This window comes from Ruegeria sp. BG8 (assembly GCF_056538325.1).
Window position 1 is genome coordinate 230,687 of record NZ_JBQFSZ010000005.1, and the last position, 115,343, is coordinate 346,029.

Genomic DNA, 115,343 nt, shown 5'->3' on the forward strand with positions numbered 1-115,343 from the left:
CTTCATGACGACGATGCGGGTCGAAACCTCAAAGATTTCACCCATCATGTGCGAGATAAACAAAACGGCTCCACCCGCCGCGCAGTACCGTTTTATGTGGTCCAAAAGCTGCTGGGCGATCGCCGCATCCAGCGAAGACGTGGGTTCATCCAAAATGACGAGGCTAGGTTCGCGGTCACGATCTGCGAAGGCTATCGCGATCTCAACCATTTGGCGCTCGGCGATACTTAGGTCACCGACGGTTGCACGCGGGCGAATGCCGTGTCCGGGGAAGACCAGATCAAGCGCCGCGGCCATCTTTTGTTGCGCAACTTTGCGCCAGCCCTTGCGCGGCATGCTGCGATAGGGGATCCGCAGGTTTTCAAGAACTGTCAGATTAGGACACAAGGACAGTTCCTGAAAAACACTGCGAACGCCGGACGCCTGAGCGTTCTGACTGTTTTTAAGCGCCGGGTCACTTATGCGATACCGTACGGCACCTTGGGTCGGCGAAAGGCGTCCGTTGATCACATTGGCGAGGGTCGATTTCCCCGCACCGTTGTGCCCAACCAAACCGACGCATTCGCCAGCTGCAATCTCGAGCGACGCTGCCTTTAACGCTTGAACGGGTCCAAACGACATATGGGCTGCGTCCAGCGTGACAACCGGCGCATCTGATGCGCCGGGTATCTTTTGAGCGTCGTTCATTGGATTACTTGGCCGAGGCGATAACGCCTTTGGCCTCTTCCAACGTATATTCCACGTTGGCCACGGACCCTTTGGGCGTGGTTTTCAGAGACTCTTCCAATTCGCCTTGCGTGATGGTCAGGAAGGGAACGGTCAAATCCTTCGGAACTTCATTGCCATCCAGAACCTGCTGAGCAACCCAGAAGGCAAGGGTGCTTACACCGGGGGCAATAGAAAGCGAGGTTGTTTCGTAGCCGTTTGCCGCCTTTTCATCAGCCCACCACTGCAGTTCGTCCTGCCGGTTGCCCATCACGATTGTCGGCATTGAGCGGTCGGTCGCTCCGATAGCCTGTGCAGCACCATAACCGTCGCCGCCTTGCGTCACGACACCGACAATTTCCGGCAGGCTCGGCAAGATACCGGCAACAGCTTTTTGCGCCACGTCCTGCGCCCAGTCGCCGTGAACCGAGCCGACGATTTCAAAGTTCGTGTTCTTGACTTCGTCATGAATGCCGGCGCTGATTTCGTCATCTACAAAAACGCCTGCCAATCCTCTGATTTCCAGCAGGTTGCCACCATCTGGGTAGCGTTCAGCAAGGTATTTGACTTGTTCGCGGCCCATTTGCTGAAAGTCGACGGCGATGCGCCATGCGCAGGGCTCCTGCACGATGCCGTCAAACGAAACGACTGTAATTCCCGCATCACAGGCAGCCTTGACCGCGCCATTGATCGCTGTTGGCGAAGCTGCATTGATCACGATCGCGTCGTAACCCTGCAGGATCATGTTCTGGATTTGGGCGGCCTGTTCAGTGGCCTGGTTTTCGGATGTTGTGAATGCGTCCGCAGCGGCAACCATACCGTCTGCGACAGCCGCTTCCCCAACTTTCTGCCAGCTTTCAAGCATGGCCTGCCGCCAAGAGTTCCCAGCATAGTTGTTGGACAGAGCGATGCGTTTGTCGGACGTGTCCGCCACGGCGTTGGTCGCTGCAAATACCGTGATCCCGGCTGCCGCGCCGAGCATTATGGCCTTGAGTGTCATTCTTTCCTCCCTCGGCGGCCAAAACGCCGCCCAAATACCGCGCCCACTGTTGCGGGCCGACGCCGAAAGGATTCCGTGAAGGGGCTGAAAGCGTAAGAGTAGGATGCGCGCAAAGCTTGCGGGTTCCCGCAAAACTGCTGCGGCAATCCGCATGACATGGTGCCGGTGGGGTTCTATACTCTGGATCGCCAGTTGCTGCGGTCTGGTTTTTTGAAAGTGAACTCATGGCTGATCTTGCCTACTACTTGCGGATTTCCAACCATCTGGCTGGCAAGCTTGATATCAAATCCGCGCTGCGCTCGGTCAAATCCGAGATCGACCGCATTTTGCAGGTCGACCATCTGGATGTTTGCCTGATCGACGATAAAGGCGGCTGGAACACCAGCTATGAGGTTGGGCTACGCACCAGTTGGAGCCGCACCCGGGCACCTATAGAAGTGTCGCCGGTTCGGGATATCCTGAGTGGTCAGTGCGATAGTCTGTTGACTGGAAATGCCTTGGAAGACCCCCGGTATGTATTCGAAGGCGCCGACTGCGAGCCGATCATAAAGCACAAGATGCGCAGCCGTGTTAACGTCGCCATGAAAGTTCTGGGGCGCACCATTGGGGCCTTGAATTGTTCGTCGCAAAAGAAGGACTTCTACGATGAAGAGGCCGTCGAACAAGTTCGTAATATCGCCGATATTCTAGCCCCATACTTCTACGCTCTACGTGCCAACGAACAAACCAAGCGCGAGGCGATCATGCGTGCTGAGTTGCAGGCGCGCGAAGAAGGGTTGCGCCTTGGGGCGCTTAGCTTGACCGATGCGCTAGAGTTGGAACGGCAGCGCATTGGCATGGATCTTCATGACCAAACCCTGGCCGACATGACCCGGATCAGCCGCGAACTTGAACGCTGTAAAACGCGGCAGGATATCGAGACGCTTCGCGGGAATATGCAAAATTGCATACAGGGTCTGCGTGAAATTATTGATACGTCGATACCGTCTTTGCTGGAGTTGTTTGGATTTCAGCACGCTGTGCGAACCCATCTTGAACGTGCGGTTGGAACCAATCAGGACATCGAGATTGATGTCCGAGATCTGTCCGACGGTTTGATTGACGATTTGCCACAAACTAAGCGGATTGCTCTGTTTCGCATTACGCAAGAGGCCATCAACAATGCCGTGCGCCATGCCGAGGCATCCTCGATCGAGGTCGAGATTGCGTGTCAGGACGGTTTGCATCTCAGGATTCGTGACAACGGCGCATCCAACTCAGCGATGGAGCCGACAAAAGTGTCTGGCGGGTTAACACATATGCGAACACGTGCGCATCTGATCGCAGCAAAATTCGACATTCAATACGCAAACGGGACCGAAATCAGCGTGCGCTTGCCGTCGTCGGAATGCCCCAGCAAAGAGGTAGTCGCATGAAAGTTCTGTTGGTTGAAGATGACGCCATGCATGCCAATTACCTCAAGGAACTGGTGCAAGAAGCCTTGCCTGAGGCCACGGATGTCAGCCTTGCGACGAATGGCCGGGACGGCGAAGTGCAAGCGCGCCAAAACGCGGTCGAAGCGATTGTAATGGACCTTCGGATGAAAGAGCGGAACGGCATTGAAGCCGCGCGAACCATTTGGTCGGAACGACCGGATACGCGTATTCTGTTTTGGTCGAACTACTCGGATGAGGCGTATTTACGAGGGATCGCACGGATCGTTCCGAAAGAAGCAGCCTACGGGTATGTCCTGAAAACGGCCAGCCCGTCGCGGATGCATTTGGCCTTGCGTGCTGTCTTACTGGAAGCGCAAATCATGGTCGATCGTGAGATTCATCAGATTCAGCGGGACCAAAGCCGTTCTGGTGAGGCACTTACAGAAGTCGAACTGGCCATTTTGACGGACCTGGCGCTTGGCCTTCCAGATAAGGCCATTGCCACGCGCAGAAAACTGGCGCTGCGGACGATCCAAAACCGGTTGCTTTCAATCTATGAGAAGCTCGATGTAAACGATCTGCTCATCGATACGGACGACATCGCGATCAACAAACGCGTACGCGCTGTGTCTAAGGCGATGACTTCGCAAATCCTGAACAACGAAGCCATCGCTGCGGCCGAGAAAGACCTAAGTGCCTGGTTGGCTCGGGCCTCTTTTTCGATGTAAAGAGTAGGCTCAAGCTGGCAGAATATTGTGGTTTATCCGAAATAGGTTATCCGGATCATAAGTTCTTTTGACCTCCGCCAGTTTTGCAGCATTCGCACCGTATGCTCCAGCCATATGGTCTGTTTCGTCAGCGGGCATGAAGTTCACATAGGCGCTGCCGGTGGCGTGCGGTGTCATGCGATCGTACAAACCTCGTGCCCACGCGATGCAGGTGTCATCCTTGGCGGGATCTTCCCAGCGTGTGTGCACATTCATAATGAAATGTGCCGATCTTTCGGGATATGCCGTTGAATCGGCTGGTACACGCGCCATTGCGCCGCCAACATGCGCGATGAACACTTCGCAGGCCGGATCAGGAAGGTTGGATATCGCGTCCAGCAGGCCAGAAATTGCCTCTGTAGATAGAGAGCTGAAATCATGGCTCTTCCAATAATTCCGCGCGCCCGGTGTAAGCAGGGGATCAAATGCAGCCTGCCAGTCGACGAAACTATGGGGTGAGATAACATCGGCGATCGGATCACCTAAACCTCTCAGCTCTGCCATTGCCTTTTCGCCGTCTTCCATAGAACCTGTATAGCAGGCGGCAAAGATCAGAACTTCGCGGCCATGCCAGTCTTCGGGCAAAAACGGTAGGGGCGGGGCCTTTCGCATGACGCTCCAGACGGTCAGTTCGTCAGGTGCCGAATCTGCAATTCTGGCGTATTTGGCCAGCAGTTCAGGTGCAGTTTCGATCGGGTGCACGACCAGCCCTGAAAGGACCGCGGGCCCCAGCGGGTGCAACTGGAATTCGAAGGACGTTACGACCCCGAAATTGCCGCCACCGCCACGTATCGCCCAGAATAGATCGGGGTGGTTCGATGCGGATGCAGTGACAATCGATCCGTCGGCCGTGACAACCTCGGCCGAGATGAGATTGTCGATGGTCATTCCGAATTTGCGGGTAATCCAGCCAAAGCCACCGCCCAAGGTCAAACCAGCTGTTCCTGTCGTGGAATTAATGCCGAGTGGCACCGCAAGCCCATGTGCCTGGGTTTCCCTGTCCACGTCGCCCAGCACGGCGCCGGGGGCCACGCGGGCTGTTTTCGCGACCGGGTCGACGTGAACTGAACGCATGTGGGACAAGTCCAGCATAACTGCATCATCTGCCACAGCGTGACCGGCGATCTGATGCCCGCCGGACCTTATGGATAAAACCAGACCAGCGTTGCGGACGAAATTTATAGCCTTTTGCACGTCACTGGCGCCCAAGGCGCGGATGACAAAACTGGGATGCCGATCCACGATGCTGTTCCATGTCGTGCGGGCCGTGTCGTATTCTTCGCAACCCGGGCCGTGAACCGCACCTCGGAGAGACGCGCTGAGCGCATCCAGCGCAACCTGATCAACTTCCGTCGAATTGCCATCCAGAGTTCTTGAATCGAACATGTTTAATACCTTCCGTTCTTAAGGAAGGTTTCTTGCCGGTTGCCTCAGCCACAGTTCATTGATGGTCGTCGATAATTAAAGGCGCAATGCCCCGTCGAATACGAGGCCTTTAAGCAAACACGCCCGGATCAATTCGATCCACAGGTGTGATTACATCAGCCGGAATGTTTAAGCGCTCGGCGGCCTTTCTCAGGCTTTCCTCGTCAGGTGCCTCGTACAAGCAATAGGTTTTGCGTTTGTCCGCACTGAGGAACGAAAAGATCCATTCGATCCCTTCCTCGTCGTTTATTTCTTTAATTTTAGCTTTGTCGTCGTCGTTGATGCTTAGTTGTTCGGCGAAATGGCGTTCAATAATATACCTTGGCATATGCACCCCCCAGGGCATGTGTTCAGGGACTAACTCACTGTACCTTCAAGCTTAGACATAAGTGCAACCATACCCAAATTTTGCGCAGTTGCCAACGCTTCGGCCTCAAGGCGAAATGCCGTTTCCATGTTCTGCCTATGCCCGAATTTGCGCATACAGGCGGCAAACGCTGCTTTGCTATGCGCGATCCAGGGCGGGCTGGCCATGCGTGTGTCTATCTCAATCGCTTTGGTGAACATATGTTCAGTTGTCTCCCAATCTCCCAAAAGGGCGGCCAGCTTACCAAGGCGGCGCGCTGCGGCACCTGTGCAAACCGTTGTTGCGCCAGCAGTGATGGTGAGGTCTTCGTAGGGCAGAAGCATGTCGAACAGCGTTTCTGCATGATCCTTGCGTCCCACGGCATCGCAGATATCGGCCAGATAGGACAGGGTGGTCGAATACATTGCATCTGCCGGCAAGGTGAAGCCGTTTTCAGCCAGTTCGTTCAAGATACGCTCAGCGGGTTCAAGATAACCAAGTTCAGCAGCAATAAGACCAAAACCGGGTTTCCACTTTGTGTCTTCGGGATCATCCGACATCAGCTTCTTTATGACCGGGGCTACTTCTTGCAACCTGTTCTGTTCGCGCCGAATGGTGAACATCTGGACGCCATAGACGCCTTCGATGTGTTTCCCGTGGGTTTTGCGCCCTATTTTGACGGCTTCGTTCGCGAATTTCTCGGCCTGTGCCCAGTCGCCCTCCATGATGGCAATCATCGCTCGGGCGTGGATTTGAACCCAATAGAGCTGAAGGTGGTTATCTTTCTGCGAAACTTCGGTCAAAAGTTTCAAGGATCGATCCACTAACGCCCGATCGGCCATTTCCATCCCGACAAACAGGCTGAGCGTACGGTCACGACCCTGGTCAATAGTTCCCAGCTTTTCCGCCACTGTGTGCATGGCTTTCAGGTTTTGGCGCCAGTTTTGCGCCTCTTCGTCCTGGCGTGCCACAAACGGCGCGCCGAAACGCATCATCATCACGGAAAACTGTGATTTATGATCCCCCAACCTAGCGGCAAGTTCCATTGATTGATGCCCGTATCGTGCGCCTTCCGAGAGTTGACCAACAAACAGATACGCGCGTGCCAGCTGGCTCATCAACTGGCATTGCCGCCTTTCGTCGTCTTCGGGCAGTTCGCGAAGCGCATCAAGGCAAAGCTCGATAGCCTCATTGTGGCGCTGGCTCGACATCATGCACGAGTCGGCAAAGTGATGTGCGATTTCGGCGGAAAGCTCTGCATGGCCAAGCGATCGTGCGGCGTCCGAAGCTTTCTTGAGTGTTGCTATTCCCTGAGGCAATTCGCCCAAACTGTCGTAGCTGCGCCCTACAAGGACCATTGCCTTGATTGTCTCAACGCTTTGCTGCGATCCAAGGTTCTTGGCCGCGTTCAGCGTTTCGTTTGCATTGACCATTGCTTCCTGGCTGGCCGACCGGGCAAGAGCCATCTCTGTAGCCACCTGCCAGTTGGAAAACGCTGCGGTCCAGTCTTGTGCTTCAGTGAGGTGGTGCGCGACAAGCTCTGGGCGACGGGCAATCTCAGCCGCGCGCAGGCGGGTCAACGCGGCCGCAACACTTGCGTGCTGTTGTCGGCGGGTAGAGCTCAGCATGGATTGGTAGGCGGTGTCCCTTATCAAAGCGTGACGGAAAACATAGTTGCCTTTGCTGTTGCCGCTTTCAAAAATCAGGCCGGATTTGCAGAGTTCGTTCAATCCTGGATTCACAGACTCAATGCTTTGGCTCATTGCATCGGAAAGGACGTCGGACGAGAATTCCCGCCCGATGACTGCCCCCGCGAGTGCAACTTGTTTGGCCTGTGGTGATACGGCATCCAAACGGGCCATCAACGCGCCTTTTAACGACGAAGGCACCGCGATGTTTCCGTCTTCGCCAGCGTCCAGATAGGCGCTGGTCAGTTCTTCGACAAACAACGGTACGCCATCCGTTTTTTCGACGATTAGTTTGACAAGCTGATCATCCGGATCGCGACCAGATATGTTCTTTATCAGATTGGCAACCTGCGCGTAGTCGAACCGCCGTAGGTGCAGGGTTTGCACATGGGGATCGCCGTCATCTTGTTTCAGATCCCACCCGGGGCGATGCGTGATCAGGATCATAAGCGGTAAGTCCGAGCAGATCGCTCGAAACCGCTCCAAAAGCGCATTGGTGGATGGGTCGATCCAATGGGCGTCTTCGACGCATAAAATGACGGGTTTTACCTTTGAGCGCGCTTTTACAGTGTTGATCAAGGTCTGGATAGTAAGGTCCCGTTGTTCCCTAGGCGACAGTTCCAGAACTTCCCGAGCAGGATCGCTGCGCGGTGCCACCAAAGCTGCGAAAACGGGTAAGACCTGATCCAGTTCTAATCCCTGCCTAGAACTCAACATGTCGCGCACGTGACTTAGAACCAGATTGTCATCAAACCCGGGCTCTACGCCTGCATCGCTTGAGATGCGCTCGGTCACAGGGTGGAATGGGCTGCTTGTCAGGTAGGGCGAGCAATTCAGCCGGATGATATCGGCGTGGTCCAAGATGGTTTCATCGTTCAGAAACTCTTCTGTCAGCCGAGATTTGCCGATACCGGGTTCGCCTGCCAGCAGGATGACTTCGCCATGCCCTGTTCGCGCACGCTGCCATGTTTGTTGTAAGATGCCCTTTTCAAAACTGCGGCCCACAAGTTCGGTACTGGTATCCTCGCTATAGGATGCCTTGAACCGACTTTCCGCTTGGTGTTCGGATACCACCTGCATCAGCTCACGCGGTTCGTCGAAGCCCTTCAATTGTGTCGCGCCCAAAGAGGAAAACTCGAAAATCCGGTGCAGGCTTGCTTCGGTTTCTTCCCGTGTCACCACGACCGAGTTCGGAAGGGCTTTTTCTTGCAAACGTGCTGCAAGATTCAGGATTGGCCCGGTCATCGCGCCTTCTTCGTGGGTGTTTTCGCCGATGGTATCACCAACAACAACGTCACCGCTTGCTATCCCGATCCGTGCGGCCAGCGGTTGGCCGTCTGGTGTCTTCAAGTTCTGAACACGCGCAACAGAGTCCAACCCGGCTTTGATGGCGCGGATTGCGTGGTCTTCAAACGCTCTGGGCCAGCCGAAAAAAACCAAAAGCCCATCACCCAGATACTTGGCGACATATCCACCGTATCTGGATACGGCACCCGCCACAGCATCCTGATAGTTCTGTAACAACAGGCGCATGTCTTCAGGGTCGAGCCGGTTTGTCAGTTCGGTCGAACCAACAAGGTCAGCGAAGAATACAGTCAGATGCCTTCGCTCGGCTGTGGCGGGAGTGGGAGGCTGGGGTGAGACTTGAGGTGTACTAGCTGTGCTTTCAGGCAGCTGTTTCATGCTTTCGATAGCGGCCAGAAGAATTTTCCGATGCCCGAGAGAGACACCGATTTCCTTGAGGTCATCATTTGTCAGAAGCGGCAAAGCACGACCGTCGACGTCATTCTCCAAAAACGCGTCAGTATACTGGTCCAGTCCAAGTTCTTTCAGCCAAGGGCCGACCTCAAAACTCATTCTGAGATCATGCGGTCGAATCCGTTTTTGATCAAGCGGAGCGAATTGTGCCCACATGGGACATGAGCGCGTCATCGTTTTTGCTTGGCTGTGCGCAAAAGCAGAATGAAAACGAATACCGAACCCAAAGAAGTCGTTACGATACCCACAGGTAATTCCTGAGGCGCTAGTAGGAGGCGGCTGAGTATGTCTGATCCGGTCAACAGGACAGCCCCAACAACTGCCGCCGTTGGAATCAGATGGTGGTGTAGCGGACCCGCGATGCCGCGAGCAATGTGCGGCACCATCAGGCCCACGAATCCAATAACGCCCGCTACTGACACAAATGCAGCCGTCGCCAGTGCCGCAACGAAGAACATCTTGAACCTCAACCCCTGAACCGGAACGCCCAATGTCGTTGCCGTAAGATCACCGGTGAGCAAAGCGTCCAGCCAACGCCCTCGGTAAAGCGCGTATGCCAGAACCAGCAGCAAACCGGCGCAAACCAATGGAAACATCTCCCATCTGGCCAGACCGAGACCACCCAGCATCCAGAAAATCACAGAATGTGCCGCGCGATTGTCTCCAGCAAAAATCAAATAATTGGTTACTGCGGAAAAAAGAAATGACACCGCGAGCCCGGCCAATATCAGTTTTTCGGGTGCGCTGGTGCGTAAGCCATGCACCAAAGCCAGCACGATGCCAGAGGCCACCGACCCTCCGCAAAAGGCGGCCAGAGGCAAAGTCCAGACCCCAAGAATATCGCCGGTAACGGTGATGACAAACACAGCCCCTGCCGCCGCACCGGAAGACAGCCCGAACAAAAACGGATCGGCCAGGTCGTTTCTCGTGGTGGTTTGCAACACTACACCGACGACGCCGAGGCCCGCGCCAATAACCGCCGCGAAAAGAGCCCGCGGTAAGCGCAGATCGAACACGATGCGATGAAGGGGGGACATTTCGCCAACTGACAGACCGGTTCCCAACAGAATGGCATCGAAAGTCTCCGACACAGGTATGTGGGTCGTTCCGTAGACTGTTGAAACCAACAAGAGGGCCGCCAGAATAGCCGCCCCCCCAAGCAGTGTCAGACCCAAACGCCCCAACTTAATTCAGTTCAGGATGCATGGCCCGCGCCATTTTCGAGATTGCCTCGATATTTGCGGGTCCGGGTGTCAGTTCCTCGTAACGCAAGCCGATCCAGCGTTTGTTTTTCACGGCATCGGTTAGGGACATAACAGGGTGTTCTTGAAGAAACTTGAACGTGTCTTCGGCACCGTTTCCTGTTTGATAGTCCAACAGGACAAGGAATTCTGGGTTGGCGGCGGCCACAGTCTCCCATGACGTGCGACCCCAACTGGTGTCCATGTTATGGATTACGTTTTCTCCACCCGCCGCCGCAATCATGGCATCCGGTATTGCAAATTTACCTGCGGTAAATGGCGCGTCTGCCGGACCATCCAGAAGAAAGACGCGAGGTTTTGTAAGACCCGCCGTTTGTGCTTGGATTTTGGCAAGCTCATCTTTCCAATCTCGAACCAAGGTTTCAGCTTTTTCTTCGACATGCATCACTTGCCCCAGGCGCAATATGTCGTTGAACAAAAGGTCCATGCTGGCCACCGGACGGTCTTTGTTGATGTGAACACAGCTTTCCGTCAGGATCATTGTCTTGATCCCGAACGGCGCCAAAGTGTCTGGTGTCACCTCGCCACCAGGTCGCATGCCATAGTACCATCCGGCAAAAAACAGGTCTGGCTCTGCCGCTACCAGATTTTCGATGGTGGGATATTTCGGAGCAAGTTCGGGAATGTCACCTCGCAGTGTGTCGAACTCGGGGCTTGTCTTATACCAACCGGTAATACCAGTAAGACCCACGATTTTATCTTGCAGACCCAATACAAAAGCCATGTCGGTCATATTCATATCATGAACAACCAGACGTTCGGGTTGTGTTTCGAACACAAGCGGTTCGCCGCAATTGTCGACGGTGATTTCATGCGCTGCAACACCGCCTGTCATGGCTGCAATCAAAGCCATAGACACAACTAGTTTCATTCAGGGGAACTCCGGTTAGAATTTGAAACAGAGGATTTTCGGATATCGAGCGCCGGGATCTCGCGCCCTTCGTGGTGAAAGCGCAGGTACTCAACGCCAAAGGTGTCACGTACCCGCTCAGCTGTCAGAACGTCGGCCACTGCACCAAACCCGGACAGCCTCGCAGATTTCATCAATGCCACATGGGTGGCGAACTCAGGGATCATGACCAGATCATGAACGATCATCACCACGGTGATTCCAAGATCTGCAATCAAGGAAAGCATTCGACCCTTGGCGTCCGGATCCAGATGGTTTGTCGGCTCGTCCAGAAACAAAAGCGACGGTCTTTGTGCCAGCGCACGCGCAATATGCGCCCGTTGGCGTTCACCACCGGACAAAACGGCCATACGCTTGTTCGCCAACGCGGTCAGACCAGTACGATCGAGAATGCGGTCTAAATCCCGTGCGTGCTGATCGACAGAGCGGTCTGCCTGGATCGGTATCTGGCCCAAAGCAACATAGTCTTTAAGGAACAAGCGGCCGTCGGGCAGCTCTTGCTGGCTGACAACTGCGATCATCCTTGCCCGTTCGACCGCCGACAATGCGCGAAGACTGCGCCCTTTGATTTCTATAGCGCCGTGAACCAGCGTCTCTGCGCCACATAGCAGGTTCAAGAGTGTGGTTTTGCCCGCGCCATTGGGCCCCGCAATTGCAAGGATAGAGCCTTCCTCAAGGTCGAATGAAACATCCTGCAGCAACGCCTCATCGGATTGGGCAAAATAGCTTACGTCACTGGCCTGCAAAAAGGTTTTCAGGTTCATTTCTTGGGCCTCATGACCAACGCTGGCAAGCGCGCCAGCGTCTTTTTGTATAGGGCGGCAGGTCGATCTGAGGCGTTTGTCCAACCGTCGACGCTTTTATCATATTGGCGCGCAAATTCGGCCAGAGCATTAAGGTCCTGCGCTGTTTCAATTCCCCCAAAGAGGTAATGTGCTTTTCCGTTTCCTTGAAATCCAACCGTGGTTGGGGATGCACATCCGGCCATGCAATCGACGGTTCGGATGACAAAACTGTTGGGAAGTTCCGGGCGCAAAGCCGCTGCAATTGCGTCGGCGTTCACTGTCCCGCGACAGGTTGAGCATACCAAAAGAACGTGATCTGCCGCGTTAGACATGGCACAGCCTGCTGAACGCCCGTGAGCCGGGCGATTTGGAAACGATGCCAGCCGGCGTATGCAGCGCCATGATGCCTCCTTCCAGGACACCCCGCCCCGGGTTGGTTACACTTGAGATGGCAGGTCTCCTGACTTGCGGATCAAAGCTATGCCACCCTTCCCGGCCCAATTGGGCCAGTGGGAAATTGGCGTCGCTCACCGCTTACAGTTGCGGGGGCAGTTACGGATTTGGCCCGAGTTCTCGCGCCTCACCGTATTCCCTTTTCATCCCTTGGGCTCAGCCTTTGGGAACCATCTGTCGCGTCATTGCCCGAGATCGTATTTCTGGTCAATACGAAAACAGACGTAATCGAATTGTCGCAATTTCATGGGAATTAGTTATGGCGCTTGACCTGACTGACCCGAAGCCTACAACGGCGGCGACCTCTCAATTCCAGATCAGCGTTCCTTGCAACAGACCCGCTGCCAACAGCAAAGCTGACAGATCATGAAGATATTGGAAAATCGGACCTTTTCACAGCTGAACGTCGGAGATCAGGCGCAGTTGACGCGGTTGTGCACAGTAGACGACCTATATGCCTTTGCGTCAGCATCGGGCGATCACAACCCGCTGCACCTTGCTGCCTATGACGGGGATGGGGATGGGAGACCAGAAGCGATCGCCCCCGCGCTTTGGCCAGCAGCACTTATTGCCGCTGTTCTTGGCAATATCTTACCGGGCGCCGGTACACAGACCCGTCGCGTGGACTTAACGTTTCACGCGCCAGTGGTAGCCGGTGATGAGCTGACGGCCTTTGTCACAGTCGCTGAAAAGCGCGACGACGGCGATTTGGTATGCACAACAGAAGTACACCGAGTGGGCGATAACATTCAGGTGCTAAGCGGTTCTGTTCAGGTTACGCCGCCGACCCAACACATGGAATTCGACTCGGTCGAAGTGCCGGGGCTTGTGGTACAGCGGCATCGCCACTTTGATGCTCTGCTCGAACAAGCCCGACCGCTGGAGCCTATGCCAACTGCCGTGGTGGCGCCCGAGGATCCAAATTCGCTTGGGGGTGCGCTGCTTGCCTATTCCAACGGGATCATTTTACCCATTCTAGTGGGCGATCCAGACAGAATTGCCAAGGCTGCCGCAGAGTTGGATGCCGATTTGGACGGGATCGAAATCGTCGAGGCAACTACCCACAGGTTGGCAGCACACCGTGCGGTTGATCTTGTTTTCGAGGGGCGTGCGCAGACGTTGATGAAGGGATATCTTCATACGGATGAACTGCTGCACGCCGTCTTGCGCCGTGAAAAAGGGCTGCGCACCGGGCGGCGCTTGTCACATGTTTTCGTTATGGACGTTCCCGGCATGTCGCGCCCGATCATGGTTACAGACGCTGCGGTAAACATCGCGCCGGAATTGGAAACCAAAGCGGATATCGTCCAGAACGCAATTCATCTGGCCCATTCGATCGGAATCCAGACACCCAAGGTTGGCGTTTTGTCTGCTGTGGAAACCATAAACCCGCACATGCCGTCATCAGTTGATGCGGCGCTTTTGTCCAAGATGGCTGAGAGGGGTCAAATTACCGGCGGTCTGGTGGATGGCCCCTTGGCGATGGACAACGCGATTGACCTGAACGCTGCCCGAACCAAGGGGATCAAATCCGAGGTTGGCGGCGCAGCCGATATTCTTGTCGCCCCGAATATCGAGGCGGGGAACATGGTGGCCAAACAGCTGACCTTTATTTCTCACGCCGAAGCTGCAGGTATCGTTCTCGGGGCTGCTGCGCCGATCATTCTGACGTCTCGATCGGACGATGACGCATCGCGCTTGGCATCCTGCGCGGTGGCCGCACTACACGCAGTTGCAACGAAGGGTATAATTCATGGCTGATCACGTATTGGCGTTGAACGCCGGTTCTTCCTCATTGAAATTCGCATTGTACGAATTGGTCGAAGATAACCGCCCAAGCATGCGATGGCGGGGTCAGATTGAACGGCTTGGGGATGCACCGCGCTTGATGGCGCAGTCCGCGGGTGGCCGGTCGATCAACCGACCATTGGCGAATACCAAAACACATGACGAAGCGATCCATGCGTTCCTTGAGACAGCGCGGGAATATCTGCCAGATATCCATGTCCGGGCCATCGGACACCGGGTTGTCCACGGCGGTACGATCTATTCTGAGCCCGTTTTGATTGACGACGCTGTCATCGAAACCCTAAGCAGCTTCATCCCATTTGCACCTCTGCATCAGCCCTACAGCCTTGCCGGCATCCGTGCCGCAAGCGCGGCTTTTCCGGGCACCACTCAGATCGCTTGCTTTGACACAGCGTTTCACCGCACGCACCCGTGGGTTAACGATACGTTCGCGCTGCCGCAAAGTTACTATGAAAAAGGGGTAAGGCGGTACGGATTCCACGGTCTCAGCTATGACTATGTCTCGCAAAAGCTTAAGGAAATCGCGCCGGGCCTCTATGACGGTCGGGTCGTTATCGCGCATCTTGGCAATGGCGCTTCCATGTGTGCGGTATCGGGCGGGAGGGCCGTCGCGTCGACCATGGGCTTTTCGGCTTTGGACGGTTTGCCCATGGGTACACGCAGTGGGCAGCTTGATCCGGGTGTCGTGCTGTACATGATGCAACAAGACGGAATGACCGCTGACGAAATCGCTGAGGTGCTTTATCGTAAATCCGGTTTGTTGGGGTTGTCTGGCATATCTTCGGATATGCGCACTTTGCTTGCTGCAGATGCGCCCGAAGCGCGCAATGCCATTGATTATTACGTCTTCCGCATTCGCCGCGAGCTTGGAGCGTTGTCAGCCGCGCTGGAGGGGATCGACGCGCTGGTCTTCACTGGTGGTGTCGGGGAAAACTCGGCCAAGATCCGGCAACTGGTTTGCGATGGCATGCGCTGGATCGGGATCGAACTGGATCATGCCCGGAATGCTGATGGTGGCACGGTTCTTTCCACAGATTTCAGTCGCGTACGCATCTTGAACATCCCAACGAACGAAGAGATGGTCATCGCGCGCGCGGCGGCGAAAATGCTTCGATAGGTTCAGTCGTCAGATTTCTTGCGACTGCGCGCGTATCTGATCGCGGTGCTTAGAATTGCGCTGACGATATCTGGCGTAAGTGTCCCGATCGGGTCGCGCCTTATGCCGGTTACGGCGTCTCGAGCCTCAGACAGGCTTTCCTTGATCTCGGATTCGATGTCTTGCAGGGCCATATCACGTAGTTCGATCGCTGCAGATGTGTCCGTTGGCGGCGTCATTCCGTTCGCGAAAAGGGCCAGCCCCACTGCGACCAGCAGGTTTACACCAGCCAGAATAAGCGCCGCGGCAGGTTTGGTGAGCGCTGCGGACAACCAGAAAAAAGCGGCCACGTTCAGCATTATGACGGCAAGGCCTACGGCAAAACCCGCAGCGATGTAGAACCCTGTCTTTTTGGCCGCTACAGCGACCTGACGCTGAGCGATAAGGCGTTCTGCGCGCAGGATGATCGAGATATTGCGTGAGATACGGCTCATTTGCGCACTCCTACCGGGACCGACCGATAAGGTAGCCAACCGCAAAAACACCAAGCGCAAAGAGGATCGGTTTCTTATGCGGCAGATCCTCAAATTCGGTCAGCACTTCGTCGATTTGGGCAGACCACGCATCGAGATTGTCGGTAAAGGATGCACTTGCGCTTTCTTCGCCTTTTGGTGGCTCTGTCTTGGTGTGTTCAGCCAGTTGTCGGCGAAGTTCGGCGACCTCTGCTTCCAGCTCGGCTTTTGTTACCATCGTGACGGCCCTTTCAAACCTGACCGGGTATGCGCCCGTATCGCTTACTGATTTGACGATATGGTAATCGGTTTTTCCTTTTTAGGGAAAGAGCTTATCCAGACGCCAGTAATAGACGTGGCCGTTTCATCGCTGACCCGAATTGATCTTAGTAATCCGCGACAAGCAAAAAGTCCGGAGTTGTGTCCTCTTCGATGGTTGCGAAACGCGGGATCGGGTCTTCGAACACGTTGTCCGTCCGGTCGTCGTTCACGGTCGAAACCTCACCGATAAGGCAGTCCCCTTGTTCGGCCCAAAAGGCATGCCAAATGCCGGGCATCAGGGTAACGCTTTGGCCGGGTTTTAGGCGCAGCAATTCGCCCGGCTTGATCGTTATGGGGCAATTGTCGCTAGGCACCGTCACCGGGTTCTCGCGGTCAATACCGCCGTCGGGGTCAGAGGCGTAAATCTCCATCACAAGGTCCCCTCCACCGCGGTTGATTATGTCTTCTGCCTTGATGATATGGCGATGCATGGGTGAGAGTTGTTTGTCCCGAGAAACCAACAGCTTCTCGGCATAGAGCATACCCCGGCCTTTGTTCAGATCGGCCACATCTCCGTTGCGGAGGGTGAACAGGAACAACCCTAATTCGTCGAACTTTCCCTGACCATAATCGGTTATATCCCAGCCCAGACCCCGTTCACGGATGCCTTTCGCCTCGTCGCTACGCAAACGATCCGGAGACCAATCAGCGAATGGGGGTAACACCGTGCCGAAGGACCGGATGAATGCCTCGGCTTCTGTCTTGATTGCGTTGATCTCAGATCGTTTCATTGGTGTCCCTCTCGCGGGTCAAAGTTCATGTGCCCAAGGCGGATTGGCCCCGGCACGGGATACGGTGACGGCGGCCACTTCTGCACCTTTTGTCAGCGCGGCGTGCAATGCGTCTGACCCCATGCTGCGCAGCCCTTGCTTTGTCAGATGTTGCGCGCGGTCCAATTCGGCCAAAACGCCAGCGTTAAAGGTGTCGCCCGCGCCAACCGTATCGACGACATCGACTTTATTCACCGGCACCGAGGTTTCACCGCCGTTTGCAAGGTACCCAACTGCGCCGTCGCTGCCTTTGGTTACAATCACGACAGCGGGACCCGTTTGCAGCAATATCGACACCTTTTGCGAAATATCTTCTGGGCCGGGGATGATCCAATCAAGATCTTCATCGGAAACCTTTAGAATATCCGTCTGAGCAATCATACGGTTCAAACGCGCGCGATACCGGGTCTGGTCCTGAATGAAGCCGGGTCTGATATTTGGATCCATCATGACCGCACGGTCCGGCCCAAACCGTTCCAGAAGGGCGGCATAGGCATCAGCGCACGGTTCACACGCCAGGCTTATTCCCCCGAAATAGAGGGCGGAAACAGCCGGTAACTGCTGTGGCATGTCCTGCGGCATCAGCATACGACCAGCCGAGTTATCATCGATAAAGTTGTAGGTGGCGTGGCCGTCCACAAGTTGTACGAATGCCAAAGTCGATGGACGATCTGAAAAGATGACCTGGCTTACGTCGACATGGCTGGCTTTCAACGCTTCGGTCAATTGCACTCCGAACATGTCTGTTGAAAGCCCGGTGAGCATTCCGGCTGAAGCACCCAATCGGCCCAACGCGATGGCCGTGTTGAAGATCGCGCCGCCGGAATGCGGCACAAAACCTTGTTCGCCTGAAACTGTTGGGGCGGCGATCATATCAATCAGGGCTTCACCGCAGCATAAGATCATGCCGGGTCCTTTCTGTGTCCGAGTGTCAGGCGGTCAATCTACCGCGCAAGCGCACTTTTACAGAAGTTGTTAGCGCCAACAATGCCAAATTCGTCCTGTTTCGAGACATAAAGGTTCATCGACCTGCGTAAATCACTGAACCGACCCCCGGCGTTGAAGGCATCGCGGAACGCGTCTTTGAACAGCCAACGGTTTTTTTCGGCTACACCGCCAACAAGGAAAACACCGCCAGCAGGCATCATGACGACGGCCAAATCGCCCATCACAGCCCCCAGATGGGTTGTGAACATATGAGCCGCCTTTGCAGCCAACGGGTCCGAGTTGTCGCGCGCGGCTTCGAGTATGGTTTTGGCCGAGCTTTCCTTGGATACGGGTTGACCCGCGGCAAGACTAATAGCTTGGTACAAAATCGGCAATCCCGTACCGCTCAGGAACATCTCGGCCTCAAGCGTTAGGGTGTCGTCAAAAAAACAGTCCGGTGCGACCTGACGCGCGGCGCGGAAAATCTCGACCTCATCGTCCTGCCGGGGCGACAACCCCACATGACCGCCCTCACCAGACACGGTGTGAAACCTGCCGTTCGAGTGCAAAAGCGAACCGACGCCAAGCCCTGTGCCGGGGCCTACGACAAGACGGGTCCCGACCGGTGGGGTTTGAAGGCCTTGCAGCACGTCAACATCATCGTCTGTGACCTCCGCAACCGACCATGCAGCAGCGGTGAAATCGTTGATCACAAAGGTATGTTGTGCTCCGGTCGCCTGGGCGATATCGCTCTCGGAAAGGTCAAGCTGGGCATTCGTCAGGCGGATCGTTCCATTGTGAACGGGTCCGGCCCCGGCTGCGACCACAGCACGTGGATCAGTACCTATTTCGTCTCGCAGGCTTTGAAACGCCTCCAGCAATTGAGGAAGTTGACCTGTCGGCGACTTTCTGAGCTCGGTCAGTTTGCCATTTGAGATAACCCCAAGCCGCGTGTTTGTGCCGCCAATGTCAGCGACAAGGTTCCAATGCTCGTGCATCGCGCCTGCTGGCTGAGCCAGAGGTAATGATACGGAACCCTGAGACAGCGCCGTTTTCAGTGCCTGATACGAAGCTTTGGGCGTGCGCTCCATCGTTTCAAAGTCGACGTCAACCAGCCCGAAACGTTTCTCATATCCCAAAGCCCATTCGTAATTGTCCAGCAGCGACCATATGAAATACCCCTTGACCGGCACGCCTGCATCTAAAGCGTCTTGTACGGCACCAAAGTGTTTGTTCAGGTAATCAATCCGGTCGTCATCCTGCCGTCGTTCGGGGCTGGCCATGCCATTTTCTGTGACATAGATGGGCAGGTCTTTGGTATAGTCATCTGCCGCCCGTTTCAGAAACCGGGTGAGAGCGGAGGGTTCGATTTCCCAGCCCATTTGCGTTTTCGGCAGTGGCCCGGGGACTTCTTGTAAACTGGGCCAAGAGGTCTCCGCAGGTGCGATCAGCTTGCGTGTGTAGTAGTTCAGGCCGCACCAATCGACGGGGGTGCCAATGGTGGGAAAATCATCCTGCCAGCCTGTAGGCAAATGCGGTTCAAGCCCTTCCAGAACGTTCTCCGGGTAGGCTTTGTTGAAAACGCCGCTCAGGAAAAAGCGATTGTAAATTCCATCGTAAAGATCGGCTGCCTTTTTTGCTGCCGCGCTGTCATCTGAGGGTTCAGCCCATTCCAGATTGAATACTGCGCCAAGATTTGACATGCCCAAACCGCGCATCGCCTCGATCGCGCTTCCGTGGGCCAGCAGCACATGATGCATCGCACGCGCAGTGGCCCGGATGTCGCGCAGACCGGGTGCATGATGACCATCAAAATGGCTGAGCCAACTGACGCACCAAGGTTCGTTGATGGGCGCAACGCTGTACATCCGATCGCCGATCCGGCCCATGATGACTTCGGTGAAGTCCGCAAACCACCCGGCGATATCCCGGTTTCGCCAACCGCCCAAATCGGCCAGCGCGGAGGGTAGTTCCCAGTGATAGAGTGTTGCACAGGGGCGGATGCCGCGCTCCAACAGTGCGTCTGCGAGCCTGTCGTAGTAGTCCAGCCCAGCCTCGTTTACTGCTCTGCGGCCTTCAGGCATGACGCGGGCCCAACTGGTCGAAAAGCGGTAGCTGTCAAATCCCGCATCCCGGACCAGATCGAAGTCTTGCGCAAAGCGGTTCAGATGATCGCAAGCCAGATCTCCATTTTCCTGACGCACCACATTTCCCGGCGTTCTGGCAAACGTATCCCAATGGGTTTCTCCCGCGCCTCCCTGTGCATGACCTTCGATCTGGTAGGCAGAAGTTGCGACACCAAAGATGAAATCTTTGGGGAAGTCAGTACGGGTATATTTCATAATCAGAACCTGTTGGGAGCGGGGCCGGTTGAGCCGCCAACTACCAGTTCAGCCTCCAGCAATCTAGTTTTTACCGGATCATCCGGTGATTTGATCCGATCTATCAGCATTTCAGCGGCCATTTCCCCGGCTTGGCGGACGGACGACCGTGTCGCGGTGAAAATCGGAACGTCCTGCCCGTTTTTCAAATAAGACAAGTCATCGTCATGCGCGATGACGGATACATCGCGACCCATTTTCAGACCGGCTTCGTTCAAAGCGCGGCGAACCCCTATGGCTGAAATCATGGATGAAATAAGTATTGCCGTCGGCGGGTTTTCCAACTGGAGCATGTCTCGCGTTTCGCGATGCCCATAAACCTCGGTCATTTCGGCGCTGCGCATCAAGGCCGGGTCAACGGTCAATCCGGCCTCACCCAGGGCTTCCAGATACCCGGCGCGACGCCGCTGTGCAAAGTCCATATCCTCAAGCCCGTTTATCAGTGCAATCCGGCGGTGACCTAGGTCGATCAGGAACCGAGTCGCGCGCAGAAATGAGCTTTTGTTGTTCACATCAATCCAGTCATAAGGGACCTCAACACCGGTCGAACGCCCATGTACGATAAAAGGAACGGCCATGCGGTTCAGGACTTCGATGCGGTGTTCATTGACCTTTGGGCCCTGCAGAACCACGCCGTCGACGGCTCCGCGTTGAAAAAGGTCCCGATAGGCGCGTTCGATCGACGTGTCGGCCGCATTCGTGAACATCATGTCATAGCCATGTTCAGCATAAGTGCGGGCGGCACCCGCGACGAAATCGCCAAAGATTGGGTTCACCATTTCATGTTGGGATGAGCTGGGGATGACATGTCCAATAACCATTGACCGGCCTGTCGCCAACCCTTTCGCCCGGCTGTTCGGGCGATACCCATACTTGGCCGCCGCAGCCTGAACCCGTTCCCGCGTGGCTTCGTTCACTTCGGGATATCCGTTTAGTGCGCGACTTACCGTTGTCTGCGAAAGCCCGAGGGTTTCTGAGAGCTGCTTTAGGTTCATAGTATTCAAAGCGCCTTCAAATTCATACTTAAAACGTTTTGTGGGCAAATCGTGCATAGGTCAACATTTTTCACGGGATATCTAATTTTATTAAAATTACGCCGAAGAAAAACGAATTATTGACAGAATGTGATTGTTGACGGATAAAATCTGTCATTCAAAGCGCTTTGAAAAACGAGTCACATGCGCGTGAAAATGTTGGGAGGATACTTCATGAAACACTCGCTTTACACAGGTGCGGCAGCGTTCGCCCTGATGGCGGGCGCGGCGCAGGCCGACAAGGTCACCGTGTTCGGCCCGTGGTTGGGCCCGGATCAGGAAAACGTGGAAAAGGTCTTGGACGGCTTTGCCGCAGCAACCGGACACGAGTACGCCTATGTCGGCTCGGACAGTTTTGAACAGCAGATCCGGATCGACGCCGAAGCGGGTTCTGCGCCCAATGTGGCGGTCTTCCCACAGCCCGGGTTGGCAGCGGATATGGCGAAGTCGGGATTTCTGACCCCGCTAGGTGATGGAACTGCAGATTGGATTCGTGACAACTATGCAGCTGGCCAGTCCTGGGTTGACTTGGGGACGTATGAAGGGGCCGACGGGCAGGATCACCTGTACGGCTTTTTCTATAAGGTCGATGTGAAGTCTCTGGTCTGGTACGTGCCCGAAAACTTCGAGGATGCCGGTTACGAGGTGCCAACCACGATGGAGGAGCTTAAGGCTCTGACAGACCAGATCGTGGCGGATGGCGAGACACCGTGGTGCATCGGTCTGGGCTCTGGCGGAGCGACCGGATGGCCAGCGACAGATTGGGTCGAAGACTTGATGTTGCGGACCCAATCGCCCGAGGATTACGACGCCTGGGTCTCTAATGAGATGAAGTTCAATGACCCCAAGGTTGTTGCCGCCATCGAAGAATTCGGTGCTTTTGCACGCAATGATGACTACGTCGCGGGCGGCGCAGGCGCAGTTGCCACCACCGATTTCCGAGATAGCCCCAAGGGCATGTTCAGCTCACCGCCACAATGCTACCTGCACCGTCAGGCCTCGTTCATTCCGGCGTTCTTTCCCGAAGGTACGATTGTTGGCGAAGACGCGGACTTCTTCTATTTCCCTGCCTACGAAAGCAAGGATCTCGGTAGCCCTGTTCTGGGGGCCGGAACCCTTTGGGCGATCACCAATGACAGTCCCGGCGCGCATGCTCTGATCGAGTATCTGCAGACACCCGAGGCGCATGAGACCTGGATGCAGCTGACCGGTTTCCTGACTCCGCACAAGGGTGTGGATACGTCCCTGTTCTCAGATCCAACTTTGAAAAAGATGAACGACATTCTCCTGGGCGCGACCACCTTCCGGTTTGATGGATCTGACCTGATGCCTGGTGGCGTAGGTGCCGGTACGTTCTGGACCGGCATGGTTGACTACGCTGGCGGCGCACCTGCTCAAGAGGTTGCGGATGAAATCCAATCCTCTTGGGAAGCGCTCGACTAAGCGTTCGATCCCTGGCAACCCGTCTTTTCGGGTTGCCTAAACACATCGTCGCAAGGGAGACGCGGCATGCATCCGGCATTACAAGGCCTGCTGACCATCGCTATCGGCGTGTCAGGTTGTGTGGGCTATTTTTACCTGTCGAACCAGTTTCTGGACAAAATCCTGTTTCCCGCGCGGGGGCCCAATGCGGGGCGTAACATCAACCGGGCCAATATGATCCGGCCTTGGCTGTTCCTGTTCCCGGCTCTTGCCGCTTTGGGTCTTTACCTGGCCTATCCAGTGGTCGAAACACTGCGCCTGTCGTTGACAGACCGGGTGCCCGGGGGCGGGTACGAGTGGGTCGGCTTGGACAACTATGTGCAGATGGCGAACGAACCCAAATTCTGGGAGGCCATGCGCAACAATATGTTCTGGTTGATCATTGTTCCTGCGCTGTCTACCGCGTTTGGTTTGTTGGTGGCGCAGCTAACCGACCGCATCCGCTGGGGCAACGTCGCAAAGTCGCTGATCTTCATGCCGATGGCGATCTCTTTTGTAGGCGCGTCGGTGATCTGGAAACTGGTCTACGACACTCGCCCGGCTGAGCAAGATCAGATCGGGATGCTGAACGCGCTCTACATCTTTTTCGGTGGAACCGAGCCGCAGACCTGGCTGACCATCCCGTTTTGGAACAGCTTCTTTCTGATGGTGGTGCTGATCTGGATTCAGACTGGATTTGCCATGGTGATCCTGTCCGCTGCCCTGCGCGGTATCCCCGAAGAAACCATTGAGGCTGCCATTCTGGACGGCGCCAACCCTTTCCAGATTTTCTTCCGCATCAAGGTGCCGCAGATCAAAACCACCATTCTGGTTGTCTGGACCACGATCACAATCACTGTTCTCAAGGTCTTTGACATCGTGTTCGCGATGACCAACGGCCAGTGGGAGACGCAGGTATTGGCCAATTACATGTATGACAAACTGTTCCGTGCCAATGACTGGGGCGTTGGATCTGCCTCAGCCATGGTGATCATGTTGCTGGTGACACCAATCCTGATCTGGAACGTGCGCAACGCGCGCAAAGAGATGGAGTGAGGCCATGAGCGATATTGCAGGAACCAAACCGGCGCTCCGCTGGGTCGTCCATGCCTCGGTCATCTTTTTGGTGGTGCTGTGGGTTGTGCCGACGCTGGGGTTGTTGATTTCATCGTTTAGAACAGCGGACCAGATCGCGACCAGTGGCTGGTGGAAGTCTCTGTTTCCATCAGAACAGAACCTGACGCTGCGAACCGCCCCGCCAGATACTCAGGTGCAGGAAAACGGGTTATACGTCATTGAGGGTAACCTGTTTGACGCCGGAACAACGGCAACGATTTCGAAATGGGGTGTCAGCTCTCGCGCGGTCGATGCATTTGTGCCGGGTGAAACAGCAGAGTTGCGCCGGGGCGGCACTGTCACGGTGGACGCCCAGGGCAACTACAGAATGGAAAATACCGAGGCGTTCTCGGGCAGTCGGGGCGCGCGTGTCTTTGTCACCGCTGAGTTGCCGCCCGAATTTACGTTGGACAATTACCACAAAGTCCTGCTGGCCGAAGACAGTACAGACAGCATGGGGCGCGCCTTTTTCAACACCCTGACGGTGACCATTCCGGCCACGATCATCCCAATTCTCGTGGCTGCTTTTGCGGCCTACGCGCTGGCGTGGATGGATTTTCCGGGTCGTGCGTTACTGATTGCTGCCGTTGTCGGTCTTCTTGTCGTGCCACTTCAATTGGCCCTGATCCCGTTGCTTAAATTCCACCTGAATATCGGCATTGGAAAGGGTTACCTTGGTGTCTGGATGGCGCATACAGGGTTTGGGATGCCTTTGGCGATCTACCTTTTGCGCAACTATATGGCGGGTCTTCCGCGCGACCTGATTGAAAACGCTCGGGTCGATGGTGCGACCGAGTTTCAGATTTTCACCAAGCTGATACTGCCCCTAAGCTTCCCGGCTTTGGCCTCGTTTGCCATCTTCCAGTTCCTATGGACGTGGAACGATCTGCTGGTTGCCAAAGTGTTTTTGATCGACGCATCAGGGCAAACCACCGTCATGACCAATCAAATCGTCGAGTTGTTGGGGACGCGCGGCGGTAACTGGGAAATCCTTGCCACGGCGGCTTTCGTGTCGATTGCCGTGCCGCTGATGGTCTTCTTCGCAATGCAAAAATACCTGGTTCGCGGTCTGTTGGCCGGGTCCGTCAAATAGAGGCGTCCGATGAACGTGCAAAACAGTGTGAAAACGTCAAACTCAACCAAAGCAAACGCGGATTGGTGGCGCGGCGGGGTGATTTATCAGATCTACCCGCGCAGCTTTCAGGATAGTAACGGTGACGGGATCGGCGACCTGAAGGGCATCACGCAGCGTCTTGGCTATATTGCCTCTCTTGGGGTCGATGCGATTTGGATATCTCCGTTCTTCAAATCCCCGATGAAGGACTTCGGCTATGATGTCAGCGATTATCGGGATGTTGATCCGATGTTTGGCACAATGGCTGATTTCAAGGATCTGCTGGATCAGGCGCATTGTCATGGCCTGAAGGTGATGATTGATCTGGTTCTGTCGCACACGTCGGACCAGCACCCTTGGTTCAGTGAAAGCCGCGCAAATCGGGAAAACCCGAAATCGGATTGGTACGTTTGGGCCGATCCCAAACCGGATGGAACGCCCCCTAACAACTGGTTGTCGATATTCGGCGGCTCTGCATGGCAATGGGATGCACGTCGGCTGCAGTATTACCTTCACAATTTTCTGACGTCGCAGCCAGACCTGAATTTTCATTGCAAGGATGTACAGGACGCGCTGCTGGATGTTGCAAGGTTTTGGCTGGATTTGGGTGTCGATGGGTTCCGTCTGGACACGATCAACTTCTATTTTCACGACGACCAACTGCGTGACAATCCCGGTCTGCCGCTGGATCAGCGCAACGCGTCGATTGCCCCGATGGTCAATCCGTACAACCACCAGGATCACCTGTATTCAAAAAGCCAGCCGGAAAACATCGCGTTCCTTGAACGTCTACGGGCGCTGACCGACGAATACGAAGGTCGCGCCTGTTTGGGCGAGGTTGGTGACGCCCAACGCGGTCTTGAGATCATGGGAGAGTACACGTCCGGCGATAAGCGCATGCACATGTGTTATGCCTTTGAGTTTCTTGAAAAGCGTAAACTGACGGCGCCTTATGCCAAACAAGTCTTCGATCAGCTTGAGGATAAGGCCGGTGATGCGTGGCCCTGTTGGGCGTTCTCTAACCATGACGTGCAGCGCCATGCGTCTCGATGGGATCTGGACGATACGGCTATCCGTCAATACGCGGTTTTGATGATGTGCCTGCGCGGTTCAGCTTGCCTATATCAAGGCGAGGAACTGGGCCTGCCCGAAGCAGACGTCGCATTCGAAGATTTGCAGGACCCGTACGGCATCGAATTCTGGCCCGAGTTTAAGGGTCGCGATGGGTGCCGAACGCCAATGGTCTGGACGTCACAGGACGAGCAATCCGGGTTTAGCACCAGCCGCCCTTGGTTGCCGGTCAGTTCGGCGCAGGCAGAACGCGCGGTAGATCGGCTTGAAAGGGGCCAGAACTCCTTGCTGCATCATTATCGTGCTGCGATTGCCCTTCGGCATGCTCATCCGGCGTTGATGACGGGCTCTCAAGAGCAGATGACCGAAACAGGATCTGTTCTCACGTTCTTTCGCGAAGACGCAGGTGAGCGCGTATTTTGCGCCTTTAACCTCGGGACAGACACCGCTGAGGTCGGCTTGCCGCAAGGCAGTTGGCGGGTGATCGGGGAGGAATTGGGCAGCGTTGCGGGAACAGGGACGGTGTCCCTGGACGCTGCCCAATTCTGTTTGATGGTCGAAGAGAAGGGATAAGCCATGTCAGAACTCAATCTCACGGATGTGGCCAAAACCTATGGCAACGTTGATGTCCTTAAAAATATCAATCTGGACATCGAAACCGGTGAACTGATTGTTTTCGTGGGCCCGTCTGGGTGCGGGAAGTCCACATTGCTTCGGATGATTGCCGGGCTCGAAAAAATCTCGGGGGGAACGCTTGAGATTGAGGGTCAGGTGATGAACGACGTGCCCCCGGCACAGCGTGGCATCGCGATGGTGTTCCAAAGCTATGCGCTTTATCCCCACATGACGGTCCGTGAGAACATGGCTTTTGCGCTCAAGATCGCCAAAATGCCAGCGGCTGAAGTGGATGCCGCAGTTGAACGTGCGGCACGTATTTTGCAGCTTGAGCCGTTTCTGGATCGCTTGCCTAAGGCTTTGTCTGGCGGACAACGGCAACGTGTGGCCATCGGGCGAGCCATCGTGCGGGATCCCAAAGTGTATTTGTTCGACGAACCGTTGTCGAACCTCGACGCCGCTTTGCGGGTCGCTACGCGGATCGAAATTGCACGTCTGAAAGAGGCTATGCCGGACAGCACGATGATCTATGTCACGCATGATCAGGTTGAGGCGATGACGTTAGCCAGCCGGATCGTGGTCTTGGCGAATAAGGGAGTCGCCCAGGTTGGCACCCCGCTTGAGCTTTACGAGACACCCCAAAACGAATTTGTCGCTCAATTCATCGGCTCGCCTGCAATGAACCTTTTGCCGGGGGTAATTACGCAGACCGGCGAAAAAACCACAGTAAAACTGGATGGCGGAGGCGAGGCCGTGTCAAGCATCCCGACCAACGCGTCGGATGCGGGTAAAAAGGTCAATATCGGTGTGCGTCCAGAAGACTTTCGTCCAACAGATGAAAACCCCATTCTAGAAGGGCTGGTTGATTTCACCGAGGCGCTTGGAGAGGTGACGCTGCTATACTTTGCAGCTCATGAGGGTGCCGATCCGATGATTGCAAAGCTCCCTGGCGTTCAGCGAAACATGCGTGGTCAATCCGTCTCGGTTGCGGCAGACCCGGACAAAGTTCATCTATTTCACGATGGCATCTCAATGAGACAATAGGGTCACGGTCGCAATGCGCCACGTTCAAAACCGTGCGGCTTAAAGCGGTGCCATGACGATGGTGTTTTCCGCGAAACGACTGAATTTCATGAAAACTGGACCTATCGAAATAAGGAACTGAAACTTTTGGACTGACAGCCGTGTCGGGAAAGTCTAGCGTGTAACCACAAAAACAAAAAAGTTAACAACGGGAGAGACGACTATGACTGAACGGAAAAACCTGTCCAGACGTACAATACTCAAAGGCGCAGGGGCCGCTGCGCTTTATAGCAAAAGCGCGTTGGCTTCGTCGGGTGAAATAAACATCCTGATGTGGTCCGACTATCTGCCGCCCACTTTCCTGCAAGAGTTCGAAACCCTGACCGGCATCAAGGTGAACTATACCGGTATCGGGTCGAACGAGGAAATCATCAACAAAATGAAGGCCACCAAAGGACAGGGTTTCGACATCGTGTCGCCGACCAACAACCGCTCTTTGCAGTGGGAACCGCTAGAGTTGCTGCAGCCTTTCGACATGAACAAAGTGCCAGTTGACCTTGTGAACCCAGCTATGGCAGCGATCGGTACGGATGCGTGGAACTTTGGCGATGCAGGTGTCCACTGGTTGCCACACATCTGGGGTACTGAGGGCGTCGCTTACCGCACAGATCTGTGGTTGCCCGAGGGTGACGCGCCTTCTTATGGTGACATCTGGTCCGAAGAAAACGCTGGCAAAACCATGGGTCGCGCGCATTCGATGATGCTGGGTGCCGGTCTTTACATGGAACGCTCAGGTGAGATGGAGCCGGGTTCTGTTTGGTCTGCCTACAACGACGAAGAGACCATGCGGAAGGTTTGGGGTCAGATCACTGACTGGTGCATCGCGCGCAAAAACCGGATCAAGTTGATCTGGAACGATGCCGATACCCAAAAGAACGGCCTGTTGAATGAAGGTGTTGTTGTCGGTCAGACTTGGGATGGCCCACCTTTGGCGCTTAAATCCGCTGGTGAGCCGGTGCACTATCAGGCACCTGTCGAAGGCGCGATGGCTTGGGTCGATGGTATGTCCATTCCCACGGGCGCGGCGAATATCGACCAGATTTATGCGTTCATCGACTTCGCCTATCAGGCGAAACCGGCAGGTGTGGCAATCGACAGCCACGGCTATAACTCGCCAGTTCTGGGCGCCGACCAGTACTCTGGCGACACCTACAAAAAGAACTTTGCCGAAGCTTACCCGGGCGACTCGCTTGCCAACCTGAACCCTTGGCCTGCCGAAGCTCCTTGGTACGCCGAGACCAGAACAGAGTTCGTCAACAAGTTCAAAAGCGCCTGATCGCTTTGAAACGGTGCCCTCCGCGATGTCGCGGAGGGTTATCCGCCCGTCCGCCTATGCGTGACGGAAACAAGAAAGGTGCGCAGCGCGATCGCACCAATTGGAGATACCGAGATGAGTGCTGGGGTCGGCGTAGATCTTGAAAACCTGTGGATCCGGTTTGGCGATTTCGTCGCCGTCCGAGATGCCAACGTAAATATCAACGGTGGGGACTTTTTCTCGTTCCTAGGCCCTTCTGGGTGCGGCAAGACAACGATCCTTCGGGCAGTTTCAGGCTTTCTTGATCCAAGTGAAGGGAAGGTGCTGATCGGCGGAAAAAACATGCAGGGCATCGGGCCGAATAAACGGCCCACCGCTTTGATTTTCCAAAACCTGGCTTTATTCCCGCTGATGAAAGTGTGGGAGAACATCACCTTTTCGATGGAGATCAAAGGTGCCACGGCTGCTCGGCGTCGAAAGCGCGCTGATGAATTATTGGATATGATCGCACTTCCCGGGCAGGGGGACAAACTGCCCAGCGAATTGTCAGGTGGTCAGCGCCAACGTGTCGCGATTGCGCGCGCCTTATGTGCTGAACCAGATGTGTTGTTGTTGGACGAACCTTTGTCTGCCCTGGACCTGAAACTGCGGCAGCACATGCGCACAGAGCTACGCGAAATTCAGCAGAGGGTTGGCATTACATTTATCTACATTACGCATGATCAGGGCGAGGCGCTTACCATGTCCGACAGTATTGCGGTCATGCGAGCCGGTGTCATCGACCAGATCGCGGATGGTAAGACGATCTACAATGATCCATCCACTGCCTTTGCGGCGTCATTCGTCGGCGAAAACAACGTGTTTCGCGGAAAGATCAAGAAAATCATGGGAAATGACGCGCTAATTGCGACCAATCGTAGTGGCGATCTTGTCGCGCGCATTTCGACAGCCAATCAAGGCAAAATGAAAGAAGGCGATGCCGCGATGATGTTCGTGCGCCCCGAGGCCTTTGCGATCGCATCGACAGAGGCACCCGGAGAAAACTCTGTTACTGCGCGCGTGAAGCACGAAGAATTCGAAGGAAATGTCTTTAACATTTTCACCGAAGGTGAAGGTGGAAAAGAGATCAAGGTCTCGCTGCCGAATATCGGGCAATCATTCGAGGATCATACAGGCCAGACAATCACCCTGGAATACGAGACCCGTAATGCGGTTCTGGTTCCGGCGGGTGAATTGGCGGCGGAATAAGGGGGATAGAAAAGATGCCCCGGTTCCTGAAAGAATTCTTCAATCGCAATGGCACTGGAATGGGTCTGGCGATCCTGGGTCTGGTGATCTTTTGGACGATCGGACTGATCATTCTGCCGCAATTGTCGATGTTGGACTTTTCGTTCCGCCCGAACTTACCACCGCCCGAGATTGGTGGGCCGAAGGACGTCTATACCCTTGAGAATTACAAATACCTGATTTACGGCCCCGAGGGCGGCAGTCAGGACTATAATGCTGTCGATCTACGGGTGTTTTTCCGCACTTTGATTGCGGCGGTTTGCGTTACGATCTTCAATCTGATCATCTGCTATCCGATTGCGTATTATTTGGGTCAATCCAAGGGTAACCATATCCGCATCTTTGCGATCATGTTGATCATACCCTATTGGATCAACGAAATCCTGCGCGCATTCGCCTTGCGGATTATTTTTGGTGAAACCGGTGTGTTGAACACGCTCTTCGTCGGGTTGGGTATCTTTGACACACCGTTCGATTTCATCCGCAATGATATCGCGCTCTATGCCGGGCTGGGCTATGCCTACATCCTTTTGATGATCTTCCCGATTTACAACGTGATCGAAAGCCTCGATCACAATCAGATAGAGGCGGCGCGTGATCTGGGAGCACCTTGGTGGCGGATTCACTGGCGCGTTGTTATTCCTTACGCCAAGCCGGGCATTAGCTCTGGCTGTACAATGGTGTTTATGCTGTCCGCAGGGGCGCTGGCTGCGCCGCAGATTTTGGGTGGGCCGTCCTCGTTGTGGTTTACGCAACTGATCTACCAGCAATTCAACGATAACAATGACTGGCCGCAGGGCGCGGCATACGCAATCGTTCTACTGGTAACCTGTATCCTGTTTGTGCTTGCCGTCATGCGCCTGTTCAAGGTGAACATGGGGGATATCGGGAAATGAACCTGTCCTTCCTGCGTGTCAGCATTTGGGTCTATCTGGCCCTGTTTTTTCTGTATCTCTTGGGCCCTCTGGTGATTATGTCGGTCACGGCCTTCAATTCGTCCGCGTTTCCGCGAATGACGCCTTGGGAATGCCTGACCTTCCAGTGGTTCGGAGAGCTATTTCAGGATCAACGCATCCTCAACGGTATCAAAAACTCGCTGATCATCGGAGCTGGTACCGTTGTCCTGTCAGTGGCGATGGGTCTGGCGGGCGCGCTGATGCTGACGCAGATATGGCCCAAGCTGCGTGCGACCTATTACACGATCATCATCGCGCCGATCCTGATTCCGGGCGTGGTTCTGGGTATCTCGACGCTGGTGTTCTGGGACCGCATCAATCGCATGTTGGGGCTGGGTGCCGACAGCGTTCTGTCGAACGGAATCTTCCTGACCGTTATTGGCCAGTCCACCTTTATCGCGAGCTATTGCATGCTTGTTCTGGTCGCCCGTTTGCAGCGTTACGATGTGGCTTTGACCGAGGCGGCACTGGACCTGGGTGCAAGCCACGCGCAGGCGTTTCGCAAGATTTTGTTGCCATTCATGCGTCCTGCCATCGCCAGCGCGGCCGTATTGGCGTTTCTTGCATCCTTCGAGAACTACAACACGACGACTTTCACTTTTGGTGAATATCCGACGCTTACAATCGAATTGGCGCAGAAGGTCCGTTATGGCATCACGCCGTCGATCTCGGCGTTGGCGTTTATCATTGTAGCGCTCACCATTTTCTTTGCATTGTTGAACGAGGCAAAGCTCAAGCGTCAGGAACTGGTTGCAGCGGCTCGTAAAAATGCGACCGTGGAAGAACTGGCAGGCAAGATCAAATTGCCCGGTTTCTTTGCGGGCAACATGGCTGCTGTGTTTCTGGTCATCTTCGCAATCGCAACGATTACTGTCGTCGGAACGGCCACCGCGTATAATCCTGCGCAGTGCATCGCCAACGTGAAAGAGCAAAAGCAGTTGGAAGCGGAACAGCGTATTCAGGAATTGCGCAAACAGCGCGAAGAACAACGCAAACAGCGAGAGGCCGAAGAGGCCGAACAGGGCGGCGCTCAACAGTCCGCACCCAAACCTTCGAACAACAGTGGCTTTGGTAACGTCTTTGCGCCCAATGCTTTGGGCGGAGGAGATGCGGAAACGGAAAGCGCACCGGAACCCTCAGGGAACGGAGGGTTCGGTGGGGCGTTCGATCCAAACAGTCTCAAGTCTGAATAACAGGCGCTGATCTGTGCTGTTTCCCATTGGCAGAGGTTAGTCCTCTGCCAATTCACCCTTTTTCAGGATGGTGACATCGCAGGCGTCGATCACATGACCATTCCACGTCACCGGTTGAGCGTTGTAATTGATCAGGAACGTGTGCTCTGCCGTGTCACGGCGGCGCAGGCCGCCGGGCATATCGTGCAGCGTCAACCCTGCGTGGCGCCCAGCCATGTTGACTACACGGTCCCAGAGCGTTTCGTCTGGGAAACCAGCCAGATACCATAGTTTTTCAGTGCCTTTCAGCGCAGCCGTTCCATCCGCAAAGGTCAGCAGGTCGGGCGCGGCACCGGACAAGCGATCAACCCAATGCAACGCGGCCCCACCATCGACCACTGTGCGATGAGTCGTCGGCGGAAGCGTTTCGACCAAGTCGACGTTGACGTTCAATTCGGCCAGGCCGGGCCGGCCAGACCCGGGGATCTGAAAATCTCGCGTGATCGCGCCAGAACGTGGCCCAAGGATTGCCAGATCGCAACCTTTGATCAGCCGCTCTTCCAGTGCGTCGTTCATTGTGGCAAGGCCGGGGGCCACGATCACCTTATACCCCTTTTCGGGGATGGCATCGGGAGACAGGAAATCGACAGACAACCCAGCACGCCGCAAGGCGCGGTATGCTGAGAAAACAAGGCGGAAATAGTCAAAGCCTGCCCCATGCGGCAGCGTCGCCCATGCCCAATCCGAGGCATAGTCAAACACGATTGCCACTTGGGCCTGTTCCTGTGTCACATCCCCCAATTTCGCCAACGTGTCAGCGGTACGCCGCGCTTCGGCGGATGCCGGAGCGGGTTCGCTGTTGGATGTCAGCAATCCGGCATGCATTTGTTCTTGCGCGAAAGGGGCCTGCCGCCATCGGAAATAGCTGACGACCTCTGCCCCATGCGCCACCGCCTCAAGCGACCAAAGACGCACCATACCAGGAAGAGGGGCGGGGTTATAAGGTGCCCAGTTTACCGGACCCGGCTGCTGTTCCATGATCCACCAGCGGCCACGGCCAACGGCGCGGTACAAGTCATGGTGAAAGGCTTGCATGTCGGGATCACCTTGCTGGAGGAACGCCGCCTTGTGCGCGTCATCCGCTTCGAGCCGATCAGACAGAAAGCCGATCGGATAGCTGTCCCATGTTGCAATATCCAGGTCTGCGCCAACCTTAAAGTGGTCGAACTCCAACACCCGGCCCATGTAATTGTGCAGCAGCGGCGCATCTGTCATCGGACGCAAGACATCGACCTGGGCCTTGTTAAACACTGCCACCTGATCCGAGCTGAAACGACGGAAGGCCAAAACATGCGCTGGGTTGGGCACCGTCACGGTCAGGTTAGGCAGGTCAATATCATCGAAGTTGGCATATTCCATTGACCAGAAAACGTTGCCCCATGCCTCGTTCAACGCGGCAATAGTTCCGTATTCCCGTTCAAGCCAAGACCGAAACGCGGCCAATGCCGGGTTGCTGTAACTCAGCGTCGTGTCATGGCAGCCATATTCGTTGTCGGTCTGCCATGCAGCGACATGAGGGTTGCGACCATATCGTTCGCCCAGAATGTGGGTGATCCGTTCACATTCCTCAATGTACCCTTGATGGCTGAAACAGTAGTGCCGGCGTGATCCAAACTTGCGCGGATGCCCTTCCTCATCATAGGCCAGCATGTCGGGATGCTTTTCCAGCATCCACCGAGGTGGGGTCGCAGTTGGCGTTCCCAAAACGACTTTCAAACCAGCTGCGCCAAGCGTGTCGATTGCCTTATCCAGCCATTCCAATTGCAGGTCGCCAGGTGTGGGTTCCATACGGCTCCATGCGAATTCGCCGATCCTGACCCAAGTCAGACCTGTATCGACCATGCGCGCAGCGTCCTCGGCCCAGGTGTCTTCGGGCCAATGTTCGGGATAGTAGCAAACACCAAGTTCAGGTTTCATATGATCACTCTGTGTTCTGGCTGGCCTTGGCCAACATCGCTTGCGCTGAAGGTCATGCCATTTGACGGATGTGTTTCCAAAGTTGCTGCATCCAGGCCTTGGCGGGCCGTTGTGCAAAACAAGGTGGTCAAGTCAGGCCCACCAAAAGCCGGGCAAGATGTATGTGCGGCATCGAACTGCACGGCTTTGATGAGCTGGCCGTTTTGATCATAAGCCGCGACCCGATGAGCACCCCATTGGGCGATCCAGATATTGCTGTCCTGATCCACTACTGCGCCGTCCGGATTCAGATCCTGGTCGCGCAGATCCACGAAAACCGTACTTTCCCCTTCGGGCCAACCGTTTTCTTGGTTCAAAGACCAACGCATCACCTTTTGGGTCGCGGTGTCTGTGAAATAAACGCATGAGCGATCGGGCGCAAAACAGATTGCGTTCGAAATTGTTACGTCCGGAACGAGCCGTCGTAGTTCGCCGCGCCAATAACGGTAGATTGACCCGGCATGTCGTTCTGCCTTTTTGCCCATTGTGCCAATCCAGAAGCCGCCCCAAGGGTCCGCGCGGCCATCATTTGATCGCGTAATAGGGTTGTCGGCTTCGAGTGGCACGATCAACTCTTGTGCGCCGGTCGTCATGTTAAAACGCCACAAGCCGGTTTCGGACGCCATAAACAGCGTCTCTTGATCCACCCAGCCAGCTGCCGAGACAAATTCGGAAAACTGCCAATTGCGTTGCTCACCGTCTTGCTGCGTCATAAGACGTTTGCCCAGAATATCGAACCAGAACAATTGGTTCCGCTCTGGGTGCCACAATGGCCCTTCGCCCAATTCACAAGGACGGTCGTCAAAAACAATACTCATCCGGTTGCCTTGTCGTACGCGCTAACAATCTGTGCTGCGCGGTCCGCAATCTCGGGAACAGACATGCCCGGCTTGAACAAAGCCGATCCTATTCCAAAGCCATCGGCGCCCGCTTTGATCCATTCGCCGAAATTCCCAGGGCCTGCGCCACCGACAGCGTAGACCTGTGTGCCTGTCGGCAATATCGGCCGCAGAGCTGCCAAACCAGTCGGGCCCGCCATAACACCGGGAAACAGTTTGAGCCCTGTGGCCCCAGCCTGCAGCGCTGCGAAGGCTTCGGTTGGCGTGAAGATCCCGGGCCAGCTTTGCAGGTTCAAGGCGACCGAGCGTCGGATGACCTCAACGTCGCAGTTGGGCGAAACGATCAGCTTTCCACCGACATTTGCGACCTCTTCGACTTGTTCTGGGGTGAGAACGGTCCCGGCACCGATCAAGGCGCGATCTCCGAACTGGTCGGCCAGACGTTTGATGCTGTCCAAAGGATCGGGCGAATTAAGAGGGACTTCTATCTGATCAATTCCGGCGTCGATCAATACTTGCCCGACGTCTTCGGCCTCTGCAGGGGTGAGGCCTCGTAGGATTGCGATAATGGGGCGGCTCATGCTGTTTGTCTCGTCAGGTTTCGGGCCTGCTGCAGGCCAGATAGAGTTGAATTGGTGTCATCAGAAATCTCGACAGATGCGCCTTGCTGCTTAAGAGCTTGCGCATAGATCTTCGATAATCCTTCTGCACCAATGATCGCGATTTGCTGACCCAACCAGTACGGTCGCGTGGCTGCAAGTTCTGAACCAATCAACAGACCCGATAGACGGGCGCTTGCAATGCCTTTGTCTTGTGCTTGCAAAAGGTCTGCAGCGCGCAGGGTAAACAACCGGCCTGCCAATTGATCCGGTTTGGCAATTGCATCGGCCGTGGCTTCAGCGAAGGCTTCATCGTCCCAACCATCGCCAACTGAATGCCTAAGGACGGATTGTCCGCGCAGCAGGTTGAACAATTCGCCGGTCATGAACGTCCGAAAGCTGACAACTTCGCTCGCACTGACCTGAACCCATTTTGTATGTGTGCCGGGCAGGCAAATCACGCCATCCCAATTGCTTCGACCGGCCAGATAGCCGGCGATCTGAGTTTCCTCGCCACGCATCACATCCGGCGGGCTGGCCTGTTTAAGGCCGGGAACCACGAATGCACGAATACGGGGGTCTGTACCGGGCACGCGGATCGGCGGGGCAGGAACAGGAGCGGAAGGAACAGAGCCATAGGGGGCTTCCACCCATCCCTGACGTGCGCCGACCATACCACAGGCCACCACGTCAATGGGTGTAGTGTCGAGCCAGTCGCTGATAAGTTCCAACAGTGCACCCTGAAACTCATCTTTACTCAGGCGTGCCATGCCTTTTTCGGATTGCGCCTGATCCACAACCTTGTTTCCCTGCATGGCCCAAACCCGCAGGTGTGAGGTGCCCCAATCTACCGCGATCCATTCGATAGTCATGACGTTACCCCGTTACCACCACGCCGCCATCCACGACCATACACTGGCCCGTCATTGCGCGGCTGGCCTGTGACGCTAGGAAAAGCGTCGGTGAGATCATATCTTCAGGCTTGAGATGTTCCTTGAGACACTGGCGATCCAGATGAGCGGCCAAGTCTTCGGGCGTAGCCCAAAGATCAATCTGTTTTTGCGTCAGAACCCAACCGGGGGCCAATGCATTAACGCGGATGTTCTGTGGCCCAAGCTCTCGGGCCAATGACCGCGTCATACCCGTGATGCCCGCATTCGATGTGGCGTAGATCGGATATCCGGCATTGCCCATCATGTAACTGATCGAGCTGAAATTGATGATTGAGCCGCCTTTACCTTGCATCTGTCGTGCGGCTTCCTGACAGGCAAAATAATAGGCTTTTAAATTTACCTCGATCATCCAGTCCCAGAATTCGGTCGTCGTTTCCTCGAGGGAATGACGTTTGTCATTGGCGGCGTTGTTGATCAAAACGCTGATCGGGCCGTGCGCCTCTTGGGCCTGTTTCATCGTGCTTCGAAGCAGGTCGGTATCCGTCATGTCGCCTTGCAGAAACAGCGGAGCGCGGCCGTGCTTTTCGCGCATTTCTTCAACAAATTCGGTGGCATCCGAGCGGCCAATAAAAGCCACCTTGGCACCCTGCGCCAGGAATCCATCGGTCAAAGATGCGCCAACCCCCGATCCACCACCGGTGATGTAAACCGAGGCACCCTCAAGGTCTTGAAATTTGGCGGGTTGGTCCATCAGTGGCTCTCTCTTGTTACGAGGCGGGTGTCTTTGCCCACTAGGAAATCAAGGTCAGCACCCTGATCAGCTTGCAGCACATGGTCGATGTAAAGTCTGGCATAGCCGCGGGTGTAGTGTGGATCCTCCGGCTGCCATTCGGCCCGGCGTGCTTCCAATTCCTGTTCATCCACTAGCAGCTCAAGTTCGCCCTTGCTGGCCGATACGCGAATGCGGTCGCCTGTTTTGACAAGCGCCAGCGTACCGCCCGCTTGGGCTTCGGGGCTGACATGCAGAATAACAGTGCCGAATGCGGTGCCTGACATGCGCGCGTCCGAGATACGGATCATGTCACGCACGCCCTCTTTCACCAGTTTTGCCGGGATTGGCATGTTGCCGACCTCAGGCATACCCGGATAGCCCTTGGGGCCACATCCTTTGAGAACCAGAATGGTCTCGGGCGTTACGGGCAGATCATCGCGATCAATATTGGCTTTCAGGTCTTCGATGCTTTCGAAAACAAACGCTTCGGCTTCGGTCTCAAGCAGTTCATCTGTTGCCGCTGAGGGTTTAACGATAGAACCGTTGGGCGCGAGATTGCCCCGCAGGACACGAAGACCAGCCGCGGGTTTAACCGGGTCATCAAAGCTTTTGATAACGTCAGAGTTATAGCATTCTGCACCTTCATAGTGGGCCGATATGTCTTTGTTCAACACGGTTTTGGCAGGGCGCAGGAACGTCTTCAGCTCGTTCAAGACGACCGGCACGCCACCCGCGTAGCAAAAATCCTCCATCAGGTATTTGCCGGATGGCATACAGTTCACAAGCAGCGGGATTTCAGAACCGATCTCAAAATCTTTCAACGTCAGGTCAACGCCAACGCGACCTGCCAGCGCCAGCAAATGAACGACGGCGTTGGTCGACCCGCCCACAGCAGCATTTGTAAGTATTGCGTTTTCAAAGGCTTCTTTTGTCAGGATGTCCGATGGTTTGAGGTCTTCGTCCACCATTTCGACAATCCGCTTGCCGGTCAGGTGCGCCAGTGCCATGCGGCGGGCGTCAACGGCGGGCAGGGCGGCGTTGGTGGGCAGGGACATGCCCATCGCCTCAACCAGTGATGCCATGGTGGATGCGGTGCCCATTGTCATGCAGACACCTTTGCTGCGCGACATGCCGGATTCTGCGTTCATGAAATCCTGCAGAGTCATTTCGCCCGCGCGGACCTCTTCCGAGAATTTCCAGACGTCCGTGCCAGAGCCGATATCTTTGCCTTTGAACTTACCGTTCAGCATCGGACCCGAGCTGACCACAATAGAGGGCAGATCGACCGAGGCCGCCCCCATCAACTGCCCCGGCGTGGTCTTGTCACAGCCGCCCAACAGAACGACGCCGTCAATGCCATAGGCGCGGATCGACTCCTCAACATCCATGGCCAGCAGATTGCGGAACAGCATTGCGGTGGGCTTCATCTGCGTCTCGCCCAGCGACATGACTGGGAATTCGACGGGGAACCCTCCGGCCTCCCACACGCCGCGTTTGACGCCCTCGGCCAGATCGCGCAGGCCAGAGTTGCAGGGGGTTAGTTCAGACCACGTGTTGCATATGCCGATAATCGGACGCCCGTCAAAGGCATGATCGGGAAAGCCCTGGTTCTTCATCCACGAGCGGTGAATGAAACCATCCTTGTCCAGCTTTCCGTACCAGTGTTCCGAGCGGCGTTTCTTGGTCATTGGCTAGGCCCTTTCAAGCGGCTTTGGCAGGCTGACACCAGTCGGGCAGCCAGTCAGAATGTGCGGTCAGTAGATCGGACACCAAATTGCGGATCTGGCGCAGGTCCAGTTCGGCGGCAGTGTGCGGGTCCATCATCGCGGCGTGATAGATGAATTCGGGGTTCTGGTCGACCAACGCCCGAACTGTCAGTTCCTGCACGTTGATCTGCGTGCGCATCAAGGCAACCAGTTGGGGCGGGATATCCGTCACGACCGAAGGTTGGACGCCGTTGCTGTCCACCAGACAGGGTGTTTCCACGGCTGCCCCGAGTGGCAATTGCGGAATTTGACCTGTGTTCGGCAGATTTCCGTAAGCCACATAGGGCGTGTCCGTGACGATCGAGTTCATGAGATCTGCGGCGAACTCATGACTGCGGGTGACCTTGATGTCACGACCATCCGTTAGCGTCTTGGCCTGTTCTTTCCAATTGGCCACCTGTTCGACGCAACGTGTTGGGTACTCGTCCAATGGGATCGAGAACTTGTCGATCAGGTCCTGCCGCCCGTCTTTGATGAACCAAGGCACATATTCTGCAAGATGTTCCGAGCTTTCGGTGCAGAAGTAACCCAGATGGTCCATTACTTCGTAACGAACCTTGTTCGGGCAACGCGGCATCAGCAGCGGTGGCTTGGGAATCTGACCGCTGGCATAGCCTTGACGCAAGGCGGGGTAGAGGTCGCGACCTTTGTGTTCCAAGCGCAAAAAGAAGGCAACGTGGTTGACGCCCGCCACCTTGTAGCGGAATTCATCTTTCGGAAGGTCCAGATCATGGGCCAGCTCTTCGACGGTATTCTGTACCGAATGGCACAGGCCAACTTGTTTGAGCGCTGGAAATTGCTCGGCCAAGGCCCAGGTGTTGATCGCCATTGGGTTGACGTATTGGAGCAACGTCGCATTCGGGCAGAGCTGCATCATATCCCGCGCCACGTCCCACAACACGGGCACGGTGCGCAGCCCGCGCATGATGCCGCCGACGCCTAGTGTGTCTGCAATGGTTTGGCGCAGGCCGTATTGCTTTGGAATTTCGAAATCGGTCACGGTACAGGGTTCGTACCCACCGACCTGAAACGCGGTAATCACGAAATCGGCCCCGTCCAGTGCCGCGCGGCGGTCTGTATGGGTGGACACTGTGGCACCGGTTCCGACTGCGCGGATCATGGCACGGGCAACGGTTTCGCTTTCGGCCAGACGCTCGGCGTCAATATCCATCAGGGCAAAATGGCTATCGGCCAGAGATGGAGTCAGAAGGGCATCGCCCACGATATTTCGCATGAAGATCGTGGAACCTGCACCAATAAAGGTAATTTTGGTCATGGGTCGGACCCCTGGTTTGACTTTATTTTACGGCACCGAGGGTCAGACCCGCGATGAAGTGTTTCTGCATGAGAAAGAACATGGCCACCGGTGGAAGAGCGGCGACAATGGATCCCGCGCTCATCAATTGATAGGCGGCGCGAAACTGCGCGTTAAAGCTGGTGATCCCTGCAGTTACCGGTTGGCTTTCCGCGCCTTGTGTCAGAACAACAGCCCAGAAATAGTCGTTCCAGATGAACGTGAAGATCAGAACGCTGAGCGCGGCAATAGCCGGTTTCATCAGTGGCAGAACAACGTACCAGAAGATGCGGACTTCGCTGATGCCTTCGACGCGCGCGGCCTCGATCAATTCGTAGGGCAGGGCACGAATGAAGTTGCGCATAAACAGGGTGCAGAACCCGGTTTGGAAGGCGATGTGGAACAGCACAAGCCCGGTCTTGGTGTTGTACAAGCCCAATTCCAGCGTCAGATCGCGCACCGGAACCATCAGGATTTGGAACGGTACGAAGTTCCCGGCAACGAACATGAAAAAGATCCAGAGGTTCGATTTGAATTTGTAGATTCCCAGCGCAAACCCAGTCATACAGCTAAGCGCGACGGCTCCGATCACGGTTGGGATGGTGATCAGGAACGAGTTCAGCAAATACCGCGGCATGTCCGAGTTGAAAAAGACCTGACCGTAGTTGAATGCGCCCTCAAAACTGGAGGGCAGGCCCCAGTAATTTGCGTTGGTAAAGTCGGCCGCCGGTTTCACCGAGAACAGAGCAACCGCAAGCAATGGCCCAAGCCACAGCAGCAACGCGATTGGAAGCATGGCCTGATAGGTAATCTGAGCGGCGCGGGGTTGTTTTTCGATTGGTTTGGGAAACATCTCAGTGCCCCTTTTCTTCGCGGTACATCGACCACAGGAAGTAAGCGATGAAACACAGCATGATGAGGAACAGGATCACGGCGATCGCTGCGCCATACCCCATTCGGAACCCGTATTCGGACAGGGCGACCTCGAACATGTAATAAGCCAGCACGCGGGACGAACCGAACGGGCCACCTTGAGTCATGATCGAGATCAGGTCGAAGCTGCGCAGCGCGCCGATGATCGTCACAACAAAGGCAATGAAAGTCGCAGGGCGCAGTTGCGGCAGGATGATGTGCCACAGCATACGTACCCCTTTTGCCCCATCCAGACGTCCGGCCTCAATCTGCTCGGGGTCGACGGCGTTCAGGCCGGTGAGATAAAGGATCATGCAGTAAGCAGTTTGCGGCCAAAGGCCTGCAACGATGATGCCGTAGGTTACGTACCGCTCGTCGCCCAAGACGTTTATTGGGCCAAGCCCGAACACTCCGAGGAATTCGTTGAGCAGTCCGAAAGTTGGGTCATAAAACCAGGTGAAGACCAAGCCTACGACGACCTGAGAGATCACGAAAGGGAAGAAGAACAGGGACTTGTACAGTCGGATGCCCCAGACCGTCTGGTTCAGGAACAATGCGATGAACAAGCCTGCCGGGATCGCTGCCAGATAGAGAACCAGCCAGATCAGGTTGTTCTTGAGCGACGTATAGAATGCATCACGATCGACCCATTCCCAATACAGATCCTCATAGTTTCGGAACCCGACATATTCGGCGGTGCCGAGCCCGTCCCATTCGTAGAGCGATAGGTTGAAAGACTGGAAAACCGGGATGATCACGTAGACCATAAAGAAGAGCAGGCCCGGAGCCAGAAATAACCAAGGTGCAATACGCTGTTGGTTTCTGTGGAACCAGCTTTCCTGCTCGGGGACGTCGGCGGTGACAACGGTCATGGGGAAACTCGGCTAGGTCAAAGGAGTAAGGTGGGCTAACACCCACCTTACGCAGGTCTTGGTGCGGGCCGGGCATACGCCGGCCCGACCGGGTTAGTTTTCGTAGATACGTCCGCGGGCCCGTTCCAGCTTGGACAGAATTCTGTCCAGATTGTCTGGTTTGACCATGAATTCCTGGAACCCTTCCATCGAAACTTTGGCCATTTCCGCAGGTGCGTCGCGATCCCAGAACTGAGCTACGCCGCCGGGGCTGTTGGACGACAGCATTTCGAAGCCCTGGTTGATGAACTTGTCGTCATCAATCTTCGCTGACGCGTTTACAGGAAGCTGAGCCAGACCATCTTTACCGTTCATGATGGTCTGTTCATCCGCCGACACAACAAAGCGAAGGAACTCACGCGCAGCTTCTTTGTTTGAAGCGTTGGCGGGAATATGGAACGTATCCGTTGGTGCGTCTTCGGCCAGTTCGACATCTGGATTGATGGTGACGAACTGATAGAAGTCCAACTGATCGTCGGTCAGGCCTGCTTCGCGCAGCGGAGCGACGGCAAAGTTGCCCATCAAGTAAGCCGCGGCATCGCCGTTGACCATGAAGGGCAACGCTTCTTGCCAGCTATAGGTCTGGTGGTTGTCAATGAATGCACCCATGTCGATCAACTGCTTCCAGTTGGCAAACGTTTGCTTGACGCGGTCGTCTTCCCAGCTGATCTGGCCGTTGGCCAGTTGATTGTGGAAGTCGAAGCCATTGGTGCGCATGTTCAGGTAGTCGAACCAGCCACCTGCGGTCCAAAGGAACTTGGTGCCGATGGTGTAGCAAGCGCGACCGGAATCGACGATTTTCTGGCAGTTGGCCAGTTCTTCTTCCCATGTGGTCGGCTCGGTCAGGCCCAACTCGTCAAAGATGTCTTTACGATAATAGACACCCCACTGGTAGTACGTGTACGGAACGCCCCACTGCTTGCCGTCGATGGTCATCGCGCCTTTGGTCGATGCAAGATTTTCTGCGATTTCGGGTTCTGCCCACAGATCGGAGACGTCCTCGAACAATCCCGCCTCAACATAAGGCTTCATACGATTGGCAGCGTACCAGGTGGCAACGTCAGGCGTATCAGCAGTCAGAAAGTTACGAATCTGGGTCTTATAGGCTTCGCGGTCGATCACGGTTGTTTCGATCTCAAGCCCAGGATGTTTTGCAGCGAAACGTTCGATCGCAGCTTCCATCGTCGCGCGCGGTGCTGGGTTCGATGTATCAAGGAAAATCCGAAGTTCGCCGGTCAGTTCGGCGGCTGCCGGGGCAGCAAGTGCAACGCTCATGGCCAGCGCGGCCGCAGTGCGCTTGTAGATGGAATGCATGGTGTCCTCCCTTAGCTTCCATAGTGGTTTCATTTATTGAAACCTTGTTTTACATATTGAAAACTACACATCGAATCAGTTAGCGTTGTCAAGACCCCCGTGGAGGAGACGCGGGGCTGCAGGAGGAGGTCAGGGCTTTTGGCTGGTGACGGAACAATAGGCAAAGCATGCGATGTGCTGGAGCAGGTGGCAGCGTTCGAACGCCCTGTTCGGTTTGCCGAGCTGTTGGAAACAAGCAGCTTTCCCAAAGCCTCGCTTTATCGTTTTCTGCAAACCCTGAGCAATCAGGGCATGCTGTACTACGATCCGGACCGGCAGACCTATTCGCCGGGTTTACGCCTGGTGCGTTTGGCGCATTCCGCGTGGACACACAGTTCCATTGCTCCGATTGCGCGGCCAATCCTTGACCGGCTGAGCCTAGAAACAGGCGAGACGGTGCATCTGGCGCAACTGGATTCCAGTCAGGTTCTATATGTGGACAAACGCAATGCGCGACACCCGATCGAAATGTACTCAGAGGCTGGCAAGGTAGGCCCCGCCTATTGCACGGGCGTGGGCAAGGCGATGCTCGCTTATTTGGATGAGGAGCGGCTGGATCAGGCCATCTCGCAGCAAAGCTTTCATCGCTTTACGGATAAGACACTGGCCTCGGACGCTGCTTTGCGCGCTGACCTTACAGCCATTCGTGAGCGCGGGTACGCGCTGGATGACGAAGAGCATGAGCCCGGCATCATTTGTGTTGCATGCCCAATTCTGACCTCAGGTGGGCGACCGGTGGGGGCAATCTCGATCACGGGCGCTACCGCACGGATGGGGTTCGAACAACTGAAGAAATGGGTTCCGATGGTTCAGCATGCTGCCGAGCAAATCGGAACAGAAGTACAAGCGTGGCGGTTCCCCGAGAGCCAAAAGAACAGGATGCAAGCATAATGACCGGCGTTACACTCAACAGCGCGATCAAACGGTATGGCCAGACTCAGGTCATTCATGGGATCGATTTGCAGATCGAAGATGGCGAGTTTTGCGTTTTCGTCGGACCCTCGGGTTGTGGGAAATCAACCCTGTTGCGGATGATTGCGGGTCTTGAAGAAACGTCCGAGGGGCAAATTCATATCGGCGCACGGGATGTGACGCATATGGATCCAGCCAAACGCGGCGTGGCGATGGTTTTCCAGACCTACGCTTTGTATCCGCATATGAGCGTGGCCGAGAATATGGGATTTGGTCTGCGGATGAATGGTGTGCCCAAGGCTGAAATCGACAAAAAGGTGCACGAAGCGTCGAATATTCTGAAGCTGGATCAATACCTCAAGCGTAAGCCTAAGGCGTTATCGGGCGGTCAACGCCAGCGTGTTGCCATCGGCCGTGCCATCGTCCGCGGCCCAGAGGTTTTCCTGTTCGACGAGCCGCTATCAAACCTTGATGCTGAGCTGCGCGTTGAAATGCGCGTTGAAATCGCGCGTCTTCACAATGAAATCGGTGCGACGATGATCTATGTGACGCACGATCAGGTTGAGGCCATGACCATGGCCGACAAGATCGTTGTATTGCGCGATGGTCGGATCGAACAAGTCGGTGCGCCGATGGATTTGTACCGTGATCCCGACAACAAATTTGTTGCTGGCTTTATCGGTTCACCCGCTATGAATTTCCTGGAATGCGATATCGTGGATGGTCGGGTCGTTCATCCGGCTATCAGCCAAGAGCTACCGGTCACCGCTTCGGTTCCGGCAGGTGCAACAAAAGTGACGCTCGGTATCCGGCCCGAGCACATTCAAGTCGACCGTTCCGGCGATACATGTACCGTCGATCTGACCGAGGCGCTTGGTGGCGTGAGCTATTCCTACCTGCTGACATCAAATGGCGACAAGCTGATCGTGGAAGAGCGTGAAGACGAGCGCAGCAAGCAAGGTTCTAAAATTGGCATCACCATCCGAGCCGAACGCGCCATGTTGTTTGACAGCGAAACAGGTTTACGACTGCGTTAAGAATTTCCAGCAGTTAGATCTTAGGCGTTGGGTGAAAACTCGACGCCTTTTGTTTGTAGAAATTACTCTGGATTTTGTATCCAATATCCGCTAACGCAAGTGAAAAAGAGACGCTCATGTGTCTCGCACCTGCGGTTAAACTAAGGGAAACGCCAATGTCGACCAATGTCTTTTCGGGCACGATGCCTGCACTCATGACGCCCTGCAAAGCAGACCGACTGCCTGATTTCGAAGCTTTGGTACGCAAGGGTCAGCAATTGATCGAAGCGGGGATGTCTGCGGTCGTTTATTGCGGCTCGATGGGTGATTGGCCTTTGCTGACTGATGAGCAAAGAATGGAAGGGGTGGAACGTCTGGTAGGGGCCGGTTTGCCAGTGGTGGTTGGCACGGGCGCGATCAATACCAAATCGGCAGTGGCTCATGCGGCGCATGCTCAAAAGGTGGGTGCAGTTGGTTTGATGGTGATACCGCGTGTCCTGTCTCGGGGCAGCTCTCCAAATGCGCAAAAACATCACTTCAAAGCAATTCTGTCTGCCGCGCCGGATGTACCCGCGATTATCTACAACAGCCCATATTATGGGTTTGCCACGCGTGCAGATCTGTTCTTCGCTTTGCGTGCAGAACATCCCAACCTGATTGGGTTCAAGGAATTCGGTGGCAAAGATGACCTGCGGTACGCCGCTGAAAACATCACTAGTCAGGATGATCAGGTGACGCTGATGGTTGGTGTTGACACCGAGGTCTATCACGGCTTCGTCAATTGCGGTGCGACCGGGTCAATCACCGGTATCGGTACTGCGCTGCCACGCGAAGCCTTGTTATTGGCCGCACTTTCCCAAAAAGCTGCACAGGGGAATGCCGAGGCCCGGCAACGTGCGCAAGAGTTGACCGAAGCCATTCATGTTTTGTCGAGCTTTGATGAGGGCCCGGATTTGGTTCTCTACTACAAGCATCTGCTGGTGCTGAATGGTGAACAGGAATACCGCCTGCATTTCAACGAAACCGATGAATTGACAGACGCACAGCGCATCTATTGCGAGCAGCAATATGCTCTGTTTAAAACTTGGTTTGCAGATTGGAGCAAACAAGGTGGAGTAATCGCCGAGTGCATGTAATCGACAGCCATACCGGAGGAGAGCCTACGCGTGTCATCTTGGACGGCGCTCCCGATCTGGGTTCCGGTCCATTGGCGGGCAGGGCGCAAAGGTTGGCCACCGAGTTTCAGGCGTTCTATCGGTCCATCATGCTCGAGCCGCGGGGGCAACCTGCAATGGTCGGAGCCCTGCTGGTTGAGCCCGTTGACCCGTCCTGCGTCACCGGAGTGATCTACTTTGACGTCGATGCTGTTCTGGGTATGTGTGGGCATGGGACGATTGGTCTGGCAGTCACATTGGCTAAGCTGGGGCGCATTGGAATAGGAACACACCGCATCGAAACTCCGGCAGGTGTCGTTACGGTCGAATTGCATGATGCAAACACCGTAACCGTTCAGAATATCGAAAGCCGACGCGTGCACCGCAATGTGCGGCTAGATGTTCCCGGACATGGGTCTGTCATCGGTGATGTGGCTTACGGTGGGAACTGGTTCTTTATTGTCGATCCCAGCCCTGTGCCTGTGGCACCGGAAAACATCCGGGCGCTTACCGATTTGGCCGTTGCTACCCGCGAGGCTTCAATCGCCCAAGGTATCGGTGGTGAGCTCGGTGAGCCAATTGATCACGTGATCTTTCAGGATGCCGTTGCGGACCATAACATTCACGGTAAGAACTTTGTGCTGTGCCCCGACGACAATTATGACCGATCCCCATGTGGCACAGGGTGTTCGGCGCGTTTGGCGTGCCTTGCTGCAGACGGAGTGTTGGCCCCCGGTGAAGAGATCATCCAGCAAAGTGTGATCGGCAGTTCGTACACTTTGTCCTATCAACCGGGTTCAAACGGCGGAGTTATCCCGTCGATTAAAGGCCAGGCTTTCGTCACAGCAGAAACCAAACTTGTTTTTGCGGAACAGGACCCATTCCGCGCGGGGATCGAACTATGACTGACCAGATTGTGGTCATTGGTGCAGGCGTAATTGGCATTACGACAGCGCTGGAATTGCAACGCCGTGGACATTCCGTGCTGGTTCTGGACAAGGACGGTGTGGCAGCCCAGACATCAGCCGGGAACGCCGGAGCTTTTGCCTTTTCCGAGGTCGAGCCGCTGGCAACACCGGGTATCATGCGAAAAGCGCCCAAGTGGCTGTTGGATCCGCTGGGGCCTTTGTCCATACCTCCGTCTTATGCGCTGCAGATCGCTCCTTGGATGTATCGGTTCTGGCGTGCCAGCCAGCCACATCGTTATACCGCGCTGCTTGAAGCGCAAGCCAATCTCATGAAGCTGTCCAGCGCGGCTTTGGATCGGCTTATTGCTACGGTGGACGGCGAGCATATGATGCAGCGCGACGGCCAGATGCAGCTTTATGAATCTGAGGCCGAGTTTCGCGCCAGCTTACCAACGTGGGAGTTGAAGCGCGCCCACGGTATCGCGTTCGAACTACTGGAAAGCCCGGAAGCCATCGCAGAAAAACAACCGGGCCTCAGCAAGCGCTTTACGCATGCGGGTTACACCCCGAACTGGTTAAACACGGTCGACCCCAAAAAATGGGTCGAATACCTTGCCAAAGCGTTTCGTGAACGTCAGGGCCGTATTGAAACGCGGGAAATTCGGGGACTCGAAGCGCTGGAAAGCGGGGTTCGTATCGCCACTGCAGACGGTGATCTGGATGCAAGAAAGGTAGTCGTAGCATCGGGCGCATGGTCACATCATCTTGCACGGACACTGGGCGATCACATCCCGCTTGAAACCGAACGCGGATACAACACTACTCTGCCGCCCGGCGCGTTTGACCTGCGCATGCACCTGACTTTTTCGCGCCACGGCTTTGTGGCCAGCCGGATTAATGGCGGCGTTAGGGTAGGGGGGGCCGTTGAACTGGGCGGGTTAAACCTGCCTCCGAATTTCAAGCGTGCTGATACTTTGCTGGAAAAGGCCGCTCAGTTCCTGCCGGGTTTGAACACAGTTGGTGGCACGCAGTGGATGGGCTTCCGCCCATCTTTGCCTGACAGTCTTCCGGTTATTGGTTCGTCGCCAAAAGCGTCAGATGTGATTTACGCCTTTGGGCATGGGCATCTGGGTTTGACCCAATCTGCCGGGACAGCCGAGATGGTTGGTGCGATGGTAGACGGGGATGCTGATCCGATTTCAACGCATCCATATGCCCCCAGCAGGTTTTAAGGAGCGGGCATGCGCAGCATAAAGACCGTTCATGTGATTTCCGCCCATGCAGAAGGTGAAGTTGGGGATGTGATTGTGGGCGGTGTTCTGCCCCCGCCGGGACAAACACTGTGGGAGCAGCGATCGTTCATTGAACGCGATCAGACCTTGCGCAACTTCGTACTGAATGAGCCTCGTGGCGGTGTTTTTCGGCATGTAAACCTGTTGGTTCCTCCCAAACACCCCGAGGCGGACGCTGCGTTTATTATCATGGAGCCGGAAGACAATCCGCCAATGTCCGGGTCGAACGCAATTTGTGTGTCGACCGTTCTGTTGGACAGCGGAATTGTACCCATGCAAGAGCCCGTAACGACCTTGACGCTCGAGGCGCCCGGCGGGCTGGTGCGCGTTCGGGCCGAATGTCGGCAGGGCAAAGCCGAGCGTATCTATGTGCAGAACGTGCCCAGCTTTGCGGGTCAGATCGGGGTACCACTCGAAGTGCCGGGTCTGGGAACGCTAACCGTAGACACAGCGTATGGCGGCGACAGTTTCGTTGTGGTCGATGCGACAGCGCTGGGGTTCGACATCGTCGAGGACGAAGCCCGCGATATTGCGCGTGCGGGAGTTGCAATAACCAATGCTGCTACCGAACAGCTTGGATTTCATCATCCTGACAACCCGGACTGGTCGCATATCTCTTTCTGCGCGTTTTGCGGCCCGCTTGACGAAACCGAAACGGGGTTTGCCAGCAAGTCGGCGGTTGCGGTGCAGCCGGGCAAGGTAGATCGTTCGCCTACTGGAACAGCGCTTTCCGCTCGTATGGCGCTGATGGCGGCAAAGGGGCAACTGGCCGTTGGGCAAACCCTGGAAGCGATCTCTATTATCGGATCGCGCTTTACCGGACAGATCGTTGAAAAAACCGTCGTGGCGGACAGACCCGCGATAATTCCTGAAATCAGCGGTCGAGGTTGGATCACCGGGACCCATCAACACATGTTAGACCCGGATGACCCTTGGCCCGGCGGATACAAGCTGAGCGATACTTGGGGTGTCTGATTTCTGTGCAGAACCCGCTGGATGACACGGTTTTCCGCAAAACGTGTCAAAATGCGCGGGTTGATACGATTGATCCCAAGCCAAACGTCATTTAAGGGAAACCCTGTCAAATCAGAGTCACCGTTGGGGCGGTAGGTTAAACGCGCCCCGCCCACGCCACGAAAAAGTGGCACACTCTTGGATCGCACGCCCCGAAAGGCTTAAAAAAGGTAAAAGAATATGGCAGATAAATCGAACTTCGACATATTGTATACCATTGTAGACGAAGCGCCCGAGCTGGCCAGCGCCTCATTCCTGCCCATCATTCGCAAGTTCGCTTCGGCCGCGGGTGTCAGTGTTGGCACAAAAGATATTTCTCTGGCGGGGCGTATTCTGGCGACTTTCCCTGAGAACCTGACAGAAGATCAGCGTATCACCGATGATCTGGCTGCACTGGGTGAATTGGTAAAGACACCTGATGCCAACGTAATCAAATTGCCAAATATCTCGGCTTCGGTTCCGCAGTTGGTGGCAGCCATAGAAGAGCTGCAGTCGCAGGGCTATGACATCCCAACTTACCCCGAAGAGCCTGCAACTGACGCGGAAAAGGCGATCCGGGCGCGTTATGACGCTATCAAAGGTTCCGCCGTGAACCCCGTTCTGCGCGAAGGTAACTCTGACCGCCGCGCAGCGCGCGCTGTGAAGAACTACGCCCAAAAGAACCCGCATTCGATGGGTGATTGGGTTTCGGATAGCAAAACCAAAGTATCGTCCATGTCGGGCAATGACTTTTATGCGAACGAAAAATCGGCGACGATCACTGCCGCGCAGGCGGGTGATGCAAAGATTGAGTTCGTCGGTAAAGACGGCAGCGTTACCGTTCTGAAAGACGGTTGGCCGTTGGCCGAAGGTACTGTGGCCGATGCAACATTCATGTCCGTCAAATCGCTGTCTGCCTTCCTGGCAGATGCGATCGAAGACACCAAGAAAGACGGCACCATGTTCTCGCTGCACATGAAAGCCACGATGATGAAGGTCTCGGACCCGATCATCTTTGGCTATGCGGTCAAGGCGTGGCTGGCCCCGGTGTTCGAGAAATTTGGCACCGAGATGGATGCCCTGGGCGTGAACCCGAACTCGGGTCTGGGCGATCTTTTGGAACGTGTTGCCGGCAATGCGGATATCGTGGCTGCCATTGACGCAATCAAGGGTGACCGCCCATCCATGTACATGGTCGATAGCGATAAGGGCATCACCAACTTGCACGTGCCGTCCGATGTGATCATTGACGCGTCGATGCCCGCTGTAATCCGTGCGGGCGGCAAAGGTTGGGATGAGACCGGTGCAAAAGGTGATACAAATTGTGTGATCCCGGACCGTTGCTATGCACCCGTTTATGACGAAACGATCAATTTCTTCAAAGCAAACGGTGCATTGAATCCTGCGACTGCAGGTGCAGTCGCCAACGTGGGTCTGATGGCGCAGAAAGCTGAAGAATACGGTAGCCATCCCACGACCTTCGAAGCGCCCGCTGATGGTGTGATCCGGATCGTTCTTGCCAATGGCGAAACACTACACTCGCATGATGTGGAACAGGGTGACATCTGGCGGTCTTGCACTGTCAAGAAAGCGCCAATCGAGAACTGGATTCAGCTTGCAATGGACCGGCAGCGCCTGACCGGGTCCGAGGCGATCTTCTGGCTGGACGAAAACCGTGCCCACGACGCTGAGTTGATCAAATACGTGAAACCGGCGCTGGAAGCAGCGGGCGTTGCCGACAATTTCTTGATCCTGGCACCGCGTGAAGCAACCCGCCAGTCGTTGGAGACTATCACCGCGGGTAAGGATTCGATTGCCATTACCGGCAACGTTCTGCGGGACTACCTGACCGACCTTTTCCCAATCTTGGAGCTGGGAACTTCGGCCAAAATGCTGTCGATCGTCAAACTGATGAACGGTGGTGGGCTCTTTGAAACCGGCGCAGGTGGGTCGGCACCGAAGCACGTGCAGCAATTGGTCGAAGAAAGCCATTTGCGGTGGGACTCGATGGGTGAGTTCTGTGCGTTGGGTGAATCGCTGAACTTCCTTGCCGACAGCAAAGGCAACGCCAAGGCTGGCGTTCTGGGTGCAGCGGCTGAGGCGGCGACCCAAGGGATATTGGACAACAATAAATCTCCAAGCCGGAAAGTTGGACAGCCTGACAACCGCGACAGCCACTACTGGTTTGCACGCTATTGGGCTGAGGCATTGGCTGCCCAGTCGGATGATGCGGAACTGGCTGCCGAATTCGCACCTTTGGCCAAAGCACTTGCTGACGGTGAAGAGACTATCCTGTCAGAGTTGGCGACGGCACAGGGTGGAGCTGCAGATTTGGGGGGTTATTACCACACAGATCCTGCAAAAACCGCACTTGTCATGCGTCCAAGCGCAACGCTGAATGCGTTGATCGACTAAGCGGCCGACCTCGTTTCAAGACGAGGTAAGTGGTACCAGAATTAAAAAGGGACCGACCCCCAAAGTCGGTCCCTTTTTGAGTGAGTGGGGAGGCCGAAGCCTCTCCGGTAGGGTTGATCGCAATCTATTTGTCGGTGTGGCTGTTGCCTATTCGGGGTTTCCCGTAGGGCAGTAGGCCGTGGTCAGAGATTGCAAGAAGGGACCAGAACATCTTCTGGTCCCCTCGGCAGGTTTAGTTCGATGCAGCGTTCAGCTTTTCGTTCTGCTCACGCAGGGTGTCCGAGATGATCGCGTACCATTCGCCAGATTCACGCATCTCGACCAGCCCTTTGTTCATCATCGCAATGTATTCGCGTGCGAAGGGGTTGGTGCGGTGTGCGAGGAAGCTCATCGACGACAGGGTCGAAACATAGGGGTTTTCAACGATATCGGACGAAGTCAAACCCATGTCTTTCATTGTCGCAGCGAACAGTTCAACTTCGAATGCGGCTACATCTGCGGTGCCGGTCAGAACGGCGTCAAGACATTCGCGTGCCGAGTTCGGCTGGATAACGGTGCTGTTTTGACGGTTCAGGCCCACTTCTTCCAGAACGACCATGCTCCAGCCTTGCATCCGGCAAATGGTCGAACCTTCAAGGTCAGCAAAACTCGTGGCGTTCGTGTATTCGCTTTCTGGCAGGGTGTAGAAACCGCCAACGACGTCGTAGACCGGAACACTTGCAACGAATTGTGTGCAACGCGCCTCGGTTTCGGCAGACCACTCATACGAGCGGTTTGTACAATCCGGCACGGTCCAAGCGATCGAGATGTCGAAAGCACCAAGTGGCAAAAGCGTATCCAGGTGCGAGCTCCAGTCATCTACGAAGCTGACCGAGTAGTCACGGCTGTTACCTGCACGCTGCAGGCTGGTAGTCGCCAGGCGCGTCATGATGCCACCGCCGCCCAGTGATTCAGTTGTGAACGGCTCCCAACCGTTGCCGGCCACCATTTTGATTGGCGGAGCGTACACGTTGGTGCGTTTTACGCTTGCGGCGCGTTCTTCCTGCTCTGCGATGATTTCTTGCGCGGATTGGCCGTTGGGCAGGCTGCCATCCTCACAGGGCAGAGCCAGAACCAGACCAGGCTCAAGCGCGCCCAGATCTGTGATCTGGTTGCGGTTCGCGTTGAAGATCGGCTGATAGTTCGAGGTACCATAGGCCGCGATGGCGATGGTTGCCATAGTGTCACCATCTTGAACCGTGTAGTTGGTGCATGCCTCTTGCGCGGCGGCGGCACCGGCGCTCAAGGCTGTTAGGGCAGTTGCCGAAAGTACGGCTTTCTTCAGTTTCTTGTTAAACATGTCCACTTCCTCCAGACTTTTCTTGTCAGGCTAGTTTTTGGCCTTAGCCGTTTTCCATTTGATAGCGCAGAGCGGTCGACACGATGTCGCGCCATTCGCCGGATTGCTGCATAATTGAAAGACCCTGGTTGAGCGTCTCAAGGATCGCTTCCCCATCCGGATTATCTTTGTGGGTCATAACGTTAAGCGACTTGATCGCCGCGAGGTTGGGGTTTTCGATAATCTTGTGGCGATAGCCCAGACGTCCGATCGCTTCTTCTGCAAGATGAGCTTCGATCGCGACGATATCGGCTGTTCCGTCCATAACCGCGTGAAAACAGTCATCGGGCGAAACCGGGCGCATCAACTCGATGATTGGTTCATGCAAGCTGACGGCATCCATATGCGACAGGGACCATCCTTCGGGCCGGCAAATCGTTGCGCCAACAAAATCGGAATGAGTCAGAGTAGTCTCGTAACCAGAGCCTTCTAACGCAAAGTACGTGTCAACGACTTCGTAGAACGGGTTCGAGAAGTTGTAGGTCTCGCACCGTTCACGGTCACTTTCCGAAAGTGCTGCGGCTTCTTCGCAATTCGGACGCGACCAAGGGAAGGTTGCATCGAATGCCAGTGTTGGCATCAGCAGGTCCAGATGCGACGACCAATCATTGACGAATTGGATTTTGTAAGGCTGTTCCGGTGCCGCACGCAACATCGCGGTTTCCACCAAATCCGTATACAAGCCGCGATTAGGCAGGGCTTCGTCGGTAAATGGGGCGTAGTTTCCGCCCGTAATCAGCAGCAGCTGACGCTCGCGGATTTCGGGGCTTTCACCAGTGTCGGCTTCTCGGATCAATGCGGCGGCTTCGCTGCGGGCTGCCTCGATTTCCCGCTTGGCGGCTGCTTTGGCTGCAATTACAGCGTCTTGACTTGCCTGTTTGGCTTCTGCTTCCGCAGCTGCAACACGGGCTTCTGCTTCTGCGATAGCTTTTGCCGCGCGTTCTTCCGCGGCTTTGACCAATTCGGATGCCATCTCGGCTGCCATGGCTTCGGCTTCGGTCGTAGGGGCAGCAGGCGCGCGACCAACGTCTTCCAGGCATGGAAGGGTCAAGATATCGCCAACCCGGATTATGTTGGGGTTGTTGCCAATCACGTCCCGGTTTGCGTCGAAGATGATGCTGAAGTCCTCAGTCGAATAGACCTGGATTGTCAGCTCGCGCAGGCTGTCCCCGCGTTGAATTTCGTATGTTGAGCATGCCTCTTGCGCAGAGGCCGCGCCAGTTGCGGCCGCAAGTGCAAGGCTGGAGATAATAAGATGAGGTCTCATGTGTCCTGTCGCTTTGCCTTCATTCGTTTCTTGTTAATTTCACGACACCGATTGAGATATTGTCCTGATCGGGGTCATTCTTGACGCGCAGCGCCTGAAGCAAAGCGTCGGCAATATCCTGTGCCAAGGCGTTTGCATTTTCTGAAAGGATGGACAGGATCTCAGCGTTGCTGAGGTATTGCAGCCCATCACTTGCCGCCAAAAGCACATCTGAAACGCTGAGCGTCAGTGGCTCTTCGGGGCAGTCCACTTTGGGGATCGCCGCACCCATGATCACCGAGGTCAGTTGATTACGGTCAGGGTGGTTGGCGGCCTCGTCTTCGGTCAAATCACCATTGGCAAGCTGTGCATCAATGGCCGGAGCCATCGAATGATCTTCGTTGATCTGGTGCAGAATTCCGTCTCGGAAAAGGTACAGAGGGCTATCGCCGATCGAAATCCAAAAGACCCGACGATCCAGCATAAGCACACCCAAAAGGGTAGAACCCATGTTGAACCCTTCACCTTGTTCGTCCGAATACGCTGCCACTGCGGCGTTGGCTTGCATTGCAGCAAGTGGAAGGGCGTCGATCAGGTCGGCTTCAGACGGTGCTTCGCTTTCCAGATACGTGTCCAACGCTTCGTGCCACGCTTTGATCACGAGGTCAGAGGCGACTTCGCCCGCGGCGTGCCCTCCCATTCCGTCCGCAACAACGATATAGCCTGCGTTTGCCCCGTCGAATGTGCGAGAGGCCACCGCATCTTCCTGCGTTTCACGCTGACCCTGATCAAGGATCAGCGCAATGTCGTATGCAGGGGTCGCCAGCATCTATTAAGCGTCCCGCCAGTCAAATCCTTCGTCGCAGAAAGCGGCGAAGCGTATGGATGTTTCGCTGATGCGGATCAGGTCACCGCTCGCCAACGCGACTGTGCTGAGAACTGGTTTCCCGTTCAGGCGCACCAGATTGGCCTTGCCGCCGTGACCCAGGTAGCACTTGCGATCCTCGGGGTCGTAGGCGATTACGGCGTGGTTGCTGCGGGAAATACCGGTATCCCCAAAATCAAGCTGGATCGCCTGATCGTCATTGCGGCCGATCTGCATCAAACCTTCGGTCAATGTGATGCACGATCCACGGCCAGGCCCGGCGGTAACGACCAACCAACCAACGGGGAACGTCTCTTGCGCTGTTTCCGCTTTGGCTACGGGTTCCGAGGTTTCGATAAGATCCTGAACGTGCGTGTCTGCGCGCTCAAAACCAAGGAAGGTGGTTTTCACGCGCCCACGACGGTCGGCGGGTGATGGCTCCGGTGCCGGTGCAGGTGGCGTCGCAATTGTCTCAGCGACGACGACTTCCTCGACCTCTTCCGGCTGTGGTGCAGGGTCTTCGGCGATAACTTCGACGATGGGTTCTTCGGGGGCCTCATCGTCTTGTACGTCTTCTTCGACGACGGCCTCTTCCGGTGTCGCGTCGAACAGGACGATTTCTTCTTCCTCTTCGTCGGCAACCTCTTCGGTGGCTACGTGCAACGTTACGACCGGATCAGCATCCTCAACTGCCATGTCTGCCGTATCATCAATTTCGGCTGCAACGTCGGCCAGAATATTCTCTTCTTCGGTGTCGACTGTTTCATCTGTGTCACCTTCGGAGAAATCGGACATTTCCTCTTCAGGGATCAAATCCTCAGCATCCTCGTAGCTGTCTGAAGACGGCATGTTGTTGCCGGCCAGAGCCACACGAAGCGCGTTGAAATCCGCGATCGGTTCAGGTTTGTCAGCGTCTACCGAGACGGCGTCTTCGGCTTCGTTTTCTTTAGGTTTGCCGGCACCTTCGAGAAGCCGGCTGAGAGGGCTTTTGTATTTGAACATGGTGACGACACCTTTGTTTCTTGGCACGGGATTTTAACCCGTGGGCTGCTACTCACCTCTGCGCGGGATCGCGCATGGGCACTGATGATTGAAAACCAAAGTCACTCTTACTTTCCGCGACGGGCCGGTCCCCGTCGGGGACGTGTGGTTCGCCACACGGCCCTCAGCAAACACACACTGGCGGGTTACAAACGATCCGGGTTGATTACTCCTGCGCCAGTTTCATGACGGCATCGGTGGGTTCACCATTGCGCAAAACAGTCAGGCGGGCTTGTGGCATGCCATCGGCTACCATGGACGCCAACAACGTCTTCAAGCTTTCCGGGGTGTCGATTACGGTGCTGGTCTGTGCTTCAGACATCAGTACGTCACCGGCTTGCAGGTCCCCGGAAGCGTCTGCAGGAACTGTTTTTACAACCGTCGACCATCCTGCTCCGTCAGGGTTCGTGATCGTAAAGCCATACCCGTTTTCCAGGCCGACCATCCGCGTTGCGGGCAAAGCCAATAGCCCATTCTGAGCGCGTGTTTCGCCAAGCGAGCGATAACGGGCAGTGACGCGAATGTAGCCATCAGGATCCACGTTGGGATCGTTCAGAACCTGCGCAGCAAAGCTTGACCCTGCCTGAACGGGTTCACCGTTGAGCGTGTAGATTGCCGCGCCCTTCTGCACCCACTCGCCCACGATTGACAGGTCCAGAGACGGGTCAACATCTGTCACGGCAATTACGTTACCGGTCGAGGCACGCCGTCTGGAAAACTGGAAGGGGATATCCACGTCCCAGACCGAAAACTCAATTTGGTTTTCAGCAAGTACAACCGGCTCGATGGGTTCAACAACAGGGGTTTCAGCAACTGCGGTTTCCAGAGCAGGGGCACCAGCTGCCGGGGCTTCAGCCTCTTCTATGGCAGCCGGTTCAGCCAGGGTCTGCTCGACAGGTTCTGGCTCTGGTTCCACCTGCTTGGGTGTTTGCTCGGAACTTACCTCAATTTCTTCGACAACCGGTTCGACTTCTTCGGCAACCGGTTCGACGGCTGCGATGACAGGCTCAATTGTCGGCGCCACGGTCGAAGTGTCTGGAGCTTGTGTTTCTTTTTCTCCGGTCAGCAGAAGGAAGCCACCAGCTGCCACAGCGATAGCTACAAATGCCGCGCCAGCCATCAATCTGGCTCCACCACCTGATCCGCTTTTGACCACGGTATCGACCGCAACAGGAGGTTCTTCGGGCGCTTTATATGTAGCGAGCTCGTCTTCTTTTTTGTCCTCGTGACCCAGGGCGATATCGGGGTTCCCCGCCAACAGCGCAGTAACTACGGCCTCGGCGTTTTCGCTTTCGGCCTTGATCCGCGCCTTTTCGGCGGCCTCGTCCTTGCGGTCCATTGCGACAATTACCGAGACGGGACGATATTCGAATGTGTCGAACATTACGCCCGGGCCCCGGAACATGCGCAGCCAGTCCAATGCGGTCTGCAGACGATCAGTTGCGTGAACTTCCATCGCCTTGTCGATCGCTTCGAGGAAGTCTTTGGGGTAACCTTTGTAACGGCCCGCCAAAGGCACATAGGGGTCGTTTTGGCTGTTGTTGAACGCGTTCAGTCGTGTTTGCCCGTCGACTGGACGCTCGCCGCTAATCGCATGATAGAGCGTTGCCGCCAAAACATAAAGGTCGCTGCTTGGGTTTTGTTCCGCACCGCGCACATAGAACTCATGCGGTGAATATCCGTCTTTGATGACGCGCAGGGTCAGCAAAGCAGCCGATTGGTTTGCGGCTTGCTCACGGGCTGCACCAAAATCGATCAGCTCGGGCTCACCGTTTTCATCGATCAGGATATTGTCGGGTGAAATATCGCGATGCAGCATTCCGCTTTGGTGGATGAATGACACAGCGGACAGCATCTTTTCGGTGACCGACACGATAAAGTCCGGCCCGGTTTTGTTTTCCGGGTTTTCGACGTAGTCCAGCAGGTCACAGCCCCGGATGTAATCCATGGCGATGTAGGCTGTGTTGTTGTCTTCGAAGACCTGGTGCACATCTACGATGTTGGGATGTACCAATCGTGCATGGTTGCGTGCTTCCTGAATGAACAGGTCGATAATGGCCCGCAAGTCTTCTTTGTGTGCAGGGTCGATCGGTTCGACAAGGTCGCCATCGCGTTGGCACAAAGCTCCGGGGAAGCACTCTTTGATGACAACCTCGCGCTCAAGGCTGTTACGGGCCAGATACGTGATCCCAAAGCCACCGTTGCTGATAAAGCGCAGGATCTCATACTGGCCTCGCAAAAGCTTGGCACCCGGTTGCAATCCTTCAATTTTCGGTTCGTCGTGCGTCGCATCGACAGCCTGGTTATGGCTCATTTCTTCCCGCCCATTCTAATCATTTTGCGGTTGCTTTACCCGATAAACAGCCCGTCAACTCACGACCAAACACAACCGCAGGACAACTAAGTACGTTAGACGTTTCAAATTTGACTTTATTGGGGCCGCCTCATGGCTTCACTGAGAACGGGACCGGGAGAAAATCAACATATTGTATTCACCTCACCGCGTGATCAATATATTGAGGATCGCCAGCAAAAAACTGCGGACTGAAAGCCTGTTTTTCAAAGATTGTTGCGCGATTCCGAAACAATGCGCGCATGATTCTTGACACGACGAATCGCTGTTCTGTCACTCAATTTTAACGAGATCGTGTTACGTGCCGGTTCTGGGTTGCGCCGTGCCTGCCCGGCTACCAGCCCAGGCGAGGTTGTCGCTTAGCTGTGCCAGAATACTTACGGCGTCTTTCAACGGTGCGTCGCCACTTTCGAACTGCAACAATAGCAAAAGGTCGGTGGCTTTTTCGAACTCTGCCGGAATCCAGTCAGCATCCGGGTCGATTTCCCCGCCTTGTTCCAGACGTTCCGCAAAGTCTTCGACAATCTCCTGGCAACTGTTCAGGAAAGACGCGGGGTCGATATCCGACGATTCCTTTAGGTCTTCGTAAATGCTTGCGATAGCGGCCAGCCAATCTTCCAGAATTGGGTTTTCCAATGGTGGAAGCGCCGCTTCAAGCACCGATTGCATGGGCTGTGCGTCGGGTTGGGCATGGTCGATATCAGGAATGTCCAACTCTTCAAGGTACGGGCCGAAGTCTTTCTCGATATCTAAACGCGCGGCTTTGATGTCGGCCAGTCGCCGGTTCGAAGCGACTTGTAGAACCTGCTCGGCCAGATTTTGCCCACCGCAGGTTTCCCACATATCGAAATCTGGTTCAGGCTCTTGCGCCATTGCTCGTACAGCAACAGGGGTCCCAATGGGTACAACTGACTTAAACAGAGTACCCTTTTCCTTGTTGAGGCGCGCAACGACACGGTCCAATGAATCCCGCACCGGCGGAAGATCGGCATGAGTTACAGCCAACAGGCTGTTTTGCTGCAATTCCTGTGAGACCTGAGACCACAAATGGCGTTCGGTTTCGCGCCATGCATGCGTGCCATTCGTACACCAGATCGCGCAATCCACGAATTTCAACAGCTCAAGCGTGGTTTTGTACGAGTCGTCCAGTGCGCCAGAGCCCGGTAGATCGAACAGCGAGATTTCCTGCAGGGCAGGGGTGTTCAGACCTACTGAAATAAAGTCTGGATTGTCGGCGGCGGCTTTTTCCAGGGCGACCCCAGAATACACCTTGGGCTCTTTTCCCCACCAGCCAACCGTTGTTTCAGGCACGTCCGAATAGGCCACGATGACCAACGGCAGTTTTAAGTGCTGTGGACCCGTCGGCAGTATGTCCGCACCGGCAAGCATGTTGGCCAGGCTGGATTTACCTGCGCCGAATTCCCCCGCAAAACCAATATTCACCGCATTCGAAAGACGTTCTGCATGCGCCAGCGCACGCGCACGCATATCATCAAGTCTGGTGTCCGACGCCAGGTTTTCAGTCGCGGTCAGAAAGCGCTCGAGTTTGCGCACTTCCTGCTCGGTTCCGGGAAATTCAATCATTCCGCAGCCTCAGGTAAAGTCTCTTTCGTGGGGTCGGTGCCGAAAACGGCATCCAGTTCATCCGCAACACGCCGGGCTTCGTTATACGCCTTTTGTGCTTCGGCTTTGGCGTTGGTTTCCCCAACACCGGCGCGGGATTCAAGATGTCCTGCCAAAAGTGCCAGATAATGATCCAACACTGTGTTCAGCCTTTCCAACAGGTCGCTGCGGGCGGTGTCCACAAGATCGTCGCCGATCATCTCGAATTCCTGGATGATCATGTTTTCCGCCCGCGACACGACGCTTTTGCGCGAGATCAATCGTGACAGCCATGTCACGCGCAGCTCCACGGTTATGCCACGTGTCAGTGCCGTTGTGTCTGGGCGGAACCACCGAACAGCGCTTGTGTTCATTCTGTTGTCGTTATGATCCTGCCAACCGGGCAGGGCGCGTAATGCGGCGTTGCTTTGCATATCGATCGCGTAAAGCTCGCTCAGCATGCGTTGTCGAACAACCTGCGTGGCCCCCTGAACAAGCTCGCGCATACGATCCCGCAATGGTCCGAAATTCAATTCGGTTTCTCCGCCCTTGGCGAGCAGCGGTGAATCGCCGTTGGGACCGCGCACAACGTCCGAAACAGCTTCGGCGACGGTGTCATCCATGACGCCGCGCAGGTTCGCGAGAACATCGTCCATTCCATCGGTGATTTCGGCGGTTTTCTCAGCGACCTTCGCGCGCAGGTCTTTCAGCGTCTTGCCGTTGTCATCCTCATTTTCCGGATCGCCCGAGAGCTCTTCTTCGATCGCACGCAGATGGGCGCGCGAACGCTCCAACTCGCCCTGAGCAAAACTGTTGAGGTGTTGCCACGCCATCCGCAGCTGTTCGTCACGGGGACCTTCGGTCAAAGCTTGTGTCACATGGCGTCGCAGATCAGGCAAGCCTGAGGCAATCATCGCAGCGAAGCGCAAAACACCTTCACGGCTGATTGGACCCGGGCCTTGCTTGATCTCTTCGACACCATCCAGATATTGTTTCATCTGCTCGGGATGTGCGCGCAGCCATGCCAGAACGTCATCGTGGTTCACGCCCGTGTCGTCACCCGTCAAAGCGTAATGTGCCCATTGCGCACTGCCCATCAGGACGTCGATATCGGTGTTGCCAAGAGCCTTGTCCAAACCGTCTATAACATCCGCCCGCACTTTGACGGCGTCATCTGCGCCGCCGCCAAGCTCGTCCACGCGGTTAATGAAGACCACGATCTGACCAAGTTCGAGCGCTTGCATGAGCCGGAAAAGTTTCAAATCCGCCCGCGACAGAGCCTGGTGCGCGGACAAGACGACGACGAAAAAGTCGGATTCCTTGAGGTATTGGCGCGAGATTTCTTCACGGATCAACAGCGGGTCATTGACCCCGGGCGTATCGGTAACGGTTACGGGAAATGGGAAATGGCCGATATCAAAATAGACTTCGGCCTTTCGTGTAATGTCACTGTAAAGACCGCGATCCGAGCCGGGATCATGGTTGCCCGCCTCGGTTGGATCGTCCCCGGCGCAGACATAGCGCGCAAGATCGTCCGTCGTCAGGTGTTCCAGATCGTGATGCTGACCTAGCAGGTCTTTATAGCTGAGGCCCAGGCGCGCCCTGGCGCGGTTCTTCATGGCCTCGACCTGTTCCTCGATCATTTCGCGCTTATAGCTGTCCTCGTCATCGGGGAACATGTTGCGCAATTCCTCGCCCTCGGCGATCAAGGATTGCCATTGGCGATTGTCAAAGAAATGGAACTCTGCACCGCTCGTACGTCCCGACGGGTGTCCGAAATGCATATCGGTGATCACGGTCGTCCAGGGGTTCACATCCGAGGGCAAAAACTCGGCTTGCCCTGTGAATCCATTGATCAGGCGCGATTTGCCAGCCTTGATCTGGCCCACAAACGCGATTGAGGGCTTGAGATCGGTAAGATCGGTGACGATACGCGAAATGAACTGGCGGGTTTCTTCATTGCTGAGCCCGTTAAGGTCCTCGGCAATGCGAATTAACTCGCGACGGTGATTTTCACTCATAACACTTACCCTGATAACTCGTAATCTCGGTTCGAATTCTTAGAAAATTGGAAGGTTTCACGCTGGGTCATTTTCCTGATCCCGTCAGTGATTTCCAAAGGTTAACGACAGCGCCCAATTTGCGGGCCTCGTGAACAGCCAAAGCCATTTGGTCGCCGTCTTTCAAGACAGCCAACGCAGTTCCCTTGCCACCTTCTGGTCGCATGACAATAAGCTGCGGTTGGTCGTCTTGTGCTGCGATGTCCGCGTTCCAGCCGCTCAGATCTTTTGCAAACTGAGCCAGAAGGTCGTGATCGGCATGCGCGGGTTGGTCAGTTGCGCACACACCATCGTGCAGCGTCGTGCCTGATTTGTCAGTGTCTGACAGAACTCGCCCAACTGCGAAACGCTCAGACGCGTCATAGAACTGTTGGGCCAGTTGATCGCTTGTCACAACCTCAAGATCGCTCATAGGCGCATCTTGATGATCCGGCACTATCGAAACGACGGGCTCCGCGGGGATTTCTATCCCGGCGCATGCCTTTGAGATTTCACTGAACGTAATGCCGACATCATCCGCTTCGAGCGCGGTATCTGGTTGCAACGAAATCAATTCCAGCGGCCCGGGTGCGGCGGCAATATCAGTGACGATTTCGGCCAGTTTACCAGTGAGGCTTTCCCGTGCTTCAGTCTCAAAATCAGGGACAACGCCATTGCGAACGCGAAACACATCCGTCACGCGCGAGCTGTTGACTTCAATAGCCAGGCAATCTCCGTTCGCGGCCGTGAATTCCAGACGACGCGGTAGGACTGTCCCACGAATGGTACGCAATACCTGCTCGCGCCGCGCTTTTGCTGTGTCCCCTGTCAGCGTAACGGCCGGATGCAGGCGCGCCACTGAAGAGCGTCCGATGTCCTCGAGCAGATCAAGAATGTCCGTATCCATCATACCGTGACCCCCTCTGGTCCCGTTAAACTGCGGCTGTCACAGCCCCAAGGCTGAGATGCGATTTCGTTAATGCCAGTCCGACATTTGCACTGTTGCGGCAGACATAGCAGATGACGTGATCCGGGTAGGCGCGCGTGCGCAGCAGAATATTGATCCGGTCCCCAGAGAATACTGCGATTTCGCCAAAGCCGGTTTCCTGCGCTTCTGCGTTTCCTGTTGCTTTCAGAAGGTTTGCAAACCCGTTGACACCATTGCCCTGAAACAGATTGGCCACAGCAACAGCCAGGCTGTCCAGAACCGGCGCGTCCTCGGGATCTGGTGAATGGGCTGCCAGTAACATCCCTGTTTCCATATCGACATACCCGGCTGCAATGCAGTCGGGTATGGAGCCCATGGCGTCGGTCAAAGCTGCTTCGATAGACATCGTGCGTTCTGCTTTTCTAACTTTGTTTCATGCTACAATACATGCCACTCAGCTCCGCCGCTTTTGCTTGATTTCGGAACGGCTGAAACAGTGCCTTTGTTGCCACGTGCGATATGTTCAGCGGCGATCTGGTCGAACTCTTCCAGAAACGATGTGAACATCTTTTTCAGATCGTCAGTGTCTTCGGGCAGTTCTTCATCTTCAGTGATCTCACGCCACATGGATGCAGCACTCAGGGGCGAACCGGCGGGGACATTCAACAGGTCTTCCAGTTTTTCAGGGCGATCCATTGCTTCCAACCCACCGGCATTTGGCAATGAAACGACTTGCATGTCGATCAACCCATTTGTTTCCGGTTCGGGCTCGAACTCGTCCTCATCCACGTTCGGCTGTTCTGCCATCAGCGCGGTGATTGACGACACGGACACGTCTGCCGGCGTTTCGTCATCTTCGTCGCTGATGTCTTCAGCCTGTTCTGGTGTTGCAGCTAGTTTGTCTTCCAATGAAACCATAAAGGTTTCAGACTCTTCCGTTGTTTGTTCATCCGACACCTCGTCGGTTTCTGGCGACACTTCTGCGTCGTCATAAACACTGTTATCAAGTAAGTCGAACTCGTCCTCTTCGGCAAAGTTAATAGCCGAGTCAGACAAGCTGAGCGTCGGTTTGGGCGTTTCTTTGAAGAACTCGCGCAGATCGTCTTCTTGCTCTTTTGTTTCGACAATCGGAGCGATGTCGTCAACAGAAGCCGTCATTTCCGAGCGAAGGCGCTCGGCCTCATCCGAGTCAATACGCGGTGCGCGCTCAGTGTCGTCTGCGCGTTTTTCGACGCGCGCAGGTCGGACCGGGAAGTTGGTGACGACCTCGTCCTGTTCGTCTTCCACAGAGTCCACTAGCGTTAGTGGCGACGCCGTTTCGGGCGTGGCAATAAACGCACGTGGGGCATCGTTCTGTTCAGACATGCTGTCATCGACTTGGTAACGCGCCAGCATTTCAGCCCGATGATCCATGATTTGCTCAGTAATCTCGAGGAAGCTGTCGACCATTTTGCCGCCGCCGCTGCGCGCCCAAAGTTCGGCATCACCACTCTTGTCCCGTGCAACGATCGCGTCGCGCGCGGAAAACAGGATGGAGCGGCTGAACAGGTGGCCAGCTTCGCGGTTTACGCGCCGCAGCACTTTCTGACGGTCTTTTGCGCCCAGTACGTCGGCACGGGTGACAAGCAGCAAAGAGTTGTTCTGAAGGCGTTCGGGCAAAGACACCCACGTGGCACGTTCTGTTTCACGCCACGCTTGGGTCGCGTGCGTGCACCACAGCACCCCGTTGGCTTGACCGACCGCACGACGCCATACATCATCCGCAATCTTTGGATCCGAAATGCCGGGTGTGTCGATCAGATCGACCGCCTCAAGAATGTCCGCCTTAACAAAGATGCGCACGAACTGGGCGTCATTTACGCCGACAGCTTCCAATTGATCCAAGGCGATTTCTTCACGCGTTCCGTCTGGCCGCTGGATGTATGCGGGTCGGTCGCCCCAACTGAACCACACCGGCGGCAGTTGCGTTGCCGTAACCTGCGTTGGCAAAGTATGCGAGCGCAGCAGAAAGTTCATCAGCGTGGATTTGCCAGCACTGAATTCTCCCATAAGTGCAAAGATGGGCTTGCGGCGGGACCACAGTTCGATGCGTTCCCAAGCCTTAGGAGAGACGAAGCGGATGTGTGAATCTTTTGCCATGTCGCTACTTATGCTGCCTCGTTGCTAAGATCTTTTAGGATGTCGCCCAGGATTTCGTCCCGCGATTTTTTCGGCGCGGTGCCTGCCATCAACGCCGCATTCTGGCTGGCGTCCTTTTCGGCAGATGCCGAAATGGTCAACAATGTCTCTTTCTGCTCACGCAAGAAGTCAGACAGGATGGCCCGAACGTTTTCCAAAACTGCTGCGATCTGGTTTTCTTCGATATCTTTGGTGATCGAATTCGCCTCGGACGCGATCAGTCGTGTGTAATCGGCAGCATAGGCTTCAAAGCCTTTTCGACGTTGCCACCAACGGCGCCACCAAGTGCTTTGCAAGTCCAGCGCAATTGTACGCCCGATCCCCAGCGGTGGGGGCACACGCGGCACAATTGGCGCCTCGATGGCGAACTCACCCAAGTGATTGCCGAGCAGTTTGTGGTACAGCGCTTCGATGTCAGATGCCGCTGAGGAGTAGAGCGCACCAGCCTCTTTGCGCATACCGCGAGCAAAGCTGAAATAGGCGGCTTTTTGCAAGGTCCGCAAACCGGCCGGATCGTATTGCCACGTGCCTTCTTCGCCATTCTGCTCAAGGTGCGAGATCAACGAGTCCGTTGCGCGTTTCACAAAATTGCTCTCTGCGGATTTCAGGCGTTCCAGTACTTTGTCGCGCAGAGACGCGGTCAATTCGGCCGCTTTCTTTTCATACTGTTCCGAGATCTTGGCGATCGCTTCTTCGGTCGAAACGCCATCAAGATCACGCACCAGCCCGTCGCTGTTTGACAGGCTTTTTGCGACCGCAGTCGCGCGGATCTGGCTTGCGATATTTCGTGCCCGGTGACGGACACGTTCCAGCATGCGATTGCCTGCGCCCTCAGCGATGCGTTCATTCATGGCGAGCAGCAGATCTGGCAGGCCTGACAGCGCCCAGATTTTATCCAGCGAAGGTGCCTGATCGCCAAAACCGGCTGCAAGGTAGAACGTATTCAATGCCTGCCGCGACTCTTCATTCAAGATGTCAGGGTTGCCTGTAATCGCGGCCTCGGCCCAAAGTGCGCTGCCAAAAACGACACTGGTATTTGCATCGATGTTGTTCTGTTTGAGCGTGTCCTGAATGCGGTCCCGAATTTCGGGGACCTGATTGACCGGGTCAGCCAATTCGTCAATGCGGTTGACGAACAGGATAATCTGGCGATTTTCGAATTGCGCGATAATGCGCATCAGCGCCATGTCCATGGTGGTCAAAGCCTGGCTTGCGGCAAGAACCACGATGCATACCTCAGACCCACGCAGACTGCGCAGTGTAATCTGTTCACGCACCATAAAGGTGTCGTTCACACCGGGCGTGTCGCACAGCTTGAGCGAGATCGGGTATTGCGGAATGTCCATGAACAGATCAGCAGATTTTGTCACATCCGCGAAACGCCCGGTTTTGGGGTCGATGTCAGGATCGTCCTCATCCCCGAGGCAGACATAACGCTGGATCAGTTCTTCGTCGAAATAGTCGTATTGGTGGCTCTGCCCAAGGATCAGGTCGAAATGTTTGCCCAAACGTTCCTCGGATTTTGCCTTCATTTCACCGATCTGGCGACGGATATCATCCATCTCATCATCGGCGCCCGCGCGATTGGCAAGTTCACCCAAGCGACCGCCACCGATCGTGAGGTTGTCCCATTCTTCTTGTTCGAAGAACGTGAATTTTGACCGTGTATCACCCTCGGTTCGGGTGTTGATGTTCAAGGTCGTTACGACCGACGTCCACGGGTTCACATCTGACGGTAAAAGGGCCGGACGGCCCGCCAGAATATTCACGATAGAGGATTTGCCCGCCTTAACCTGACCAACCAGCGTAACACTGGCGGTAAAGTTCTCGATCTTGGTCTTTAGCGTCGCAAGGCGCGCCGTTGAGCGCGCGTCGGCCACCTCGGTCAACTGGTCGATCTGCGTTGTCAGCGCCGACATGGCTGACGTCATGGGGGTTAGTGCTTCGTTTCCGACGGACAAAAGATGATCATTGCGCGCCATTGTTAGCCTCCGGTTCCAGTCGCGGCGACGGGATGTTCGATTTGATCAGGCAGGCCACTGGTCAGCGTATCGATCCGCGCGATCAGGTTCAGGGCATTGCCGAGAATCGCCGCTTCGGCGCCGGGCGTAATCGTTTCATAGGCACGAGAGTCCGCGAGGACTTCGATCGAGCTGAAACATTCACTGTTCTCAAGGCAAGCTAGGCGGCGGCCCGTAGGGAAGCCCGCAGATTTGGTTTTCGGCAAAGGCATGCGAGAATTTGCCAGAAGATAGTGGCCGCCAGAATGCGTGCGCAGTGAAACGCCAAAACCTGTGTTGGGATGTTCCCGGGTCAGGGATTTTAGTTCCCCAAGAAAACTTTCGCGTGCAAGACCGACGGCGTCTTGCTCGGTGGCAGCGGAGTTCATCATGTTGGTCACAGCGAGGCCCTTGTGTTGGAGTTGAGCGGAAAACTCTTGCTTCACCCGAAGGCAAAAAGACTCAGTAAGTCCTGCTCCACATCAACTACTGGCAAGGCGTTCTTATTTTGACGCGAATAAGATTTTTTGGCGTTTGAATTGTGGCGCAATTGTGATGTGAGTTGTTTTTGGCGGCCTACCGTTTGTTTCGAGGCCGTGAAGTGAATCAGATTTTGAACAGGATTTGCTGTGCCGGTGGTACAAGGGAAAACCACGTGGAGTTTTATCCAAGAGTACCTAAGTATCAGAATATGTTTGGAAAATTCATAGTCAACCGCCCAAAACGTTCCGTCTATTCAAGCCTGCTTTTCACGTAAGTTGACGCAATGTCGCTGTAGGTCAGGGAGTTGAAGGTAACCTGACCTTTGCTCGTCATGCGGGTGCTGTTAAGAAATGCAGCTTGCATTTATTAACAGTTGATGCCTGCTGTGGCGTGGTATTGTTCTCGCGGCGGCGGAGTGGAAAATAAACATCCGAAAATGATGAAATTCCCTCTCGCACTCGGTCGAAAGCTTTGCTATTCACCCGCTCAATCTGACAGCTGATGTCATGGATGCGGGTGTGGCGAAATTGGTAGACGCACCAGATTTAGGTTCTGGCGCCGCAAGGCGTGGGGGTTCAAGTCCCTCCACCCGCACCACTTATCTTGATTGACATTGGTGGACCGCCCGCACTTACCTTAGGCTGTATTCAGCCTATCAGAGTGTCAGGTTTTTCCTTTGCCTTAGCAACGGATCGCGAGCCACTGGCCTAAAGCAAGACGAACGCTGCAATAATGCCGGTGGCGACCCAAGTCACTGCAATTGAAGTTGTCATCAAGTAATCCAGCACAGAAGACTCCCGCACAGAGTTGTAGCTTATGCCCAACACACTAACGCAAAGCCATTGAACCAAGCAGGAATGCTTTGTTTACATTCCGTTAATGATCCGCGTCTTGCTTTGGCTTACGCTTAGGGCTTCAGGCCGGGCCGTCCGAACCGGTTAGCCAAGCACTGTGGTGATTGGCGAACAAAATCGGTTTCAAAAAAGAAGAAGTTACTGTTTCCCTTGGGATAAGCTTTTGATCACGCGGGCAATATTCTCAAAAACATCAGGCCTGCGCATCAACTCGACATGCTTCATATTTAGGTCGTGTAAGGTGGTATTGCGCATATGGGTTTCCAAAACATCGCCCTTTGTCATGGATAGGTTTCCGGGCGTCAAAAACACATGCGCAGGTGGGGTGAATACCGGAACTCGAAAGTCGCTAATGGCCAAACCATGCACAATTTCGACGGCGCGGATCCGATGACGTTCTGAACCTTGATTGGCGGCCAAAGCAGCCTTTAACGGCGGCAATACTCTTTTCGCGTGTCTCTTTCGTTTCCAGCCCTTGAACAAATAACGCCAACGTTTGTACGTGCGAAAATACAATGGTTGTAGCCTTGGTTGAGCGCCTACTGTCTTATACGGCGGGTCCAGCAAAACCATGCCTTTTACCTTCTGCGGCCCCAACTTTTCGGCCATTTCCATGACCATTGGACAGCCCGCCGAATACCCGCAAAACAAAAACGGGCCCGTGTTCTTGGTTTCTGCCAAACGTAGAATTGCTTCGTCTGCCAGCTCACTGAAGGACTTGCCATAGGGTACGCGCAGGCCTTCGGTGCGATGGCTGGGGATAAGCACAACGGAATGGTCAGGGCCAAGGTGTTTGGCCATGTACCGGCTGAACCTCATCGAACAGTGCGAGATGACAACAGTTGTTTTGTTCGGACCCGGGTTGGAAATTTGAAAAGCGCAATTGTTGTCGAATTCACTGAATTCAGCTCGCCTTTCCACGATGCGCGCCGCTAATTCCGCGACCGTCGGACAGCTAAACAAATCTGTCGGTTCAAATTCGAGATTGTGGTCTTGTCCCTTCGCATAGGTGGCAATGGTGGTCAGGCTGTCACCGCCAAGGTCAAAAAAGTTCTCGTCACGGCTAGGTGGGCTGATGTTAAGTACTTCTGCAAAAAGGGCAGCTACGGCGCGTTCCAATTCATTGCGCGGTGCTTCACTCAATTGATTGGCGGGCCTGTCGGAAACCATTTCGGTCAGTGCAGGCAGATCCATCTTGCCGTTTGGAAGCGTCGGGAACGCGTTCACAGCAATCACTGCGCTTGGATGAAAATGGGTGGGTAAGGTCGCCCTGATATGCCTGTCGATGTCTGAACGCAGCGCGTCGGATGGGGGGGTTTCGACCGCAAGAACTAAGGATCTCGTTGGGGGGCGGTCTATGACCAAGGCAGCTACTTTTGTGCCGCCAGCCACAGCACTTGCCGTCGTTTCGATTTCGGAAAGCTCTACACGGTGCCCTCGGATTTTGACTTGCTTGTCCGCACGGCCAAGAAAGATGATGCATCCCGCCTCATCCGCAACTCCCAGATCGCCGGTTCTGTATGCTGGAACTTTGTCAGGTCCAAACCGAAAAAAAGACTTTTCGGATTGCTTCGGGTCGTCGAGATAACCCAACGCGACAGTGTTGCCTGCGACGATGATTTCACCTTGTACACCCGGTTTTAGAGGGCAGTCGTCTTGGTCAACAACTCCGACCCATGTACCGGGAATGGCTGAGCCTATCGGTATCTGTGTCTGGTGCTTGCTTTCCGTTGCGTCAAAAACGGTGCACCAGACCGTCGCCTCTGTTGGTCCATATTCGTTGAAAAGCTGGCAAGACGGTAACGAAGCACGGCATTGACTAACAAGTGACAGATGCAAGGCTTCACCCGCTGTGATCAGGGTTCTCAGACTGGCTAAGTCGCTTGAGGGGACCGCAGTAAGCAGAGCCTGAGCCAGCCCCGGTAAACACAGCGTATGTGTAACGCCGTGCTGGGCAATCAAAGCGCCCAGTCGGGTTGGATGTTGTTCAGCGTTCTTCTCTGCGATGACAAGATGGCCGCCTGTGCAGAGGGTCCAATAGATACCCGCCACTGAGCTATCAAACGCAAGCGAAGACAAAAGCAGGTAAACATCAGGGGCCGTTCCATACACAGTGTCCCGCGCTGCAGTCGACAGCGCCAAGCCCGTTCTGGACACCTCGACCCCTTTGGGAAGGTTTTGCGATCCGGACGTGAACATTACATATGCACGTTCCCCTGTCCTGGCGTCGGAAGGGTTTATCGCGTCGCTCAGAGCATCAATCAGGATATGTTGGGCCGCAGTGTCCGGTAGGGTATTGCCCAACTCTTGGCTCGTGACGATGAACCGGGGGTTTGTTGCCTCAAGCATCTGTGTGATCCGCTTAGGCGGATAATCCATGTCCATTGGTACGTAGGCCACGCCACACATCATCACACCCCAAAAGGCGGCCACGGCGTCGGCCCCGCGGGGAAGGGCAATCGGTACTACGTCCGAAGACTGAACACCTGCGCTTTGCAAAGCATGTGCGATCTGTCGTGCACGCAAGGAAAGCTCAGCATATGTAAGTGTTTGAACCCCGTCTGAGATGGCGACAGCGTTCGGATTGTTTTCTGCGTGATTTAGGAACCTATCTACGACATCAACACTGTGCGGCACGGTTGAAATCTCGGGCGCAGGGTGAAACCTGTGCATCAGGTTTTTGATCGGCGTGTTCGCCTCATCAACTATGGCCGTCAGTAGTTGTTCGTAGCGATTTAGAACATCATTTGCCGTGTCATGACTGACACGCTTGGGGTCAAATTGAAGCTCAGATTTTAGCTGGGATTGCGGGGTTACCAGCATTGTAAGGGGATAGTTGCCGTACTGCGTGGTCCTTAGGTGTTTGATCTCAATTTCATCTGAATCAAAGTTGGTTTGCGCTGTGTTTTCGTTGACGAATAGCGTGTCGAACAGCTGTGTGCCTTGCGCCAGCGGTGCGCAATTCTGAACCTCGGACAACGAAGCAAATTCGTGTTTTCTCCGTGCGATATCCGCAATCGAGAAGGTCCGCAAAAACTCTGACGTAGATCGAGACGGATCAATCCGGCACCTGACCGGGAGGGTATTCACAAACGCGCCGATAGCATCAGAGATACCCGGTATTTCAGGTGGCCGGCCGGCGGTAGTTGTGCCAAAAACCACGTCGTTTTGTTGCAAAATCTGCCGCAGTAACAACGCCCATGCACCAGACAGCACCGCGTTCGGTGTGATTTTGAGCTGTGTTGAAAGGTCTTCGATGCGTCCCATCAGATTGTTGCCGAAGCATCGCTCCAGAGATTGTTGACGGGTTGTTAGTGCTTTTGTGTTTCTTTCTGGCAAAAGGCTCGGGGACTCCAGACTTTCAAATTCTTTGGTCCAGAACTCAGTATTCGTAAGCTCTCCCTTACTGCGCAGCCAAGTAAGATAACTTCTAAAGCTCGGCGGTGTCGGGCTCAGGGGTGTAACGCCGTGATACCGATTCAAGAGGTCCCGAAACGCAATTCCGGTGGACCAACCGTCGCTGATCAGATGGTGCATGGTCCACACCAGATACCAAGACGCCTCGGACATCTTGATAACTGTAACCGCCATAAGCGGAGGTTTCTTAAGGTCGAACCGCCGGGCTTGCTCCAGTACCAATAATTCGTTCAACCGGCTTTCGTGTTCATTTAAACCGCTCCAGTCAAGCTGGGTCCAGGGTATGGTTACGTTCTCTCGGACGATTTGCAAAGGTTGCTTTACACCTTCCCAAATGAACCCTGCCTTGAACGCGTCCCGTGCTTCGATCAGGCCTTGTAAGGCGTTTTTCAGCCGCGATGGATCCAGATCGCCTTTCAATTCACAACTGACCACCGCCACATATTGCCCGCTTGAGGCTGCGTCGCCGACGGAATGATAAAGCATACCACGTTGGGCAGAGGTCAACGGCAAGATATCGGCGACGCCCTTTGGATGTCCCATATCAGTTCAAAGCCTCGGAAATTGCCGAAAGCTCACTGCTGTCGAGATCAACCAGCGGCATGTGGTCTGGAACGGATCGTTGTTCATCCGGCAACTCATCCGCAAATTTTGCCAAGGCTTTCAGGGTTCTATATTCGAATAAGGCTGTTGCAGGCAGAGCCAACCCCTCTTCGTTGGCCTTCATCGCAATTTCGATGGCTGCAATACTATCCACGCCGAGGTCAAAAAATTCTTGCGAAGCACTTATTCGACTTGTTCCCAAGACAACGCAAACAATTTGGGACAACTTTACTTCCGTATCGCTACTTGGTGCGACGTAATCATTGGTTGACGGGCCTACGCCCGTTCCAACCGGAAGACGCGCAGTGTCGATTTTTCCGTTCGAGGTCAGAGGCAGCTCGTCCAACATAACGACCTCATGCGGCAGTATCTCTCGCGGAAATTGGGCACGAAGGGTGTCCCATATATCTTGAGCAGACAGGTCGGTTCCTTGCACAAAGACGGATAGTTTCGGGCGAGGCAGCACAGCTTCGTCAAACCCAATCTCGTTCAGGATTTTTTCGACTTTTTGAGTGTCAATATCGTCGTTCAGCTCTTCTAACGCCTGGTTCCGTGTCTTATGGCCCATGCGTACGTCCCACGAATAGGGCAGTGCATAGTTGTGAAATCCTTCCCGGGCCTTGTGTAGATAGATACCGGCATCGTTTATCAGACAATTGGTTGAACGCCCCGTATCTGAGGGTCGTTGCCACGCCATTTTCGTATTGAGAAAGTCGTAAATCTCGGAAACGGGAACGTCGATGTAGCGGTAGATATCCAAAACCTCGACTTTGCTCAGAAAGCCTCCATCTTTCAGATCGTCGGTTTTCAGCAGACGGGAAAGCGCGTCATCTTCTGCATGATACGCTTTGCGGGCCTGTGTCACCATATCATCCAACTGGGCGCAGGTGGGCGCACTGTTTCGGAACAAGTCTGGGGTCAGGCGCGTTTCAAAGAATTGGCCTCGTGACAGGCCGGTGACCAACAGCGGGGCACCCTCGGACAAGGCGGTGCGGAATGCCAAGGTATAGAGCGCTTTGAAGCATCCCTGACAAACATTGGAGTGCGCCTTAAGGCTATCCACGAAAATCTGGTTCATTTTGTCGGTGCTGAGATATCGGTGTTCCCAACCCAGATCCTCTACCACCCGCTTAATGTTGGCTTTCGCCTCATCCGAGATGTAGCCATTGTCCAAAGTAACGGCCAACACGCGCGATGTATGATCCGCAAGGCGGTAGGCGGCATAGGTGCTGTCTTTGCCCCCGCTTAACATCATTACAGCGTCGTAGTTCCCCGTACTTTTGGTGCTGGCCTCCGCGATCTTGCGTTCCAACTCGGGTTCGGGTCGAAAGTAGGCTTTGGCCCGGTTTTCGTAGTTTTTGAATTCAGCGCATATGTGGCACAGGCCCGGATCGGAAAAGGTGATGCCGGGTACCTCATTTGTCAGGCCGCATTGCTTGCAGTGTTGTGTCGGCTGAGCGTCTTTCTGTTTTGAACCCTGGAGGATGTGAACGCCCTCGACACCGGGAAGCTTTTGCAGCGTGTTCTCGATCTCGGACAGTTCCAGACGCACGCCACCAACCTTGACCTGCTGGTCTGCGCGCCCAAGGTATTCGAACCGGCCATTATGGTGCATCCTGCCCAAATCTCCGGTTCTGTATACGCGTTCCGTCACATTTTCCGGATCCTCCAGAAAAGCCGCGTTGTCAGACGCATCTACCCCAAGGTAGCCATTTGCTAAGCGGCCACTGATTGTGATTTCGCCGACCACGCCTTTTGGGCAGATATTCATCGCCGGATCACGAACGCTGATGACCATGCCAGCCGCAGGATTTCCGATCTGAACTGATGGGCCTTGATCCTTTGTCGGGTCAAAGCTGTGTTGCATGGCCCCAACAACGGCCTCGGTCGGCCCGTATTCATTGATCAGGCGCAACGAAGTCGACAGTACCTGCTGGGCGCGGTTGCACAATTGCGATGTCAGGTTTTCCCCGCCTAGAACTAAGGTTTTGATACGCCGACACGGCTGCCCTTGCTTACAAACAAGCGCCAGATGTGAAGGCGTGAGTTTGACGATGTTTACTTTGTCCTCGGCAAAAACATCCAGAACGGACAGATCTGGGTCTGTTTTTTCCGGGTAAACTCTGATCGATCCGCCACTCACCAGCGGGGCAAAAACCGAGGTAAGCGTCAGATCAAAAGAGGTCGAAGAAAAGAACGCGTAATGGGCTGGTTGGTTCGGGCTGAACTCTTGAACGGCCCAGTGAACATACCGTGAAAGGTTTTTGTGATTGACGGCAACGCCTTTGGGAATTCCGGTCGAGCCCGAGGTGTAAAGAACATAGGCGAGGTCCTCCGACCGTATTTGGCGTTCCGGTTTGAATGCCGCCGTAGTGTCGACCTCAGTGGTTAAGGTAGGACACGGAAATGTTTGAGCGTTACCCGCAGGTACGAAAATCGCCGCAGCGTCGCAGTTGCCGAAAATCTGATCGACGCGCGCCTTGGGTGTGTTGGCAGCCAGCGGCACAAAGCTACAGCCTGCTTTTAATATCCCCAGGACAACCGCCACGAAGTCGAATGATCGCGGCAAGTGAACTGCGATACGAGAACCTGCTGGAATGCCTATATCCACAACTCGCGCAGCAATTGCGTCGCTCCACGCATTCAGATCGCCGTAAGTCATGTGGTCGCTGTTTTGGCACATCGCTACTGCGTCCGGTTCGTCGTGAACGCAAGCGGCAAAGGCGTCCAAAATGGTAAGCGGTATGTCCGGCGCCTCTTGCGGGCCATAAACCACTGATCGATCGTCATCGCTCGCGGCGAAGTCTACGTTGGAAACCAGAGTATCTGGGGCCGTGATTGCCGTTGTTAAGAACCGGGAAAAGTGACTGGCAACACGGTCTTGGTGGACGGCGTCCAAAACCTCGTCCGCGACATCCATGAAAACCGAGTGTTGTCCGTTGCCGGTGAAATCGGTGATGTGCAGCCGAATGGCGTGGGCCGCGTCGTGCGCGCCGCTGTGTAACCATTGAACGCGCGCGGGAAAGCCGGCAAAGTCGCCGAAACGGGCCTGAATATAGTTGCAGACAGCAGTGATGTCGGCCGTGTTTGTATTTGCAACCGCACCTGGTTTTGCGGATTTCAGGAATGTCCCGATGGCTTTCCGGACCTTCGTGTGCAGGTCTTTCAATGTGTCCGCCGTATCTACCGTGACTGAAAACGGAAGCACTTCGACATAAGGTCCCAGTGTCCTGCGATCCTGATCGGTTAGGCGGTTGTGGGACGGCAAGCCGATCGTGATGGTCTCATCACCAGTTATTCGGTGGAGGTAAGCCAGATAAGCCGTCAGGTACACCGCGATACGGGACAGGTCTGGGGTAAACAAGCGAAACTCAGGCCGCGTAAGAACATCCTCCAACGAATTACGAGTTTGCTCGTTGATCGGTATATGAACGCGTTGCGATTTAGACGTGCGCTGAGGGTTGCTGCCATAGGGTGGCGATGACGGGCTGGGTGTTTGCGAGATTGGGTTGGCCGTGTTTGCATCATACTCGATGTCCCGTGCAAAGAAGCTGGGTATCGGTTCCGGGTCACAATAGCCTGTATCCCGCAAATCAGCATAGTTCTGCGAGACCTGCTCAAAGAAAAGCGCCCCCGATTGTGCATCGCAAACAATATGGTGCTGGCACATCAGCCAGACCCAGTGGTCCGCAGCCAATTTGACCAATCTGCTTCGCAGTGTGTTGCGTGTCAGGTCGAAAGGGGTTTGAACCCAGTTGTCAGTGTTGTCAGCCAACACCGTTTCGGGTTCAGGTTCATGGCTTAAGTCGACGATTTCGAGAACATCGAGTTGAATGCTCTCCACGGTTTGAACCGGGCCGTCAGGTGTGTCGCGGAAAACGGTTCGGAAAACCTCATTTCGTTTTAGTGCTTCGTAAAAAGCAGATTGAAAAAGTTTGGGGTCGAGTTCGCCATGTAGATCAAACCGCCAGGCCATGTTGTATATTGGTTGATCCGGCCAAATTTGGTGACCGTTCCAAAATCTTCTTTGAGCTTCTGTAAGTGGAAAAGACATTATTCAACCCGCCAGATATCCGGTCCGGGAAGACGCAAATTTATCGATCGCGCTAATCGTCCCGAGATTTTCAAGCGTCACGTCTTCAAAGGGTACTTCGATCTGATAGGTCTGTTCGACAAACGTCACCAGCGACATGACACCGAGCGAGTCGATCATGCCGCTTAGCAGAAGATCATCATCATCAGCGACTGTACGACCCCCAAGCAGGGTGCCCTGGATGTAGTCTCTTAACGCCACTGTGCGTGGTTCATGCGGCCTGTTGTCCATCGGCTATTCCCATCAGTTTCTTGCGGTCTATCTTCCCTGTCGACGTGCGCGGCATGTCCGTCAAACAACACAGGCTTTGCGGAACCGCGTAAGTTGGAAGAACTTTATTTAGCTGCGCCAGCACATCCGCGTTCTCTGGCATATGTCTGCCGCTGAAAAAGCCCAACAGGGCATCACCGTGAAGAAACACACAGGCTTCGCTGATGCCCGGGATGTTCACGAGGGCAAGCTCAATTTCATCAAGTTCAACGCGGTAACCCCGTATTTTGACTTGCCGGTCATTGCGCCCGACCAGTTCCAGCTGACCGTTCTCGTTTTGCCGCACGATGTCACCAGTGCGGTAGAACCGTCGCGACGTTCCGTTTTCGTCAGGTAGATGGCAAAATGCCTTGGCAGTCTGATCTGGGTTGCCCCAGTAACCAGTCATGAGCTGGGGCGACGCGACCAGCAATTCACCAGTGTTTTCGTCCTCGCCCTCGGACAGAAGGTGAATGATTGTTTCGCAGACTGGTTCGCCGATTGGCAACGGACTAACGCCGTCCAGATTTTCGGCAGCAAAGACAGCCGATGTGCAATGGTTGGTTTCTGTTGGACCATACGCGTTGATGTATGTCGCTTGGGGGGCATGGTCCGCAAAGGCTTTCAAACTGGCCGGAGGCATTTTTTCACCGGCAAACATCACGATACGCAGAGCGGTCAGATCCCGGTTGTTCAATGCGCCGCGCTCAACCATTTGGATCAGGGCGTACGGCACCGAGTACCAGACGGTGATGCGTTCCTGCTGGGTCAACTGTGACAGGCTCGCAGGCAGCTTGGTATGCATTTCGGGTATGACGACGACACACGCTCCGACCGAGAATGTTGAGAAAATGTCGAAAATCGACATGTCAAAATGCAAAGGCGTGTGGTGGCTGACCCGATCCCGTGGCGATAGCTTGCAAAGCTGGGCAGCCATTTTCACATAAGCCATCCCGCTTTCATGGGTATGAACGATACCTTTAGGTGTCCCTGTGGTTCCGGATGTCATAAGGATATAGGCGGGGTCCTCAATTGAACGTTTGTCCCCGTTTAGCTCGTGCCGGATATCCTCTGAGGGAGGCAAAAACGGCTGAGATAAATCGGAAACGCCCCCTTGAAAGATGTCGGCAAATTCTTTGAGGCGGGAGGTGTCCGTCAAAACATAGGCAGGCGACACAGTCGACATCAGGGTTAGAATACGCGTGGTCGGTGCCGCAGGGTCCACGGGAACGTATGTCGCACCGATCCGAAGGATTGCAAATATTGCTGCAATCGCATCTGGCCCTTTTGTTGAACAAATCACAATGCGATCTTTTGGTCCGACCCCTCGCAGCAAAAGATGTGCTGCAATTTCATCCGCCCGCGAATCCAGTGTGGCATAGCTTGTCGTTTCGCCAAGCATGCTTACGGCAACCGCGTTTGGGGTGGCCCGGGCTTGATGCCCGAGCACGTCGTCAAGGAACATGGGTTTCCCCATCAGTTGGCAACCATTGCCACTGAGTTCCCAAACTCAGGGAACACGCCCACGGTGCGCTCATAGAACCAGAAGGCGGCGATAGCGATCAACGCGATCGAACCAAATTGCAGCCCGATCACCCGGTATGCCGTCAATCTGCGCAAGGCAAAGAAGACTGGGAATAGGACCATGACAATGGCCAATTGCCCAACTTCGACCCCGATATTGAAAGTAGCCAGCCCAAGCGCTTTGCGTGTTGGATCAAGGCCCAAAGGTTCAAGCACGTTGGCAAAGCCAAAGCCATGGAAAATACCAAACAGGAAGACAACCTTCCAGGAACTGGCGTGGAAACGTGGAATGAGGTTTCCGATTGCGACAACTGCAATCGAAATGGCAATGATCGCTTCGACCAGCGTTATGGGTAGGGTAATGACCTCGAAGGTCGCAAGGCACAGCGTGATCGTATGTGCGACTGTGAAAACTGTTACGATTTTGACCGTTTCACGTAGGCTGTCGCGGACGCTTTCCGCTGGCACCCAGCGCTGGTTTTCAATGCGCATGACTGCACCCAACAAGAGGGTCAGCAGGAACAGGACATGGTCAAAACCCAGCCAGATATGCCAGACCCCGTGCTCAAAAAAGGTCAAAGCGATGTCTTTTGTTGGCTCGTCGTTCAGGTACAGGTCTTTTTCGCCATCACCCGGAGAGAATATGAGCGAGATAAAGGACTCGTTTTCATCCATACCGTTGCGGGTGTTGCTGGCGATCAGGGCGTACCCACGATGCTGTGGGTCGATATCTGAGAACAGCCCGTCGTAGGACATCTTTATCGTGGTTGGCGTTTGGTCGATTCCAAGCACCTCAAAGTGAAATTGAGCAAAATCACCAACCTCGGTCGAGAAAAACGAAATGTCGTCAAAGGTCAGGTCATATCTTTCACCTTCGGACGACAACAACATGCGATCTTCAAAGTAGTCGAAAAACCTGGATTGCGTCGAGAGAACCTCTGCTTCCGTTAAAATCGTTTCTACCTCGGCTGCACCTTCTTTGATCCGCGTCAGGTCAGAAAGGGTGACTTCGATGCGACCGCTGAGACTGTCATCCGTCACATCGAAATAAACATAGCTTTCATTGAAGCTGTGCGCTTGGGCAGTCGTGGCAAACGTCATGAACACGACACCGATCCAGACAATACTACAGTGCAAGGCCCAAACGATCAGTTGCTTGGGCAAAGACGCGACAAAACATGGGTGTCTATCGATATGGTCAGCGTTCATTGGTTGGTTCTCCCACCTTTGGTGTTCTGGCGCGTTGCGCAATTTCCATTTTTGAAATGATCTGTCGTTGGATGTCAGAGGTGCCCGAATAAATCACACCGCCGACCGCGTCGTTCAGGTCCGCGCCAGACGTAGACCCAGCGATATAGGCGCGACCACCGAAGGTTCGCACCGCATCCATGCTGGAGCTGAGGAACGCCTCGGAAATATGCAGGTTAACCATGGCCGCAAACTGCGTCAGAGAGGCACCAGAGTCGTACATTTCAGCCGCGCGCAGCAGCATGAGTTCGCAGGTTTCAAGTCGCACCCGCATATCCGCCAATCGGTTGGTGACGGACTGGAACTGGTCGATTGGTTGACCGAATAGATTGCGCGACGCTGCAAAAGCGACACAGTCTTCCAACTGCCGTTTCATCGCACCAACTTGTGCCGTCAGAATGAAACAGCGTTCCCAATCAAGGGTTGCTTGGATGATTGATGCACCTGCGCCCTCGGGACCTATCCTGCGGTCTTGCGGGACCCAACAGTCTTGCAAGTCAAGCTGACCCATAGGAACCGCATTCAGACCAATCTTGGGGGTCACGGGGCGACGAATGAACCCTTTGTCGTCGGCATGAACAAGAAATGCGCTTAGACCCCAACGGCCTTTTTCCGGGGCTGTTCGGGCGAAAACAATAGCGACGTCACAGACGGGGCCCATTCCAACGAAGGTTTTGCTGCCGTTCAGAACGTAACCTTCATCGGCAGCCACTGCGCTCGTCTCAAGGGACAACGCATCCGATCCGGCAGTTGCCTCGGTCAAGGCAAATGCACTGAGGCAGTCGCCGGCCAACAATTTCGGCAAGTACCGCGCTTTCTGTTCGGATGTTCCAAATTGCATCAAAAGGTTCTGGACGGTCCAGATTTGCGAGATTGCACCCATCGCAAGGCCGCTGTCCGAACAGCCTTGGCCAAACTCCATCATGGTTTCGCAGAAAAATCTGGCAGTACTTTCCTGTCCACCAAATGCGCGAGGTGCGAACTGACTGAAAAGGCCAAAGCGCGCCAACTCTTTCCACGTTGAACGCAGGTTTTCTGCAGTCACATCGGGAAGCGAAGCCGCAAATTGCATGACTTCAGACGTGTCGCTGGTCTTTTGGGGTTGAGTGTACACTGTCGCATTTCAATTGTTCGTATTGCGTTCAATACGGTCGATCGTCGCGGCAGGATCAATAAAAAGTGAGTTTTTAGTGAAATTGGCCTTGGCTAACCAATTGATTAACTCAACTGTTTGAAGCGGCAGATCACCGTTTGTTATGGTGGCGCAGCAGCAAACAACCGGTCCAAAAAGGGTTCCAACCCGCAGTTGTTTCGCTCACGGCGAAGCGCTGTTTTCAACGTCTCACAATTGGCGCGTATGCTGCTGTCTGTGAGGATCGCGCTGATATCGGATTCTATCTTTTCAACGGAATCTAGCGGTGTTCCAGCGCGTCCGATGCCGTGATGTACCACTCTGGCAGCGCTTCCCCTTTGATCATTCACATGCGGATAGACCAGCAAAGGGGTGCTTGCGTCCACGGCTTCGACCAGCCCGCCTGTGCCGCCGTGCATGATCGCAAGGTCCGCGTGTTTCAGGATTTCCTGCTGCGGGACCCACGCCGCGATGCTGACATTCGCGTGAGTTTTCTCAGCCGCAAGCTCTTCCCAGTCTTGGCCAGCGGCAAACAAGAAATTCCACTCCGGATGTCGTCTTGCGACCTCAAGGATGTTTTTCACAAGTCCACGCTTGGCCTTCATCATTGATCCGAACCCAACAAAAATGCGGGGTGACTGAGATGGCGCTGCGCAGAAACGTGCAACCGTTTCTCGGTCGTAGTCCTTTTCCTGCCGGTTCTCCAAAATCATTGGGCCGAGGTATTCCATGTTGGCGTATTGCCGGGTGGGAAGGTCCAAAGCTTTAGGCAGCAAAAGCACTGTTGGGATTTTGTACGTCCAAGGCATCTGCCAGCAAATCCATCGCCGCAGCGTACTTAGCGGCACGTTGCGCCGCTGGGCCAGCTCTTCCAGAGCCGTCGGTACATCTGTGCCCGAACTTGATCTTCTGTTGCGTACAATCTTGAGTTTCTTCCAAACCAAGAACCGCGCCCAAAGGATCGCGACCCCCAGCTTGCTTCCGCGAAACCCATGTCCGGGAATTCCGCGTCGATTCAGCGGCGGTGCTTGCAAGCCGGGCGGGGATAAAAACATGTTAGTGAACTGGACTACAGGCTTTTTCAAGGAAAGCGCGACAAGGATATGCGCGTGTAATTCGCAATCAACAAAGATTGCGTTTGCGTCCGCCAAAGCCGAGTTCAAATCGTCGACACCTAACGCCGACACAGCAGCGGATTTGCGTTCTGTATTGGTCAGGCTATTCGCAAATTTTTCGGAAAGCAGGGGTTTGAATGCGTCCACCTTTGGGTCGGGGATGGTTTCGTGCACGAATTTGCAATGCGCGATTACATCTCCAGCGGACGCGGGCGCCAGTATTTTGATCTCATATCCCAACTCACGGCACTCAATAGCGAATTGCAGAGCAGAATTGAGCGGGCTGTTTATACCACTTGAGATGATTGCAAGACGTTTCGTCATCGAAAAATTTTAACACCCTGATCAACGAGGTGATACCGCTTTGGGCAATCCAGATTTGATTGTGCGCATGTGCTGTCACTCCGATATCTTCAGACCTATGGTGATGCGTTGTATCGTCAAGCTATTGAACTGTCGGCCACAAATGGTCGACTTACACTCGTGTTGCTTTGCGTTGAATTGTGAGGATCGACCGGGCTTGATATCTGGTTCATGCGCCTGTCAGAATTTGGGGACCGTGATTTGCCCGCAAATGGCATTGTGCGGCAAAGTCAAAGCAAAGGATAGGCACAAGCAATGAAACAGGCCGTTATCGTTTCCACAGCACGCACTGGGTTGGCTAAATCGTTTCGTGGCGGTTTCAATAACACACACGGTGCGACTTTGATGGGGCATTCCATTGAACACGCCGTTCAGCGCTCTGGACTTGCCCCTGAACTGATCGAGGACGCCTTTGTCGGATGTGGTTTTCCAGAAGGGACAACCGGTGCAAATATCGCGCGGCAATCCGTTCTAAGGGCCGGTTTGCCGACGACGGTCAGTGCGACAACGATCAACCGATTTTGCTCTTCGGGTTTGCAGGCGATCGCTATGGCATCGCACGCCATTGTTCAGGATGGCGTGCCAGCAGCGATTGCGGGTGGCGTTGAATCCATTTCGTTGCGCAATCAGAAATCTGGGCCCTATGACCGGGATCCCTGGTTGCTTGAGCACAAACCCGACATCTACCTGACGATGATTGAAACGGCGGATATCGTTGCGGCTCGGTACGGTATCTCGCGCGAGGCGCAAGACGAATTGGCATTGGAAAGCCAAAAGAGAACCGCCGCCGCGCAGGCACAGGGAAAACTGGATGCAGAGATAGCTCCGATGGAGGCGGTTCAGCTGCTCAAAGACAAAGAAACCGGTGAGGTTTCTGAAAAACGGGTCGTGGTTGACAGGGATGACTGCAATCGCCCGAACACCACGTTGGACGGATTGGCCGGTTTGGATCCTGTGCGTGGACCAGAACATTTTGTAACTGCTGGAAACGCGTCGCAATTGTCGGATGGGTCGTCGGCCTGTGTGGTTGTATCGTCAGAGCTGGCCGAGCGTGAAGGGTTAGAGCCTTTAGGTGCCTTCAAGGGCTTTGCTGTAGCCGGTTGTGAACCGGACGAGATGGGGATCGGGCCGGTTTTTGCCGTGCCCCGGTTGTTGGATAGGCATGGCCTCAAAGTAGAGGATATTGACCTTTGGGAGCTGAACGAGGCCTTTGCCTCTCAGGCTTTGTATTGTCGGACTCGGCTCGGGATTGACCTTGATATCTGCAACGTCAATGGGGGATCGATTTCGATCGGGCATCCTTTTGGGATGACGGGTGCGCGTATGGTAGGACATTTGTTGATCGAGGGGCGTCGCCGCGGGTCCAAATATGCTGTCGCGACGATGTGCATCGGAGGGGGGATGGGCGCTGCTGGCCTTTTCGAAATTTTCTAACAAAGCTCGCTTTCATTCCGCTATGCGGAACAAAGTGCCGCATATTGATCAGGCCAGAGCCTGACGCTACATTCACCTGGCACAGCATCTGAGGAGAATGCATGCGCCGTATCCACCAACTGATCGACGGGAAGAACCCGGCGGACTTGGCGATCGTCGATCATGACGAAACGCCTATCAGTTATAGTGATCTCCAAGAGGCAGTGAATACGGCGGCCAGGGCTTTGCGTGATTATGGCGTAAGACCCGGTGATCGCGTCATGATTTTGGCCGAGAATTGCGCAACTTACATCGTAACACTACTGGCGCTGAGCGTCTTGGACGCATGGATTGTTCCGCTGAATGCACGAGCGTCCGAGCTTGAGGTTGAAACCATTGCGGCACATTCGGAGGCATGCTGTGTCTTATGCACCCCGGATGTTTCGGAAAACGCAAGGAACCACGCGCAACGTTGGCATGCGGAACCGCTAAAAATGTCGGTTTTTGGTACGCTACTGGCATCACCTTTGCGCGCAGTAAAGCCCGAGCCTGTGCAGCCTGATGCGGATCAGGTGGCGGCTATTTTGTATACATCGGGAACAAGTGGCGCACCCAAAGGGGTTATGCTGACCCACGACAATCTGATTTTCATGGCCAATGCCTCTATGCGGCGTCGACAGGCTACACGCCATGATCAGTCTTTGGCTGTATTGCCAGGAACGCATATCTTTGGGTTTTCATCGATCATCCTGACCATGTTGCTGGCCGGAGGCAGCCTTCGCATTCAGCCTCGGTTTGATCCCGGTCTTGTCCTTGATGGGCTTAAACGGGGGGCGACGATGCTGTCCGGAGTTCCTCAGATGTTTGCCCTCATCCTGAAGTACTGCAAAGACAACGGTATCGACAATCTGAACACCGATCTACGTTACATGTCCTCTGGCGGGTCGCCCTTGGATCCCAACTGGAAGCAAGAAATCGAACGTATTTTTGGCCTGCCTATTCATAACGGTTATGGGATGACCGAAGCCTCACCCGGCATTGCCACCACCCAAATCCAAGCGCCCCCTTCGGATGATGCCGTTGGTCCTGCCTTGCCCGGGGTTGAGGTTCAGCTTGATGAACCCGGTTCGGATGGTGTGGGGGAATTGCTGGTTCGCGGCAGGAACGTGATGAAAGGCTATTACAAAGAGCCCGAAGCCACGGCGCAGGTGTTCACGCCAGATGGGTTTCTGCGCACCGGTGATCTGGCGCGGATCACGGCAGAGGGCTCTTTGTATATCGTGGGCCGGTGCAAAGAGGTGATTATCCATTCTGGTTTCAATGTGTACCCGCCTGAGATCGAGGCCGCATTGAATGCGCACTCAGCCATCACGCAGGCGGCGGTCGTGGGCCGCGCACGAGCTGGAAATGAAGATGTTCTGGCATTTGTAACACTCAGAACACCCGTTTCAGCGGTCGAACTTAGGGCGTTTCTCGCCGAAAAACTGGTTCGATACAAAATCCCCCATCATATCGTCATTGCCCAAGAACTGCCCGAAGCGGCGACCGGCAAAATCCTGAAACACAAGCTGGTCGAAACCTTTGCGGAGGAACTGGCGCAATTGGACAAAGAGGCTGAGAATGCTTGATGCTTACATATATGACGGGCTACGCAGCCCTTTTGGGCGCCACGGCGGTGCTTTGGCCTCGGTTCGGCCCGACGATCTGGCAGCCCAAGTCCTGGAAGCATTGGTTCAGCGTTCCGCCTTTGACGCGTCTGAGATCGAAGACGTCATTATGGGCAACGTTTGTCAGTCAGGCGAGGACAGCCGCAACGTCGCGCGCTACAGCAGTTTGCTGGCCGGTTTGCCCGTTTCAGTTGGCGGGCTGACCGTCAATCGATTGTGCGGATCAGGCATGTCGGCGGTGTTGGATGCGGCAAGGTCGGTCACGGTAGGCGAGGCTACAGTGTATGCGGCTGGCGGGGTCGAAAGCATGACGCGGGCACCGTTTACGATCGCAAAATCTGAAACCGCTTACGCGAGGCAATCCCAGATTTATGACAGCGCGATCGGAGCGCGGTTTCCTAACCCGCGCATTGCCGAAATGCATGGCGAATACCCAATGCCACAAACCGCTGATAATCTGGCAGAAGACTACCAGATCACGCGTGCGGCTTCGGATCAGTTCGCGTTTGCGTCTCAATCACGGTTCGAAGAGGCCCGAACGCGCGGTTTCTTTGAAGATGAGATTGTCGGCATCACAATCAAAGGGCGCAAGGGTACGACGCATCAGGTAACGCAGGATGAGCATCCGCGCCCTGATGTTCAGATGGATAAGATGGCCGCCCTCAGGCCCATTTTCCCCGATGGTGTTACCACGGCTGCCAATGCCTCGGGTGTGAATGATGGTGCTGCCATGCTGGTTGTCGGGGCCAAAACGGACCGTGCTGCCCCGCGTGCGCGGATATTGTCAGGGGCCGTTGCCGGTGTGCCACCGCGGATCATGGGGATCGGGCCGGCTTTTGCCGTCCCCAAAGCGTTGGAACGCGCCGGGCTAACTCTGGCCGATATGGACCTGATAGAAATCAACGAAGCCTTTACCGCGCAAGTTCTGGCCTGTTGCAAACATCTGGAGATTGACCCAGCCGACAGCCGCTTGAATCCCAATGGCGGAGCGATTGCCGTTGGGCACCCCCTTGGCGCGTCAGGTGCACGGATCGTATTGACGGCGATGCGGTATCTTGAGGAAACAGGCGGAAGATACGCCTGCCTGTCCATGTGTATCGGCGTCGGGCAGGGTATCGCCATGGTGCTGGAACGGGTGTCGTAACAGCGCAGATGGTTTTGCCTATGACGGATACAGACAGAGATCGCCGTTTCGCGTCTACCTTGGCCAAGGGTCTGCGCATCATGCAGGCATTCAAGCCGGATGATCAATCCTTGGGTAACCGAGAGCTGGCGCGCAGGACGGGGATGCCCCCATCGACCGTGTCCAGATTGACCTTTACTTTGACATCGATGGGATTTCTGGAACAGCAGCAACCCTCGGACAGCTATCGTCTTGGTCCTTCTGTCATGGCGTTGGGATATACTGCTCGCGCGGCCCTGTCTTTCTTGCCCGTGGCTGAGAACATTATGCAGAAACTGGCCGATGACACCGGTGTTCTGGTGGCGTTAACCATGCGAAACGGCGACTCAGTTATGTTGACGCGTTGCTGGCGGCCCCGAAATGCCTCCTCGCTGTGGCTGAGCGAGGGGCATAGAATTCGGATGGAAAACAGCGCGGCGGGTCGGGCCATCTTAGCGGCCGAAAGCGAAGGCCCAAGTGATACGGGCCAAATACAGGCCGATCGTGAACAATTGCAGTGCCTTGGTTTTGTGACCTCTTATGGTGGGTGGAACAGTTCGGTCAATGCGTGTGCGACCCCGTTCCGAAACGGGCCGGGATCTCAACCGTTTGCCTTTTTATGCGGGGCGAATGCCGCTGATCTGAACGCGGATCGGCTCGAAAACTCTGTAGGTCCGCAATTGCGTCAAACGGTGCAAACACTTTCGCTTAGCCTCGGTTTGGCATGACATTGAAACAGGAGAAGAAAATGATGGTTGTAAATGTTCGCAAGGAAGGTGCAGTCGCGCTGGTGAAAATTGACAACCCTCCTGTTAATGCGGCCGGTTATGACGTTCGGATTGGGCTGAAAGAGGCGCTGACCGACTTGGCCAATGACGCATCGATTCAGGTCATCGCGCTTTATGCTGCTGGTCGGACCTTTGTGGCCGGGGCCGATATTCGAGAGTTTGGGAAACCGCCCAAACAGCCAATGTTGCCCGAAGTCTGTGAGATACTTGAGGCCAGCCCGAAACCGGTCGTTTGCGTTTTGCATGGAACAACGCTGGGCGGCGGTCTGGAGATCGCGTTGAGCTGTCAGGCCAGGGTCGGGATCAATGGGCTGAAACTTGGTCTGCCCGAGGTTAACCTAGGCCTGTTACCCGGCGCAGGTGGAACGCAGCGGCTACCCCGGTTGGTCGATGGGCAAACCGCATTGACGATGATCACATCGGGCAAGCCAATCTCGGCCGAAGCCGCGTTGAAGGCCGGGCTCTTGGATGACCTGCAAGATGGTGAACCCGAAGCTGTCGCCCTTGCTGCGGGCCGACAGGTTGTCGCCGGGCAATTGCAAACGCGAGTGACCGCTAATTTGCAGAACCGAGTGAACGAAGAGGACCTTGAAAGTTTTCGCGCGAAAGCCCGGGGCGAGGTTACAGAACGCGCTCTGAAAGCAGCCGAAGCCAGCGCATTGTCGCTGGCCGAAGGTTTGCAGATTGAGCGCAACTTGTTTCTCGAAGCCCTGTCCAGCGATGCGCATAAGGGGTTGAAGCACGCGTTTTTCGCTGAACGTGCCGTTGCTCATATTCCAGAGGCTAAGTTCGAAGCGCGCGACCTGGAATCCGGCGGTGTGATCGGGGGTGGCACCATGGGGTCTGGCATTGCGACGGCCATGCTGCTTGCCGGGATGTCTATCGTTCTGATCGAAACGGCTGAAGAACGTGCCGAGTTTGCTTTCAAAACAGTTGCCGGAAACCTCGACGGAGCGGTCAAACGCGGTAAACTGACGGAACAGCAAAAAGAGGCCGCGCTGAGCCGTTTCAAGTGTAGCACTGATATTCAATCCCTGTCCGACGCGGATGTCGTTGTAGAGGCCGTGTTTGAAAGTATGGAGGTCAAGCAGGACGTCTTCGGTAAGTTGGACAAGGTTTGCAAACCCGGCGCGATTTTGGCCACGAATACTTCTTATCTGGATGTAAACGAAATAGCGTCAGCCACGAGCAGGCCACATGACGTGGTTGGACTGCATTTTTTCTCTCCGGCCCATGTCATGCGTTTGCTTGAGGTCGTAGTGGCGCGTGATACTGCACCAGAGGTTGTGGCGAGCAGTTTCAAACTTGCAAAGAAGCTAAGAAAGATTGCCGTTCGGTCCGAGGTCTGTGACGGTTTTATCGGGAACCGTATTTTGGCGCATTACCGCAAGTCGACGGCTTACATGCAACTGGATGGTGCGCCTTTTGAACAGATCGACCGCGCGTTGGAAGAGTTCGGATTTGCGATGGGCCCTTTCGCCGTTTCCGACTTGGCCGGGCAGGACATCGGTTGGGCCACAAGAAAACGGCAGGCCGACTTGCGGCCACCGCAGGAACGCTATGTCGAAATCGCCGACCGGGTGTGCGAACAGGGTTGGTTCGGGCGCAAAACGGGTAAGGGTTTCTACATCTACGACGGGAAAGACCGTCAGGTGAATCCAGCAATTGCGGATTTTGCTGCTGCCGAACGAGCCGAAAAGGGCATAACGGCTCGTGATTTTTCGAACACTGAGATCGTGGAACGTTACATGGCCGCGATGGTGTCCGAAGCGGCAAGAGTGGTTGAAGACAAGATCGCCTTGCGCCCGATTGACGTGGATGCGGTGTTCTTGTTTGGATACGGGTTTCCCCGCCATTGGGGAGGACCGCTGCAATACGCAGACATTGTCGGTTTGCCAGAGTTAGTGCGGCGTATTGAGCAATATGCCCAGGAAGACCCCCATTATTGGCAGGTCCCAGCAATATTGCGCGAACTGGCACAGTCAGGAAAATCGTTCGCTGATCTGAACGGGAACGGTTGATCATGGACCTGAGCTTTACACCCGAAGAAGAGGCTTTCCGCGAAGAAGTTCGCGCGTTTTTAGCAGAAAACCTATCGGCCGATCTGGCCTGCAAGGGACGCAACAACGAAGGTCTGACGAAACAGGAAATGGACGGCTGGCACGCCACTCTCAATGCGCAGGGGTGGCTGGCGATCACCTGGCCTAAGGAATACGGCGGAACCGGTTGGACAGCGGTTGAACGGCATATTTTTGAAGAAGAATGTGCATTGGCCAATGCACCGCGCACCGTCCCATTCGGTTTGAATATGTTGGGCCCGGTTCTAATGAAATTCGGCACGGATGCGCAAAAAGCTGAACTGCTGCCGCGCATTCTCGATGGTTCGGACTGGTGGTGTCAGGGGTATTCTGAACCGGGCGCAGGTTCAGATTTGGCCAGTTTGAAAACACGTGCTGAAAAGGACGGGGATTTCTACGTCATTAACGGTCAAAAGACATGGACCACGCTTGGCCAATACGCCAACAAGATTTTCTGTCTTGTGCGGACCTCGTCAGAAAGGAAACCGCAGGAAGGGATCAGCTTTGTTCTGGTCGATATGGATACGCCGGGTATAGATCTGCGCCCCATCAAGCTTTTGGAAGGCGGGCATGAGGTCAACGAGGTGTTCTTTACTGATTTGCGCGTACCTGTGGCAAACCTTGTCGGAGAGGAAAACCGCGGTTGGACGATTGCAAAATACCTGCTGACCTATGAGCGCACCAATATTGCGGGCGTTGGGTTCTCAGCGCGCGACCTTGATAAGTTGAAGGCATTGTCTCAACAACTGGTTCGCGGCGGCAAACCCTTGGCTCAGGATCCTTTGTTTGCTGCGGAAATAGCTGAAGTTGAGGTTGACCTGGAGGCTCTCAGGGTCACGAATCTGCGGATGTTGTCTGCAGCCAAAGCTGGCGCGGCATCAGGCACGCAAAGTTCGATGCTCAAGATCAAGGGCACGGTTATTCGACAAAGAATACAGCACCTGACCCGCTCGGCATTGGGGGCCGCTGCCGCTCCGTTTCAGGTCGAAGACCTGCCGGAAAATGCCCGAACTGTCCCAGAAGAAGCGGCACGTGCTGCGGCGGTTTATTTCAACAACCGAAAGCTTTCGATTTTTGGCGGTTCGAACGAAATCCAACGCAATATCATTGCAAAAGACCTGTTCGGAGGCTGATCAATGGACTTCAACCTCAGCGCTCACCGGCAGATGCTGTCTGATACGTTACGTCGGTATCTTGCGGAACAATACGACTTCGAAACGCGAAACGCTGTTGTGGCACAGGCCCCTTATCATTCCGGTCAGAAGTATCGGGAGTTGGCCGAACTTGGGATTATCGGTGCATTCGTGACCGAAGCCCAAGGTGGCTTTGGCGGTGATGGCTTTGATGTCACGACGGTGTTCGAGGAATTGGGACGCGGACTATGTCCCGAACCTATGCTGGCGGCGCTGTTGTCCGTCCGGTCTGTTGTTGGATGTGGCAATTCAGACTTAGCGGCAGATTTGATCGCCGGAGAAAAACGTTTCGCCTTCGCGGTCTTTGAACCCGAAGCGGACGACCTGCCTTTGATCCAAACAAGCGCTTCCAATGCCGGCGGTTCATGGGTTTTGAACGGTCGCAAAACCGTTGTGTACGGGCTGCCGGGCGCTGACGCGGCCCTCGTGGTCGCAAGAGTTGGGGAAGAGTTGGGTTTGTTTCTGGTCGATGCACCTGAGACCATTAACTACGCCATGATCGACGGCGGCGGGGGCGGAGAGCTTATTCTGGACAATACCAACGCTGAATGCCTTTCCCAAAATGCGACGCCTACGATCGAGGCCACGCTCACTGCAGGTTGCCTTGCCTTATGCGCCGAAGCCGTTGGTGTGATGGAAGTGCTGCTTGAGATGACGGTTGATTACCTGAAACAACGGCAACAATTCGGTCGTCCGATTGCAAGCTTTCAGGCCCTTCAACACCGTGTTGTGGACATGGCAATCGAGATTGAGCAATGCCGCTCGATTACGATCCTTGCGGGCAGCAAGCTCGACAGCCCCGCCGCTAAAAAATACACGTCCATGGCCAAGAACCTGATTGGTCGATCCGGAAAACTTATTGCCGAGGAAAGCATCCAATTGCATGGCGGGATCGGTATGACTTGGGAATATCCAGTTTCTCATTTTGCCAAGCGTTTGATCATGATCGACCATCAGCTTGGGGACCGCTACGCACATCTTAACCGTTTGACAGGTGTGTAAGGGCGGAACCAAGGATCGCCGGAAACGGCAAATTGACAGGCTGCTTGGTGTTCAGAACCGATCCGGACTGAAGGCCTGAATATCAATTTTGGGGTTTCGCCCCGCAAGCTCGTCTGCCACCAACCGCGCGGTGGTCGCCGCCAGTGTCAGCCCCAACTGACCGTGCCCGGTCGCGAAGATGACATTCGCCAACCGCGCAGTGCGGCCGATAATGGGACGGGTATCTGGTGTGAAGGGACGGCGACCTATCCGACGCTCGCCCTTGTCAGTTCGAAGGCCCGGCAAAACGCGTTCTGCACGTTTGACCAGAATATCCGCTCGGTTCCAATTGGGTTTCGCTGCAAGATCGGCAAATTCGATGGTCCCTGCCACGGCCAGGGCGTCTTCGTATGGTGTGATCCCAAATCCGCCCTTCGCATAGAAAACCGTGTGCGCCAGATCGCTGCCACTGTCACGCAAGGCGGTCGAATACCCGATCACGCCTTCCAGTTGGATCGGTACGGCCAATTGTTGCGCTAGCTCGCGAGAATGCGTTCCCGCGGCCAAAACAAACTCTTGCGCGTAAAGCACCTGACCATCGCGAAGACGAACGCCTTTGACGGTTCGGCCTTCACGCTCAAACCCTTCGGCGGCGCCAGCGACGACTTTGCCACCACGGCTGAAAAAGGCCCGATGCAAGGACTCAACCAGCCGTTTTGGCGCGGTCACAAAGCTCCAGTCTCGCAGCAGGGCGGCGTGTTTGAAATCAGGCGCGATGGCGGGGTCCAACTCGTGCGCTTCTTGGCCTGAAATGTCTTCGATGGTGCACCCCAGATCACGGGCCAGTGCAAAGGCAGGAGCCATGGTAGCAAGGTCATTGTCATCGTCAAAAAGTTTGATGATCGGTTTTTCGATCAACAAGTCGGGCTGGCCAATATCAGCCAATTGCGCCTTGAAGTCTTTGGTCGCTGCGAAGGTCAGCCGCGCCAAATCTGCCGCGATGGCCCGCATCTTTGATCCGCGAGCGTTGGAGGCAAATTTAGTGAACCATGGCAACAAACGAACAGCCGAAGCCGGGTGAAGGGTCAAGGGCGCTTCGGGGTTCAAAAGCCAACCCGGCACCTTCATCAGCATGCCCGGTTGCGAAAGCGGGACAATTTCACCGACAGCGATACACCCGCATGAGGCCCAGCTTGCGCCCTCTCCGACCGGGCCGGGTTCGATGACCGTAACATCATGGCCCTGCGACTGCAGCGCCAGCGCACAGGAAATTCCCACGACACCGCCGCCGATCACCATCACTTGCGTCATGTATTCGGGCCTTTACCGAAGTTCGTGCAATTGCTTGAGCAACTCTGTACTGACGCGAACCCCTTCGGCCTGCGATACGGCGCGATTTTTCAGCCGCCCATCACCGGGCACGCGGGCCGCGCCATTCCCCTCGATCTCGGCGCAGATGCGTTTGATGTAGTCATCAAAGGCTGCGTTGCCGAACCGCGCGGGATCAATGGCGATAAGAGTTGAACCGCCCTTGATATTGAGCGCGCCATGGGCCTCTCGGTCGGCATTGTCGACGGACAATGTACCGCCTGCCAGCGCGGCACCCATGACTTCGATCAGGAACGCAATCGCGGCCCCCTTGTGCTCACCAAACGGTAGCAGGCTGCGGGTTTCCAGAATTGCGTTTGGATCGGTGCTGGGCTGGCCTTCGGGATCAAGACCAGCAGCGCGTGGAAGGTCATGCCCTTCGGCAGCAGCCATACGGATGTCCATCAACGCCACCATGGATGAGGCCTGATCCCAAACGATCGGATCCTGCCCCTGACGCGGGCAGGCAAAGGACATAGGGTTGGTGCCAAAAACCGGGCGCACACCACCTTGCGGCACAACCATTGACAGCGAATTAACAACACCCAAAGCCACCAACCCGGCCTCGGCCAACGGCTCGGTGTCAAAGCGCAGGCCCGCAAGGTGGTGACAGTTGGCGCAGGTAAAGGCCGCAATGCCGTTTTCGCGGGCCATCGCGATCAGATCATCCAGAGCCGAGGCTGCAGCGATTTGGTAGTATCCGTTGTCCCCATCCCCGCGCAGAACACTCGGCGCGATACGCTCGACTTTTGGGTCCGAGGCAGGGTTTGCATAGCCCGAAGTAAAGCTCTGCACATAAACAGGCAGCATCCGCAAACCATGACTGCGCGGGCCGTCACGTTCGGACTTGGTCACAATGTCAGCAATCAGGTCACTGCCCGTCTCGTTCATCCCGGACGCCACAAGGACGGACTTAGCCAATTCCCTAACCTCTTGGAGTGAGAGCGTTTTCGTCGAGACCTCGGTCATTTGCCAAATCCTGTCCTTGTGTGGCTGAAAAGGGAGCCGGGGCACCCTTTTGTACGTGTTTCAAACGCTGTATTCCGCGCGCTTTTTGGCGACGAACTCGTCCAGTGCGCCGCGTTGGTCGTCCGGCATCGGAGGTTGAACATAAGTTCTTAGCATACGTTCCGCCTCTTCAGTGCCGACGGTTTCAGCCGTTTTCGAACCTTCGGCTTCCCATTGTTCGAAGCTGTCGTTGTTCTGCAGATGGTTCATGTGCATCGGGTTTTCGCGTGTGTGATCCGTGCCAAGGAAGTGCCCGCCGGGGCCGATCTGTTGGATGTCGCCCAGAAGTGCGTCCAGATTTTCTTCCTGAAGGCCACTAAAGAAGCGGTGGAAGTTTTCCAGCTGCAGCGTGTCCTGCACCCATTTTGAATAGCTGACACCCAGCGCGCCCTCAAGGAAACCTGCTGAGTGGACAATATAATTTGCCCCACCCAGCAGCACAGGCCACATTGTATTAGCGGTATCGAACGCGGCTTGCATATCCGGCGATTTCGAGCCGGTCCACATGGTGCATGTCCGCCAGGGGACATCATAGTAGCGCGCCATTTGCCCCACGAGCATGTTCATAAGGCCGGGCTCAGGTGAGCCCATCATCGGTGCGCCGGTTTTCATAGACACACCCATGATCGCCACGCCCAGAACCATTGGTGCGCCACGTCGGATGATCTGGCTATAGGCCATCCCCGCCAATGATTCAGCGATCAAAAGCGCCACACCCCCCTGAGGGCTGGCGGGCGTACTGGCCCCGGCCAAAACAAATGGTGACAACAGGCATGGCTGATTGGCAGCAGCATAGACACGCAGACTTTGTAGCATTGTCTCATCCCAGACCAGCGGCGTGTTGCAGTTCAGCAGGGCGGCCATCACAACGTTATTGTCGACAAACTCCTCGCCAAAAACGATGCGGGTCATCTCAACCGAGTCTCGCGCCGCTTGTTCCGACAGAACGGACCCCTTGATCGGCTTGTCGGTCAGTGTCAGCGCGGCGTGCACCAGCTCCAGGTGGCGCTGCGGAACGGGGACGTCCTGAGGCTCAACAGGCAGGACGCCGGGCACCATCATGGACTGGCTCATCTGACTGAGTTTGAAGAAGTTGTGCGCATCCTCCAGCACCGAAGGTCGTCGCACACCATCCAGACCATAGACAAAAGGTGCGCCATAGGCGTTCGCAAAGATCGAGTTCCGGTTGCCCACCCGGAGAGATCTTTCCGGGTTGCGCGCGGCATAGCCCCATTCCGATGGGACTGCCGAGATCAGATCCATCAGCATGTCCCGACCGATGCGAACCCTTTCGCCTTGAACGTCCGCTCCGTGTTTTTTCCAGTCAGCCAGGGCCACCGGGTCGCGGAATTCGATGCCTGTGGTTTCCAGGATCGTCATCGCCGCGTTGTGGATTTTTTCAACACCTTCAGGCCCAAGCAGATCAATCGGCCCGATTTTGCGATTCAGAGTCGAAAGGTAAACCGGAGGAGGGTTGGTTCGGGCTTGTACCCGCGCCGCGCGCCCACCGCCGCGGCCTGAACGTGCTCTAGCTTCTGCCATAAGGACTCCTCCGTATCAGGCGCGTGCTCGGGTGCTGCTTGGGTCTACAGCACAGGTATCGATCACCTCAGCATCGCGCATTTCGTTGTGAACCATGACCTGCATCTTGGTTCCCGGCGCGGTCATGTCCTGCGGTACAAGTGCCATCGCGATGTCATGGTTGCAGTAATATGAGAATCCGCCCGAAGTGACGCGCCCGATCAGCTTGCCATCGGCATAGACACCTTCGTCAAACATGACCGAGGTATCACAGAACGGAAGTTTCAACGTGACCAGAGTGTTGTAACCACCCTCCTGCTGCTGTTTTTGCAGGGCGGCCTTACCAATGAAATCCCGTTCGGCCACTTGCCCGCCGATCTTTTCGGTCATTGCTACGAACCGGCCCAGATCGGCCTCATAAGGGGTCATATCCTTGCAAATCTCGCGGTTTATGGCGCGGTAGGATTTCTCAAGGCGCATGGATTCCAGCGCCTCAAGGCCAAACGGTTTCACGCCCGCTTTCAGCAGCAGATCGACAAGGTGGCGGTTATAGCCGACCGGATGGTGCAATTCCCAACCCAGCTCGCCGGTATAGGATACGCGCAACAGGTGTACGCCTTTGGCATAGCCCACTTCACCCATCTGAGCCGAGAGCCACGGGAATGCCTCGTTCGACAGATCGTTGTCGGTCAACGGTTGCAGGATGTCGCGCGCTTTGGGTCCAGCAAGGGCAATCACACCCAACTGTTCCGAGATGTCCTCCATGATGACCGAGCCATCTTTGGGCAGCAGACGTTGCATCTGGTCCCAGTTGTAAGCCCGCCAATTGGGGGTTGAGATCAGGTAGAAATCATCCTCGGCATAGCGCACGATTGTGTACTCTGCATCCATTCCACCCTTGTCATTCAGCATCAGCGACAGGGTCATGCGGCCCACTTTGGGCAGCTTGTTGGCCATCAGGCCGTCCAGCCATTTCGCCGCGCCCGGTCCGCGCACGGTGAACTTGGTCATTGGCGACATTTCGATGAAGCCTGCCTCTTCGCGCGTGCGACGCACTTCTTCCTGTACCAGTTCCATGTGGTTGGTGCGGCGGAAGGAATGTTCGGGGATTGCCTCTTCGGGGGACTTGGCAAACCAGCGTGGGAATTCGTAGCCGTTGAAGCTGGTCCAGACCGCGCCATGTGCGGTCAGTAGATCGTAGGATCCCATTGTTTTCATCGGGCGCGCATCGGGGAAATCCTCACCCGGTATATGCGCGTTCATATGGGTGCCCCATGTCTCGCGCACTTTGTCCATGGTCCAGCGTTTAGACGCATAATCCGAGAACCGGCGCGGATCGAGTTCCGACATGTCCATGCCCGGATCCCCGTCGACGATCCATTTCGCCAAACGGTTCCCCACAGTGCCGCCCCAAAGAATACCGCCGGGCATCCCTTCGGCCAGCCACAGATTGTCATGTCCCGGTGCGGGACCGGCCAGAGGCAGCTCATCCGGTGTCATCTGGAACGGGCCGCGCGTGTTGGCTTTGATACCGACCTCGCCCAATGTTGGCACCCGCTCAATCGCGCGCTCCCACTGGGTTTCCACGGCGTCAAAATCTTCGGGCAACAGATCGGCACCGAATTCAGGCGGCACGCGGTCTTCGGCAAATAGCTTGAGATCCTTGGTGAATTCGTAGGGGCCGAACTGAATGCCACCCACATCTTCGCGCAAATACGCGCCATAGTCCTCGTCGCGCAGGATCGGGTATTCGGGCTCACCTTTTTTCTTACGCTCGATCAGCTGCGGTACGTGGTCTGTCGTCCAGTATTGGTGGACAATCGGGATACAAGGCAGATCCAGACCGACGCGGCGGGCGTTTTCGCGCGCATAGTTGCCGGTGGCAAAGATCAGGTGCTCACAGGTGATTTCGCCCTGATTGGTTGTTACTTTCCAATGACCGTTGTCCAGCTTTTCGTAAGAGGTCGCCTCGGTGTTCTGATACACCTTGGCGCCTGCGTCGCGGGCCAGCTTGGCCATGGCCATGGTGATATCGGCCGGGTTCACATAGCCGTCTTCGGTATGCAGGATGCCGCCACGGATATCGGGACTTTGGTTCAGCAGTGGATGAATCTCAGCGATCTCTTCCGGCGACACCAACTTACAGGGCACACCGGCAGCTTCGGCGATTGAGATATAGGATTGGAATTCATCCCAGCGCTTTTCGGTGTTGGCCACCCGCAGCTGCCCCACTTTACGCAGTCCGACCGAGGTACCCAGCTTCTGTTCGACTTCGGTATAGATACGGATGGTTTCCATCGTCATTTTGGATACGTTGTGCGAGCGCACGAATGTCACCAGCAAGCCGGCCGCATGCCAGGTCGAGCCCGAAGTGAGCGTGGTGCGCTCTAGCATCACGGCGTCAGTGCAGCCATTTTCGGTCAAGCCATACAGGATCGAGGCCCCAACACAGCCGCCTCCGACAACCACAACCTTTGCATGTGACTTCATCTTGTTTTCCTTCAAAGACTCGCGGGCAACACCGGTGTTGCCATTTGTTTCCATTCTGTACAGACCGCGCGGTTCGCTGCGCAGAGCTCAGGGCAATACCCTGTTATTACTCACCACTTGGGTCAAGGCGACGCGGCCCGGGTGTTTGGGCAAGGGCGTCAATTGCGGGTGGCTATGGCTGTGAAATATCGCCCCGTACGCCAGCGTTTTGCCAAGTGTGATGGGATACAATCTTGAGCGAGACTTGAATTCGCGCAATTGTAAAAAAACTCATCCTGCATTAGAAAAATTCACTTGAACGACTTTCATTCAAATGAAAACAAGCGACCTGAAAGCGTTTTATGCGAGGTGAAGTTGCCCAAACGCCCTTATGATATACCGCCCATGACGTCCTTGGTCAGTTTCGAGGCCGCCGCGCGCAACGTAAGTTTTAAGGCGGCGGCGACTGAGTTGAACGTGACCCCAGCGGCCGTCAGCCATCAGATCAAAAGCCTTGAGCAAGAACTTCAATGTACGCTCTTCCATCGCTTTCACCGCGGGGTCGAGTTGTCAGAAAGTGGGGCCTACCTGCTGGTCGCGCTACAGCGCGGTTTCGAAGGAATTAGCGAGGCGGTGGGTCAATTGCGGGCACATCACGGACGCACATCGGTCACTATTCGGTCAACGACCGCTGTGAGTTCGTTGTGGCTGACGCCGCGGTTGGCGCAATTCTGGAAAAGTCATCCGCATATTTCAGTTGCGCAGGTTGTCAGTGATCAGGACATAAGCCCGACGGATTGTGATCTGAGCATTCATTATGGGCACATGAACCGCGACTCGGGCCTGTGCCGGGCTCTGTTTCACGATCAGATCATGGCGCTTGGCAGCCCCCGTTTTGCAGCCCAACACAAATTGGACAGCATAGACGATGTAGCCAATATTCCGTTGATCTATCTCGAAGCAGCGGAAAGCGGTTGGACCGATTGGCAGCAATGGCTTGATGCGCTTGGGTTCTCTGGAAAACCGCGCGCTGCGCATCGCGTGAATAACTATGTCATCGCGCTACAGGCCGCACAGGATGACATGGGGGCCGTTCTTGGTTGGGAAGGGCTTACAACAGATCTTGTGGCTTCGGGTAAGCTGGTCAAGCTCTTTCCCCAAACCGTATCCTCGCCATTGGATTTTTATGTCGTGCTACACAATCAGGCGTCCGACCGGGCCAAGGTTTTGTTCAATTGGCTGTCCGAAGTGGACAACGACACCAAAAACCGACTGGATTGACCCTTGGCCATCCGGCACTTGTTTGGATGCAATTTGTGACTGGGCGTTTTAACGAGCGAGGTTCCGGAGCATTGCAGAGGCAAGCTTGTGATCTTCGACTTGTTCCAGACCCGAAATCGTGAATGTGCCGATCAGACCGTTGCCTTTCAGGAAGATCGGAATGCACCCCCCGTGAAACGCATGCTCTGAAGGGTCCATGGCAAATACCTCGGCAACCGATATCCCTTTGTCGCGTTCAACCTGACCCATATAGAGAGAGCTGTGCGCGCATCGCAGCACCGTATTGCGTTTGCGGCGAATCCAGTGCCCATTGTCGGGCGTGCTGCCCTGCAAAGCGATATGTGCAATCACCTGGCCGTACGCAAAAACCTCAAGGGCGATTGGCAAGCTTTCCTGTTTCGCTTTTTCTACTGTGTCCAACGCAAGTCGCAGGCCGTCTTCAAAGGAGAAAGACGATAGGTGGAACTCGGTTTCTTCGGTCTCAAGCTCGGTCAGAGTTGGAAAGTCAGACATTAAGTGTTGGTCCTTTCGGTATTCGCCCGGGTGGCACGCCACAGCGGTATCTAACAAACTGTATTGAACCAAAGAAGTTTAGGTTTCCATATGTGATCTGATATCTTTTGGCTTCACAGCAAAAGCAGATGGCAATTAGAGCAATGCGCTTGCAAAGGTTTTTGTGTGTAAATAAGTCTAGCCCGGCTACAATAAGGACCGTGATGTCCCCTCAAAAACCCTCGATACAAAAGGACTACTTCCCGCCCTTCGGTGGTTTGAAGTCGTTTTACGAACTTGCCTTGACAGGCAGCGCAGTTCAGGCCGCTGCGCGGTTGAATGTCTCTCCTTCCTCTATCAGCCATCAGGTAAAGTCGCTGGAGGCTGAGCTTGGCGTGCGTCTGATCGAAAACAGAAAAGGGCGTTTGTACCTTACGCCGGATGGAGGTCAGTTTTTTGACCGGATCAAGGGGCCGATGGCTGAAATATTGCGGGCGACCGAGGCGATACGGTCGATGCCGGGCCGCAAACGTATCTCGCTGACGCTGACGCCGTCTTTCGCTGCGGGCTGGCTTTTGCCACGTCTGGCGGACTTGGAGCGTAGCCACCCGGATCTTGAAGTGAATTTGGTCACAACAACGCGGGTTGTGGATCTGGAACGGGAAAACGTGGATCTGGCTATTCGACGTGGAACAGGAAACTGGCCCGAAGCAATTTCACAGCCATTGTTGCGAGAAACAATTGTGCCGGTCATGTCCCACACGCTTGCGGAAGATGTGAAAGGCGCGCCGCTGGCTGAGGTGCTGAAAACACAACGTGTTCTGGTCAATACAACTGTCGATGGCGAATGGGACCGTTGGTGTGCCGCTCGGGATATCGAAGTACCCACGGCTGAGCATCGCTATAATCTGGAAACGTACGAGTTGACGATACAGGGCGCTCAGGACGGTTTGGGGATTGCGTTGGGGCGGCGGCCTCTGATTGATCCTTTGTTGAACATGGGCGTGCTGGTGGCACCCTTCGACGTTCCTGATGCGGACAAAATGGCATATTTCGTTGTACGACCCGACGCACCGATGCGATCTGATCTGAAACGCTTTCACGATTGGTTGATGGCGCACGCAGGCTGAATTTTTTTCAACTGCTGCTGAGATTTTTGCACTACGCTCTGACCATCTTGCGGTTTAGCTTTGCTGTAAGAAATACAGGAGTTTGGTGATGGCACAGAGCGACGGTTCTAAGCGCAACGGCCCGCTGTCGGGCGTCCGGGTGGTTGATCTGACTGCCGTAGTCTCTGGCCCGATGAGCACGATGATTTTGGCCGATCAAGGCGCGGACGTAATAAAGATTGAACGTGCAGACGGCGATTTCACGCGGCACGTTGCAACGCGGCGTGGGGGGCATTCTGCATCCTACCTCAACAATAACCGTAACAAGCGGTCTGTCGTAGCTGATCTGAAGAACCCCGACGATATCGCAATGATCAAGCAGTTGGTGGCGGACGCCGACGTGTTCATCCAGAATTTCCGTCCCGGCGTCGTAGACCGCCTTGGTCTGAGTTATGAGGTTCTCAGCGCGATAAATCCGCGTTTGGTTTACATGTCGATTTCGGGTTTCGGTTTTGACGGGCCGCTGGCGGGCAAACCGGTCTATGATCCTTTGATTCAAGCCTTATCAGCTCTGACCACCGTGCAGGCCGGATCGGATGAAGAACGCCCGCGCCTGGTGCGCACTATTCTGCCGGACAAACTAACAGCCGTGCAGGCCAGTCAAGCTGTGACCGCCGCCTTGTTTGCGCGCGAGCGCACGGGCAAAGGTCAAAAAGTCACTTTGTCCATGTTGGATACCGTGGCGGCTTTCCTTTGGGCTTCTGACATGAACGGGCATACGTTTGTTGGCGATGAGATGGAGAAAGAGGAAAGCCAGTCCTTCCACGACCTGATCTATCAGGTGAAGGGTGGTTATCTCAGCATTTCGATCATGCAGAACAAACACTGGGAGGCGTTGGCCTATGCCACAGGCCGCCCCGATATTCTCGACGACGAGCGGTTCAAGACGACCGAGTTGCGGGACATTAACCGCCATGAGCGGCTGGAGCTGACCCAGACCATCGTGCGGAATGTTGACCGCGATACCCTGCTGGCCGCATTGGAAGAACCGGGTGTGCCCTGCGCCCCTGTTTTGACTCGACGCGAAATGCGCCAACATCCGCAATTGCAGGCCAACGGGATGATTGTGGAATACGACCACCCAACGGCAGGTCGCTTACGCCAGACCCGTCCGGCAGCCGTGTTCCATGGCACACCCGCAACCGACCTGCGCCCGGCTCCGGAACTGGGTGAGCACACGGATGAGGTGCGGGCTGAGGCAGGCAACGATAAACTGGCGGATGCCTCATGATCGACTTTTATTACTCTCCGACGCCAAACGGCTGGAAAGTCGCCATCATGCTCGGCGAAACCGGGCTTGAGCACCGCACAGTGCTGATGAATCTACGTGCCGGTGATCAATTGACACCTGCGTTCCGTGCAATCAGTCCCAACGCAAAGATGCCTGCTATTGTGGATCATGATGCACCCGACGGTCCGCAGACCGTTTTTGAAAGCGGCGCGATCTTGTTGTACCTGGCTGAGCGCACAGGCCAGTTTGGACCGCAAACACCGGCCGAACGCATCGCCTTTAACGAATGGCTGTTTTGGCAGGCTGCCAATCAGGGCCCAATGGGAGGCCAACTTAGCCATTTCGTGAACTACAGCCCCGAAGGACAGACCTATTCCCACAAGCGTTACAAAGGTGAATTCGAACGCGCTCTGGCGGTAATGGAAACGTGGCTTGAGGGGCGAGAGTATATGCTCGGTCGTTACACAATCGTAGACATGATGTGTTTCCCGTGGGCCTTCATCGCCAAGCCTTTGGGCGTGTCACTGGATGCGTTTCCAAATGTCGCTGCTTGGCGCCAACGTATCAAAACACGTCCCGCAGTGATTGATGCAATCAACCTGTACAAAGACGCGCAATTCTCGGGAACTGCCACGGCAGAACAGAATGCAACTCTGTTTAATCAGTCCGCCGCGCATCTGATGCAAGGTCATAAGAAACCAGCCTGAAAACAAGAAACCAACCAACAAGGAGAACCCAATGCCCAAGATCGAAGGAAGCTGCCTGTGCGGTCAGGTCACTTATCGTTCAAGCGCCGAAGAACCCGCGATGATGGTTGTCTGTCACTGCCCGGATTGTCAGAAACAAAGCGGCTGTGCGTATTCCACCAATGTTTTGGTACCGACGTCATCTATTACATTTGAAGGTGACAGCCTCAGCCAATATGTCGTTAACGGGGACTCTGGCCAACCTGTAACACGGAATTTCTGCCGCAATTGCGGTTCACCATTGGCGACAGAGTTGCCTGCCTTTGATAACCTTGCCGCAGTTAAGGCGGGTACCCTGAAGGATAGTAGCTGGGTAAAGCCGACAATTCAGATCTGGTGCGATTCCTCGCAGCCATGGGCCAACCTTAGCGACGATATGGCTAAGGCTCCGGCCAATCCGGGCTGATCCGGGTTTACGAATACGCCCCGCGCCGGAAACGGCGCAGGGTCGCCCTAATCAGGAGCACACAGAATGAAAGTAGCTGCGGTTCAGGCCGCCCCTGTCTTCCTTGATCCGCAGGCAAGCACCGATAAGCTAATCGGTTTGTTGCGCAAGGCCGCCGCGGAAGGGGCCGAGCTGGTCGTATTCCCCGAAGTATTCCTGTCGGGCTATCCCGTTTGGTTGCGGGCAAAAGCCGTTGCTCATAACGACGAGCTGTTGAAGATTGGCCATTTGGCTTATCTCAAGTCCGCCGTCACGTTGGACGGTCCGGAAATCGCCGCGATTTGCTCTGAAGCGACCAACCTTGGTGTCGCCGTAATGGTGGGAGTCGTCGAACGATCGGGATCTGGCGGGTCTGTCTATGCCTCGCTGGTCACCATTCATCCGGACAAGGGCGTGGTGAATACGCACCGTAAGCTAAAGCCGACATTTCACGAGCGCCTGCTTTGGGCGGATGGCGACGGTCACGGGCTGACCGTTCAGGATTGGAAAGGTGTCAGGGTCGGTGGGCTGAACTGCTATGAAAACTGGCAGCCGCTGGCGCGTCAGGCGCTGTACCAGCAAGGGGAACAGCTGCATGTCGCGACTTGGCCCGGCGATCTGGATGTCACAGATCACATTACCCAATTCATAGCGATGGAGGGGCGGGTGTATGTGGTATCCGTTTCCGGCCTTCTGCGCAGTACCGATATTCCAGACAGCTTCCCGTTGCGGCAATACGTGACCGAAGGACGGGATCTGATCAACGACGGCGGTAGCATGATCGCAGCACCCGGAGGCGCGGTAATCGCTGGCCCCGTGGTTGGGGAAGAGACTACATTGTTTGCCGATATTGACGTGGATGCGGTGACTTCTGCACGGCTGAAACTGGACCCGGCAGGTCATTACAGTCGTCGCGATATTCTAAGCCTGAACCACAATCGACAAAGGCTGGACGAAAACTAGAACGCGCTATGCGCATGGCGTTTCTACCGGTTGGATGCAGATGCCTTGGTAGGTGTATACCTGACCTGGGGAGAACACGTGCGGCCCAAGACGTCGGAACAGGGCGATTAAACGCGCGACGCACCATTCGCTCATGATTTCGTGCTGAGTTGTGATTGCTGTGTCCATTGTGTGTTCCGGGTACGTGTCTAGTGTCCGTTAATCAGCACGCACCCCTCGTTGCCAAGTTCGAGCGGTCGCCAGCCAGTGAAAGGACACCCTATGAGATCATTAACACAAACCGTTTTGGGGGCCGTTGTGTTTGGCGCATCGATGAGTGCCACCGTAAACGCTGGAGACATTCAGGCTGGCAGTGAGACAGCAACGCAATGCTCGGCCTGCCATGGCAGCGCGGGTATCAGTACAGCCGACAATTTTCCGAACCTCGCGGGTCAAAAAGAAGGCTACATCAAAACCCAACTGCAGGCCTTCAAGACGGAAAAGCGTAAGAACGATCTGATGAATGCGATTGCCGCGAACCTGTCTGACGCGGAAATTGACAACCTAGCCGCCTATTTTGCCAGCCTTCCCGGGGGAGAGGCCGGTGCAGTGGCCATCAACGAGACGGGCTTGGACGGCTCGCTAATGGACTTTCCCAAGGACCATGAAACGACATTCACCCGGTACCACCGCAAGGACTATGACGACCGAAAACAAGTTCGGTATTTCAGCGGCAACGATATCGCGTTGGCAGGGGTAGAGAATGGTGGCCCGTTTGCGCCGGGCGCCTATTTCCTGGTCGAAATCTTCGATGCAAAGAAGGATGCTGATGGCAACTTGCTCAAAGATGCCGAAGGTCGTTTGGTTGCTGGTGAGCGTAAGCTTTACACAGCAATGGAAAAGCGTAGCGGCTGGGGCGACGACGTGCCTGACATCTACAAGAATGACGACTGGCGCTACGCTGTGTTTGAGGTGGATGGCAGCAACAAGGCGGGTGTAAACGAAGCCCCATGCATGGCTTGTCATAAACCCCTGACCGAGGACGACTACGCCTTTACCTTCGATTGGGTAAAAGAATTCGGAGCGTCAAAGCAAGTCGGGTATTCCCACAAGATCGTTGAGTAACAACACCGAATATGTGCGTTTCTCAAGGCGTCGCGCCGCAGTCAGAAACGCACATTTTTCACTCGATCTTCATGGCTTCGGTCTCGATGGAAACCTTTACCAAATCTCCTACGAGGCCATTGTCGACCGCATATGTCATGCCAAACTCGCTGCGCTGGATTTCCGCATCAATTGAGAGCCCCAGAACAAAGCGTTGGTGCCCAAATGGATAGGTGTCAGCTTTGTTCAGCGTGACGTTCAGCGTCACAGGATTCGTCACGCCAAGAATTGTCAGATCACCTGTTACTGTGCCTGAGGTGTCGCTATTCGCCGAGCCTGAATTGGCGACGAACGTGATGTCCGGAAATTCCTTCACGTTCAGGAAATCCTTGTTTTTCACATGGCCATCTCGGGCCTTGTGAAATGTGTTTACGCTGCCCGCGTCTATCGAAACCTGCACATTCGCAAGCTCTTGGCTTTCCGCATCGTAATCGAAGGATCCCTGAACTTTCCCAAAGATACCAAGCGTTTTTGCGTACCCAATATGGTCAACTGTGAAAAAGACCGCGGTATGGTCGGGGTCAAGCTCATAGCTGGCCATTTCAGCGGCTGCTGCAAACGGTGTGGCGGCAGTCAGGACGCTAAGAACAAGATAACGCATAGTTGGGGCCTCTTCGGGTTGTCGAAGTTTCTGTCATCGTTACAAAGCTATATAGCCCGGTAACTGCGTTGATAAAGTGAGTGTCATGCGCTCGATCCAGTTGAAATGTGCAACATGGAATATTCATCGCGCAAAAGGTCGTGATCGCAGGGTAGATCCTGATCGTATCGCAAGCGCTATCGCTCAAGAGCTAGCCCCAGAACAGCTTGATCTTTTGGCGTTGCAAGAGGCTGACGAAGAATGCAGTCCGCATGCACGTATCGTAGACATAGAGCGGATAGCATCCGATACGGGGCTGCAGTATCAGCATGAGCCCGAGAACATGCGATGGGGGCCGGAAAGCGATGGTTTTCTCGGCACTATTATTTTTTTGCATCCCCGATATCTGGTCACACATAGAGAAGTGCTGGACCTGCCCGGGCATTGCCATCGTGGTGCAGTTGTGATCGAGGCCAATCAGTCCGGTATTCCTGTCCGACTAATCTCGGCGCACTTGTCGCTGTTTCAGCCTTTGCGGGTTCTGCAAATGCGCATCATTGGCCAGTACCTTTACCGCCGGCCCGAAATGCAGACAGTGTTGCTGGGCGACTTCAATGAATGGCGACCATGGGGCGGGCTTATGTTTCATCCTCGTCTGCTCGGGCGGCGTGTGCGTGGGCCGGTAAAAGCAACCTTTCCATCGGGGCAGCCGATCCTTCCACTGGATCGGATTTTGACCGACCGCAACGCTTCGGCCTGCGAAGTGCGCGTACTTCGTTCGCCAATTCTAAGCCAAGCATCGGACCATTTGCCGCTGATTGGCAGAATCACAGTCTCGTGATTTTTTTGAATAAAACCTGGGTTCAATTGTTCAATGATTAGCTAGTGCAATATTCTGCGCTAGTTAAATGCAGAATGTAATAAGATGGGCTGAAGACAAGTTATGGAAGAGCGCCAATATGTTAGTCCGCTAGCGGGAAGGCTTGCGCTCTCACCTGTCTCAGTTTTTTCTCTGCAAGCAACGGCTTTGGGTATTGGATTGGTGTTCCTCGCGTCAATCACGCCGGTTTCGAGTTTTTGGGTGCTGAGCGCGTTTCTCGCGGCGTCAGCGACCGCTGCCGTCGCACTGACACAAATGTTTCCACATGCGGTTCTGGGCCTTTGCAATTCCGTCACGTTGTTCCGAATGGCATTGGTCGCGTTTTTGTTTGGCGTGTTGTTCGTTGCGGAAACCGTTTCGCCATGGTTGGTGTTCGGGATCGGAGCGATTGCATTTGCTTTGGATGGTCTGGACGGCTGGTTGGCCCGACGATCGGGTTTGGAATCCAGCTTTGGCGCGCGTTTCGATATGGAAACGGATGCGGCTTTGGGTGCGGTCCTGGTGCTATGGTTGATTTTGTCAGGCACCACCTCGGTCGAGGTGCTGATCCTTGGTTTCGCGCGCTATGTTTTCGTGGCCGCAAGCTGGTTTGAGCCTCGCCTGAGGGCTGAATTGCCAGAGTCTTATCGACGCAAGGTGATTTGCGTTGTTCAGATCGCAGCGTTGCTGCTTTTGGTATTTCCCTTGACCCCTGCGGGCTTGATCACGCCCGTTTCAATTGGCGCCTCTTTTGCGCTGTGCATGTCCTTCGGTATTGATGTCCGTTGGCTGCTGCGCCGAGAGTCATGAAGGCCCTGTTTCCTCTCTTTCTAGGGGCCGGGTTGACGTTCTGCGTTTTGATCCTGCCGAACCACCCAGGAACAATGAATTGGACAGCTTTCAATCGCTGGCCGTTGGAACTGCCCGTAATTTTGTTGTTGATGATGACCTTTGGCAGGGTGCGCGGGTTGGCAACAGTTTTGTCGGCTGTCCTGGTGTTGGTGTCGCTGATGAAGATCGCGGATTACGGCACGTTCATCGCTTATAATCGAACGTTCAACCCGATCATTGATCTGTTTTTGATTGAGGCGGGTTTTGGGTTGTTGCGCGACAGTCTTGGCGATCCGTTGGCCTACTTGATCGCCATTGTCGGTACGGCCCTGACCCTCTTGGTTTTTTTCCTGCTGCGTTATGGGCTGAAGGCATGGGCCACTTTGGCGGTTCCCCATTGGGCACGTTGGACGTCCGCTGCGGGTGTCGTGATCGCAGGAATATGGACTGTCGCGGATGCAGGTCATCACCTGGATTATTGGAAGCTTGACAAAAGCCCCCCCGGCACGTCCTGGAGCACCCGCCTGACCTTTAAACGGGGCGTGGGAATGCAGGCGACGGCAGCAGACCTTGTAGAGTTCAGACGAAGCGTGGGAACCGATCCGCTGGATCAGTTGCAAGGCGCTTTCGATAAACTGGATGGGCGCGATGTGTTGTTCATTTGGATCGAAAGTTATGGGCGCGCCAGTTTTGACAACCCACTTTATTCCGCAACGCATAAACCAACTTTGCTGGACGCCGAAGCCGCCATTTCGCGGGCCGGCATGGACATCAAAAGCGGCTGGATGACATCCCCAACGGCAGGAGGAGAAAGCTGGCTGGCTCATGGCACTTTGGCTACCGGTTTATGGACGTCCGACAATGGCCGTTACAATGCGATGATTGCCAGCGGCCAAAGGTGGCTCTTTCATTTCGCGCAGGATGCAGGGTATTGCACCAGCGCCATCATGCCTGCGATTACGCTCGCATGGCCTGAAAGTCTGGTCATGGGGTTTGATCAGGTCTTTGCGGCAGCCGATATTCCGTACAAGGGCAAACGGTTCAGCTGGGTAACCATGCCCGATCAGTTTACGCTCGCACGGTACCAGAGCTTGCTTCCGTCAGACCCATGCCCGAAATTTGTTCAGGTGGCATTGATCTCATCTCATGCGCCGTGGACACCCATTCCAAGCATGATCCCCTGGGATGAAATTGGCGACGGAACCGAGTTCAACGAAATGGCAGAACAAGGCCCGCCCGCGCGTGAGCTTTGGAAAAATCAGGATGACGTTCGGGATGCCTACCGGCGTGCGGTGGACTATAGCCTTCAGGCTGTCTTCTCGCACGTCGCATCTTTGGGACAGCAAGCGCCCTTGATCGTGGTCGCTGGCGATCATCAGGCGGCAGGGTTTGTTGCCGGCAGTGATAACCGCGATGTCCCGGTGCATGTGATTGGCCCGCCGAATGTCGTTTCGATGATTGATCATTGGAACTGGACCGACGGTATCATACCCGCGAGCGATGGTCCTGTGCGCCGTATGGATAGCTTTCGCAATGATTTCCTGACGGCCTTCACCTCGATCGAAGAATTGGCGGAGGTCGAACAGTGAAAGGGCGATTGATACGACTGATCGGCTCGCTGCTACTGCTCGGAGCCTTGTTTTGGTGGAGCTCGCCTGAAGTGATTTGGTCCCGCTTGCAGCAGGTCAATCCGTGGTGGATTTTGGCGGCGTTTTTAAGCCTGACCGTCAGCAGCCTGTCGATGGCGCGCCGGTGGCAAATTACAGCCAAAGCACTTGATTTGGATATAAGTTACCCTGCCGCTTTGAGGGAGTATTACCTCTCGTTACTTGCCAATTCCCTGTTGCCGGGCGGGGTCGTTGGGGACGTTGGTCGGGCGGTCCGAGCGCGGCGCCACGGCGATCTGAAGCGCGCGGCGCAATCCGTTCTGGCCGAACGGTTGATCGGACAGGCGGCGATGCTTTGCGTACTGTTCGTGTGTTTGTTTTTTGCCTTGTTATTGCCCGGGGGGATTAACTGGCCTTCACCTACCGGGTGGGTTCTGGCGTTGGTCTCAGCATTGGCGGTGATCATCATTTCAGGTTTTGCCTTTGCCCGTCCAACAGCGGCCTTCACCCAGTTTTGCGTGACTTTGATGATGCGTGGAAACATCCAGGCTCATTCGTTCGCGGCAGCAGGCTTGTTGATTTTCGGCCTTTACGCTTGTGCTCGCGCAACCGGCACAGACCTCTCTCTTGAGGCGACCCTGACCATTTTGCCATTGGTGTTTTGTGCAATGCTGGTGCCGTTGTCGGTGGCAGGTTGGGGATGGCGTGAGGGTGCTGCAGCGGCCTTGTTTCCCCTGATCGGCGCGTCGACGGAGGCCGGTATCTCAATGGGTATTTGCTATGGTGTCGTCATGTTGCTTGCCGCATTGCCCGCCGTTGGTTTTCTGGTTTTTCTAATTCGGCAGCCGGTTGATGCTAAGACATTGGAAAACGTATGACATCTGCTGTTTTTGCCATACCCGGAGATAAAGATCAGCGCACAGGCGGATACATCTACGATGCAACCGTGTTGGAAGTGCTGAACGCGAACGGGTGCGCAACCTCATACCTCGAACTGCCGGACAGCTTTCCGAACCCGCCCGCGGAAGATATGTCGGCTGCTTTGACCGAACTGAGAGCAATCCCAAAATCCACGCCGGTCATTATTGACGGTCTGGCATTAGGTGCAATGCCACCTGACAGTATCGCAGAACTGGCCGTGCCGGTCATTGCGTTGGTCCATCATCCACTTGGCTTGGAAACGGGTTTGGATCGCAATCAGGCGGCAAGACTTATCCAAAACGAGAAAGAGGTCCTGAGGCATGTGGCGCATGTCATCGTGACCAGTCAACATGTCGCCCAAACGCTTGTCTCAGACTTTAATGTGGCGCCGGATCGGATCACAGTGGCAAACCCTGGGTTCACAGCCCCGAAACGGCGTCGATCCCCTGTTTCCCCTCCTATGATCCTTAGCGTGGGACTGCTGGCCAGACGTAAGGGCCATGACGTATTGGTCGACGCATTGCGGCAAGTGTCGGATTTATCCTGGCAGGCCGAAATCATTGGTCGCCCACAGGACACCGAATACTCCGAAGCTTTGGCTGCTCAGATCAGCCGACATGGGCTTGAAACGCGCATTAAACTTGTTGGTGAAGTGGGGGCGGACGCACTTGAGGACGCGTATCTGCGCGCTAGCCTTTTTGCTTTGGCTACTCGTTACGAGGGATACGGAATGGTGCTGAGCGAGGCGATGCAATACGGCCTTCCGATTGTTTCATGTAAGGTGGGTGCAGTGCCCGATACAGTCGGCGCCGCTGGACATCTGGTACCGCCAGACGATCCCGATGCGTTCGCTGAAACGTTGCGCGCTTTGTTGCAGGACACAGAGATGTCCGCACGATCATCGCGCGCCTCTGAAACTCAGGCCGCGGCATTGCCGACCTGGCAAGATACAGCCCGACACTTTGCCCAAGTCATCGCCGAGGTTGCCCCATGAGCTGTTTTGTCTTTACCTCTAAACCAATGAACTGGAACACATATGTTTGCTGTTGAAGTTCGCGATCACATCATGATTGCGCATTCCCTGCCTTCACCCGTTTTTGGACCCGCACAGGGCGTACATGGCGCCACTTTCGTTGTGGATGCTGCCTTTTTCACTGAGGACCTGGATGAGAACGGGCTTGTTGTTGATATCGGTTTGGCGACCGAAGCATTAACCCAAACCCTTGCCCCTCTGCGTTACGCAAATCTTGATGAGGTGCCCGAGTTCAAGGGTAAAATTACGACGACTGAATTCCTCTGCCACCATATCTGGAAGCAGCTTAGGGATGTGACCAAGACAAGTGGGTTGGGTGATAACGGCCGTGTTCGGCGTATCCGGGTGCAATTGCACGAAAGCCATGTGGCGCGTGGGTGGTATGAAGCAGACATCTGAAACCAGCTTTGAACCGGCCTGGCTAAGCCTGCGCGAACCCGTAGACCATATGGCCCGGGATGCAAGGTTGATGTCGCAAGCTGCGGCCTGTGTTGCGAAAGGTGAAACGGTGCTCGATCTGGGCAGCGGCACCGGATCGACGGCCCGCGTTTTTGCCGAGGCAGGGTTCAACGATCTAACCTGGCGGTTCGTCGACAATGATCCGGATCTTTTGCAGATGGCGCAGAAACGCCACCCTTCCGCTGAATGCGTTTTGGGTGACCTTTCGCGGATCGAGGACCTGCCGCTGGACGGTGTGGGTTTGATCACAGCATCTGCATTATTTGACCTTATGCCCGAAGATTGGGCGCGCCGCCTGATAAAATGGGCGGGCTTTGCCCGGGTGCCAATATATGCGGCGCTCAACTACGATGGCGTGATGCGCTGGTTGCCTGGCGATGAACGGGATGCGACGATTACGAATGCCTTCAATGAACATCAGCGTTGGGACAAAGGGCTGGGCCCCGCGCTTGGACCTACTGCCGTCCCGGTGATCCAAAAGCTCTGTCAGGTAGAAGGCTACGATGTCGAAACGGCCCCTAGCCCTTGGCGGTTTGGTTCGGAGCATGCTGCATTGCACGACGCGCTGCTGACCGGGATTGCTGAGGCCGCCCAAGAAGCCGGCGCTGCCTGTGCTGCATCTTGGGGGCAGGACAAACGAAGCGCTGTGGCAGAAATTCAGGTGGTCATTGGGCATACAGATATTTTGGCGATACCCAGATGAGAGACCGACAAATGCCGAGCTCAGATTGCGGAGAATCCAATGCACCAAGTTGACGTAACACCCAGAGTTTGGGACCGTATTCTTGCCGTGCGAACAGGTGATGGATGCCTTTGCGGAAGCGATTGGACTGCAGGCGAAAAGCAAGCGCTTGCTTTGTATGGATCGCTTGCGCAGCCAAAATCGCAGACACAGGTGGTGGCACAGATTGGACAATCTCTGGACGGTCGTATTGCAACCGTTTCGGGGGATGCAAAGGACATTTCGGGACGGGACGGCTTGACACATCTGCACCGTCTTCGCGCCTTGTCGGATGCCGTCGTCATTGGTGTAAAAACCGCTTTGCACGATAACCCGCGCCTGACTGTGCGTATGGCCCGCGGCGAAAACCCCGCCCGTGTGATCATCGATCCGAACGGACGCATGCCAGACGACATTGGTTTGATGCAAGACACCAGCGCACGCACCATCGTGATTCAGTCCGTCGAAAAGCAACGGCCCAAGCATGTTGAGGTGATCAAACTACCGCGGACGGGATGGATTTCCCCGGCTCGTATTCTGGAAACGCTTCGCCAGCGGGATTTGCATCGGGTTCTGATCGAAGGTGGTGGGATCACGATCGCTCAGTTCCTTGAAGCGGGGCTTTTAACGCGTCTGCATGTGGCGGTCGCACCGCTTCTTATCGGGGCTGGGCCGCAAGGTTTAACCACTTCGCCGGTTGCTGATCTGACACAGGCGTTGCGACCTAAAACCGATGTGTATGGTTTGGGGTCGGATGTCTTGTTCGACTGCACGCTTGTGCCGGCGCATCAGCAGATGGGCGCGTACCCGCTGCCTTGCCGAACAGCGCGTCATGCGTCTTAATTGTTGGTCCAAGCTGCATGCATTCTGCGTGGCTTTTGATTTTATTGAGGTAAAGCAGTGTCGTACCCTCTTGATTGCATAACCGGGGTGGCAGGTGGATGACGACTCCAAAGGCATTTTGGGTCACAGAAGCGGGGAAGGCAGAAATCCGCAGTGTCGGTTCTAACGATAGCTCTGATCTGATCAGGGTCAGTACGCTGTATTCCGGGATTAGCCGCGGCACTGAGCGGTTGGTGTTCCGCGGGCAGGTCCCGATCAGTGAGTTTGAAACCATGCGCGCACCTTTTCAGGAAGGGCAGTTCTCATTTCCGATCAAATACGGATATTCGGCAGTGGGCACCGTGGAAACCGGACCAAGACAAGGTGAGGTGATCTTTGCGTTGCACCCACATCAAACCGATTTTTTCATCCCTTCCGAAGCGGCCATAGGGCTTGGCCCGGACGTTCCACCGGAGCGCGGTGTTTTGGCGGCCAATATGGAAACCGCGCTGAACATTGTGTGGGACGCCGGTGTGCGCCCCGGAGACAGAATTGCCATTGTAGGTGCCGGAGTCGTTGGTGCTCTGGCAGGTTATCTGAGTGCCAGAATCGTGGGTACTGACGTTTGTCTGATTGATATCGATTCAACAAAATCCGACTTAGCGCAAAGACTGGGCTGTGATTTTACAACGCCAGATGATTTGCAGACGGATATGGATGTCGTTATTCACGCCTCGGCGACATCCGAGGGTCTTGCAACAGCGATTTCGGTGGCTGGTTTGGAATCAACTATTGTCGAAGCCAGTTGGTATGGAACGCAGCCGACGACTGTACTGCTGGGGGCGCAGTTTCATCAAAAACGTCTACGGATTGTCAGTAGCCAAGTTGGTCGAATACCCGCGACTATGGCTCCGCGTTGGACTTATAGTCGGCGGTTAGCCAAAGCGATCGAGTTTCTCAGCGATCCAGCGCTGGACGCATTGATTTCCGGCGAGACCGCGTTCAATGACCTGCCCAATGCATATGCGGCGATCCTGGATGACCCCAACACGTTGTGTCACAGGGTTAGGTATTCGCAGCCATGACGAATACAGGGGATTTGAACGCGCAGCTTTCAGCAGATGCATCGGAACATTTGCGCGTTATGGCACAGGCCGCGTGGC

The 115,343-nt window shown here is 55.1% G+C and carries 94 protein-coding genes, 1 tRNA gene, 1 pseudogene and 1 riboswitch (2 of these 97 running past the window's edge); of the genes and pseudogenes, 45 read left to right on the forward strand and 51 right to left on the reverse strand.

The window, feature by feature from the left end:
• Positions 1–687, reverse strand: partial view of a sugar ABC transporter ATP-binding protein gene (locus ACR0DG_RS12440; RefSeq protein WP_480696887.1) — the start only. 786 nt of this gene lie to the left of the window's left edge; only the first 687 of its 1,473 coding nucleotides appear in the window; it begins with the start codon at positions 685–687; its stop codon lies off the left edge, out of view.
• Positions 688–691: 4 nt separating this feature from the next.
• Positions 692–1,705, reverse strand: a complete 1,014-nt coding sequence (locus ACR0DG_RS12445) for a substrate-binding domain-containing protein (protein ID WP_480696886.1) — start codon at positions 1,703–1,705, stop codon at positions 692–694.
• A 224-nt stretch (positions 1,706–1,929) separates the two neighbouring features.
• Here ACR0DG_RS12445 and ACR0DG_RS12450 point away from each other — a divergent pair, with 224 nt between their 5' ends.
• Both ACR0DG_RS12450 and ACR0DG_RS12455 read left to right on the forward strand, forming a co-directional pair.
• Positions 1,930–3,120, forward strand: a complete 1,191-nt coding sequence (locus ACR0DG_RS12450) for a GAF domain-containing sensor histidine kinase (protein WP_480696884.1) — start codon at positions 1,930–1,932, stop codon at positions 3,118–3,120.
• Positions 3,117–3,848, forward strand: coding sequence for a response regulator transcription factor (locus tag ACR0DG_RS12455; RefSeq protein WP_480696882.1), 732 nt, complete (start codon positions 3,117–3,119; stop codon positions 3,846–3,848). Before ACR0DG_RS12450 ends, ACR0DG_RS12455 begins: the two co-directional genes overlap by 4 nt.
• Positions 3,849–3,857: 9 nt before the next feature.
• Here the strand turns inward: ACR0DG_RS12455 and ACR0DG_RS12460 are convergent, their stop codons facing one another.
• The 7 genes from ACR0DG_RS12460 to ACR0DG_RS12490 form a co-directional block, all read right to left on the reverse strand.
• The gene (locus ACR0DG_RS12460; RefSeq protein ID WP_480696880.1) at positions 3,858–5,273 is read right to left on the reverse strand and encodes an FAD-binding oxidoreductase; all 1,416 of its coding nucleotides are present in this window, start codon (positions 5,271–5,273) and stop codon (positions 3,858–3,860) included.
• 109 nt (positions 5,274–5,382) lie between these two features.
• Positions 5,383–5,658 carry a DUF4242 domain-containing protein gene (locus ACR0DG_RS12465; protein WP_480707171.1) on the reverse strand — a complete coding sequence of 92 codons (276 nt, stop codon included), beginning with the start codon at positions 5,656–5,658 and terminating at the stop codon, positions 5,383–5,385.
• 11 nt (positions 5,659–5,669) lie between these two features.
• The gene (locus tag ACR0DG_RS12470; RefSeq protein ID WP_480696876.1) at positions 5,670–9,203 is read right to left on the reverse strand and encodes an adenylate/guanylate cyclase domain-containing protein; all 3,534 of its coding nucleotides are present in this window, start codon (positions 9,201–9,203) and stop codon (positions 5,670–5,672) included.
• Positions 9,204–9,274: 71 nt separating this feature from the next.
• Entirely contained in the window at positions 9,275–10,279 is a 1,005-nt protein-coding gene (locus ACR0DG_RS12475; RefSeq protein WP_480696874.1) for a FecCD family ABC transporter permease, read from the reverse strand.
• A gap of 10 nt (positions 10,280–10,289) precedes the next feature.
• A complete protein-coding gene (locus ACR0DG_RS12480; protein WP_480696872.1) occupies positions 10,290–11,237 on the reverse strand; it encodes an ABC transporter substrate-binding protein in 948 nt (315 codons plus the stop codon).
• The gene (locus ACR0DG_RS12485) at positions 11,234–12,040 is read right to left on the reverse strand and encodes an ABC transporter ATP-binding protein (protein WP_480696870.1); all 807 of its coding nucleotides are present in this window, start codon (positions 12,038–12,040) and stop codon (positions 11,234–11,236) included. The genes ACR0DG_RS12480 and ACR0DG_RS12485 overlap by 4 nt, the downstream gene beginning before the upstream one ends.
• Entirely contained in the window at positions 12,037–12,393 is a 357-nt protein-coding gene (locus tag ACR0DG_RS12490) for a DUF1636 family protein (RefSeq protein WP_480696868.1), read from the reverse strand. The genes ACR0DG_RS12485 and ACR0DG_RS12490 overlap by 4 nt, the downstream gene beginning before the upstream one ends.
• Positions 12,394–12,494: 101 nt before the next feature.
• Positions 12,495–12,704, reverse strand: a riboswitch (cobalamin riboswitch).
• A gap of 176 nt (positions 12,705–12,880) precedes the next feature.
• Here ACR0DG_RS12490 and ACR0DG_RS12495 point away from each other — a divergent pair.
• Positions 12,881–14,275, forward strand: coding sequence for a bifunctional enoyl-CoA hydratase/phosphate acetyltransferase (locus ACR0DG_RS12495; RefSeq protein WP_480696866.1), 1,395 nt, complete (start codon positions 12,881–12,883; stop codon positions 14,273–14,275).
• Positions 14,268–15,440, forward strand: coding sequence for an acetate/propionate family kinase (locus tag ACR0DG_RS12500; protein ID WP_480696864.1), 1,173 nt, complete (start codon positions 14,268–14,270; stop codon positions 15,438–15,440). The genes ACR0DG_RS12495 and ACR0DG_RS12500 overlap by 8 nt, the downstream gene beginning before the upstream one ends.
• 2 nt (positions 15,441–15,442) lie before the next feature.
• On the opposite strand, the gene ACR0DG_RS12505 is transcribed toward ACR0DG_RS12500, so the two are convergent.
• The 7 genes and pseudogenes from ACR0DG_RS12505 to ACR0DG_RS12535 form a co-directional block, all read right to left on the reverse strand.
• Positions 15,443–15,913 (reverse strand): phage holin family protein, encoded by a 471-nt coding sequence (locus ACR0DG_RS12505; protein ID WP_480696862.1) that lies wholly within the window; start codon positions 15,911–15,913, stop codon positions 15,443–15,445.
• 10 nt (positions 15,914–15,923) lie between these two features.
• Complete coding sequence (locus ACR0DG_RS12510) at positions 15,924–16,169, reverse strand: hypothetical protein (RefSeq protein WP_480696860.1); 246 nt, start codon at positions 16,167–16,169, stop codon at positions 15,924–15,926.
• A 148-nt stretch (positions 16,170–16,317) separates the two neighbouring features.
• Entirely contained in the window at positions 16,318–16,983 is a 666-nt protein-coding gene (locus tag ACR0DG_RS12515) for a D-lyxose/D-mannose family sugar isomerase (RefSeq protein ID WP_480696858.1), read from the reverse strand.
• Between the two features lie 18 nt (positions 16,984–17,001).
• Positions 17,002–17,928 carry a carbohydrate kinase family protein gene (locus ACR0DG_RS12520; RefSeq protein ID WP_480696856.1) on the reverse strand — a complete coding sequence of 309 codons (927 nt, stop codon included), beginning with the start codon at positions 17,926–17,928 and terminating at the stop codon, positions 17,002–17,004.
• Between the two features lie 38 nt (positions 17,929–17,966).
• Complete coding sequence (locus ACR0DG_RS12525; protein ID WP_480697272.1) at positions 17,967–18,947, reverse strand: glucokinase; 981 nt, start codon at positions 18,945–18,947, stop codon at positions 17,967–17,969.
• A 39-nt stretch (positions 18,948–18,986) separates the two neighbouring features.
• Positions 18,987–20,291, reverse strand: a pseudogene (locus tag ACR0DG_RS12530) (GH1 family beta-glucosidase); the annotation flags it as partial.
• Positions 20,292–20,293: 2 nt separating this feature from the next.
• Entirely contained in the window at positions 20,294–21,325 is a 1,032-nt protein-coding gene (locus ACR0DG_RS12535) for a LacI family DNA-binding transcriptional regulator (protein ID WP_480696854.1), read from the reverse strand.
• 213 nt (positions 21,326–21,538) lie between these two features.
• Here ACR0DG_RS12535 and ACR0DG_RS12540 point away from each other — a divergent pair, with 213 nt between their 5' ends.
• From ACR0DG_RS12540 to ACR0DG_RS12580, 9 genes are all read left to right on the forward strand, one after another.
• Positions 21,539–22,807 carry an ABC transporter substrate-binding protein gene (locus ACR0DG_RS12540; protein WP_480696852.1) on the forward strand — a complete coding sequence of 423 codons (1,269 nt, stop codon included), beginning with the start codon at positions 21,539–21,541 and terminating at the stop codon, positions 22,805–22,807.
• A 66-nt stretch (positions 22,808–22,873) separates the two neighbouring features.
• Positions 22,874–23,881: a carbohydrate ABC transporter permease gene (locus ACR0DG_RS12545; protein WP_480696850.1), complete on the forward strand. Its 1,008-nt coding sequence runs from the start codon at positions 22,874–22,876 to the stop codon at positions 23,879–23,881.
• A 4-nt stretch (positions 23,882–23,885) separates the two neighbouring features.
• On the forward strand, positions 23,886–25,034 hold the full coding sequence (locus ACR0DG_RS12550) for a carbohydrate ABC transporter permease (RefSeq protein ID WP_480696848.1): 1,149 nt from the start codon (positions 23,886–23,888) through the stop codon (positions 25,032–25,034).
• Between the two features lie 9 nt (positions 25,035–25,043).
• Entirely contained in the window at positions 25,044–26,699 is a 1,656-nt protein-coding gene (locus ACR0DG_RS12555; protein WP_480696846.1) for an alpha-amylase family glycosyl hydrolase, read from the forward strand.
• A gap of 3 nt (positions 26,700–26,702) precedes the next feature.
• Entirely contained in the window at positions 26,703–27,785 is a 1,083-nt protein-coding gene (locus ACR0DG_RS12560) for an ABC transporter ATP-binding protein (protein WP_480696844.1), read from the forward strand.
• A 202-nt stretch (positions 27,786–27,987) separates the two neighbouring features.
• Positions 27,988–29,100 carry an extracellular solute-binding protein gene (locus ACR0DG_RS12565; protein WP_480696842.1) on the forward strand — a complete coding sequence of 371 codons (1,113 nt, stop codon included), beginning with the start codon at positions 27,988–27,990 and terminating at the stop codon, positions 29,098–29,100.
• Between the two features lie 114 nt (positions 29,101–29,214).
• Entirely contained in the window at positions 29,215–30,327 is a 1,113-nt protein-coding gene (locus tag ACR0DG_RS12570; RefSeq protein ID WP_480696840.1) for an ABC transporter ATP-binding protein, read from the forward strand.
• A gap of 14 nt (positions 30,328–30,341) precedes the next feature.
• On the forward strand, positions 30,342–31,262 hold the full coding sequence (locus ACR0DG_RS12575; RefSeq protein WP_480696838.1) for an ABC transporter permease: 921 nt from the start codon (positions 30,342–30,344) through the stop codon (positions 31,260–31,262).
• Positions 31,259–32,515: an ABC transporter permease gene (locus ACR0DG_RS12580; RefSeq protein WP_480696836.1), complete on the forward strand. Its 1,257-nt coding sequence runs from the start codon at positions 31,259–31,261 to the stop codon at positions 32,513–32,515. Before ACR0DG_RS12575 ends, ACR0DG_RS12580 begins: the two co-directional genes overlap by 4 nt.
• A gap of 36 nt (positions 32,516–32,551) precedes the next feature.
• Here ACR0DG_RS12580 and ACR0DG_RS12585 read toward each other — a convergent pair whose 3' ends face one another.
• The 10 genes from ACR0DG_RS12585 to ACR0DG_RS12630 form a co-directional block, all read right to left on the reverse strand.
• Positions 32,552–34,471 (reverse strand): beta-galactosidase, encoded by a 1,920-nt coding sequence (locus tag ACR0DG_RS12585; protein WP_480696834.1) that lies wholly within the window; start codon positions 34,469–34,471, stop codon positions 32,552–32,554.
• The gene (locus tag ACR0DG_RS12590) at positions 34,468–35,328 is read right to left on the reverse strand and encodes an SMP-30/gluconolactonase/LRE family protein (RefSeq protein WP_480696832.1); all 861 of its coding nucleotides are present in this window, start codon (positions 35,326–35,328) and stop codon (positions 34,468–34,470) included. The genes ACR0DG_RS12585 and ACR0DG_RS12590 overlap by 4 nt, the downstream gene beginning before the upstream one ends.
• Positions 35,325–35,930 (reverse strand): 2-dehydro-3-deoxy-6-phosphogalactonate aldolase, encoded by a 606-nt coding sequence (locus ACR0DG_RS12595; RefSeq protein ID WP_480696830.1) that lies wholly within the window; start codon positions 35,928–35,930, stop codon positions 35,325–35,327. Before ACR0DG_RS12595 ends, ACR0DG_RS12590 begins: the two co-directional genes overlap by 4 nt.
• Positions 35,927–36,820: a 2-dehydro-3-deoxygalactonokinase gene (locus ACR0DG_RS12600; protein WP_480696828.1), complete on the reverse strand. Its 894-nt coding sequence runs from the start codon at positions 36,818–36,820 to the stop codon at positions 35,927–35,929. The genes ACR0DG_RS12595 and ACR0DG_RS12600 overlap by 4 nt, the downstream gene beginning before the upstream one ends.
• A gap of 4 nt (positions 36,821–36,824) precedes the next feature.
• Positions 36,825–37,592: an SDR family NAD(P)-dependent oxidoreductase gene (locus ACR0DG_RS12605; protein WP_480696826.1), complete on the reverse strand. Its 768-nt coding sequence runs from the start codon at positions 37,590–37,592 to the stop codon at positions 36,825–36,827.
• Positions 37,592–39,301, reverse strand: a complete 1,710-nt coding sequence (locus ACR0DG_RS12610; RefSeq protein ID WP_480696824.1) for an IlvD/Edd family dehydratase — start codon at positions 39,299–39,301, stop codon at positions 37,592–37,594. Before ACR0DG_RS12610 ends, ACR0DG_RS12605 begins: the two co-directional genes overlap by 1 nt.
• Before the next feature lie 13 nt (positions 39,302–39,314).
• Positions 39,315–40,655, reverse strand: a complete 1,341-nt coding sequence (gene melA / locus ACR0DG_RS12615; RefSeq protein WP_480696822.1) for an alpha-galactosidase — start codon at positions 40,653–40,655, stop codon at positions 39,315–39,317.
• Between the two features lie 22 nt (positions 40,656–40,677).
• Positions 40,678–41,526, reverse strand: coding sequence for a carbohydrate ABC transporter permease (locus ACR0DG_RS12620; RefSeq protein WP_480696820.1), 849 nt, complete (start codon positions 41,524–41,526; stop codon positions 40,678–40,680).
• Between the two features lies 1 nt (position 41,527).
• Positions 41,528–42,457, reverse strand: coding sequence for a carbohydrate ABC transporter permease (locus ACR0DG_RS12625; RefSeq protein WP_480696818.1), 930 nt, complete (start codon positions 42,455–42,457; stop codon positions 41,528–41,530).
• 93 nt (positions 42,458–42,550) lie between these two features.
• Positions 42,551–43,810, reverse strand: a complete 1,260-nt coding sequence (locus tag ACR0DG_RS12630) for an ABC transporter substrate-binding protein (protein WP_480696816.1) — start codon at positions 43,808–43,810, stop codon at positions 42,551–42,553.
• A 138-nt stretch (positions 43,811–43,948) separates the two neighbouring features.
• Between ACR0DG_RS12630 and ACR0DG_RS12635 the strand changes: the two genes are divergently transcribed.
• The 7 genes from ACR0DG_RS12635 to ACR0DG_RS12665 all read left to right on the forward strand — a co-directional run bounded on the left by ACR0DG_RS12635 (position 43,949) and on the right by ACR0DG_RS12665 (position 52,539).
• Positions 43,949–44,740, forward strand: a complete 792-nt coding sequence (locus ACR0DG_RS12635; protein WP_480696814.1) for an IclR family transcriptional regulator — start codon at positions 43,949–43,951, stop codon at positions 44,738–44,740.
• Positions 44,740–45,798 carry an ABC transporter ATP-binding protein gene (locus ACR0DG_RS12640; protein ID WP_480696812.1) on the forward strand — a complete coding sequence of 353 codons (1,059 nt, stop codon included), beginning with the start codon at positions 44,740–44,742 and terminating at the stop codon, positions 45,796–45,798. Before ACR0DG_RS12635 ends, ACR0DG_RS12640 begins: the two co-directional genes overlap by 1 nt.
• A gap of 155 nt (positions 45,799–45,953) precedes the next feature.
• Positions 45,954–46,913: a dihydrodipicolinate synthase family protein gene (locus ACR0DG_RS12645; RefSeq protein ID WP_480696810.1), complete on the forward strand. Its 960-nt coding sequence runs from the start codon at positions 45,954–45,956 to the stop codon at positions 46,911–46,913.
• Positions 46,904–47,836: a 4-hydroxyproline epimerase gene (locus ACR0DG_RS12650; RefSeq protein ID WP_480696808.1), complete on the forward strand. Its 933-nt coding sequence runs from the start codon at positions 46,904–46,906 to the stop codon at positions 47,834–47,836. Before ACR0DG_RS12645 ends, ACR0DG_RS12650 begins: the two co-directional genes overlap by 10 nt.
• Positions 47,833–49,071: an NAD(P)/FAD-dependent oxidoreductase gene (locus ACR0DG_RS12655; protein ID WP_480696806.1), complete on the forward strand. Its 1,239-nt coding sequence runs from the start codon at positions 47,833–47,835 to the stop codon at positions 49,069–49,071. The genes ACR0DG_RS12650 and ACR0DG_RS12655 overlap by 4 nt, the downstream gene beginning before the upstream one ends.
• A gap of 9 nt (positions 49,072–49,080) precedes the next feature.
• Positions 49,081–50,106: a trans-3-hydroxy-L-proline dehydratase gene (locus ACR0DG_RS12660; protein WP_480696804.1), complete on the forward strand. Its 1,026-nt coding sequence runs from the start codon at positions 49,081–49,083 to the stop codon at positions 50,104–50,106.
• A gap of 219 nt (positions 50,107–50,325) precedes the next feature.
• Positions 50,326–52,539, forward strand: a complete 2,214-nt coding sequence (locus ACR0DG_RS12665; RefSeq protein WP_480696802.1) for an NADP-dependent isocitrate dehydrogenase — start codon at positions 50,326–50,328, stop codon at positions 52,537–52,539.
• Positions 52,540–52,771: 232 nt separating this feature from the next.
• Here the strand turns inward: ACR0DG_RS12665 and ACR0DG_RS12670 are convergent, their stop codons facing one another.
• The 12 genes from ACR0DG_RS12670 to ACR0DG_RS12725 all read right to left on the reverse strand — a co-directional run bounded on the left by ACR0DG_RS12670 (position 52,772) and on the right by ACR0DG_RS12725 (position 68,561).
• Positions 52,772–53,878: a peptidoglycan-binding protein LysM gene (locus tag ACR0DG_RS12670; RefSeq protein ID WP_480696800.1), complete on the reverse strand. Its 1,107-nt coding sequence runs from the start codon at positions 53,876–53,878 to the stop codon at positions 52,772–52,774.
• A 43-nt stretch (positions 53,879–53,921) separates the two neighbouring features.
• Positions 53,922–55,184 carry a type 2 periplasmic-binding domain-containing protein gene (locus ACR0DG_RS12675; RefSeq protein WP_480696798.1) on the reverse strand — a complete coding sequence of 421 codons (1,263 nt, stop codon included), beginning with the start codon at positions 55,182–55,184 and terminating at the stop codon, positions 53,922–53,924.
• Positions 55,185–55,203: 19 nt separating this feature from the next.
• On the reverse strand, positions 55,204–55,992 hold the full coding sequence (locus ACR0DG_RS12680) for a PP2C family protein-serine/threonine phosphatase (protein ID WP_480696796.1): 789 nt from the start codon (positions 55,990–55,992) through the stop codon (positions 55,204–55,206).
• 3 nt (positions 55,993–55,995) lie between these two features.
• A complete protein-coding gene (locus ACR0DG_RS12685) occupies positions 55,996–57,030 on the reverse strand; it encodes an FHA domain-containing protein (protein ID WP_480696794.1) in 1,035 nt (344 codons plus the stop codon).
• 205 nt (positions 57,031–57,235) lie between these two features.
• Positions 57,236–59,383 carry a protein kinase domain-containing protein gene (locus ACR0DG_RS12690; RefSeq protein ID WP_480696792.1) on the reverse strand — a complete coding sequence of 716 codons (2,148 nt, stop codon included), beginning with the start codon at positions 59,381–59,383 and terminating at the stop codon, positions 57,236–57,238.
• Positions 59,384–59,719: 336 nt separating this feature from the next.
• Positions 59,720–61,006, reverse strand: coding sequence for a dynamin family protein (locus ACR0DG_RS12695; protein WP_480696790.1), 1,287 nt, complete (start codon positions 61,004–61,006; stop codon positions 59,720–59,722).
• Entirely contained in the window at positions 61,003–63,045 is a 2,043-nt protein-coding gene (locus ACR0DG_RS12700) for a dynamin family protein (RefSeq protein WP_480696788.1), read from the reverse strand. Before ACR0DG_RS12700 ends, ACR0DG_RS12695 begins: the two co-directional genes overlap by 4 nt.
• 67 nt (positions 63,046–63,112) lie before the next feature.
• On the reverse strand, positions 63,113–63,973 hold the full coding sequence (locus ACR0DG_RS12705) for a hypothetical protein (RefSeq protein WP_480696786.1): 861 nt from the start codon (positions 63,971–63,973) through the stop codon (positions 63,113–63,115).
• A gap of 22 nt (positions 63,974–63,995) precedes the next feature.
• Positions 63,996–64,397 carry a hypothetical protein gene (locus ACR0DG_RS12710; RefSeq protein ID WP_480696784.1) on the reverse strand — a complete coding sequence of 134 codons (402 nt, stop codon included), beginning with the start codon at positions 64,395–64,397 and terminating at the stop codon, positions 63,996–63,998.
• Positions 64,398–64,429: 32 nt separating this feature from the next.
• Positions 64,430–66,130, reverse strand: coding sequence for a dynamin family protein (locus ACR0DG_RS12715; protein ID WP_480696783.1), 1,701 nt, complete (start codon positions 66,128–66,130; stop codon positions 64,430–64,432).
• A gap of 8 nt (positions 66,131–66,138) precedes the next feature.
• Complete coding sequence (locus tag ACR0DG_RS12720; RefSeq protein ID WP_480696781.1) at positions 66,139–68,151, reverse strand: dynamin family protein; 2,013 nt, start codon at positions 68,149–68,151, stop codon at positions 66,139–66,141.
• A gap of 2 nt (positions 68,152–68,153) precedes the next feature.
• Positions 68,154–68,561 carry a hypothetical protein gene (locus tag ACR0DG_RS12725; RefSeq protein WP_480697270.1) on the reverse strand — a complete coding sequence of 136 codons (408 nt, stop codon included), beginning with the start codon at positions 68,559–68,561 and terminating at the stop codon, positions 68,154–68,156.
• A gap of 603 nt (positions 68,562–69,164) precedes the next feature.
• Here ACR0DG_RS12725 and ACR0DG_RS12730 point away from each other — a divergent pair.
• Positions 69,165–69,249, forward strand: a tRNA-Leu gene (locus ACR0DG_RS12730).
• Positions 69,250–69,644: 395 nt separating this feature from the next.
• On the opposite strand, the gene ACR0DG_RS12735 is transcribed toward ACR0DG_RS12730, so the two are convergent.
• The 7 genes from ACR0DG_RS12735 to ACR0DG_RS12765 all read right to left on the reverse strand — a co-directional run bounded on the left by ACR0DG_RS12735 (position 69,645) and on the right by ACR0DG_RS12765 (position 83,211).
• Positions 69,645–73,466: an amino acid adenylation domain-containing protein gene (locus ACR0DG_RS12735; RefSeq protein WP_480696779.1), complete on the reverse strand. Its 3,822-nt coding sequence runs from the start codon at positions 73,464–73,466 to the stop codon at positions 69,645–69,647.
• Between the two features lies 1 nt (position 73,467).
• Positions 73,468–77,580: an amino acid adenylation domain-containing protein gene (locus ACR0DG_RS12740; protein ID WP_480696777.1), complete on the reverse strand. Its 4,113-nt coding sequence runs from the start codon at positions 77,578–77,580 to the stop codon at positions 73,468–73,470.
• Between the two features lie 3 nt (positions 77,581–77,583).
• Positions 77,584–77,850, reverse strand: coding sequence for an acyl carrier protein (locus ACR0DG_RS12745; RefSeq protein WP_480696775.1), 267 nt, complete (start codon positions 77,848–77,850; stop codon positions 77,584–77,586).
• Entirely contained in the window at positions 77,831–79,333 is a 1,503-nt protein-coding gene (locus ACR0DG_RS12750; RefSeq protein WP_480696773.1) for an amino acid adenylation domain-containing protein, read from the reverse strand. The genes ACR0DG_RS12745 and ACR0DG_RS12750 overlap by 20 nt, the downstream gene beginning before the upstream one ends.
• A gap of 11 nt (positions 79,334–79,344) precedes the next feature.
• Entirely contained in the window at positions 79,345–80,601 is a 1,257-nt protein-coding gene (locus ACR0DG_RS12755; RefSeq protein ID WP_480696771.1) for a HupE/UreJ family protein, read from the reverse strand.
• On the reverse strand, positions 80,591–81,712 hold the full coding sequence (locus tag ACR0DG_RS12760) for an acyl-CoA dehydrogenase family protein (protein ID WP_480707173.1): 1,122 nt from the start codon (positions 81,710–81,712) through the stop codon (positions 80,591–80,593). Before ACR0DG_RS12760 ends, ACR0DG_RS12755 begins: the two co-directional genes overlap by 11 nt.
• Before the next feature lie 182 nt (positions 81,713–81,894).
• Complete coding sequence (locus ACR0DG_RS12765; RefSeq protein ID WP_480696767.1) at positions 81,895–83,211, reverse strand: nucleotide disphospho-sugar-binding domain-containing protein; 1,317 nt, start codon at positions 83,209–83,211, stop codon at positions 81,895–81,897.
• Between the two features lie 294 nt (positions 83,212–83,505).
• Between ACR0DG_RS12765 and ACR0DG_RS12770 the strand changes: the two genes are divergently transcribed.
• From ACR0DG_RS12770 to ACR0DG_RS12800, 7 genes are all read left to right on the forward strand, one after another.
• On the forward strand, positions 83,506–84,684 hold the full coding sequence (locus tag ACR0DG_RS12770) for an acetyl-CoA C-acyltransferase (protein ID WP_480696766.1): 1,179 nt from the start codon (positions 83,506–83,508) through the stop codon (positions 84,682–84,684).
• A gap of 101 nt (positions 84,685–84,785) precedes the next feature.
• Entirely contained in the window at positions 84,786–86,291 is a 1,506-nt protein-coding gene (locus ACR0DG_RS12775; RefSeq protein WP_480696764.1) for a class I adenylate-forming enzyme family protein, read from the forward strand.
• The gene (locus ACR0DG_RS12780; RefSeq protein WP_480696762.1) at positions 86,284–87,474 is read left to right on the forward strand and encodes an acetyl-CoA C-acyltransferase; all 1,191 of its coding nucleotides are present in this window, start codon (positions 86,284–86,286) and stop codon (positions 87,472–87,474) included. Before ACR0DG_RS12775 ends, ACR0DG_RS12780 begins: the two co-directional genes overlap by 8 nt.
• A 20-nt stretch (positions 87,475–87,494) precedes the next feature.
• The gene (locus ACR0DG_RS12785) at positions 87,495–88,220 is read left to right on the forward strand and encodes an IclR family transcriptional regulator (RefSeq protein ID WP_480696760.1); all 726 of its coding nucleotides are present in this window, start codon (positions 87,495–87,497) and stop codon (positions 88,218–88,220) included.
• A 20-nt stretch (positions 88,221–88,240) separates the two neighbouring features.
• Complete coding sequence (locus ACR0DG_RS12790; protein WP_480696758.1) at positions 88,241–90,301, forward strand: 3-hydroxyacyl-CoA dehydrogenase NAD-binding domain-containing protein; 2,061 nt, start codon at positions 88,241–88,243, stop codon at positions 90,299–90,301.
• A gap of 2 nt (positions 90,302–90,303) precedes the next feature.
• The gene (locus ACR0DG_RS12795) at positions 90,304–91,491 is read left to right on the forward strand and encodes an acyl-CoA dehydrogenase family protein (protein WP_480696756.1); all 1,188 of its coding nucleotides are present in this window, start codon (positions 90,304–90,306) and stop codon (positions 91,489–91,491) included.
• 3 nt (positions 91,492–91,494) lie between these two features.
• Positions 91,495–92,553 carry an acyl-CoA dehydrogenase family protein gene (locus ACR0DG_RS12800; RefSeq protein WP_480696755.1) on the forward strand — a complete coding sequence of 353 codons (1,059 nt, stop codon included), beginning with the start codon at positions 91,495–91,497 and terminating at the stop codon, positions 92,551–92,553.
• 51 nt (positions 92,554–92,604) lie between these two features.
• Here ACR0DG_RS12800 and ACR0DG_RS12805 read toward each other — a convergent pair whose 3' ends face one another.
• Genes ACR0DG_RS12805 through ACR0DG_RS12820 form a run of 4 tightly spaced genes read right to left on the reverse strand, consistent with a single transcriptional unit; the run spans position 92,605 to position 98,919 of the window.
• Complete coding sequence (locus ACR0DG_RS12805) at positions 92,605–93,843, reverse strand: NAD(P)/FAD-dependent oxidoreductase (RefSeq protein WP_480696753.1); 1,239 nt, start codon at positions 93,841–93,843, stop codon at positions 92,605–92,607.
• 12 nt (positions 93,844–93,855) lie between these two features.
• Complete coding sequence (locus ACR0DG_RS12810; RefSeq protein WP_480696751.1) at positions 93,856–94,869, reverse strand: Ldh family oxidoreductase; 1,014 nt, start codon at positions 94,867–94,869, stop codon at positions 93,856–93,858.
• Positions 94,870–94,929: 60 nt separating this feature from the next.
• Entirely contained in the window at positions 94,930–96,450 is a 1,521-nt protein-coding gene (locus ACR0DG_RS12815; RefSeq protein ID WP_480696749.1) for a trimethylamine methyltransferase family protein, read from the reverse strand.
• Positions 96,451–96,465: 15 nt separating this feature from the next.
• Complete coding sequence (locus ACR0DG_RS12820; protein ID WP_480696747.1) at positions 96,466–98,919, reverse strand: GcvT family protein; 2,454 nt, start codon at positions 98,917–98,919, stop codon at positions 96,466–96,468.
• Between the two features lie 384 nt (positions 98,920–99,303).
• Between ACR0DG_RS12820 and ACR0DG_RS12825 the strand changes: the two genes are divergently transcribed.
• The gene (locus tag ACR0DG_RS12825) at positions 99,304–100,179 is read left to right on the forward strand and encodes a LysR substrate-binding domain-containing protein (protein WP_480696745.1); all 876 of its coding nucleotides are present in this window, start codon (positions 99,304–99,306) and stop codon (positions 100,177–100,179) included.
• Between the two features lie 48 nt (positions 100,180–100,227).
• Here ACR0DG_RS12825 and ACR0DG_RS12830 read toward each other — a convergent pair whose 3' ends face one another.
• Positions 100,228–100,692 (reverse strand): heme-degrading domain-containing protein, encoded by a 465-nt coding sequence (locus ACR0DG_RS12830; protein ID WP_480696743.1) that lies wholly within the window; start codon positions 100,690–100,692, stop codon positions 100,228–100,230.
• A 203-nt stretch (positions 100,693–100,895) separates the two neighbouring features.
• Here ACR0DG_RS12830 and ACR0DG_RS12835 point away from each other — a divergent pair, with 203 nt between their 5' ends.
• The 6 genes from ACR0DG_RS12835 to ACR0DG_RS12860 all read left to right on the forward strand — a co-directional run bounded on the left by ACR0DG_RS12835 (position 100,896) and on the right by ACR0DG_RS12860 (position 106,308).
• Entirely contained in the window at positions 100,896–101,801 is a 906-nt protein-coding gene (locus ACR0DG_RS12835) for a LysR substrate-binding domain-containing protein (RefSeq protein ID WP_480696741.1), read from the forward strand.
• Between the two features lie 88 nt (positions 101,802–101,889).
• Positions 101,890–103,071, forward strand: coding sequence for a CaiB/BaiF CoA transferase family protein (locus ACR0DG_RS12840; RefSeq protein ID WP_480696739.1), 1,182 nt, complete (start codon positions 101,890–101,892; stop codon positions 103,069–103,071).
• A complete protein-coding gene (locus ACR0DG_RS12845; RefSeq protein ID WP_480696737.1) occupies positions 103,068–103,778 on the forward strand; it encodes a glutathione S-transferase family protein in 711 nt (236 codons plus the stop codon). The genes ACR0DG_RS12840 and ACR0DG_RS12845 overlap by 4 nt, the downstream gene beginning before the upstream one ends.
• Before the next feature lie 31 nt (positions 103,779–103,809).
• A complete protein-coding gene (locus ACR0DG_RS12850) occupies positions 103,810–104,223 on the forward strand; it encodes a GFA family protein (protein WP_480696735.1) in 414 nt (137 codons plus the stop codon).
• A gap of 66 nt (positions 104,224–104,289) precedes the next feature.
• Positions 104,290–105,204 carry a carbon-nitrogen hydrolase family protein gene (locus ACR0DG_RS12855; RefSeq protein ID WP_480696733.1) on the forward strand — a complete coding sequence of 305 codons (915 nt, stop codon included), beginning with the start codon at positions 104,290–104,292 and terminating at the stop codon, positions 105,202–105,204.
• A gap of 261 nt (positions 105,205–105,465) precedes the next feature.
• Entirely contained in the window at positions 105,466–106,308 is an 843-nt protein-coding gene (locus tag ACR0DG_RS12860) for a cytochrome P460 family protein (protein ID WP_480696731.1), read from the forward strand.
• 58 nt (positions 106,309–106,366) lie between these two features.
• Here the strand turns inward: ACR0DG_RS12860 and ACR0DG_RS12865 are convergent, their stop codons facing one another.
• Positions 106,367–106,948 (reverse strand): YceI family protein, encoded by a 582-nt coding sequence (locus ACR0DG_RS12865; protein ID WP_480696729.1) that lies wholly within the window; start codon positions 106,946–106,948, stop codon positions 106,367–106,369.
• Between the two features lie 85 nt (positions 106,949–107,033).
• Between ACR0DG_RS12865 and ACR0DG_RS12870 the strand changes: the two genes are divergently transcribed.
• The 10 genes from ACR0DG_RS12870 to ACR0DG_RS12915 form a co-directional block, all read left to right on the forward strand.
• On the forward strand, positions 107,034–107,768 hold the full coding sequence (locus tag ACR0DG_RS12870; RefSeq protein WP_480696727.1) for an endonuclease/exonuclease/phosphatase family protein: 735 nt from the start codon (positions 107,034–107,036) through the stop codon (positions 107,766–107,768).
• A 201-nt stretch (positions 107,769–107,969) separates the two neighbouring features.
• Positions 107,970–108,596, forward strand: coding sequence for a CDP-alcohol phosphatidyltransferase family protein (locus ACR0DG_RS12875; protein ID WP_480707175.1), 627 nt, complete (start codon positions 107,970–107,972; stop codon positions 108,594–108,596).
• A 74-nt stretch (positions 108,597–108,670) separates the two neighbouring features.
• Positions 108,671–110,206: a sulfatase-like hydrolase/transferase gene (locus ACR0DG_RS12880; protein ID WP_480696723.1), complete on the forward strand. Its 1,536-nt coding sequence runs from the start codon at positions 108,671–108,673 to the stop codon at positions 110,204–110,206.
• Positions 110,203–111,102, forward strand: a complete 900-nt coding sequence (locus ACR0DG_RS12885; protein WP_480696721.1) for a lysylphosphatidylglycerol synthase transmembrane domain-containing protein — start codon at positions 110,203–110,205, stop codon at positions 111,100–111,102. The genes ACR0DG_RS12880 and ACR0DG_RS12885 overlap by 4 nt, the downstream gene beginning before the upstream one ends.
• A complete protein-coding gene (locus ACR0DG_RS12890) occupies positions 111,099–112,139 on the forward strand; it encodes a glycosyltransferase family 4 protein (protein WP_480696719.1) in 1,041 nt (346 codons plus the stop codon). Before ACR0DG_RS12885 ends, ACR0DG_RS12890 begins: the two co-directional genes overlap by 4 nt.
• Positions 112,140–112,181: 42 nt before the next feature.
• Positions 112,182–112,577 (forward strand): 6-pyruvoyl trahydropterin synthase family protein, encoded by a 396-nt coding sequence (locus tag ACR0DG_RS12895; RefSeq protein ID WP_480696717.1) that lies wholly within the window; start codon positions 112,182–112,184, stop codon positions 112,575–112,577.
• Positions 112,561–113,340, forward strand: a complete 780-nt coding sequence (locus ACR0DG_RS12900) for a class I SAM-dependent methyltransferase (RefSeq protein ID WP_480696715.1) — start codon at positions 112,561–112,563, stop codon at positions 113,338–113,340. The genes ACR0DG_RS12895 and ACR0DG_RS12900 overlap by 17 nt, the downstream gene beginning before the upstream one ends.
• A 39-nt stretch (positions 113,341–113,379) precedes the next feature.
• Positions 113,380–114,201, forward strand: a complete 822-nt coding sequence (locus ACR0DG_RS12905) for a RibD family protein (RefSeq protein WP_480696713.1) — start codon at positions 113,380–113,382, stop codon at positions 114,199–114,201.
• A gap of 98 nt (positions 114,202–114,299) precedes the next feature.
• Entirely contained in the window at positions 114,300–115,265 is a 966-nt protein-coding gene (locus tag ACR0DG_RS12910) for a zinc-dependent alcohol dehydrogenase (protein ID WP_480696711.1), read from the forward strand.
• Positions 115,262–115,343 carry the start of an inositol monophosphatase family protein gene (locus ACR0DG_RS12915; RefSeq protein WP_480696709.1) on the forward strand. 758 nt of this gene lie beyond the right edge of the window, so only the first 82 of its 840 coding nucleotides appear in the window; its start codon is at positions 115,262–115,264; its stop codon lies beyond the right edge, outside the window. Before ACR0DG_RS12910 ends, ACR0DG_RS12915 begins: the two co-directional genes overlap by 4 nt.

What these genes read in the sequence shown, in the direction of transcription:
- ACR0DG_RS12825 (WP_480696745.1), top strand. Translation starts at nt 99,304, where the DNA reads ATGACGTCCTTGGTCAGTTTCGAGGCCGCCGCGCGCAACGTAAGTTTT.
- ACR0DG_RS12700 (WP_480696788.1), bottom strand. Translation starts at nt 63,045, where the DNA reads ATGAGTGAAAATCACCGTCGCGAGTTAATTCGCATTGCCGAGGACCTT.
- ACR0DG_RS12660 (WP_480696804.1), top strand. Translation starts at nt 49,081, where the DNA reads ATGCGCAGCATAAAGACCGTTCATGTGATTTCCGCCCATGCAGAAGGT.
- ACR0DG_RS12870 (WP_480696727.1), top strand. Translation starts at nt 107,034, where the DNA reads ATGCGCTCGATCCAGTTGAAATGTGCAACATGGAATATTCATCGCGCA.
- ACR0DG_RS12575 (WP_480696838.1), top strand. Translation starts at nt 30,342, where the DNA reads ATGCCCCGGTTCCTGAAAGAATTCTTCAATCGCAATGGCACTGGAATG.
- ACR0DG_RS12855 (WP_480696733.1), top strand. Translation starts at nt 104,290, where the DNA reads ATGAAAGTAGCTGCGGTTCAGGCCGCCCCTGTCTTCCTTGATCCGCAG.
- ACR0DG_RS12535 (WP_480696854.1), bottom strand. Translation starts at nt 21,325, where the DNA reads ATGAACCTAAAGCAGCTCTCAGAAACCCTCGGGCTTTCGCAGACAACG.
- ACR0DG_RS12480 (WP_480696872.1), bottom strand. Translation starts at nt 11,237, where the DNA reads ATGAAACTAGTTGTGTCTATGGCTTTGATTGCAGCCATGACAGGCGGT.
- ACR0DG_RS12910 (WP_480696711.1), top strand. Translation starts at nt 114,300, where the DNA reads ATGACGACTCCAAAGGCATTTTGGGTCACAGAAGCGGGGAAGGCAGAA.
- ACR0DG_RS12725 (WP_480697270.1), bottom strand. Translation starts at nt 68,561, where the DNA reads ATGATGAACTCCGCTGCCACCGAGCAAGACGCCGTCGGTCTTGCACGC.
- ACR0DG_RS12515 (WP_480696858.1), bottom strand. Translation starts at nt 16,983, where the DNA reads ATGAAACGATCTGAGATCAACGCAATCAAGACAGAAGCCGAGGCATTC.
- ACR0DG_RS12490 (WP_480696868.1), bottom strand. Translation starts at nt 12,393, where the DNA reads ATGTCTAACGCGGCAGATCACGTTCTTTTGGTATGCTCAACCTGTCGC.
- ACR0DG_RS12695 (WP_480696790.1), bottom strand. Translation starts at nt 61,006, where the DNA reads ATGATTGAATTTCCCGGAACCGAGCAGGAAGTGCGCAAACTCGAGCGC.
- ACR0DG_RS12905 (WP_480696713.1), top strand. Translation starts at nt 113,380, where the DNA reads ATGCACCAAGTTGACGTAACACCCAGAGTTTGGGACCGTATTCTTGCC.
- ACR0DG_RS12790 (WP_480696758.1), top strand. Translation starts at nt 88,241, where the DNA reads ATGATGGTTGTAAATGTTCGCAAGGAAGGTGCAGTCGCGCTGGTGAAA.
- ACR0DG_RS12840 (WP_480696739.1), top strand. Translation starts at nt 101,890, where the DNA reads ATGGCACAGAGCGACGGTTCTAAGCGCAACGGCCCGCTGTCGGGCGTC.
- ACR0DG_RS12850 (WP_480696735.1), top strand. Translation starts at nt 103,810, where the DNA reads ATGCCCAAGATCGAAGGAAGCTGCCTGTGCGGTCAGGTCACTTATCGT.
- ACR0DG_RS12470 (WP_480696876.1), bottom strand. Translation starts at nt 9,203, where the DNA reads ATGAGTTTTGAGGTCGGCCCTTGGCTGAAAGAACTTGGACTGGACCAG.
- ACR0DG_RS12830 (WP_480696743.1), bottom strand. Translation starts at nt 100,692, where the DNA reads ATGTCTGACTTTCCAACTCTGACCGAGCTTGAGACCGAAGAAACCGAG.
- ACR0DG_RS12460 (WP_480696880.1), bottom strand. Translation starts at nt 5,273, where the DNA reads ATGTTCGATTCAAGAACTCTGGATGGCAATTCGACGGAAGTTGATCAG.
- ACR0DG_RS12580 (WP_480696836.1), top strand. Translation starts at nt 31,259, where the DNA reads ATGAACCTGTCCTTCCTGCGTGTCAGCATTTGGGTCTATCTGGCCCTG.
- ACR0DG_RS12670 (WP_480696800.1), bottom strand. Translation starts at nt 53,878, where the DNA reads ATGTTTAACAAGAAACTGAAGAAAGCCGTACTTTCGGCAACTGCCCTA.
- ACR0DG_RS12450 (WP_480696884.1), top strand. Translation starts at nt 1,930, where the DNA reads ATGGCTGATCTTGCCTACTACTTGCGGATTTCCAACCATCTGGCTGGC.
- ACR0DG_RS12745 (WP_480696775.1), bottom strand. Translation starts at nt 77,850, where the DNA reads ATGGACAACAGGCCGCATGAACCACGCACAGTGGCGTTAAGAGACTAC.
- ACR0DG_RS12485 (WP_480696870.1), bottom strand. Translation starts at nt 12,040, where the DNA reads ATGAACCTGAAAACCTTTTTGCAGGCCAGTGACGTAAGCTATTTTGCC.
- ACR0DG_RS12835 (WP_480696741.1), top strand. Translation starts at nt 100,896, where the DNA reads ATGTCCCCTCAAAAACCCTCGATACAAAAGGACTACTTCCCGCCCTTC.
- ACR0DG_RS12595 (WP_480696830.1), bottom strand. Translation starts at nt 35,930, where the DNA reads ATGAGCCGCCCCATTATCGCAATCCTACGAGGCCTCACCCCTGCAGAG.
- ACR0DG_RS12445 (WP_480696886.1), bottom strand. Translation starts at nt 1,705, where the DNA reads ATGACACTCAAGGCCATAATGCTCGGCGCGGCAGCCGGGATCACGGTA.
- ACR0DG_RS12900 (WP_480696715.1), top strand. Translation starts at nt 112,561, where the DNA reads ATGAAGCAGACATCTGAAACCAGCTTTGAACCGGCCTGGCTAAGCCTG.
- ACR0DG_RS12605 (WP_480696826.1), bottom strand. Translation starts at nt 37,592, where the DNA reads ATGGACCAACCCGCCAAATTTCAAGACCTTGAGGGTGCCTCGGTTTAC.
- ACR0DG_RS12455 (WP_480696882.1), top strand. Translation starts at nt 3,117, where the DNA reads ATGAAAGTTCTGTTGGTTGAAGATGACGCCATGCATGCCAATTACCTC.
- ACR0DG_RS12590 (WP_480696832.1), bottom strand. Translation starts at nt 35,328, where the DNA reads ATGAGTATTGTTTTTGACGACCGTCCTTGTGAATTGGGCGAAGGGCCA.
- ACR0DG_RS12820 (WP_480696747.1), bottom strand. Translation starts at nt 98,919, where the DNA reads ATGAAGTCACATGCAAAGGTTGTGGTTGTCGGAGGCGGCTGTGTTGGG.
- ACR0DG_RS12505 (WP_480696862.1), bottom strand. Translation starts at nt 15,913, where the DNA reads ATGAGCCGTATCTCACGCAATATCTCGATCATCCTGCGCGCAGAACGC.
- ACR0DG_RS12770 (WP_480696766.1), top strand. Translation starts at nt 83,506, where the DNA reads ATGAAACAGGCCGTTATCGTTTCCACAGCACGCACTGGGTTGGCTAAA.
- ACR0DG_RS12540 (WP_480696852.1), top strand. Translation starts at nt 21,539, where the DNA reads ATGAAACACTCGCTTTACACAGGTGCGGCAGCGTTCGCCCTGATGGCG.
- ACR0DG_RS12860 (WP_480696731.1), top strand. Translation starts at nt 105,466, where the DNA reads ATGAGATCATTAACACAAACCGTTTTGGGGGCCGTTGTGTTTGGCGCA.
- ACR0DG_RS12895 (WP_480696717.1), top strand. Translation starts at nt 112,182, where the DNA reads ATGTTTGCTGTTGAAGTTCGCGATCACATCATGATTGCGCATTCCCTG.
- ACR0DG_RS12625 (WP_480696818.1), bottom strand. Translation starts at nt 42,457, where the DNA reads ATGACCGTTGTCACCGCCGACGTCCCCGAGCAGGAAAGCTGGTTCCAC.
- ACR0DG_RS12720 (WP_480696781.1), bottom strand. Translation starts at nt 68,151, where the DNA reads ATGGCGCGCAATGATCATCTTTTGTCCGTCGGAAACGAAGCACTAACC.
- ACR0DG_RS12865 (WP_480696729.1), bottom strand. Translation starts at nt 106,948, where the DNA reads ATGCGTTATCTTGTTCTTAGCGTCCTGACTGCCGCCACACCGTTTGCA.
- ACR0DG_RS12805 (WP_480696753.1), bottom strand. Translation starts at nt 93,843, where the DNA reads ATGACGCAAGTGATGGTGATCGGCGGCGGTGTCGTGGGAATTTCCTGT.
- ACR0DG_RS12810 (WP_480696751.1), bottom strand. Translation starts at nt 94,869, where the DNA reads ATGACCGAGGTCTCGACGAAAACGCTCTCACTCCAAGAGGTTAGGGAA.
- ACR0DG_RS12760 (WP_480707173.1), bottom strand. Translation starts at nt 81,712, where the DNA reads ATGCAATTTGCGGCTTCGCTTCCCGATGTGACTGCAGAAAACCTGCGT.
- ACR0DG_RS12815 (WP_480696749.1), bottom strand. Translation starts at nt 96,450, where the DNA reads ATGGCAGAAGCTAGAGCACGTTCAGGCCGCGGCGGTGGGCGCGCGGCG.
- ACR0DG_RS12600 (WP_480696828.1), bottom strand. Translation starts at nt 36,820, where the DNA reads ATGACTATCGAATGGATCGCGGTAGATTGGGGCACCTCACACCTGCGG.
- ACR0DG_RS12845 (WP_480696737.1), top strand. Translation starts at nt 103,068, where the DNA reads ATGATCGACTTTTATTACTCTCCGACGCCAAACGGCTGGAAAGTCGCC.
- ACR0DG_RS12495 (WP_480696866.1), top strand. Translation starts at nt 12,881, where the DNA reads ATGAAGATATTGGAAAATCGGACCTTTTCACAGCTGAACGTCGGAGAT.
- ACR0DG_RS12705 (WP_480696786.1), bottom strand. Translation starts at nt 63,973, where the DNA reads ATGATGGATACGGACATTCTTGATCTGCTCGAGGACATCGGACGCTCT.
- ACR0DG_RS12645 (WP_480696810.1), top strand. Translation starts at nt 45,954, where the DNA reads ATGTCGACCAATGTCTTTTCGGGCACGATGCCTGCACTCATGACGCCC.
- ACR0DG_RS12740 (WP_480696777.1), bottom strand. Translation starts at nt 77,580, where the DNA reads ATGTCTTTTCCACTTACAGAAGCTCAAAGAAGATTTTGGAACGGTCAC.
- ACR0DG_RS12560 (WP_480696844.1), top strand. Translation starts at nt 26,703, where the DNA reads ATGTCAGAACTCAATCTCACGGATGTGGCCAAAACCTATGGCAACGTT.
- ACR0DG_RS12525 (WP_480697272.1), bottom strand. Translation starts at nt 18,947, where the DNA reads ATGCACGAGCATTGGAACCTTGTCGCTGACATTGGCGGCACAAACACG.
- ACR0DG_RS12610 (WP_480696824.1), bottom strand. Translation starts at nt 39,301, where the DNA reads ATGACCAAGAAACGCCGCTCGGAACACTGGTACGGAAAGCTGGACAAG.
- ACR0DG_RS12750 (WP_480696773.1), bottom strand. Translation starts at nt 79,333, where the DNA reads ATGTTCCTTGACGACGTGCTCGGGCATCAAGCCCGGGCCACCCCAAAC.
- ACR0DG_RS12640 (WP_480696812.1), top strand. Translation starts at nt 44,740, where the DNA reads ATGACCGGCGTTACACTCAACAGCGCGATCAAACGGTATGGCCAGACT.
- ACR0DG_RS12585 (WP_480696834.1), bottom strand. Translation starts at nt 34,471, where the DNA reads ATGAAACCTGAACTTGGTGTTTGCTACTATCCCGAACATTGGCCCGAA.
- ACR0DG_RS12555 (WP_480696846.1), top strand. Translation starts at nt 25,044, where the DNA reads ATGAACGTGCAAAACAGTGTGAAAACGTCAAACTCAACCAAAGCAAAC.
- ACR0DG_RS12685 (WP_480696794.1), bottom strand. Translation starts at nt 57,030, where the DNA reads ATGTTCAAATACAAAAGCCCTCTCAGCCGGCTTCTCGAAGGTGCCGGC.
- ACR0DG_RS12775 (WP_480696764.1), top strand. Translation starts at nt 84,786, where the DNA reads ATGCGCCGTATCCACCAACTGATCGACGGGAAGAACCCGGCGGACTTG.
- ACR0DG_RS12710 (WP_480696784.1), bottom strand. Translation starts at nt 64,397, where the DNA reads ATGTCTATCGAAGCAGCTTTGACCGACGCCATGGGCTCCATACCCGAC.
- ACR0DG_RS12620 (WP_480696820.1), bottom strand. Translation starts at nt 41,526, where the DNA reads ATGTTTCCCAAACCAATCGAAAAACAACCCCGCGCCGCTCAGATTACC.
- ACR0DG_RS12510 (WP_480696860.1), bottom strand. Translation starts at nt 16,169, where the DNA reads ATGGTAACAAAAGCCGAGCTGGAAGCAGAGGTCGCCGAACTTCGCCGA.
- ACR0DG_RS12755 (WP_480696771.1), bottom strand. Translation starts at nt 80,601, where the DNA reads ATGAACGCTGACCATATCGATAGACACCCATGTTTTGTCGCGTCTTTG.
- ACR0DG_RS12690 (WP_480696792.1), bottom strand. Translation starts at nt 59,383, where the DNA reads ATGAGCCATAACCAGGCTGTCGATGCGACGCACGACGAACCGAAAATT.
- ACR0DG_RS12565 (WP_480696842.1), top strand. Translation starts at nt 27,988, where the DNA reads ATGACTGAACGGAAAAACCTGTCCAGACGTACAATACTCAAAGGCGCA.
- ACR0DG_RS12665 (WP_480696802.1), top strand. Translation starts at nt 50,326, where the DNA reads ATGGCAGATAAATCGAACTTCGACATATTGTATACCATTGTAGACGAA.
- ACR0DG_RS12520 (WP_480696856.1), bottom strand. Translation starts at nt 17,928, where the DNA reads ATGATCTTATGCTGCGGTGAAGCCCTGATTGATATGATCGCCGCCCCA.
- ACR0DG_RS12550 (WP_480696848.1), top strand. Translation starts at nt 23,886, where the DNA reads ATGAGCGATATTGCAGGAACCAAACCGGCGCTCCGCTGGGTCGTCCAT.
- ACR0DG_RS12800 (WP_480696755.1), top strand. Translation starts at nt 91,495, where the DNA reads ATGGACTTCAACCTCAGCGCTCACCGGCAGATGCTGTCTGATACGTTA.
- ACR0DG_RS12545 (WP_480696850.1), top strand. Translation starts at nt 22,874, where the DNA reads ATGCATCCGGCATTACAAGGCCTGCTGACCATCGCTATCGGCGTGTCA.
- ACR0DG_RS12715 (WP_480696783.1), bottom strand. Translation starts at nt 66,130, where the DNA reads ATGGCAAAAGATTCACACATCCGCTTCGTCTCTCCTAAGGCTTGGGAA.
- ACR0DG_RS12780 (WP_480696762.1), top strand. Translation starts at nt 86,284, where the DNA reads ATGCTTGATGCTTACATATATGACGGGCTACGCAGCCCTTTTGGGCGC.
- ACR0DG_RS12765 (WP_480696767.1), bottom strand. Translation starts at nt 83,211, where the DNA reads ATGACGAAACGTCTTGCAATCATCTCAAGTGGTATAAACAGCCCGCTC.
- ACR0DG_RS12880 (WP_480696723.1), top strand. Translation starts at nt 108,671, where the DNA reads ATGAATTGGACAGCTTTCAATCGCTGGCCGTTGGAACTGCCCGTAATT.
- ACR0DG_RS12465 (WP_480707171.1), bottom strand. Translation starts at nt 5,658, where the DNA reads ATGCCCTGGGGGGTGCATATGCCAAGGTATATTATTGAACGCCATTTC.
- ACR0DG_RS12795 (WP_480696756.1), top strand. Translation starts at nt 90,304, where the DNA reads ATGGACCTGAGCTTTACACCCGAAGAAGAGGCTTTCCGCGAAGAAGTT.
- ACR0DG_RS12785 (WP_480696760.1), top strand. Translation starts at nt 87,495, where the DNA reads ATGACGGATACAGACAGAGATCGCCGTTTCGCGTCTACCTTGGCCAAG.
- ACR0DG_RS12680 (WP_480696796.1), bottom strand. Translation starts at nt 55,992, where the DNA reads ATGCTGGCGACCCCTGCATACGACATTGCGCTGATCCTTGATCAGGGT.
- ACR0DG_RS12570 (WP_480696840.1), top strand. Translation starts at nt 29,215, where the DNA reads ATGAGTGCTGGGGTCGGCGTAGATCTTGAAAACCTGTGGATCCGGTTT.
- ACR0DG_RS12675 (WP_480696798.1), bottom strand. Translation starts at nt 55,184, where the DNA reads ATGAGACCTCATCTTATTATCTCCAGCCTTGCACTTGCGGCCGCAACT.
- ACR0DG_RS12630 (WP_480696816.1), bottom strand. Translation starts at nt 43,810, where the DNA reads ATGCATTCCATCTACAAGCGCACTGCGGCCGCGCTGGCCATGAGCGTT.
- ACR0DG_RS12655 (WP_480696806.1), top strand. Translation starts at nt 47,833, where the DNA reads ATGACTGACCAGATTGTGGTCATTGGTGCAGGCGTAATTGGCATTACG.
- melA (WP_480696822.1), bottom strand. Translation starts at nt 40,655, where the DNA reads ATGACCAAAATTACCTTTATTGGTGCAGGTTCCACGATCTTCATGCGA.
- ACR0DG_RS12735 (WP_480696779.1), bottom strand. Translation starts at nt 73,466, where the DNA reads ATGGGACATCCAAAGGGCGTCGCCGATATCTTGCCGTTGACCTCTGCC.
- ACR0DG_RS12500 (WP_480696864.1), top strand. Translation starts at nt 14,268, where the DNA reads ATGGCTGATCACGTATTGGCGTTGAACGCCGGTTCTTCCTCATTGAAA.
- ACR0DG_RS12890 (WP_480696719.1), top strand. Translation starts at nt 111,099, where the DNA reads ATGACATCTGCTGTTTTTGCCATACCCGGAGATAAAGATCAGCGCACA.